The organism is Vibrio qingdaonensis (assembly GCF_026191675.1).
Classification (GTDB): Bacteria; Pseudomonadota; Gammaproteobacteria; order Enterobacterales; family Vibrionaceae; genus Vibrio; species Vibrio qingdaonensis.
On record NZ_JAKRRY010000021.1, the window covers coordinates 1 to 99275 of the forward strand.

At 44.5% G+C, this 99275-nt stretch carries 84 protein-coding genes, 7 tRNA genes, 1 other RNA gene and 3 pseudogenes; 36 read left to right on the top strand and 59 right to left on the bottom strand.

Annotated elements, in window-relative coordinates; translation table 11 throughout:
* The 6 genes and pseudogenes from MD535_RS15155 to MD535_RS15175 form a co-directional block, all read right to left on the bottom strand.
* Positions 1-313: hypothetical protein (locus tag MD535_RS15155; RefSeq protein ID WP_265675870.1), on the bottom strand; the 313-nt coding region annotated here is incomplete at its 3' end.
* A 33-nt stretch (positions 314-346) separates the two neighbouring features.
* A pseudogene (locus MD535_RS26425) lies at positions 347-415 on the bottom strand (IS6 family transposase); the annotation flags it as partial.
* 87 nt (positions 416-502) lie between these two features.
* A complete protein-coding gene (locus MD535_RS15160) occupies positions 503-3010 on the bottom strand; it encodes an Ig-like domain-containing protein (RefSeq protein ID WP_265675871.1) in 2508 nt (835 codons plus the stop codon).
* A gap of 17 nt (positions 3011-3027) precedes the next feature.
* Positions 3028-3999, bottom strand: coding sequence for an OmpA family protein (locus tag MD535_RS15165; RefSeq protein ID WP_265675872.1), 972 nt, complete (start codon positions 3997-3999; stop codon positions 3028-3030).
* 374 nt (positions 4000-4373) lie between these two features.
* Positions 4374-4724: a hypothetical protein gene (locus MD535_RS15170; RefSeq protein WP_265675873.1), complete on the bottom strand. Its 351-nt coding sequence runs from the start codon at positions 4722-4724 to the stop codon at positions 4374-4376.
* Positions 4725-4957: 233 nt separating this feature from the next.
* Positions 4958-5244 (bottom strand): annotated as a pseudogene (locus MD535_RS15175) (transposase); the annotation flags it as partial.
* A 73-nt stretch (positions 5245-5317) separates the two neighbouring features.
* Between MD535_RS15175 and MD535_RS15180 the strand changes: the two are divergent.
* A complete protein-coding gene (locus tag MD535_RS15180; protein ID WP_265675875.1) occupies positions 5318-5623 on the top strand; it encodes a GIY-YIG nuclease family protein in 306 nt (101 codons plus the stop codon).
* 270 nt (positions 5624-5893) lie between these two features.
* On the opposite strand, the gene MD535_RS15185 is transcribed toward MD535_RS15180, so the two are convergent.
* Positions 5894-6187, bottom strand: coding sequence for a hypothetical protein (locus tag MD535_RS15185; protein WP_265675876.1), 294 nt, complete (start codon positions 6185-6187; stop codon positions 5894-5896).
* Between the two features lie 928 nt (positions 6188-7115).
* Between MD535_RS15185 and MD535_RS26320 the strand changes: the two genes are divergently transcribed.
* Entirely contained in the window at positions 7116-7283 is a 168-nt protein-coding gene (locus tag MD535_RS26320; protein ID WP_390902944.1) for a hypothetical protein, read from the top strand.
* On the opposite strand, the pseudogene MD535_RS15190 reads toward MD535_RS26320, so the two are convergent.
* The 5 genes and pseudogenes from MD535_RS15190 to MD535_RS15210 all read right to left on the bottom strand — a co-directional run.
* Positions 7203-7868, bottom strand: a pseudogene (locus MD535_RS15190) (TniB family NTP-binding protein); the annotation flags it as partial. The gene MD535_RS26320 and the pseudogene MD535_RS15190 sit on opposite strands and share 81 nt — an antisense overlap.
* A 17-nt stretch (positions 7869-7885) precedes the next feature.
* Positions 7886-9763: a Mu transposase C-terminal domain-containing protein gene (locus tag MD535_RS15195; RefSeq protein ID WP_265675878.1), complete on the bottom strand. Its 1878-nt coding sequence runs from the start codon at positions 9761-9763 to the stop codon at positions 7886-7888.
* A gap of 2 nt (positions 9764-9765) precedes the next feature.
* Entirely contained in the window at positions 9766-10389 is a 624-nt protein-coding gene (locus tag MD535_RS15200) for a TnsA endonuclease N-terminal domain-containing protein (protein WP_265675879.1), read from the bottom strand.
* Between the two features lie 120 nt (positions 10390-10509).
* Positions 10510-10606: signal recognition particle sRNA small type (gene ffs, locus MD535_RS15205), an RNA gene on the bottom strand.
* A 187-nt stretch (positions 10607-10793) separates the two neighbouring features.
* Complete coding sequence (locus MD535_RS15210) at positions 10794-11534, bottom strand: VP0952 family biofilm-associated protein (protein WP_265675880.1); 741 nt, start codon at positions 11532-11534, stop codon at positions 10794-10796.
* Between the two features lie 51 nt (positions 11535-11585).
* Between MD535_RS15210 and MD535_RS15215 the strand changes: the two genes are divergently transcribed.
* Positions 11586-11888 (top strand): MGMT family protein, encoded by a 303-nt coding sequence (locus tag MD535_RS15215; protein ID WP_265675881.1) that lies wholly within the window; start codon positions 11586-11588, stop codon positions 11886-11888.
* Positions 11889-11985: 97 nt separating this feature from the next.
* Here the strand turns inward: MD535_RS15215 and MD535_RS15220 are convergent, their stop codons facing one another.
* Complete coding sequence (locus tag MD535_RS15220) at positions 11986-12429, bottom strand: YbaY family lipoprotein (protein WP_265675882.1); 444 nt, start codon at positions 12427-12429, stop codon at positions 11986-11988.
* Positions 12430-12651: 222 nt separating this feature from the next.
* Between MD535_RS15220 and tesB the strand changes: the two genes are divergently transcribed.
* Positions 12652-13512 (top strand): acyl-CoA thioesterase II, encoded by an 861-nt coding sequence (gene tesB, locus MD535_RS15225; protein ID WP_265675883.1) that lies wholly within the window; start codon positions 12652-12654, stop codon positions 13510-13512.
* A gap of 138 nt (positions 13513-13650) precedes the next feature.
* Here tesB and MD535_RS15230 read toward each other — a convergent pair whose 3' ends face one another.
* From MD535_RS15230 to MD535_RS15240, 3 genes are all read right to left on the bottom strand, one after another.
* Positions 13651-15090 (bottom strand): coniferyl aldehyde dehydrogenase, encoded by a 1440-nt coding sequence (locus tag MD535_RS15230; RefSeq protein WP_265675884.1) that lies wholly within the window; start codon positions 15088-15090, stop codon positions 13651-13653.
* Positions 15090-16283 carry an iron-containing alcohol dehydrogenase gene (locus MD535_RS15235; RefSeq protein WP_265675885.1) on the bottom strand — a complete coding sequence of 398 codons (1194 nt, stop codon included), beginning with the start codon at positions 16281-16283 and terminating at the stop codon, positions 15090-15092. The genes MD535_RS15230 and MD535_RS15235 overlap by 1 nt, the downstream gene beginning before the upstream one ends.
* Before the next feature lie 238 nt (positions 16284-16521).
* On the bottom strand, positions 16522-16983 hold the full coding sequence (locus tag MD535_RS15240) for an Lrp/AsnC family transcriptional regulator (RefSeq protein ID WP_265675886.1): 462 nt from the start codon (positions 16981-16983) through the stop codon (positions 16522-16524).
* 123 nt (positions 16984-17106) lie between these two features.
* Here MD535_RS15240 and MD535_RS15245 point away from each other — a divergent pair, with 123 nt between their 5' ends.
* Positions 17107-18183 (top strand): PLP-dependent cysteine synthase family protein, encoded by a 1077-nt coding sequence (locus MD535_RS15245; RefSeq protein ID WP_265675887.1) that lies wholly within the window; start codon positions 17107-17109, stop codon positions 18181-18183.
* A 128-nt stretch (positions 18184-18311) separates the two neighbouring features.
* Here MD535_RS15245 and MD535_RS15250 read toward each other — a convergent pair whose 3' ends face one another.
* The 4 genes from MD535_RS15250 to MD535_RS15265 form a co-directional block, all read right to left on the bottom strand.
* On the bottom strand, positions 18312-19406 hold the full coding sequence (locus MD535_RS15250) for a methyl-accepting chemotaxis protein (RefSeq protein ID WP_279348297.1): 1095 nt from the start codon (positions 19404-19406) through the stop codon (positions 18312-18314).
* Between the two features lie 265 nt (positions 19407-19671).
* Positions 19672-19986, bottom strand: coding sequence for a DUF1244 domain-containing protein (locus tag MD535_RS15255; protein WP_265675888.1), 315 nt, complete (start codon positions 19984-19986; stop codon positions 19672-19674).
* 121 nt (positions 19987-20107) lie between these two features.
* Positions 20108-23221 (bottom strand): vibriobactin export RND transporter permease subunit VexH, encoded by a 3114-nt coding sequence (gene vexH / locus MD535_RS15260; RefSeq protein ID WP_265675889.1) that lies wholly within the window; start codon positions 23219-23221, stop codon positions 20108-20110.
* The gene (locus tag MD535_RS15265) at positions 23221-24309 is read right to left on the bottom strand and encodes an efflux RND transporter periplasmic adaptor subunit (RefSeq protein ID WP_265675890.1); all 1089 of its coding nucleotides are present in this window, start codon (positions 24307-24309) and stop codon (positions 23221-23223) included. Before MD535_RS15265 ends, vexH begins: the two co-directional genes overlap by 1 nt.
* Before the next feature lie 397 nt (positions 24310-24706).
* On the opposite strand from MD535_RS15265, the gene MD535_RS15270 reads away from it, so the two are divergent.
* From MD535_RS15270 to MD535_RS15295, 6 genes are all read left to right on the top strand, one after another.
* A tRNA-Tyr gene (locus MD535_RS15270) sits at positions 24707-24791 on the top strand.
* Between the two features lie 94 nt (positions 24792-24885).
* A tRNA-Tyr gene (locus MD535_RS15275) sits at positions 24886-24970 on the top strand.
* 82 nt (positions 24971-25052) lie between these two features.
* Positions 25053-25137: transfer RNA gene (locus tag MD535_RS15280), tRNA-Tyr, on the top strand.
* 220 nt (positions 25138-25357) lie between these two features.
* Positions 25358-25900, top strand: coding sequence for an outer membrane beta-barrel protein (locus tag MD535_RS15285; protein WP_265675891.1), 543 nt, complete (start codon positions 25358-25360; stop codon positions 25898-25900).
* Between the two features lie 183 nt (positions 25901-26083).
* On the top strand, positions 26084-26494 hold the full coding sequence (locus MD535_RS15290) for a helix-turn-helix domain-containing protein (protein ID WP_265675892.1): 411 nt from the start codon (positions 26084-26086) through the stop codon (positions 26492-26494).
* A 165-nt stretch (positions 26495-26659) separates the two neighbouring features.
* Positions 26660-27316, top strand: a complete 657-nt coding sequence (locus MD535_RS15295; RefSeq protein ID WP_265675893.1) for an outer membrane beta-barrel protein — start codon at positions 26660-26662, stop codon at positions 27314-27316.
* A 174-nt stretch (positions 27317-27490) separates the two neighbouring features.
* On the opposite strand, the gene MD535_RS15300 is transcribed toward MD535_RS15295, so the two are convergent.
* The 3 genes from MD535_RS15300 to MD535_RS15310 all read right to left on the bottom strand — a co-directional run bounded on the left by MD535_RS15300 (position 27491) and on the right by MD535_RS15310 (position 30360).
* A complete protein-coding gene (locus MD535_RS15300; protein ID WP_265675894.1) occupies positions 27491-28009 on the bottom strand; it encodes a GNAT family N-acetyltransferase in 519 nt (172 codons plus the stop codon).
* A 50-nt stretch (positions 28010-28059) separates the two neighbouring features.
* Positions 28060-29244: a BamA/TamA family outer membrane protein gene (locus MD535_RS15305; protein ID WP_265675895.1), complete on the bottom strand. Its 1185-nt coding sequence runs from the start codon at positions 29242-29244 to the stop codon at positions 28060-28062.
* Between the two features lie 225 nt (positions 29245-29469).
* Positions 29470-30360 (bottom strand): Tim44 domain-containing protein, encoded by an 891-nt coding sequence (locus tag MD535_RS15310; protein WP_265675896.1) that lies wholly within the window; start codon positions 30358-30360, stop codon positions 29470-29472.
* 264 nt (positions 30361-30624) lie between these two features.
* Between MD535_RS15310 and MD535_RS15315 the strand changes: the two genes are divergently transcribed.
* From MD535_RS15315 to MD535_RS15325, 3 genes are all read left to right on the top strand, one after another.
* Complete coding sequence (locus MD535_RS15315) at positions 30625-31215, top strand: TetR/AcrR family transcriptional regulator (protein ID WP_265675897.1); 591 nt, start codon at positions 30625-30627, stop codon at positions 31213-31215.
* Positions 31216-31232: 17 nt separating this feature from the next.
* Positions 31233-33107, top strand: a complete 1875-nt coding sequence (locus MD535_RS15320; protein ID WP_265675898.1) for an MFS transporter — start codon at positions 31233-31235, stop codon at positions 33105-33107.
* A 121-nt stretch (positions 33108-33228) separates the two neighbouring features.
* Positions 33229-34161, top strand: a complete 933-nt coding sequence (locus tag MD535_RS15325) for a YeiH family protein (protein ID WP_390902942.1) — start codon at positions 33229-33231, stop codon at positions 34159-34161.
* On the opposite strand, the gene MD535_RS15330 is transcribed toward MD535_RS15325, so the two are convergent.
* The gene (locus MD535_RS15330; RefSeq protein WP_265675899.1) at positions 34162-34710 is read right to left on the bottom strand and encodes a hypothetical protein; all 549 of its coding nucleotides are present in this window, start codon (positions 34708-34710) and stop codon (positions 34162-34164) included.
* A gap of 151 nt (positions 34711-34861) precedes the next feature.
* The gene (locus MD535_RS15335; RefSeq protein ID WP_265675900.1) at positions 34862-35404 is read right to left on the bottom strand and encodes an outer membrane beta-barrel protein; all 543 of its coding nucleotides are present in this window, start codon (positions 35402-35404) and stop codon (positions 34862-34864) included.
* A 140-nt stretch (positions 35405-35544) separates the two neighbouring features.
* On the opposite strand from MD535_RS15335, the gene MD535_RS15340 reads away from it, so the two are divergent.
* A complete protein-coding gene (locus MD535_RS15340) occupies positions 35545-37227 on the top strand; it encodes an SgrR family transcriptional regulator (RefSeq protein WP_265675901.1) in 1683 nt (560 codons plus the stop codon).
* Between the two features lie 112 nt (positions 37228-37339).
* Here the strand turns inward: MD535_RS15340 and MD535_RS15345 are convergent, their stop codons facing one another.
* From MD535_RS15345 to MD535_RS15375, 7 genes are all read right to left on the bottom strand, one after another.
* Positions 37340-37522, bottom strand: coding sequence for a hypothetical protein (locus tag MD535_RS15345; protein WP_265675902.1), 183 nt, complete (start codon positions 37520-37522; stop codon positions 37340-37342).
* Positions 37523-37593: 71 nt separating this feature from the next.
* Positions 37594-39063, bottom strand: coding sequence for an o-succinylbenzoate--CoA ligase (menE, locus tag MD535_RS15350; protein WP_265675903.1), 1470 nt, complete (start codon positions 39061-39063; stop codon positions 37594-37596).
* 31 nt (positions 39064-39094) lie between these two features.
* Entirely contained in the window at positions 39095-40087 is a 993-nt protein-coding gene (menC, locus tag MD535_RS15355; RefSeq protein ID WP_265675904.1) for an o-succinylbenzoate synthase, read from the bottom strand.
* A gap of 109 nt (positions 40088-40196) precedes the next feature.
* Positions 40197-41063, bottom strand: coding sequence for a 1,4-dihydroxy-2-naphthoyl-CoA synthase (gene menB / locus MD535_RS15360; RefSeq protein WP_265675905.1), 867 nt, complete (start codon positions 41061-41063; stop codon positions 40197-40199).
* A 25-nt stretch (positions 41064-41088) separates the two neighbouring features.
* A complete protein-coding gene (gene menH / locus MD535_RS15365; RefSeq protein WP_265675906.1) occupies positions 41089-41943 on the bottom strand; it encodes a 2-succinyl-6-hydroxy-2,4-cyclohexadiene-1-carboxylate synthase in 855 nt (284 codons plus the stop codon).
* Entirely contained in the window at positions 41933-43663 is a 1731-nt protein-coding gene (menD, locus tag MD535_RS15370) for a 2-succinyl-5-enolpyruvyl-6-hydroxy-3-cyclohexene-1-carboxylic-acid synthase (RefSeq protein ID WP_265675907.1), read from the bottom strand. The genes menH and menD overlap by 11 nt, the downstream gene beginning before the upstream one ends.
* Complete coding sequence (locus MD535_RS15375) at positions 43660-44967, bottom strand: isochorismate synthase (protein ID WP_265675908.1); 1308 nt, start codon at positions 44965-44967, stop codon at positions 43660-43662. Before MD535_RS15375 ends, menD begins: the two co-directional genes overlap by 4 nt.
* A 232-nt stretch (positions 44968-45199) precedes the next feature.
* Between MD535_RS15375 and MD535_RS15380 the strand changes: the two genes are divergently transcribed.
* From MD535_RS15380 to MD535_RS15390, 3 genes are all read left to right on the top strand, one after another.
* Positions 45200-46414 (top strand): pyridoxal phosphate-dependent aminotransferase, encoded by a 1215-nt coding sequence (locus tag MD535_RS15380; RefSeq protein ID WP_265675909.1) that lies wholly within the window; start codon positions 45200-45202, stop codon positions 46412-46414.
* Between the two features lie 82 nt (positions 46415-46496).
* Complete coding sequence (gene yfbR / locus MD535_RS15385) at positions 46497-47096, top strand: 5'-deoxynucleotidase (RefSeq protein ID WP_265675910.1); 600 nt, start codon at positions 46497-46499, stop codon at positions 47094-47096.
* A 111-nt stretch (positions 47097-47207) separates the two neighbouring features.
* Positions 47208-48536 carry an anti-phage deoxyguanosine triphosphatase gene (locus MD535_RS15390; RefSeq protein WP_265675911.1) on the top strand — a complete coding sequence of 443 codons (1329 nt, stop codon included), beginning with the start codon at positions 47208-47210 and terminating at the stop codon, positions 48534-48536.
* Positions 48537-48562: 26 nt separating this feature from the next.
* Here the strand turns inward: MD535_RS15390 and MD535_RS15395 are convergent, their stop codons facing one another.
* A complete protein-coding gene (locus tag MD535_RS15395) occupies positions 48563-49165 on the bottom strand; it encodes a tRNA-uridine aminocarboxypropyltransferase (protein ID WP_265675949.1) in 603 nt (200 codons plus the stop codon).
* On the opposite strand from MD535_RS15395, the gene rrtA reads away from it, so the two are divergent.
* On the top strand, positions 49164-49721 hold the full coding sequence (gene rrtA / locus MD535_RS15400; RefSeq protein WP_265675912.1) for a rhombosortase: 558 nt from the start codon (positions 49164-49166) through the stop codon (positions 49719-49721). The genes MD535_RS15395 and rrtA overlap by 2 nt on opposite strands.
* On the opposite strand, the gene MD535_RS15405 is transcribed toward rrtA, so the two are convergent.
* From MD535_RS15405 to tig, 7 genes are all read right to left on the bottom strand, one after another.
* Positions 49713-50006 (bottom strand): ComEA family DNA-binding protein, encoded by a 294-nt coding sequence (locus MD535_RS15405; protein WP_265675913.1) that lies wholly within the window; start codon positions 50004-50006, stop codon positions 49713-49715. The genes rrtA and MD535_RS15405 overlap by 9 nt on opposite strands.
* A gap of 180 nt (positions 50007-50186) precedes the next feature.
* On the bottom strand, positions 50187-52046 hold the full coding sequence (ppiD, locus tag MD535_RS15410) for a peptidylprolyl isomerase (protein ID WP_265675914.1): 1860 nt from the start codon (positions 52044-52046) through the stop codon (positions 50187-50189).
* A gap of 184 nt (positions 52047-52230) precedes the next feature.
* Positions 52231-52503: an HU family DNA-binding protein gene (locus MD535_RS15415; RefSeq protein WP_102470995.1), complete on the bottom strand. Its 273-nt coding sequence runs from the start codon at positions 52501-52503 to the stop codon at positions 52231-52233.
* Between the two features lie 194 nt (positions 52504-52697).
* The gene (gene lon / locus MD535_RS15420) at positions 52698-55070 is read right to left on the bottom strand and encodes an endopeptidase La (RefSeq protein ID WP_265675915.1); all 2373 of its coding nucleotides are present in this window, start codon (positions 55068-55070) and stop codon (positions 52698-52700) included.
* A gap of 117 nt (positions 55071-55187) precedes the next feature.
* On the bottom strand, positions 55188-56468 hold the full coding sequence (gene clpX, locus MD535_RS15425; protein WP_265675916.1) for an ATP-dependent protease ATP-binding subunit ClpX: 1281 nt from the start codon (positions 56466-56468) through the stop codon (positions 55188-55190).
* A gap of 123 nt (positions 56469-56591) precedes the next feature.
* Positions 56592-57215, bottom strand: coding sequence for an ATP-dependent Clp endopeptidase proteolytic subunit ClpP (gene clpP / locus MD535_RS15430; RefSeq protein ID WP_250618449.1), 624 nt, complete (start codon positions 57213-57215; stop codon positions 56592-56594).
* 102 nt (positions 57216-57317) lie between these two features.
* Positions 57318-58622 carry a trigger factor gene (gene tig / locus MD535_RS15435; RefSeq protein WP_265675917.1) on the bottom strand — a complete coding sequence of 435 codons (1305 nt, stop codon included), beginning with the start codon at positions 58620-58622 and terminating at the stop codon, positions 57318-57320.
* 537 nt (positions 58623-59159) lie between these two features.
* On the opposite strand from tig, the gene MD535_RS15440 reads away from it, so the two are divergent.
* The 3 genes from MD535_RS15440 to MD535_RS15450 all read left to right on the top strand — a co-directional run bounded on the left by MD535_RS15440 (position 59160) and on the right by MD535_RS15450 (position 62622).
* A complete protein-coding gene (locus tag MD535_RS15440; RefSeq protein WP_265675918.1) occupies positions 59160-60953 on the top strand; it encodes a sensor histidine kinase in 1794 nt (597 codons plus the stop codon).
* A gap of 3 nt (positions 60954-60956) precedes the next feature.
* Positions 60957-62297, top strand: a complete 1341-nt coding sequence (locus MD535_RS15445; RefSeq protein WP_265675919.1) for a sigma-54-dependent transcriptional regulator — start codon at positions 60957-60959, stop codon at positions 62295-62297.
* Positions 62298-62439: 142 nt separating this feature from the next.
* Positions 62440-62622 (top strand): hypothetical protein, encoded by a 183-nt coding sequence (locus MD535_RS15450; protein ID WP_265675920.1) that lies wholly within the window; start codon positions 62440-62442, stop codon positions 62620-62622.
* Positions 62623-62745: 123 nt separating this feature from the next.
* Here the strand turns inward: MD535_RS15450 and MD535_RS15455 are convergent, their stop codons facing one another.
* The 10 genes from MD535_RS15455 to fdhF all read right to left on the bottom strand — a co-directional run bounded on the left by MD535_RS15455 (position 62746) and on the right by fdhF (position 78711).
* Positions 62746-64107 (bottom strand): TRAP transporter large permease, encoded by a 1362-nt coding sequence (locus MD535_RS15455; RefSeq protein ID WP_265675921.1) that lies wholly within the window; start codon positions 64105-64107, stop codon positions 62746-62748.
* A gap of 3 nt (positions 64108-64110) precedes the next feature.
* On the bottom strand, positions 64111-64818 hold the full coding sequence (locus MD535_RS15460; RefSeq protein ID WP_390902943.1) for a TRAP transporter small permease: 708 nt from the start codon (positions 64816-64818) through the stop codon (positions 64111-64113).
* Positions 64819-64887: 69 nt separating this feature from the next.
* Positions 64888-65886, bottom strand: coding sequence for a TRAP transporter substrate-binding protein (locus tag MD535_RS15465; protein WP_265675923.1), 999 nt, complete (start codon positions 65884-65886; stop codon positions 64888-64890).
* 238 nt (positions 65887-66124) lie between these two features.
* Positions 66125-66877 (bottom strand): class I SAM-dependent methyltransferase, encoded by a 753-nt coding sequence (locus MD535_RS15470; protein ID WP_265675924.1) that lies wholly within the window; start codon positions 66875-66877, stop codon positions 66125-66127.
* Positions 66874-68403: an AMP-binding protein gene (locus tag MD535_RS15475; RefSeq protein WP_265675925.1), complete on the bottom strand. Its 1530-nt coding sequence runs from the start codon at positions 68401-68403 to the stop codon at positions 66874-66876. Before MD535_RS15475 ends, MD535_RS15470 begins: the two co-directional genes overlap by 4 nt.
* 390 nt (positions 68404-68793) lie before the next feature.
* The gene (locus MD535_RS15480) at positions 68794-70050 is read right to left on the bottom strand and encodes an ABC transporter substrate-binding protein (RefSeq protein WP_265675926.1); all 1257 of its coding nucleotides are present in this window, start codon (positions 70048-70050) and stop codon (positions 68794-68796) included.
* Between the two features lie 156 nt (positions 70051-70206).
* The gene (locus MD535_RS15485) at positions 70207-71661 is read right to left on the bottom strand and encodes an ATP-binding protein (RefSeq protein WP_265675927.1); all 1455 of its coding nucleotides are present in this window, start codon (positions 71659-71661) and stop codon (positions 70207-70209) included.
* 94 nt (positions 71662-71755) lie between these two features.
* Positions 71756-72481: a response regulator gene (locus MD535_RS15490; protein WP_265675928.1), complete on the bottom strand. Its 726-nt coding sequence runs from the start codon at positions 72479-72481 to the stop codon at positions 71756-71758.
* 161 nt (positions 72482-72642) lie between these two features.
* Positions 72643-74100 carry a protein adenylyltransferase SelO gene (locus MD535_RS15495; RefSeq protein ID WP_265675929.1) on the bottom strand — a complete coding sequence of 486 codons (1458 nt, stop codon included), beginning with the start codon at positions 74098-74100 and terminating at the stop codon, positions 72643-72645.
* A gap of 495 nt (positions 74101-74595) precedes the next feature.
* On the bottom strand, positions 74596-78711 hold the full coding sequence (gene fdhF / locus MD535_RS15500; protein WP_265675930.1) for a formate dehydrogenase subunit alpha: 4116 nt from the start codon (positions 78709-78711) through the stop codon (positions 74596-74598).
* A 451-nt stretch (positions 78712-79162) separates the two neighbouring features.
* Here fdhF and MD535_RS15505 point away from each other — a divergent pair, with 451 nt between their 5' ends.
* Together MD535_RS15505 and MD535_RS15510 are read left to right on the top strand one after the other, a co-directional pair.
* Positions 79163-79567 (top strand): hypothetical protein, encoded by a 405-nt coding sequence (locus tag MD535_RS15505; protein ID WP_265675931.1) that lies wholly within the window; start codon positions 79163-79165, stop codon positions 79565-79567.
* 167 nt (positions 79568-79734) lie between these two features.
* Positions 79735-82044 carry an immune inhibitor A domain-containing protein gene (locus tag MD535_RS15510; RefSeq protein ID WP_265675932.1) on the top strand — a complete coding sequence of 770 codons (2310 nt, stop codon included), beginning with the start codon at positions 79735-79737 and terminating at the stop codon, positions 82042-82044.
* 210 nt (positions 82045-82254) lie between these two features.
* Here the strand turns inward: MD535_RS15510 and MD535_RS15515 are convergent.
* A tRNA-Pro gene (locus MD535_RS15515) sits at positions 82255-82331 on the bottom strand.
* Between the two features lie 254 nt (positions 82332-82585).
* Between MD535_RS15515 and MD535_RS15520 the strand changes: the two genes are divergently transcribed.
* The 3 genes from MD535_RS15520 (at position 82586) to rluF (ending at position 84664) form a co-directional block, all read left to right on the top strand.
* Complete coding sequence (locus tag MD535_RS15520; RefSeq protein WP_265675933.1) at positions 82586-82726, top strand: DUF3149 domain-containing protein; 141 nt, start codon at positions 82586-82588, stop codon at positions 82724-82726.
* Positions 82727-82925: 199 nt separating this feature from the next.
* Positions 82926-83510, top strand: coding sequence for a DNA endonuclease SmrA (gene smrA / locus MD535_RS15525; RefSeq protein WP_265675934.1), 585 nt, complete (start codon positions 82926-82928; stop codon positions 83508-83510).
* Positions 83511-83584: 74 nt separating this feature from the next.
* On the top strand, positions 83585-84664 hold the full coding sequence (rluF, locus tag MD535_RS15530; RefSeq protein WP_265675935.1) for a 23S rRNA pseudouridine(2604) synthase RluF: 1080 nt from the start codon (positions 83585-83587) through the stop codon (positions 84662-84664).
* Positions 84665-84745: 81 nt separating this feature from the next.
* On the opposite strand, the gene ybaK is transcribed toward rluF, so the two are convergent.
* Positions 84746-85222: a Cys-tRNA(Pro) deacylase gene (ybaK, locus tag MD535_RS15535; RefSeq protein ID WP_265675936.1), complete on the bottom strand. Its 477-nt coding sequence runs from the start codon at positions 85220-85222 to the stop codon at positions 84746-84748.
* A gap of 84 nt (positions 85223-85306) precedes the next feature.
* Positions 85307-86974, bottom strand: coding sequence for a bifunctional UDP-sugar hydrolase/5'-nucleotidase UshA (gene ushA, locus MD535_RS15540; protein WP_265675937.1), 1668 nt, complete (start codon positions 86972-86974; stop codon positions 85307-85309).
* A 490-nt stretch (positions 86975-87464) separates the two neighbouring features.
* Between ushA and MD535_RS15545 the strand changes: the two genes are divergently transcribed.
* The gene (locus MD535_RS15545; RefSeq protein WP_265675938.1) at positions 87465-88607 is read left to right on the top strand and encodes a GGDEF domain-containing protein; all 1143 of its coding nucleotides are present in this window, start codon (positions 87465-87467) and stop codon (positions 88605-88607) included.
* 104 nt (positions 88608-88711) lie between these two features.
* On the opposite strand, the gene kdsA is transcribed toward MD535_RS15545, so the two are convergent.
* The 6 genes from kdsA to hemA all read right to left on the bottom strand — a co-directional run bounded on the left by kdsA (position 88712) and on the right by hemA (position 94091).
* The gene (kdsA, locus tag MD535_RS15550; protein WP_265675939.1) at positions 88712-89563 is read right to left on the bottom strand and encodes a 3-deoxy-8-phosphooctulonate synthase; all 852 of its coding nucleotides are present in this window, start codon (positions 89561-89563) and stop codon (positions 88712-88714) included.
* A 16-nt stretch (positions 89564-89579) separates the two neighbouring features.
* Entirely contained in the window at positions 89580-90389 is an 810-nt protein-coding gene (locus MD535_RS15555; protein WP_265675941.1) for a SirB1 family protein, read from the bottom strand.
* Positions 90390-90392: 3 nt separating this feature from the next.
* A complete protein-coding gene (locus tag MD535_RS15560; RefSeq protein ID WP_265675942.1) occupies positions 90393-90776 on the bottom strand; it encodes a SirB2 family protein in 384 nt (127 codons plus the stop codon).
* 84 nt (positions 90777-90860) lie between these two features.
* Positions 90861-91706, bottom strand: coding sequence for a peptide chain release factor N(5)-glutamine methyltransferase (gene prmC / locus MD535_RS15565; protein WP_265675950.1), 846 nt, complete (start codon positions 91704-91706; stop codon positions 90861-90863).
* Positions 91707-91715: 9 nt separating this feature from the next.
* On the bottom strand, positions 91716-92804 hold the full coding sequence (prfA, locus tag MD535_RS15570) for a peptide chain release factor 1 (RefSeq protein ID WP_265675943.1): 1089 nt from the start codon (positions 92802-92804) through the stop codon (positions 91716-91718).
* A gap of 27 nt (positions 92805-92831) precedes the next feature.
* On the bottom strand, positions 92832-94091 hold the full coding sequence (hemA, locus tag MD535_RS15575) for a glutamyl-tRNA reductase (protein ID WP_265675944.1): 1260 nt from the start codon (positions 94089-94091) through the stop codon (positions 92832-92834).
* A gap of 173 nt (positions 94092-94264) precedes the next feature.
* Between hemA and lolB the strand changes: the two genes are divergently transcribed.
* From lolB to MD535_RS15615, 8 genes are all read left to right on the top strand, one after another.
* Complete coding sequence (lolB, locus tag MD535_RS15580) at positions 94265-94885, top strand: lipoprotein insertase outer membrane protein LolB (RefSeq protein ID WP_265675945.1); 621 nt, start codon at positions 94265-94267, stop codon at positions 94883-94885.
* 2 nt (positions 94886-94887) lie between these two features.
* Positions 94888-95772 carry a 4-(cytidine 5'-diphospho)-2-C-methyl-D-erythritol kinase gene (ispE, locus tag MD535_RS15585; protein ID WP_265675951.1) on the top strand — a complete coding sequence of 295 codons (885 nt, stop codon included), beginning with the start codon at positions 94888-94890 and terminating at the stop codon, positions 95770-95772.
* A gap of 27 nt (positions 95773-95799) precedes the next feature.
* Positions 95800-96750 (top strand): ribose-phosphate pyrophosphokinase, encoded by a 951-nt coding sequence (locus tag MD535_RS15590; RefSeq protein WP_102470828.1) that lies wholly within the window; start codon positions 95800-95802, stop codon positions 96748-96750.
* A 120-nt stretch (positions 96751-96870) separates the two neighbouring features.
* Entirely contained in the window at positions 96871-97461 is a 591-nt protein-coding gene (gene pth / locus MD535_RS15595) for an aminoacyl-tRNA hydrolase (RefSeq protein ID WP_102470827.1), read from the top strand.
* 10 nt (positions 97462-97471) lie between these two features.
* Complete coding sequence (gene ychF / locus MD535_RS15600; protein ID WP_265675946.1) at positions 97472-98563, top strand: redox-regulated ATPase YchF; 1092 nt, start codon at positions 97472-97474, stop codon at positions 98561-98563.
* 296 nt (positions 98564-98859) lie between these two features.
* Positions 98860-98936 (top strand) — tRNA-Met (locus MD535_RS15605).
* Positions 98937-98968: 32 nt separating this feature from the next.
* Positions 98969-99053: transfer RNA gene (locus MD535_RS15610), tRNA-Leu, on the top strand.
* Between the two features lie 62 nt (positions 99054-99115).
* A tRNA-Gln gene (locus tag MD535_RS15615) sits at positions 99116-99190 on the top strand.
* Positions 99191-99275 lie beyond the last annotated feature (85 nt).

A 99275-nucleotide genomic window follows, 5' to 3' on the forward strand; every position in this document is an offset into this window, starting at 1 on the left:
TCTGCTTAAAAACCGGAGTTCCGTAGTATATAGCGTCATCTACAACACCTCCGACTTTACCGGTAGGCCCTGTCATCATGCCAATAAAGTTACTCCAACTAGGGTCTAAGCCCCACGTTCCAATAGCCATAACCGTTCCTGAAACGGGATTTAAAGCACCAACACCGATAGCCATATTAGAGAGGACTCCAGCTCCGATTTTAGCGGTTTCCTCTGGGGTCGTTTCTAAGTAATCAGACATTTTTTCCCCAGCTTCTTCCGCAAGATAAGCATCGGGGGCATTTTTTTGAAAGGTTTCTAAGTGAACATGCATTCGTTGGCCTCGATATGTGACCCATCCCACCTCCTTATACACCAGATAATAGCGGATAGTTTCGAGGATAACTTCAAGAGGGAAATGGCAGCCTTTAAACACTAAGATTCAGAGTATTAAGTAAAGATTGAGTAAATCTTAACCTAGAGCTCCAAACTTTGCGACACTACCCAAAAGAGCCTAGATAATTCATTGAAGACTCTCACAGACAACTAAAGCACCTCTTTCTGTATAATTACTTTTGTTGACCAAATAACTAGACGTTGATAGGACCGCAATGGGTTCTCCGGTTTCAGCAGATAGACCAACCATTGAACTATAAGGAAGATACTTCATCTGAAAGTCGATCAAACTTTTGGATTTATAAGCATCTAATGTCCCTAGTTTCAATCCTTTCATTTCACAAAATTCCTGAGCTTCACTTGGTAAATAAAGTTTATGATCTTTCATGTACTCACCACTATCAGATTTATAGAGTTGGTTTTCAATAAACACTATTCGTTTTGTAGATTCTTCTTTCACACCCAGATGTGCTAAATTGATCGGAAAGTTGCCATATGTTTTGTCATCGTTGCCTGCTATAACTAGTAAAGAAAACTTAGACTCCATAGCATTAGATATATTTATATATAACCCAATAGGAGTTTCATCAGTATTTATATCATTAAATGGGCTTGTTTCTATTCGTATATCACCCTCAAGAATTGTTATCAGGTTGTTATCGTGTCTATTTTCTTTATCTATCTTAATTGACTTTAAAGAACCATCTTGGTAACGATAGCCTATATCTTTAATTATAGATTTGTTCATACCGATAAATAAGAAATTATTTATCACTTGACTTTTATAATTATTCTTATGATACCAATACATATTAATTTGAGTTGTGCCATTAGATAACACATTAACGTTATGCTTTGCTATTAAAGGTATTGCTGATGAATGTGGTTTATCAAAAAAGGAATAATTTCCATTCTGTATAATTTCTACAGATTTATCAGGCCATCCGTAAGTCATTCCACCGCTATGTAAAAAACCATGGTTGTGATGCTTTTCATGTAGGTAAACATTCGACGGTTTGATCCAACCAACTTGATAAAGCACATAGTCCACAACGCTTAACCAACCATTCCCAAGAGTTGCATTACCTACACTACTCCCTTTCCTATAACGTACTTCATAATTAGAACTCGGTTTATGATATAGTAGACTATATAACTTTTCCGTTACAGAGCTTGAATCATTATAATTACGAGATGTTATTGTTTTTGTTTTACCTTCAAAGTTGCAATGTTTATAACTATCAGTTTTAGTCGAGCTATTATTAGATTGTAATGCGGTTAAATAAGTTACGGCCTGCGATACATAATTAAAATAATTATTTATCGTTTTGTAACCTACAACTTCCTTAAAATAACTTTGTATTTGCTCTTCTGTCGCATCATAAGTACCAGAGTTGGAGTCATCTGAATTAAAAGATTTAATATCCACTCGAAAAAAAGGAGATTCCTCGTAAAATTCAGCAGAAATCACCTCTTTTAAATTAATTGGACTTATTAGGGTTACTTTCTCAAAAGGGTTAACTTCAGTCTCAATTTCATAGTAGTGGGAATCAATTTTCACCACTGGATGAAAAATGTGACGAGGTGTATTGTTCGTTAGAGCAAAGCTAGATTCACTTACAAAAGTAATTGTAATATGATCTAAATCAGTGCCTGCTTGAGCTTCGCGCGTTAAAAACTCAGTTTTAACGATCATTTCATTCGTAATCACCGTACTGGTCACTCCCACGTCCACGGTATTACTGGTTACGCCATCTTTAGTGGCGGTGACTGTAGTCACGCCCACTTTAACACCGTACAACAAGCCTGTAGAGGTTACTGTGGCAGTATCAGCATCGTCTGACGTCCACGTCACTGAGCTTGAAATGTCAGATGAAGTGTCGTCACTGTAGGTTGCTGTGGCTGTTAATTGTTCGGCTTGGCCTTTCGCGATATTAACTGGTGAAGGGGTCACTTGAATCGAAGTTATCACCGCAGACGTGACATTGACATCCACCGTGTTACTGGTCACGCCGTCTTTAGTGGCGGTGACTGTAGTCACGCCCACTTTAGCACCGTACAACAAGCCTGTAGAGGTTACTGTGGCAGTATCAGCATCGTCTGACGTCCACGTCACTGAGCTTGAAATGTCAGATGAAGTGTCGTCACTGTAGGTTGCTGTGGCTGTTAATTGCTCGGTTTGGCCTTTCGCTACACCAACTGGTGATGGCGTCACTTGAATCGAAGTTATCACCGCGGACGTGACATTGACATCCACCGTGTTACTGGTCACGCCGTCTTTAGTGGCGGTTACCGTGGTTGTGCCAGGCTCGTCACCAAATAAAACGCCTGGGTTGTTAAAATACCCAACTTCTTGGTCACTTGAATGCCAATCGGTTACACTTAAATCCGTTAAGGTGCGAAATGAACTGTCTGAGTAATATCCAATAGCCTCAAAAGATTGTTTATCGCCTGACGCAAGCGTCAGTTCGCTCACTCCTTGCGTTGTTATTGGTGAGGCGATGATATCAATACGCTCTAATTTTGCCGCTGGCTCTTTCGATTCAGAAAACGCGCCTTCTGAGTTGCAACCGGTTACTAGCATTAATAATGGTAAAACCAATATTGCAAACAAACCTTTAAAATTTTTACTCATAATAATACAATTTACTATTAAAGCTGAAAGCTGGGGATGGTCATTTCAACTCTGCGATTTTTAGCTCGACCGTTAGCAGTGTTGTTGTCAGCAATAGGCTGAGACTCGCCTTCTCCTTGCCATTCCAGTTGTGCCGGAGTAACGTCTAATTTGACGACGGCCTGAGCGCGACGCTCAAAGAGCTCTTGGTTATAGGATGCAGAGCCTGTCGAGTCAGTATACCCAACCACAACAGCTTGAGCTTGTGGGTAAGTGTTTAATACAGAAGCAATGTCAGTTAACTTCCCAATAAAATCATGGGGTTTGATAGAGTCAAAGCCAAACAATCCATCTGTAGCTTTTGTCGCAAAGGCTTGTATTTGATGGGGTATTTTTACAGTGACAACTTCTTTAACAGCTATCTCATCAACAATAGGAGTTGACGCTTTTTCTACTAACGCTGGTTGAGTTGCAGCGCCAAACGTATAAGTAAGAGCGACCAATAGTTCGTGGCTATCATATTTCCCTGAATTTGACTTACCAATCGTATCGACATATTGATAGCCAGTAGAAAGTCTAACATTTGGAGTAAAACGGTAATTAACTCCGACTTCAGCGAGAGGAGAGAAGCCAGTTGCCTCGCTCTTATCTGAAGAAAGTTGCGTTTTTTCCATATCCCAATAAGCAGCACCAAGTCGACTGTACAAACTTAGGTTATCTTGTAGATACCAATCGTAACGTAGAGCACTTTCAATCAACCTTACATTAACTGACGTGGCATCTGCTTTTAATTCATCATGATATTGATAACCTACATCCCAACTCCAAGATGGGGTAAATTGTAATCCACTGTATACACCAAAGATGGCGTTTTCTGGACTTGAGTGATTGTAATTATCGTCTAGAGCCTGCTGGTATCCTCCTTTCATTCCAAGAAAGAATTGAGGGGACTCTGTTGCGGCCAATACTGATGTGCTTAATGCACAGGTGAGTAAAATTATTTTTTTCATAAGGACAAGTATATTTGTTTTTTACGCTAGCTGATGTAGTCCTTTTTTTGCGGAGAGGTAGGGGTATTCCTGCATTGAATCGTCGATGTTGTCACCTTAACGGGTTCTGTCGCAAATTCTAATAAAGACAAGACAGAGCTATTTTTCAGGCGCAATTATCCTGCGAGCGTGTAAAAGTGCTCAAAAGCAGTGTTACCCTCAAGGTCAATTTGCCCTCGTTTAATCATCGTCCATACTTCTCTATGGCAGAGAGTGGCTGTCACTCCATCTACAGACTTCCAATCACCCATTGATGACTTTGTTCCACCTCATAATCTGGCGATTATGGATAGCTGGCTGCGCCGCACCTTAATCCTTATTTGCTATGCTCGTACTCAAAGAAATTGAAGAACTAAACAAGCAATAAACGCTGGGAGACCTGCTATGAAGAAAACCAAACCTGTTTGGTAGTTCATTCGATAGTGTTCGCGTTCGTCTTTTTCGAAATCATACCCTTCTACCATTTTGTAGACTTTATCTGTTCTAGGATCATCTAACCGAGTTGTTTTACCATGGATACCACCTTCCCACATTAGCTTCGCCAAAATCCATATGATGATGAAAACAAAGAAAAGAAAGTCGACCAACTGAGTAGTAGCAAAGAATGGAACCAACTGGGCTAGAGCTATAACAACAAGAGCCGCTGAGAGGTTAATTAGAACCACTTTTTTGAATAAATCGAGCAAAAGCAACTCCTAAAGCATAGCGCTTTCTATACGGCGACTGTACGTATTTTATGAGCAAATAATGCCTTCTTTCTTTTTAATCTTCAATGGTAAATCCATAAGATAGCAACTATCCAAACAGTTTAGATCGCCCTGTGACGTATAATTTGGACAACTGTTAGTTTCGGCGTTTTTCAAGCTAGTTGTCACTACTTGACTAATTATCAAGCAGCTTCTTTTTCCGGATTCAGGTGAACTTCTTCGGGGTACAACCCTTTTTCACGACAGTACTGGCCCAATTCGTTTTCAGTCATGGAAAACGTTTCCGCGACAATGGCTAACTTAGTTTGGGCAGACCAATGCTCTGAAGGGGTATGACTGTTTGGCACAACGGCTCCTGATTCTCGAAATTGTTTTCGCCAATAATACAGTGTCGCATCACTGATGCCTTCTTCTTTTGCTACTTCTGCCACAGAGCGAGAGTGCGGAGGTAATAACTTTTCAACACAGCTTCTTTTCTTTCTTGCGAGTAACGAGACATACTTCCTCTGTTACCGCCCCTTTGATTGGTTAATTTTTAATAATGACAACTCGCCTGACACAGGGGGAGCTTTATGTTTATTAGCAAATATCAGACATCAGAGGTAGTAATGAGAGATTTTCATCTTAGGTTTTTCGTAGATAGAAGATGGCCTGATGGCTTTGAGGAACAAGTATTTGATGATGACTTCGATCTATCTATAATTCCAGAGCACTCGGGTGCTTATGTACTTGGTACATCGGACGGAACTAAGCTTGTCTATCCGTGGGGAGCATCACCTGTATTTTATGTGGGTCAATCAAAAAATCTTCGTAAACGTATCAAAGATCATCTGACTTATACTCAGCAAGCAATGGAAGAGCATGATTCATATTGGTGACCAAGGTATCAATATGGCTTATCCATTGCTTGGTATTCAACTCGAGGTAAGCAAAATCCAAACAAGCTTGAAGCAGATCTGATTAATAATTTCTATGAAATGTATGGCTCTATCCCAGTAGCTAATGGTACGTGGCCAAGTGGATTAAGGCCAAAACACGGCAAGCGAGACGACTAAGCTTAACAAATAAGGATTAAGCGCTGCGTAGTTAACGTTAAATCCCAAGTATTGAACAAGTCCATTAATGTGGGCTCTATCACTACCAAGAGGTTAATTATAATCAACCTGAAAGTTGAGATTAAAACTATAGCTTCCACTGGGACTTGATTGAAGTGTTTGAAACTGAGCTCTTAATGGGAAATTAAAATTACTCTCTTTACCACTCTGTGGAAAGTCATACTTAGTATCAAAGAGTAACGCATTGGTGCTACCATTACGCAGACTCGAAATGGTCATCATTACGCTTGGTACTTCCGCGCCGTAGTGTTTCGCTGACATCTTGTTTGACTCTGTCGTCACGTTGCTTCCCCCTGCTTTAAACGTCCATGAAACATTACTTTGCATACTATTTTTACTATTGCAGTTTAAATTAACATTAAATTCACGACTAACATGATTACCAGGGCTGACATTAGCTAGTATTTGTGTTGGAGTATAATTTAGAGAGCATGTTGAATCAAAAACATCTACGCTTGTGCTAGGAGTAGGGTCGATATACACATAAGTCAATCTATCGGAATTTGTAAAAAGGCTACTTGCAATCGCGAATGGGAAGTTTGTGTTGAGTTTAAAAGAGTTTTGTGCGTTAGCTGTAACTTTGCCAACTTTTTTTACATTAAATAACTGCTTATTTATAGTGCCTGAATATATGTTTCCATTTCCACTTTCAACTTGGTGTATTAAGATAGCTGAATTCTGACCACCATAAGTCGTAACCTTTAATGGTGTTTCAAGTTCTATACCCGTGATATTTGAGTAAAACGCATTAGAACTACCTGATTTATATGATTGTTTTGTATTGCGGGCGTGAATGTGAATATCATATTCATGAGACTTGCACCTCCAACTAAAACTTACGTTTATACTTCCAATGTTCTCTCCGATGTGAATATCGCCAATGGGGATGCCTTTTCCTGTAAAGGTTGTTGTGTAATTACTAATCTCGCATTTAGCTTCGTCTAATGATGCAAAAGCATTTGTAGAAAGAAAGATAAAAAGAAAGATAAAAAGAAAGATAAAAACAACCCATTAACATGATAATTAATAGCACTACATTAGAATTCTCTACATTACCTTCTAATGGTAGAGAGGCCCGCCTTTACGCATATTATATCAGTTTTTCTTTCTCGATGCCTTATGGCTAGTGAAGGATTTTTCTTACTCGGGTGGTATCTTAGTTGTCTTTTTTTTGTAAGAAAGCGCTCCATTGCAAAATTGTTGGTTAACAGAGGAAGAAGCACTGCACAAAACCCCTGATAGCACACAACCACAATTGGGTTTGCCATACTTGCAACTACAAAGCCTTTCAAATAAAAACGTGCTGCGTATTTATTTGAAGCATGGTGATATCACCATGCAATCTAGCAAAGTGTTTCTTCTGTTTAGCATCAATACTGTATTGAGTGTTGGTATTTTTCGCGTCACTTTCAACCTGAAGTAATTTAAAATAATTGATTTCTCTGCGCCAACTCAATCGAGAGTTCCATTGCGGTTCCTTTGCGATAACATCTGCATAGGGCATTCCAACCAATACAAAGGATACACCGGCTTCCTCACTGATATATTTAAATGTATTCGCGATGGTTTGTCTTTCATCCGCAGTCGAAAACTCCACAAGCTCTTGAATTTCATTAACAATGATGAGCTCGACAGATTTACGTTTTAACTGCGTTACCACTCCTTCAGCAAGTGCAATTTCATTCCTCTTTCGTACTGAACGTCCTCCTGATTTTGAGTCCAGATCAACTAGAAATTGAGTCAGAGTATTTTGTTCATTTACTCGACTAGGAATTCGGGTACTTAGGACTGTTTGCTTGGACCAACTCGATCCTGTCTTAAAGCGTGAAAGGTAGTTATTGATCAAAGCGGTTTTTCCACTTCCAGACTCGCCGGTTAATAAGAATGACTCAGGCTCACCGCCTAGTGATTGATTAAAGCGAAGTTGGTCAAATATCGAAAATATCTCCGTAATTTCGGGATACTCAATAAAACAATTATCGTAGGCTTTCAATTGATCACACTGCATGGAAGTAAAGTTCACCATTAGTAACCCTCTATATCTTCAAGATCATCATCGTCCAATGAGAGTTGAGTACTAACAACGTTTAATGCTGAATTACTGCTTCCATTTTTTCTAACGATTGAGCCAGGTCCTTCGGTGCCAACATCTCTGTATTTTGCAATTTTCGAAGTGTTCCCTGTTTTAGGTTGGGTGAGCTTTTTGTTTTTAGAACTACGCATTCTCTCTGCTTCCCCTTCAATAAGAGCCTCCATATAGAGATAGGTATCTGCTAAAGACTCTTCATTGACGAGGCTACGGGTATTCAACCTTCGCACTCTTTGAATTCGCTCATGTTCGAACAAAGAAAGCCCATTGGTATAGCCGCTGTTATCAACCGCTGGGACTTTTATGTATTTCTTTTCTGATTCAAGAAAAACGTAGATAGCGCTTATGTCCGACGGATCGGTTTTTGTCCTGACGAAGAGTTTTCCTTGTGAATTGACCGAATTGTATTTTCGATACTCTATGAGCTCATCCGATTGGTAGCGTAAATTGTGCAACCTGATCCCAGCTATCCCTATCGTCCGGTGCCGTAGCAACCCCAACTCAATGCGTAACTCTGCGGCAGCTTGTCCTTGATAGAAGTTTGGAAGCCATTTCGATTCATGCCACTTATGATAAGGGACATTCCTTTCTCGACTATCTGAGTCCATGTGATAGCGGTCGATAACCCATTTATGTATTAACTCCATAAATACAGAAACTCTAACCGCAGACTCTTTTTTAGGATCGTAATCTTTAAGTTGGGTGGGGTTGGCGAATGTTTTTCCAGGCAGAGCGTTAACCAACCCCTTGTTTAGTTGGTCAAATAACTTTTCTATACCGGTCTTTCTCCACGGTTTTGCAGCTTGGCTATATTGAATGTCCGACACTAAAGGTCTCAAAGAGTCCTCTAGGCTATCACTCCAAAACTCGGCACCATTATCAACGACCAGATAGTCTATTTTTCCATGACATGGCCAATCATTCGTTATTGAAGGAAACTTATCTTTTATCCAGCTTTTATCTAGCAATGTACTCAACAACGCTTTTCTGACGGAATCAAAACTAGGCTCTCTAAAGTTAACGCTGAAGCCGACGATACATTTACTAAACCTGTCATAGAGCATGGTTAGATATGGGCGACCTAATGGAATATCTAACTCATCATCAATGAGAATGACTGGGACCGGAGTATGGTCAATTTCAACGTACTCCATCGGTTTCGTCGCTTCTATTTGCTGGCCTACAGAGCGGAACTCTCGATCTGCATGTCGCTTTCCATACCTTTCCACTGCAACATCATAGGGTGGTAAACTATTCACTCTGTCATAAAATGCTCTTTGGCTAATTCGCTTGATTTTGCCTTCGACAATTTCTTGATTGGCTTTAATTACTCGGCTTTTGTAATAGCGGTAAGTTTCCGCGACGCTTAGACGCTCTTTGGTCAGGTATTTCTTTTCAATCGCTTCATCAATGAGCGACTGTGAATCTGTATGAACGGTTCTATTGCCTTTTTGGGCGTGTTTAGGAATGAGCGAAAGAACAGATCTTCCTGACTCAAAATACATTTTTTTCCAGCCAGCAAGAACTCGCCAACTCGGTGGAGATAACCCTAGCTCTTGTTCAGCCTGATTTAAAATCGGTACAAGATTTTTTTCTGTCCAGCCACCTTTTAGACGTTTTTCAGTAAATTGAATGACTTTAAGACGTCGTAATGCTTCTTGTTGAGTTTTTACAGGATAGGTATCAATGGAAGGGAGATACGATTTATCTTCTTCAAATAAATCACTCGGTATTTGAGTTGCTAATTCCACTTCTTTGGCAGAAGCTTCCATTTCATCAATGAAACCAAAAACGTCATCAAAATCTGACGTCATACCTAACACCAAACGTAGCTATTCAAACCAAAATCAGAGCATCTAATATCAGTCTTAACTCTCCCTGACGATAGCCAACAGAGTGTTGATATCAGAGTTTCATGCTCAGATAGTCCTAAGTGGTCGGAGATTTCGCGTAATTGTACTTTCTGTCTACGTTGTATAAACCCGAGAACAGACTTTTGCGCTTTAGTGATGGTATGCAAACCAGAGTAACGATGGAGTAACTTTAAGTTACTGAATATGGGGTCAATCCGAATTTGTTTCTCTGTCACTAAAACAAGGCGTTTTCCTTGCTCTTCTAGTGCTACTCGTTGTTTTTCAGCAAATCGGAGTCTGAAGTCTGGTTTTAAAATCTGGCTTGAGTGCTTAATCTCGATAAGAGTAGATTGGTCATTATGATCATCGGCTAAAAAATCTGGCGTATAACGACACTTGCGACCATTAAAGTAGTAATGAAAACCGTGTGGTTGAGATATGTACCCTTTAACATCAGGGTTATATTCGAGATGGAAACAAAAATCGAACTCTAAAATAGAGAGGGTGCGAACGACAGCATCGTTTTTCAAGCTCATGAACTTGCAGATGTTGTGGACGTGAGAGGATTTTTTGGTTTGGTCGAACATAGTGCGCATCACTTTTGTTGTAAACCTACAACAAAAAATAGACTATGCTGACTTATAGTGCAAATTTGCTAACTTCTTTGCAATTTATGCTAAGTTAGTTTGCAAACATCAGATGGGTGGAAGCCCCAGCCACATCCCGGCACACAAGTCATCCGCTGCGGCTGCTTCCTTCCGGATCTGACCGAGTTCACGAACTATTGTTGCGGGAGGACCAGGGCCTCCATAGATTCTGTTGATTTTGCGCTAAGGCCAAATCGTGGAAAGGATTATCAGGTATAGGCGCATTGAATGCAATAGCTAAGCAGACTTTTTAGTGTAAGTTAGCGTTAAGTGACTAGAGATTAAACAAAAAGGCATTAAAGCGAACTTCAATGCCCATATGAAAGCCATTTTGCTAACAAAAATCAGTGTTCTTGGTTTTCACGGTCACTTCGCAAAATGTAGTCCGTCATCCATGCCGTCCCTAGTAGGCATATCCAAACAACAAAAACAGGCTTGGGTACGTCAACACCAGGGGCAATGACAAGCGCGGCAAAACCAACACTCGGCAGTGTCCAGCACAGCAGTTTATTCCAGCGGAAGGTTGGAAGCTTACCAAGACTCTCCATTGAGGCGAGCATACCGGTAAAACACAATGCGATGAGCGCAGCATGGGGTAGACCTGCGGCCCAAATTGGAATGATCAGCGCCAGTGACCACCAGCTGTGTTTATTACTGCCCTTCCAATGGCTCGCTGCATACCATGCCACAAATACCGCAAAGCCTTGAATCAACGTGACCATTGGGGTGCCCCCTAGCTTCCCAGACAACTGAGTCATCATAATTCCGACATTCAGTGTGATAACAATCAGGCCAACGAGGCAAACTATCCAAATGTTGCTGCGCCGAGAAGAGGCGACCATAAATACCGGAAGGAGAATCCAAACCGCAATGGACATGGCGATACTTTGCATTGGCAATGTTATTCCATACACCACCATTGCCGCGAGCAAAGCTAGACCAGCCACCCCTCCTTGTGGAAGCACCCATAATGCTGGAATCATCAGCGCTAAAACGGGAATATCACCTTCAGTAACGCTAATTGCTCTGGCGCAAACCATGGCAAGAATACTTGTGATTACGAACTGAAACACCGAAAATACCATTGCTCCTCCCTATACCGATCCATGGCACATTGAACTAGGACTACATTCAGTATGGAACAGTTTCGAACACAAATCTTTGCTGTAATTCACCAAATTCCGCATGGAACTGTGACAACGTACGGACAGATTGCAAAAATGGCTGGCTATCCTGGCTACGCTCGACATGTTGGCAAGGCACTGAGCGACTTACCAAAAGGCAGTACCCTTCCTTGGCATAGAGTGATCAATGGTAAAGGCGAAATTTCATTAACTGGCGAACGTTTCAGCGTCCAAAGAGCAAAACTATTGGAGGAAGGGGTTGTCTTCACAGCAAGCGGTAAAGTCAGCTTACGCACTTATGGCTGGCAGGTATAAATGAAGTATCGGGTTCGATGCGTCGCGGCTGAGCGAAACCATTATCGGACTAAACCGCTACCTGGCTAAGCGAATAACCAGATAGCGATAATTGGCTTTACTTCGCGTGTACGCCAATAAGAAGTAGATTCACTTCTTCTGTCTTATTTTGATCGGTAATCACTGGGTAGGACGTATCGCTGATAAAACGCAGTTTGCCGTCTACCTCAATACGCGCACTCACACTGTACGTGTGTCGGGCATCGATATCTGCGCTGTTGTAGCTCAGTTCAAAATCAAATGGGACTTGCGCGCCCTCTGTTTCAAACGTCTGCTCAGAAATCACCGTTGCTGGCGCATCGGCTAGTGAGACATCTTGCAGTTTCACTGTCACAACCGCGTTTGGTGGCAGTGCGATTCTCTCACGATACGCAATGCTGCCTTTCACTGATGTCATGCCACTCTCTACCGCTACTTTCGAGTCTGTCGCTGGTGCAGTTTGGCACCCAGCAAGTGTTAAGCCTAATACGACCGCCAATAAACCTGAAAATACCTTCTTCATAAAGCCTCTCTATTTAATATGTGCACTTATGCTCGTCAGTGCCAACCTGTATTACATTAAAGATATCAGAAATTTATCCATCCATTGTAGGAATAGCGCCAGAATGCATTATTCTCATACCATTCCTACATGACTTGTTACGTGATGAAGCTCACGAGCAACTTGACGAACAAACTGACAAAACCCACACTTGCAGTATTGAACTTGAGTATAAGTGAATTTATGAGTAAACCATTACGTGAATTGCTGGAATTGCTTCAACTAGAAAAGCTAGAAGAAGGATTGTTTCGTGGTCAAAGCCAACACTTGGGTTTACCGCAGGTGTATGGTGGTCAAGTCATCGGGCAAGCGCTGTCAGCCGCTCGATATACGGTATCAGATGATCGCACGGTACACTCGTTTCACAGCTATTTCCTCTACCCTGGAGATGCGGAAAAACCGATTATTTATGATGTAGAAAATCTGCGTGACGGTAAGAGCTTTAGTACAAGACGAGTAAAAGCCATCCAAAATGGACGACCGATTTTTTACCTCACAGCGAGCTACCATGGGCACGCGCCGGGGTTTGAACATCAAACCGAGATGCCTGTTGTTGATGGGCCTGAGAATTATGTTTCAGAGTCCGAACTGGCGGCGCGTATTGCGGACTTTTTGCCCCCTAAAATTCGAGAGGTGTTTTGCAGTGAAGAGGCCATTGAAGTACGCCCTGTCACTGTGATCAATCCGCTCAAACCGGAAAAAGCAGAACCTAAGCAGTATTTGTGGATTCGCGCGAATGGCGAGGTACCAGATAATGCACTCATCCATCAATACCTACTTGGTTACGCATCGGATTGGCGCTTCCTAACCACAGCGTTGCACCCACATGGTGTTTCTATTATGTCACCGAAATTTCAATTGGCGACGATTGATCACTCTATGTGGTTTCATCGTCCGGTTAAAATTGATGAATGGTTGCTTTATGCCATTGATAGCCCTAATGCGAGTAACTCGCGCGGCTTGGTTCGTGGTGAGATTTTCAATAGAAAAGGCGATCTCGTCGCCTCCACTATCCAAGAAGGCGTGATGCGATTTAGTGAATAATTTCGCTCTGTCACGATCTCAGTGCCACTAAAAACGCACAAAGCCAGCCGAAAACACGGCTGGCTTTTCTGTATTCACACGCTTTTTCCAGAATTAACACACTTTAGCTGCGCTCAATCAACCGCCAGGCCTAAAACGCTAGTCAGGGTATTTACCCCACTTCCTATTGATAAGAAAGTTAACCATTCGGCGAGCAAAGCCTGAGTATGGTGCAGTTAAAAATGCCGTCGCTGCCCACTTTCCTTGGGCCATCACTGGACGCATCTTAGATAAGCTATTAAACCCTTCTCGGCCGTGATAATGCCCCATACCACTAGGCCCCACGCCACCAAACGGTAAGTCGTGCTGGCCGACGTGCAGCATAACATCATTAATGGTGACACCTCCCGATAAGGTATTTTCTAACACTGTCTTTTGCAGCGTCTTGTCATCTGAAAAAATATACAGGGCTAAAGGCCTATCTCGCTGACTAATAAAGTGATAGACATCATCCAACGTTTTGTACGTTAAAATCGGCAAAATAGGCCCAAAGATTTCACGTGTCATTACGTTTTCATCTACCGCTGGCGTCACCACCAAATGAATAGGAAAGCGTCGACTTACGGCATCAGGTTCACTATCCGGGATAAGATTAATCACCTCACCACTACCCGCTTTTGCCAAGCTGAGTGTCTCACTTAAACGCTGAAACGACACATCATCAATTACGGCTGTATAGTCGGGGTGCTCAATCGTTTTGAAGCGCTTTTTCACGATAGACTTTGCTGACTTAATCACCGAATCAAGCTTATCTTCTGGTACAAAAAGATAGTCTGGCGCTACACATGTTTGCCCTGCGTTATACATTTTTCCGGTCAAAATACGCTTCATTGCTTTTTTAATATCGTAATCCGGCGCGATAATAGTGGGTGATTTCCCTCCTAACTCTAGCGTTACAGGCGTAAGGTTCTCTGCCGCTGCAGCCATCACTTTGCGACCTGTCGCCCCAGAGCCAGTAAAGATCAGGTGATCAAACGCCAGTTTAGAAAAAGCTTGGCCTGTCTCGCCCGTTTCGGCAATAAAACAAATTTCATCTTCCGTAAACGCCGTTGAAAACACTTCCGCTAAGACGCGACAAAGATGCTGAGAGTTTTCTGACATTTTTACCATTACGCGATTACCCGCGGCCAATGCAGCGGTCATTGGTCCTATCGCAAGAAACAACGGATAATTCCATGGCACAATAATACCAACCACACCGATAGGTTGCGGAATAACACTATTCTTGGCGGGTTGAAACCATATGGCGGTATGACGCGACTTGGGCTTCATCCACTTTTTAAGTTGTTTACGGGCATCCACAATGCCGTCAATCGAAGAGAAAAACTCCAGCAATGCCGTTTCCGTTGAAGAGCGATGGCCAAAATCCTTACGAATGGCCTCACACAACACCGCCTGGTTTTGACGAATAAGGCGCTCTACCTTGGACAAATTACTCAATCGCAATTCACGACTAAGAAAAGGCGACTCTGTAAACGCTCGTTTTTGCTGGTTAAAACACGCTTGCATTTCTAATTCACTAAGCTCGACTTGGCTCATTATTCGACTCCTAATTCGACCAGTTTTTCCAATAACTGCTGACACTCTAATCGTGACATCACCTCGGGAACCGGATACTCACCAAAGGCTTCTTTTATCGCTTGCTGCGCAATATGAGGAATGTCTTCTACTTGCAATTCTTTGACGACTTTCGGAATCGCAATACGCTCTAATAGCGCGTTAACCGCATCGGTAAACTGTGAGGATGCGCTCCCGTGTACACTGTCTTTATAGCCCAGCTCAACCGCTAGCTGTGTCAGTCGTGCGTTATCTCTTTGTTGGATCCCCTCTAGCACAAGGGGTAATACAATGGCATTCGCTCGGCCGTGAGGCACGTGATAAAACGCACCGAGTTGATGGGCAATGGCATGAACATAGCCGATATAAGTGCGCGTAAAGGCAAGCCCAGCTTCAAAACTTGCCAACGCCATTTGCTCTCTGGCATGGGTATTGTTGCCATCTTCGTACGCCGTTGGTAGCTCACTAAAAATTCGCTTAATTGCGCTCACCGACCATTGGCGAGTTTGTGTATTCGCGTACCCACTTAAATACGATTCAATGGCATGAGTTAAGGCATCTGCGCCCGTTTCAGCCGTTACCTGTGCAGGTAAACCTAACATCAACTCTGGGTCAAGAATCGCGACTTTGGGTACCAAGAACGGGTCGGTGATGGAGCGTTTTTTTCGGGCATCAACATCACTAACCACTGCGGCGACGGTACACTCAGAGCCAGTGCCTGCCGTAGTGGGTATCGCGATAATAGGCATAAGACGACGATGTACCTTAAGTAACCCCGGTAACTTCGCCACGTCTTTATTGGTTTTGACACTCGCCGCCATCGCTTTTGCGCAATCCATAGGCGAACCACCACCAAAGGCAATAACGCTATCGCTAGCATGGTTCTGGTAGTGTTCGACGCCTCGTCTCACCATTTCATAGTCGGGGTCTGGGGTAATGTCATCAAAAATTGAATAGCCAATATTCGCGTCATCTAGCGTCTGCAGTAGGCTATCGAGTAAACCCAATTTCATCAAAACATGATCCGTCACGATGCAAGGTTTACTCACGCCAAGTTGTTTGCATATTTTAGCAATATCATTCACTTTGCCACGCCCAGAAATGCACGTTGGCTGTGGAACAGGCACCATTTTAATAAACGGTTTCTTAACGGAAACCAGGCATTGGTGCAGCATATCGACGCTCCTTATAGACAAAATGATTGAGTAGACGAACTAAAGCAGTTCTGCGACATTATTCTGATAACAGCGCTCAGACAACCCAACTTTCACGATTAAGCTTCACCCGTTAAGTACTAACGACTCCGCTTTTAATGACATTCAGTTATAGAGTGATTGCTCCATATAAGCAAGATTGTCATCCAAGAGTTGAGAGTCGTATACCTGCGACATAATGCCAACTAAATCGTGCCCGCTAGCGAATGGGTAATGCCGTTGTGTATTTTAAAGGTTCCATCGCAAAGGTAGAGGTCACGTTCGATAACTCGTCGATACTATTTACCAATTTTTTATAAAACTCATCAAAACACTTCATGTCTTTTACCAGTACTTTCATCATATAGTCATACTCCCCCGCCATACGATAAAACTCCATCACTTCAGGAAATAACGATACGGTATCGACAAAAGCTTTGTACCACTCATGGGAGTGGTTCGTGGTCTTGATTTGCACAAAAGCGGTAAAGCACAACCCCAACGATTCAGGATTCAGTAACGCAACTCGCTTATTAATCACGCCCTGATCTTCAAGCTTTTTTAATCGCTTCCAACACGGCGTTGTGGTTAAGTTCACCGCTTCGGCGAGATCATGCAACGACAGCGTACTGTCTTGCTGCAATAAGCCCAGTAGTGTCTTATCTGTACTATCGATTTCCATAAAAACCCCAAAAGGAGAATAACTTTCTCTAAAAACCCATTTATACAGTAAATATAGCAAAGTTTTTCTCCCCGTATGTAGGTAAATTATCACCATAACGATAGCCAAGTAGGAAACCTAACTATGTGTACTGACCATCAATGGATAAACAACGCCATTCGTAAAATTGAAGCTGACTATCAACGCTCTGCCGATACTCACCTGATAAAGCTCGACCTTCCAAGCATTGATGGCATCGATCTCTATCTGAAAGATGAAAGTACGCATCCAACTGGCTCACTGAAGCACCGCTTAGCGCGATCGCTTTTCTTGTACGCGATTTGTAATGGTTGGATTGGCCCGGAAACCACCGTTATTGAATCTTCTTCAGGCAGCACCGCGGTGTCAGAAGCTTACTTTGCTAGACTTCTCGGCCTACCTTTCATTGCCGTTATGCCTAAAAGTACCGCGAGCAAAAAAATTGAACAAATTGAGTTCTATGGTGGCAAAGCGCACCTTGTCGATCGCTCTGACCAAATTTATGCAGAATCGCGTCGCCTTGCCGATGAGCTAAATGGTCATTATATGGATCAGTTTACGTATGCTGAACGCGCGACTGACTGGCGTGGTAATAACAACATTGCGAACTCAATCTTTAGTCAAATGGAACTTGAAGATCATCCGATTCCTACATGGGTCGTCATGAGCCCGGGTACTGGTGGCACATCGGCGACCATTGGTCGTTTTATTCGCTACCAAAAACACGATACTAAACTGTGTGTGGTTGACCCTGAAAACTCGGTATTTCACGACTACTACAAAACCGGCAATAAACACATCACTGGCGACTGTGGCAGCAAAATTGAAGGCATTGGGCGACCTCGCGTAGAGCCAAGTTTTATTCCTGGTGTGGTTGACGAAATGCGCACCATTCCCGACGCAGCAAGCATTGCAACGATTCATTGGCTTGAGAAAATCTTAGGAAGAAAAGTCGGCGCATCAACCGGCACTAATTTATACGGTGCCTTGCAGCTAGCCTGTGAAATGAAAAAACGTGGTGAAACAGGATCGATTGTGACCTTGTTATGCGACAGCGGCGAGCGCTACCTCGACACTTACTACAACCCTGAGTGGGTAAAAACCAATATTGGTGATCTACACCCTTACACAGAAAAACTTGAAATCTTTGAAGCAACAGGTGAATGCAGCGCAGATTGTTAAGCCCTGTCATTTAGCTTGAAGACGCAAGCCGTTAGCCTGACGGCGTGTATGAGATGAGAAAAAGGAGTGATGCTATCACTCCTTTTTACTTTATCTGCATAATTAATAACGTCATTTGACCTTACGTACTACTTTCGATCATAACTACGATTGACCTGCATTTGAGCGGCGGTGATGTACGACACTAAGTCCTGATACGCGCGATCTAACTCTTCAACCACCAGTACATCGGCGGTATCGTTAGCGATCAAGTGCAACCCATCATGAAAGGCCCTCGCTTTCGCGGAAAAGTATTCCAATGGTCCGCCAACACTGGCTAATTGTCGCGTCTCTTCGTGGTTTGCCACAACGGCGCCAAATGTCGTTTCAAGCTCACCGAGAAGCAGCAGTGCATGATCACAGTTAGCACCGATTAACTTCGAGTGCGCGGTCGTCCACATGTTGGTGTATTGAGCAATCCCGCTTGAAGCGTAAATATCCACGGTACTCTTGTAAATAACGTCAACCGTTGTCGACGACAAAGACAAGATAGATTGGGTATCTTTGACAATTTCTGCCGCGCCTTTCGACGCATCCGCGACCTGTACCGAGACTGTTTCGATATTCTCTCCGGCAAGGTTGGTGCTCGATTCAATTCTTTCCACTAAGCTAGAAATCTCACTGGCGGCCTCATTGGCACGTCCAGCAAGGGAGCGGACTTCATCCGCGACTACCGCAAACCCCCGACCATGCTCCCCCGCCCGAGCCGCTTCAATCGCAGCATTCAGCGCGAGCAAATTCGTTTGCTCAGAGATCTGATGGATAATACTGATAAACTGACTAATATCACCAGTTAATACCTGAAGAGCATTGACCGTGTCTTTACTTTCTGCCGACGATTGAGAGACTAAATCCAACGAACGATACATTTCTTCAAGCTGACGCTGCGTCGACTCAAATACTCCTAGCTTGCTTTGCAGCTGATCACTTTGGGCAATCAAATCATTATTCGCCACCTCGATACTATTCGCACAATCCACAAGATGAGGGACAACCATCCCTAAAAAGCGTCGTGAACGCGATTTTTGCTCGGCTAACACGTGTTCTATTGCCGATACTTCACTCTGCTTCGCCGCTAATTGCTGTTGCAACTCCGCAACCTGCTGCTGTAGAACCTCGTTAGCTGCCTTTTCAGTAAGTACCTGCTGCTGCGTTGTTTTTAATTGTTTTTTTGATACAAACATTGAGTCACTTCTTCTACCACTGCCTTTCCTATATTCACTACGCTAACACTCAGTAAGGAATTATAAATAGCGTGAAGAGTAAGTTGTGATAACTACCAATCACCATACCCCAATTAGGGTATAGGCAGAGCAATGTACTAACTCGCGATTAAAATCCGTTGTTCATTCAAACGTATCGCATAGCAAAAAAGCACTATATACCGAATGATACCGACATAAAAAAGCCCCTGACTAAGCAGAGGCATGATGAACGCGATGACGCGAACTATTTTTGCTTCGCTTCAAAGGCTGCCAGTTGCTCTGGCGTCGCTTTAGGTTGGTGGTTTTGCTTCCACTCATCATAGGTCATACCGTAAACACGCTCACGCGCATCATCGATGTCTAAGTCAAGTGACGCCTGTTCCGCTTCTGCTTTGTACCATTTACTAAAGCAATTACGGCAGAAACCCGCCTGAATCATTAGATCGATATTTTGCACATCCTTATTATTATCAAGGTGGGCAAGCAAGCGACGAAATACCGCTGCGTCTAATTTATCTTGCTGCTCTTGAGGGAGATCTTTATATTTAAATTCAGCCACTTTACTTTCCTTTGCTGTTATTTTTATGCTCCACAATCCTAACGAACAAACGAAAAAATGCCCAGCCGAAACTGAGCATTTTTCCAAGCGAACAGGAAAGGCGGCCTTCACTATCCGTTAATTAACCATGACTGGTTCGTGCTTTCACATCTTTTTCCAATGCTTTATTCAACTCAGCTTCAACGTGTCCCGGCGATTGTGTCTTCGCGGATATCAAGCGGTACATCGCTGGAATCACGAATAACGTCACTAAGGTGGCAAACGCCATCCCAAAGAAGATGACCGTACCTACCGCCACTCGGCTTTCATAACCCGCCCCAGTGGAAACAATCAGCGGGATCGCGCCAGCTAACGTAGTGAATGCCGTCATTAAGATTGGACGCAGTCGCCTTGCCGATGCATCAATGATGGCTTGCTCAAACGCGATACCTTTGTCTCTTAACTGATTGGTAAACTCTACAATAAGGATCCCGTTCTTGGTCACCATACCAATAAGCATGATCATACCAATCTGACTGTAGATGTTGAGCCCTTGCTGCATAATCAGTAAGCCTAGGAAACCGCCAAATACCCCCATCGGGACGGTAAACATCACCACAAGCGGGTTAATAAAGCTTTCAAATTGCGCAGCCAGTACCAAATAAGCCACTAATAACGCCAATGCAAACACCACGAAAATACTCGATTGATTTTCTTTGAAGTCTTTCGACTCTCCGGCGTAACTAATCGATATATCACCCGGTAGCATCTCTATGGCCTGTTGGTCCATAAAGTCCAACGCTTCACCTAATGTATACCCTTCTTTAAGGTTCGCTTTGATGGTGATAGATTTCTGCTTGTTGTAATGCGATAAACGAGTAGAGGATGCCACTTCCTCAATATCAGTCACGGCATCTAACGTCACCAACTCGCCGGACTGAGTGCGCATGTAAATTTGGCTCAAATCTGCGGCGTTATTGAAGTTATTTTCATCCCCTCGCAAGTAGACATCGTATTCTTCACCACGCTCGACATAGGTGGTCTCTGTTTTACCACCAAGCATAATTTCCAGCGTGTCGGAGATATCTTCAACACTGATCCCGAGCTCTGCTGCGCGCTCTCGGTCGATGGTCACCACCAGCTCTGGTGTTTTCTCAGAGTAGTCAGTACTCGCGCCTTCCATCATCGGTGAGGCGTCAGCGCGTTGCTCAAGTAAATCTGCCCATTTTTGCAATTCCGCATAATCTGAACCGCCAATGACAAATTGTACTGGCTCGCTCGACCCGCCTCTAAAGCCTGGCATAAACGGGAACACACGAACATCAGGGATCCCAGCGAGGGCTTTTCGAGCCTCTCCCAGCGCTTGCGTCGCAGTGACATCACGTTCGTTCCAATCTTCTAAGATCATGATAACGAAGCCCGTTTGGTCACCGGCATTGCCGCCAAACGCTGGTGATTGAATACTAAATGACTTTAAGAAACCTTGCCCTAATAACGGCATTAAGCGCTCTTCTACGATGTCCATATTCGCTGCCATTCGGTTGTAACTGGTGGCATCCGCACCACGAACAAAAGCGAAGATGACCCCACGATCCTCTTGCGGTGTTAACTGAGCAGGTACTTGCTGCATTAACTGATAACTGCCGCCAACGCAGGCTAAAATCACCACTGGCGCGAGCCAACGAAATCGTAAGGCTTGCCCAAGCGCTCGCTTATAACCACGCTCTAATTTTCTAAAGCCTGAATCTACCCATTGTGTGAAACGATTTGGTTTCACGTTCGCTTTTAGAATCGAACTTCCTAATACCGGCGTAAGAGTGAGAGCAATCAAAGATGAGAAGATCACCGACATGGCTAGCAGCACAGAGAACTCGGTAAACAGCAGCCCTATCATGCCGTCCATGAATGAAATCGGTAAAAACACCATCACCAGCACTAATGTGGTGGCGATAACGGCAAACCCCACTTCGCGCGTCCCTTTATAAGCAGCAAGTAGTGGCGGCTCGCCTTTCTCGATATGGTGGAAGATGTTTTCCACCACCACGATGGCATCATCCACCACTAAGCCAATAGAGAGAATCAACGCCATTAACGTGATCAAATTGATGGAAAAGCCAAAGAAATAGGCGGCAATAAACGACGCAATCAAAGATACGGGTACCGTCACGGCGGGTATCAGCGTGGCTCTGGCTTGACCAATAAAGATGTAGAGCACCAATATGACCAAACACCCGGTGATAAACAGCGTGCTGTACACCTCAGAAATGGAGCGATCGATAAAGACGGTTGAGTCATAGTCAATGGCTAAGCGAGTCCCTTCCGGCAGAAACTGCTGCATACGTTCCACTTCTTTATGCACCAAGTCAGCCATTTCCAGCGGGTTCGCATCCGACTGTGGCACGATGCCCATGCTGACGTTAACCACACCATCACTCTTAAAGGTGGAATTCTCATTCTCTGCGCCGATATACACATCGGCGACGTCTTTCAAGTAAATCGGTGTATTGTCACTGGCGCGTTTCACCACCAAATATTCAAAATCTACCGGGGAGTTGTATGACCGGGCAGTACGAACCGACATCACCGTCGCATCATTTCGCACTTCCCCACCGGGGCGTTCAATATTTTCAGATCGTAGCGAAGCGGTGATGTCAGAGGTGGTCACCCCTCGCCCAGCCATGTACGCAGGCTTGAGCTTAATGTACATCACTTGGTACAAGCCACCAGAGATGTCCACCGAGCTCACGCCGGAAATAAGACTAAACCGGTCCAGCAATACTCGGTTGGTGTAGTCCGTCAATTGGGTTCGATCCATCACCGACGAGCTAAGATTAATATAGACCGACGCTTCACCACTACCATTGTTTTTAAACACCAACGGATCATCAGCTTCATCGGGCAGGGAGCGCTGGGCTCGCGCCACTGCATCACGAATATCACTCACGCCGGTATTCAGGTCATAACCCAACTCAAATGTGACGGTAATTCGTGACATGCCATTTCGAGTCACCGACTCTATTTCATCAATACCACTAATACCAGAGAGTTGATCTTCAATAGAGGAGGTGATCTGGCTTTCAATGATGGTGGCTGACGCCCCTTCATAACGAGTGGAAATCGACACCACTGGGTTTTCGATGTCCGGCATTTCACGTACAGCAAGTTTATTAAATGACACAATGCCAAATACACATAACAACAAGCTCAGTACGATAGCGGCAACCGGACGCTTAACTGAAATATCAGATAAAAGCATTAGCTGACTTCCTTCTCACTAACGAGTTCGGTGCGCTTTTCAGTGCGCTGTGCTGTAGGCTCCGATTTCACTTCCTGAACGGCAGAACCATCACGCATGTTAACAATGCCCTGCACGACAATTCTCTGACCAATCTTTAGCCCTTTTTCGATCACCACTTGGTTACCTACACGAGCCCCCAAAATGACCTCAGTACGATGCGCCTTGCTATTTTCATCAATCACATAAACAAAGCGTTTGGTGCCTGAATACTCAAGAGCTTGAACAGGAATAATCGGTGCTTCAATAGGCGGGAAAGCCATGTTCGCCTGAGCGAGCATGCCGGGCTTTAATCGATTCTCTTGGTTTTCAAAATGGATACGCACGCGAAGGTTCAACGTTTCTTGGTTTACTCGCGTGTCCACTGCAACGACCGCACCTTCGAATAAGCGATTGCCCCACGCCGAGGTTTTCGCCGTGACTGGCATACCTTTTTCAAGCATTGACAGGTATCGTTCAGGGACTTGTAAATCAAGCTGCATAATAGATAAATCATCCAACGTGAGTAGCTCTGTCCCCACATTGACTAACTTGCCACGGCTAAAATCAATTAAGCCAACCGTACCTGAGAACGGGGCTTCAATATGCAGGTCATTGAGCTGTGCGTTCGCCGCATCTAGACGAGCGTTGGCAATGTCTACGTTGGTTTTTTGCGCATCAATTTCCGTTTTAGTAATGGCATTACTCGATGCAAGGCGTTCGAACTCAGCCAAAATACGTTTTTGGTCACGTAAATAGGCTTTTGCTTCTGCGACAGAAGCCACGGCTTTGTCGTCATTAAGCAAAATCAAGACCTGCCCTTTTGGCACCTTTTCATTCGCCGATACGCGAATTTGATCAACAATGCCGGACACTTCAGAAGCAATAATGACCGATTGATCCGCCTCCAACTTTCCGACCAAGGATAACGATTGAGACACTTGGTGAACGGCCACCGTCTCGGTCACGACAGAGATAGCTTGCGATCCTTGAGACCTTTTTGCGTAGCTTGCAGAAGAAGCACTAAGAATAGACAGTGCCAGCAAACCGATTATTGTTTTATTTTTCATCGTATTTGTCTTTTTATATAGAAACTAATTGATATTCTAGCGACTTATGAGCCACATAACGTCAAGAAGTGTAAATCCTAAATTGAGTTTTTGTTTACAAACATTGCGCCGTTACAAACAACGCAAGAAAATGAAACAAAATGACACGACTAAGGGGAGTAGTGAGTAAACCTAACCCATTCATTGTGCTCATTCGCAAGAAAAATCAGCGCGCCCTGTAGCGAAGTGGTTAATAAATAGAGCATAAACCTGCCTTTTTAGGCACCTCTGTCCAAAAAGACATCATTCAGTTCAAAATGCCAAGAAAAAACTTTACAGCTTTGCGGAGTTTGCTATGATTCGCTCCGAACTTGAGTTGCTGCTTTGGGAAAACAGCGAAACAAGTATAAAACACCCTGGAGGGGTTCCCGAGTGGCCAAAGGGATCAGACTGTAAATCTGACGGCTCTGCCTTCGATGGTTCGAATCCATCTCCCTCCACCATATTTAGTTTGCTTGTTACTAACTCTGTTATTAACGAATAAACACACTTGAGTGACTGCTTTGGGAAAACAGTGAAACAAGTATAAAACACCCTGGAGGGGTTCCCGAGTGGCCAAAGGGATCAGACTGTAAATCTGACGGCTCTGCCTTCGATGGTTCGAATCCATCTCCCTCCACCATATTAGTTTACTTGGTGATAACCAGATAAACGCACTTGAGTTGCTGCTTTGGGAAAACAGTGAAACAAGTATAAAACACCCTGGAGGGGTTCCCGAGTGGCCAAAGGGATCAGACTGTAAATCTGACGGCTCTGCCTTCGATGGTTCGAATCCATCTCCCTCCACCATACAGAAAAAACCGACTCTTAGAGTCGGTTTTTTTTCGTCTGAATATAATCAAATATTATCACTAATCTAGCACTCTGCACCAAACAAGATAGCGCGCCTTGTATTGTAAGAAATGTAAAATAATACAACAACTTAGCTTACTTTCGCTTACAGCAATTCTTGAATGTTCGATGATAAGATCTCTCATATCCTAATAACAACATCCAATGAGAAATCAGAATGAAAAAAACACTATTAGCACTTTCCTTGATCATAAGCTCTGTGTCTGCATCATCCATGGCGAGCGAAGGCTTTTATCTTGGCGCCGCTTACTCAAAGATGAATTATGACGCAGCGTTTGTGGCCAGCAATGAGGTCGAAAATGGCTACGCCGTGAATGGTGGATACGACTTCCCTATTGGCAGCTTTTTCGTGATTGGTACCGAAATTGAATACAAGAACTTAGGCTCGACAACAGAATCCATCGGCAGCGACTACTATAAACTGTCTATGACCTCTTATGGTGTTAACGTGCTGCCAAAGCTTTACATCGGTGATCACTTCTATGCGCTGGCTAAATTCGGTTTTCATAAAATCAATTCAGAAATAAGCACTAACGTTACCACTGATGATACCGCGGTATCTGATACCGCTTCGGTATATGGATTGGGCGCTGGATACGATATTTCCCCAAACTTTGCTATTCAAGCAAGCTACGAGATCCACAACATTGCTGTCTACAATACGTCTTCTGCCAACCTAGGGGCAAAGTTTAATTTTTAGCTAATAGCTATTAGCTAAGAGCGTTTAACTTTTAGTCGCTGACGACGAAAAAACACTCATCGCGGAGTCTGCTAATTATCGGAGTAGTCACCGTTATTTGGGATTTGGGACAAACTTATTGTTTGCAATATCCGTAATTCAGATAGTATTAGATGAGTGTTTGCAGAAATACGGACAATGGTCATGGCAGAGATTGAAACAGAAGGTTTTGAATTTTTTGGCTTAGAAGAAGCCATATTTCGAAAAATGGTGATAGAGAGAATTGAAGCGTTGATGGTGCAAGCCAAGCTCTCTAAAAACGCCCTAGCAAAAAAAACCGGAATTGGACGTTCGGGTCTATATGAAAAGATGGATCGTGATGCACAAAGCCATTTCACTATTCAAGATTTCTACCGAATTGCAAAGGCCTTAGACGTGAGCATACTTCAATTGTTTCCGATGACGAACCTGGAGCGACACCATGGTGGACAATTACCATTACCCGCCAGTACGCTAAAGTTCCTTGATGTGATGCTCTCCGCTCCACAAGAAGATATTGAATTCCTTTCCAAATTTTATACTTCATTGCAAAAGCGAGATCAAAACACACCCTAGCGACCAATCATGGTATGGCTAAATGAGGTGACACCAGCTTCACTCATCCAACTTAAGGATACTAGCTCGTACTACTTTCCAAATTACGGACATTCGCTCTGATAGGATCTTCATCCATAGCGCACACTCGGTGCCATTTATATGATGAAATATCGGAGCACATACATGAAATTAGCCGTCACCCTCCCCCCTCTGGTTCTAGCTTTAATGGCGAATAGCGCGTTAAGTTATGCAGACTCGTCACTAGCATCTAACAAAACGTTGGGGGTAGATCGAGACTATTCTGGTCATCGTATTGGTTTGGGAATAGACCAAGGAACAGAAATACAGAGTACGTTGCATTTTACTACTATTGATGACTGGCACACCCAGTACCCTCAAACGGTCGACCATAACGACCCTTTAAACGGATTCAAAATAGAATACGGCTATGACTTCAACCGAATTATCTCGTTAAACTTGGGATACAGTAAACTTAGCCACGACGTTAAAGGGACGCACACGATAGGGCTCGATCATGCTCGCTACTACCGAGAAGCAAAAGCTGACATAGACGTAGTCAATGTTGAGGCAGAATTAGGGTACGCTTTCATTGCAGGCAGCTATGATTTGAAACCCTACGTGGCACTGGGCGTTAAACATACAACTGGCTCATCTAGTGGGTATATAGACACGGGAATTAACCATGAACGGTATAACCATAAACTGGATGACACCGCCTCTTATATGGCACTAGGTGCACGCTTAAACACCCCTATTGGCCTCTATCTGGATACCCGACTAGGTACGTCTTGGACATTAACAATGGGGTATAAATTCTAACGCCACCATCATTCAACGACTATTCAATCGGCAGTATAACATTGGACAAATCAACATGAGTTTGTGTCACTAAACATTAAATAGATTAGATAGCATGGAACGCTATCAACGCCGTACACCATGCCAACTTGCACGACTGCATATTCTCACAATACAACATCGAACTTTATGCAATCAATTCAGCATTCTGTGATACTGAATCACATCGACATCAAGGTCATTGATTTTCGCGAAAGCTTTAATGTGCTTAACAGCCTTAAATTCATTCCCTTCTAAAACTTTCCTAGACCCCAAGTTGCTCGTCACAGCATGTGCACAAACTTCCGTTAATGCGCTAGAGTTGCGTAACTGCTGCAGCAATTGTTGAAGCGCCGATGAGGCAATGCCTTGCTTAAGATAACCATGTCCAATGCGATAACCAATCTCGGCCATTGTTGGTGTGCTTTCTTTGACGTTAACGTTAATACGACCGCAAATATCCCCGCTTGCCGTCTTAATTAGCATAGGAAGCATTAAACCAGCGCGATGATAAAGAAGGAACTCTTGCGTCTGAGCTCTTACGCCCTCTAAAGAATAAAAGCCATCCTCACGGGGTGGAACATGCTGTTCAAACCACGCTTGATTTTCTGTTTCAAATGCCAGCAGCGCCGCACAATCATCAAGATGAAGCAAGGTTACTTGTATGCCTTCCATCGCTTTTTCCTAGTAAATACGTACCCACATGAACGGGCTATCTAGTCCGTTTAGAACACCTCGTTGACATGGAAGTAAAACGTACCACCATGCTCACCATAACCAATATCAGCACGAACATTCACGGTATCTTTAATCTTCAATCGAAAGCCTGTCCCTGCGCTCGCGAGAGTATTGTCCCACAACCCTGACACATCATTGGAAACGGTACCTGCCGCCCCCCAGAATACGACTCCGACACGCCAATACACAGGTAATCGGTATTCAACTTGCCCCATCATCATTTGGTTGTCACGGTAGCGTCCAAGAATGTAACCACGCATCGCATCTGAACCGCCGAGATCCGGAAGATGATTCCATGGTACTTCACCCGACGTTAAATTGGCCTGAACTTGCCACGCAAGCAAACCTGGCATCGGAGCTAATGCTAAATACTGCGATGCCTTTATTGAATATTTGCCAAAGTTTTCTGAGTTGGTGGTGTCGTGATACAAGCCAATATCAGCTTGCAACAACGTGCCTCGAGAAGCATTGGTGACGTTATCGCGTGAGTCATACACATTCGATACAAACAGCCCATAACTGGTATTGTCGGTAAGCTCCGATGCCACCCCCTCTTGAGTAGGCGTGTCAGACTTTATTTCATGCGGCTTGACCGATTTGATGTTACCGCCAAAGCCAATAAAGTAATCACCGGAAACACGGTTAAGCCAAGTCGGCTTAATATCTATGACCTGTTCTTTAAAATTGACGAGATTACCGTCTTGCTGACCATTGTCATAGCCTTGACCGTAGTATGTGGCCGCATCATCGAAAATTTTAAGATCGGTATAAAGACGATTATCGCCGCCATTATAAAAATGCTTATTACTTAGTGTGATCCCCGCAGAGCCATTTGAGGAGGCATACGGATTCACAACCAAAGATGAAGGCTGCCCAGTACCATCCGTTTCGTCACCATATAACCCGACATACAGCAACCCTAGTCCTAATCCTTGTTCTGGTTTGTAAAACACCGCCGGAATATAGCTTGAATTTAAGCCTTTTGATGAATCGTATTCCGATTCAGCACCGAACACATCCAGCACTTTATCTAGCGCATCGGTGGTTGGGTTTGGCTTGGATTCAAAAAGGGGAACAACTTCTTTAGGCGCTGCGGCAACCTGAAAGCTGCCGATAAAACCAATACCGATAAAGGAGAAGCCAAAAAGAACAGTAGAAAATAGGTTGCGCATAGATTGAGTTCTTAAATTCATCACAGATTAGGACAAAACAATGGGCAGAATTATACGGGAAAAAGTTTCAAGGCGTGCAAATATCCAGTTAATTGCTGCAACGATAATAAAACGACAGATGTTAGGTAAAAAAAAACCGTGGCCTTTTGCCACGGTTTCATTGCTAGTCGTCGTAACTCAAACACTTAACTCTCGTAGAGAAAGTGGTCAATGACTGAAGTAATCTTAACCTTGAATACCGACGATCAACCATGGTGCATTCTGCGCCGTTAGGTCGCGCTCTAGGTGCCAGATATCTTCGATATCTTCCTCAATGCCTTCTGCCGCATCACGATAACGACCTGAGAACTGTAGGCTTAGCTGAGCTTTATTCGCATCATAATCGCCGCGTACAATTTCAACATCAACGTACATCACGTCAGTGTGTTGTTCGCCTTCAAGCTTAGCGCGCTCGGCCATTAAGTCTTGTAGCAAGCTTGGCGATACATACTCTTCAATAGTATGCAGCTCATTATGGTTCCACGCACCTTGCAGAATTCGATAGTGCTCACGAGCGCCATTTAAGAACGCTGCAGCATCAAATCCCGGTGGGTAATTGTGAGGAATATCGCTTTGACCCGCAGCGCCAAAACCACCACCTGTAGCCGCATTCTGAGGCTGCTCAAAACTTTGAAAGTTTTGTTGTGTTTGCTGCTTTTGCTCAAACGGGTTACGTGCGCCATTACCGCCAAATGCAGGCTGCTGACGCTGCTGGTTCATACTGCCCTGCTTCGCGCCAAGTAAATGCCTCATTAGTTTGAAGATAACGAAGGCGATCAGGCCCATAATCAAAATATCCATAAACTGGATACCTTCAAATGCGCCGCCAAAGAATGCCGCTAGCAAGCCACCAGCAAGAAGACCACCTAGCAGTCCACCCATCAGGCCTTTCTTACTACCCGCTTTATTTTGATCTTGTCTTACCGTGTTGGTATTTTGCTTTTGTTGTTTTGGCGCTGGCGCCGTTTTAAAGCTTTTCCCAAACGATTTACCGCCACCGAATTTCTTCGCTTCAGCAACAGGGTTCACCGTTACTGCAAGTACGAGTAACGCGATGAAAGAGAATAAACGTTTCATTCTGTACCTTTTTTTATTGTTACGTAATATCGTAAACTCTGCGGTAGGGAATACGATGGTTAACGAATCATATACTGAGCTTAGCACTAAAGGAAAGCATCATATGATCCGACTTGTTTCAGAATATTGCACGTTTGTTGCAAACAACGTGAGTTTCATCTATTGAATTCGCGTTTCTCTGTTCTCATACAAGGCTTCATCAGTTGACGCTGCTAGTACCTCACTCTAAAATAGTGAACTGTGTTCAATTCGATTATCACTATCATGGCCCGTAGAAACGATCATACAAGGGAAGAGCTTGTCCAGCTAACACTTAGCACGGTCAAAACCTACCTTAACGAAAACTCACATCACACGCTTAGCCTGCGAAAGATCGCTACGCTGATCGGTTATGTACCAAGCACTTTGGTTAATGTTTTTGGCAGTTATAACCTTCTACTGTTACGAGCCGTTGCCGAAACACTTGATGACTTATCAAGTGAAGCAAAAAGTGTGGTTGATCATGCTCAAAACCCAGAAGCAGCGCTTTATGCTTTAGCGGCTTGCTATCACGATTTTGCCCAGCAATCGCCTTACCGTTGGCAATTGATTTTTGAACATAATATGAATGGTGACCGCCTGCCTGAATGGCAAGCACAGCGTATCAATGGAATGACCGCAATGCTTGAAGGCTTACTCTCTGTTCATAGACCTGATAAATCACACTCCGAAATACTAAAAGCCAGTCGCGTGCTATGGGCAGGCGTACACGGTATTACGTTACTGAGTGTTGATGATAAATTTTTCTCTGCCGAACCTATCGACGGCAACGAGCTTATTCGAGACCTTATCTCGAAATACCTACAAAGCTGGTAACACCACAAGGAACGGCAATGCCACACTCGACATCAGGCTCTTTGCTCTCACAAAGGCGCTTTTTACCCTATTTCATTACTCAATTTTTTGGCGCTTTCAATGACAACATTTTTAAGAATGTATTGTTATTGTTCGTTGCGTTTGCCGGCCCCCAAGTACTACCGGTGTCGACTAACTTATTTATTAACCTCGCTGCGGGTCTGTTTATCCTGCCCTTTTTCCTATTTTCGGCCTCCGCGGGCGTGCTTGCAGACAAATACGAAAAATCATGGTTTATTCGTAAAGTAAAACTGATTGAAATCGCCATCATGTGCTTAGGGGCGATTGGTTTTATCACACAAAGCTATGGCATTTTGCTCTTTTTACTGTTTTTGATGGGCACCCAATCGGCCTTCTTTGGTCCCGTGAAATACGCGTTGTTACCTCAACAATTAAAGCCTAATGAACTCCTTTCCGGCAATGCTCTCGTTGAAACGGGAACGTTTATTGCCATTCTTGTAGGGACATTAGGTGCCGGGCTAATTGCGTCAGCTGAGCATGCCAACTACGTCGCTGCAGCGAGTGTCGTCATTTTTGCTATTGCGGGTTACCTATCCAGTCGCTACATTCCTGAAGCGGCCGCCAGTGCCCCTAATTTGAAGTTTCGTTGGCAGCCAATTAAACACACCAAAGAAACGCTGAAAATTGCTCATCAAGATCGTGTGGTGTTTCAATGCATCATGGCCATCAGTTGGTTCTGGTTTTTGGGCGCAACCTATCTAACTCAATTCCCAAACTTCACTAAAAACCATCTTATGGGCAACGAAGCGGCGGTTTCTTTTTTATTGGCGCTATTTTCTGTTGGCATCGCATTAGGGTCTATGCTGTGTGACAAGATGTCTAGAAACCGCATTGATATTGGTATCGTGCCAATTGGTAGCCTTGGTATCACCATTTTTGGGGCGCTCATGGCTTACGCTGTCCCGAGTGATTTACCGCTGTTTGATGGTTTTTCTGCATTTGTCGCACATTCAGCTTTATGGCCTGTTTTTGGCTTCTTGCTGCTGCTGGGCATTTCTGGTGGCCTCTTCATTGTGCCGCTTTACGCACTAATGCAACAACAAGCGAAAGAAACAGAGCGCGCTCGAGTGATTGCCGCACTTAATATCTACAACTCACTGTTTATGGTGGGCAGCGCAGTTTTGGGTATCGTCACCTTGTCGGTACTCGAATTAACGATCGTACAACTGTTTCTCGTTCTAGCATTATTGAATTTCGCGATGGCGGTTTACTTGTTTCGACAAGCGCCTGTATTTGTCGTTTGCTCGATCGTCCGCGGCCTAACGGCAATGCTTTACCGAGTCAATCTTAAGAACCTTCACCACATCCCAAAAGAAGGCGGCGCGTTGATTGTTTGCAACCACGTCAGCTATATGGATGCCGTTGTGGTAACGGCAGCCTGTCCACGCCCGATGCGCTTTGTTATGGAAGAAGATTACGCCAACTTTAAACCGGCACGTCGCTTCTTTAAAGGGTTAGGCGTCATCCCTATTTCTGCGACGAAACAAGGTTCAATTCGCCGAGCCTTTGGTGAAATTGAAGAGGCATTACGTCAAGGTGAAGTGGTGTGTATTTTCCCAGAAGGGCGTCTGACCCCTGATGGTGAGATGAACGAGTTTATGCGTGGTGTTAACTTGATTATGAAGCGCTCTCCCGCACCCGTCATCCCAATGGCACTCAAAGGGCTATGGGGCAGTTATTTCAGTCGTCACAAAGGTCGTGCTTGTAAAGGTCTACCCAATCGATTCCGAGCGAAACTGGAAGTTGAAACGGGTGAACCGGTAGAACCGAGAGAAGCAAGCAGCCAAGTGATGTTCGAGAAAGTCTCGACGCTGCGTGGTCAATATCGCTGATTAACACGCTACATGTTCAGTATTATTGAACGCTAGTTCATTAATATAAGATTTTTCTATCCAATAAATAAGGATAGGATGGCGATACTGATATTCGCCATCCTATTTTTTACGGTTACCTATGCTGACCTTGCTTCGATCGTCTCCGCTGTTTTTTCTAGCCTTAGTTGTTTGTCTCACCCCTTGGATATCATCGCCAATTGCGTTGATACTGGGTTTTCTGCTGACAACCTTCAGCTTAGTTCCACGCGGGTTGCCATTAGCGAAATTTACCAAAACGTTGCTTGCCTATTCTATTGTCGGACTGGGGTTTGGGATTCATCTCGATCAGGCCATTCAAGCCACCAGCCATGGTATCGGCATTATCGTTGCAACCATTTTTGGTACGCTGATCGTCGGTTGGTTTCTTGCCAAACGTATGGGCGTTGAAAAACAAACCGGATATTTAATTGCCTCCGGGACGGCGATATGTGGCGGAAGCGCCATCGCCGCTGTCGCGCCCGCGATTAATGCCGATGACGAAAAGATTGGCATTGCGCTCGCCACCGTATTTGTGCTTAATTCTGTGGCTCTGTTTGTATTTCCAGTCATTGGTCATGCGTTACAGCTTGATCAGCACACCTTTGGTACATGGGCGGCCATCGCCATCCACGATACCTCTTCTGTTGTAGGGGCAGCATCGGCGTATGGTGAAGAAGCCCTGACAACCGCAACCACGCTTAAATTAGCTCGCGCGCTATGGATTGTGCCTGTCGCTTTTATTAGCGCACTGATTTTTAGCAGTAAGCAAAAGAAAATCACCATCCCTTACTTCATTGTGTTTTATTGCGCCGCGATTTTAGTTAGTGACTACTTTCCACAATTTGACGTCGCCTACCAAAGCATCTTCGCACTTTCGAAACAGTTATTGGTGGTGTGCTTATTTTTGATTGGCTGCAGCATTTCTGTTGATAAACTCAAGCAAGCCGGAAGTAAACCCATGATCTTTGGTGTTACTCTGTGGCTATTGATTTCGACGATTTCGTTGGGTTGGCTGATGACCGGTTTTGCGTAGTTAATCAGAAGTTACACCGCAAAGATAACCCGCGTCTTTGTTAGCTATGTCGAAATCATCACACGATAGCCAAGGTATCGTGTGATCCAATTCTGAGTCTAAACGCTTAAAAAAGAACTCATATACTTTAGGGTTGGTTACCGGTTTACCCAATGCGATTGATTCTATCGAAACAAAATCCCCCTCCGATGTGATAGCGGGCATCGTTGCGCCTTCTTGACGTCCAATGCTCACTTTCACATCCACTCCCCCATTGGCTTCATACGCCTTTACTATCCAGTTATCCGCCCCGTTTTGCGTCGACAAAATAACATATCTCCACCACTCTCGGCTCGCAGACAATTGGTCATCAGGGTACGTAAATTCGAAATCATGATCAGATTTTTCTAAAACCGATCGGGCGGCATCAAGTGCTTGGTTTTTTGTCACTCCATCATAATGACGCGTCGTGACTTGGTGCCACTCCGAACGAGACAACTGGGGTGCGGTTGCACAACCTGTCATAATAATTGCGGTCACAGCCAAGATAAAAATGGTTCTAAAGTGCATTCTTGTTACCTATTGATTTATTGCGATTGTTTTCAATTGGTACCACTGAAGTCTGAACGACTCCCGATACTGGGAGTCTTCACTTTTTTGGGGTACCATCCATCTTTTTGCCACTATGCCGTCGGCTCTCTATCTCTCATTATCTAAATCTCTAAAATTGATAACCAACATCGACCAACCATTGACCAGACTTGAATCCGTTCGTTTCTTTTGAGTAACTAACACCAGTCATAATGTGCTCGTTGAATTCCCCTTTCACTCCGACTGAAGCAACAAAGCTATTATTAGTTTCGTTTTGTCCGCTTCCTTTTATCTTATCCCACGACCAACCAGCAGTAACATAAGGCTTAACCACGACAGAGTTTGAAACGTGATAGGGCATCCCATAACCGATAGCAGCTTGATATCGGTCTAAATCAACCGAGTGACCATACTTTTTCTCAGCATCGGAGTTAGAGCTCAAATTTCCTGATGTTGTTGTGACTCGAAAATCAGTAAATAGGCTCTCTTTTAGCGAGGGGACGAGATAGCCTTGAGAGAAAACCGAGTAGCCTTGTAACGTACTTCCATGGCTGTTGTCGGTTGCATACCCTGCGCCTACCGTGATGCCTGAAAAAAAATCTTTCATTGTGGCCGCTTGGCTAAGCGTTGATACAACAGAGAGTGATAAAAAAGCAACGGTTGCTTTGTTCATGTTACATACCTCATTTTATTGGCTTCCCCTAGTATTTCGCAGGGCGAACGATTAAAAGAGGACCATCTACTTTTTGACTATTCACCTTTTTTATTTTGATCTACACTTTTGCCTACATTCCGTATTATTCGAGGTATTTTGTGGACAAGTCTGGCAACGTCATTCAATTACAACGCCTTAAGCAATTGGAGCAACGGTTTCATCTCACCCGCGCCATTGTAGATAAAAATCAGCTATCAGACGTGTTCGTATGTTCAACGCGGAATGTCACTAAGATAATGAATAACCTAGCGTCTTTAGGTTGGGTAGAGTGGCACCCGGGGAAAGGTCGTGGCAATAAATCTACGCTGTTAATTCTGTGCTCGTTTCAGGACCTACTCACTGAGCAATTGAAAATAATGATACAAAATGGCGGGCTAAACGAAGCTTTTAAGTACGCGACTATTTTTCACTATCAACATATTTTCAAACAAAAACTGCCAGAATGGTTAAAAGTATATTCTGATGACCTTGAGCGCTCTGATGAACTCAATGGATTGGTGGGTTATTCATTACCTCCTTGCCACCCTATGACGATGACAGAACTTCAGTCTGGGATATACGTGAATGCGATGTTTGATACGTTAATCCGATTCAACTCTGTAAGCGATACCTTTATTCCTCACTTAGCACACCAGTTCTACCAATCGAATAACACTTACTTTTTTCGAATTCGTCCGGACGTCTATTTCCATAATGGCGAGTTACTGACACCAGAACATGTAAAGAGCCACATGATCAAACTCACCAAACATACACCGTTATTCACGAGTGTAAAATCGGTGTCAGTCAACAAACGTTGGCTTGAAGTCACTTTGCATCATGATGACCCGATATTTTTGCATGCGTTAGCTGACATTCATTGTAGTGTTTATTTGGATAATGAGCGTGACCCAGAGTTTCCATTTGGCACAGGATGCTATCGCTGGGAGACTCGCCTTCCTGAACACTGGTCGCTAATTAAGAACGAGCAATACTTTGGGGTACACGGGATACTAAAACGAGCGGATTTCTGGGTGGCGGATTCGAATATGACTGACCAGCTTGAACAAAATAATATCAGTGTTCAAACCGAGGTTGCAATGCACAGTGAAAAGGAACGACAAGCCCACTCAAAGCGTACCACCCATTACCGACTAAAAGGGTGCCAAGCGGTGTGTATTGCTCACCATGTTCCCGTTCATGTCCGAGAACAACTGGCATCAAGGTTAAAACGTACCTCACATCAGCACTTTTCTACCTCTCAATCAACCCAACTGTCGTGTCAGAATCTGTTTGGCGACGACTTTAATACATCAACATATTTGGCAACGAGTGATCTAGACTCAAATGAACACTCCGCATTAAGGGGGGAAACAATAACCTATTGGAATAATGAAAATAGTGCCTTAGCGGCAATGTTAGAGAGCCTATCAAGTACTGGTGCGACTCTAAAACCCACCAATGAATTAAGCGAAGCGGATGTCTGGCTAAACGACTATTTGTTTGGTCATGACATATTACTTGACCAGTTTTATTGGTTGCTTGCTAATAAAATGACTGAGCAGTTACTTCCTCCCGTTCTTCATAAGCAATGGAAAGATGCGATTGCACATTCCAGCCACTTATCTCAGCTATTTTTAGATATTGAAGAAGTATGTAAGCAGAAACACTTCATTGTTCCTCTGTGGGGGAAAACCGTTTCGTTCACCACCCATGAGTCACTTCGAGGAGAAAGTACGGATTCGCTCGGTCTGATGAATTTATCTGACCTATGGTTTGATAAGCGCGATCATCAGCGTTAAAAGTATGTCATTACAATGGATGAGCAACATGGCATGCATCGTACCGTTTAAATACCGAATTGATTGCGAATAACCGACTAACATACATGCGAAAAAAGTATCGTTTTTTTATTCATTTACTGCTGAGCATTGATTGAGGCGGTTTAGTCGACGATGTTGTACGGCGCTTTACACTAACGAACAACACAACGGTGAGAATGAATGCGGTGAGCTCCGCCATTGCCCGTGGCAGCCCTTCCGTGGAGAGTGCCAGTAAAATCTGCAGCACAATTGCTATTCCAAGAGTTATATTCATTCCATTTGCTCACGTCATTATCCTAGAGACATTATGGTGAGCAATGACCAAAGAGAAAATTCCGTTTTGGACTATGAAATAACCACATAGTCAGACTGCGCGCTTGATAGCCAGATTTTAACTTGTGCCCTTGATATTTTAATACCTGACGACGCCAATGATTCTGGTAGATGATAATACGCGACAGGATATTTAAACGCCTCTAAACCAGTGCCTTTAAGTCGTTGGTTCATTACTAACTTTTCATCTGAGCTCCATTCGCATGGACTCATTTCTGAGTCATCACTATTGATATTTGAGCTTTGTATTACGGCAACGGGACGCGCACCAAACTCATCGCAGCCAACAGGTACGATAATGGCCTGAATAATATTGGGAAGTCGATTTAATACCGCTTCTATCTCTTCACAGTGGATATTTTCCCCACCTGAGATAAACAAATTGTCTGCTCGTCCAGTCACAAGCAGCTCATGATTTTCACTCCAGCGCCCCAGATCCCCGGTATCAAACCACCCATCCGTTAATGCCAGCGCTCGAAGGTGTCCTTGATAGAAGTAGCCTTGAGACAATACTGCCCCTCTGACCTGTATGCGCTGATCTTGTAACTTAACTTGTCGATTGGGTAAGGCGGTACCAGAAGAATACTGTTGGTCAACGAGCTTGGCCGTGACGGTTGATGCGGTTTCTGTCATGCCGTACCCCATCCACATTTCAATGCCCAAAGCTTGAGCTTGTTGGATCAAATCTGCAGGGATATGACTGCCACCCAGTAACACGCGTTTAAGCTGATTGGGAATACGCTGATCGATAATTCGTTTCAGCTGCGTGACAACCAAAGACGCATGACTGACATCCACGATGTCTTGGCTAAATACACCACTGGCAAGTTTTAACTGTGCACCGACGGATAGCCAACGCCAGATAATCGCCAAACCGGAGACGTGAAACATAGGTAGGCTAAGCAGCCAGCTGTCGGTGTCACGATACGTAAACCGCTCTAACAATCCTCTTGCGGATGCTAGGTGCTGCTCAACCGTGTGAACGACCGCTTTAGGTTGACCGGTCGATCCTGAGGTAAAAATAATCGAGGCGCGTTGGTTTAGATCAGTATCGCTGAACACCTCAAGTGACGCCCTTTTCTCAAGGTGCGATTTATGCTCGAGTGAATGCAGACGTATTGAACGACAGTCTCTTGTCAGACTCTGCGCAGTAAAATCGATACCTGAATCGGAGCAATCCCATAGGTAGGCCTTCTCGTTCGCTTTGTATAGCGTCTCTAGCCGGTCATTTATATTTGCTGATGTCGAGACCATCGCCGGTATCGCACCATGAGCGACACACGCCAAATAAGCGAACACAAGGTCGATTTCGGCTCGCCCTACTAGGCACACCACGTCGTGAGTTTGTACGCCCTCGTTAATTAAGCACTGTTGATATTGCTGTACTGTTTTCTGGATCTGTTGCCAAGTGTAGGTGCGGTTTACCGTCACTACCGCAGTATCATTAGGCTTGTGCTGCGCCCACGCTGTCCATACGTTCACGCGCTCATGGTCTCCATAATTTGCCACTTCGCTACGACTGCCAGTACAACGTCTGTTCATCCAGTGTTGAGACAGGAAGTCGACATTTTGGCCACGTCACTTCAAGTTGGGCGGCAAACAACTGCATCGTATCAAGACCCGGCGTTTCATTTGGAAGTTGCCATTGAGAAAAACGAGCAAGGTGATTAAGACCGATACTGCTTTCTAAACTCGAGCTAATAACCACTTGGATACCGTGCTGATGCGCCGCTTCAATCAGCGACATACATTTCTCTAAACTACCGACCAATGTCGGTTTCATAATCAGCGTTTTTACTCCAGTTAACGAGCGGACCGAAAAATCCGATGCTCGCACCGCTTCTTGTAACGTTTCATCCCACGCTATCGCTATTCCCGTATCAATGGCAAAAGAGAGGCTATCACCCGGTGTTTTGCACGGCTCTTCAATAAAAGCGATACGCTGGCGCAGCGATGGCGAGATGTAAGAAGCAAATTTGTTGGCTTTTTCAAGGCTCCATGCTCGATTGGCGTCCAACCTCAACGTCAAATCAGGGATGGACTCCAAGAATAGACTGACGATCATGCCATCACGAATCGCTTCGTACATACCCACTTTAATCTTTGCGACTTTATGACCGGGCATCGTATTGAGGATAGGAAGAAGATCATCAGGATCACCCGAACATAACGGCGCCGCCTGATAATTGCCACTGATCGGTAAGCGATTAGCCAGATCCATTACCGCGCACGATAAGCCAAATGCCACTGAAGGGAAACACTCGTCAAGATCAGAGTCGAGATGGCCTTCTTTCACCCATAATTCAAGGTATTGCTGCGCTTGAATGCCAGCTTCTTGTAATGACTCTTGACTAAAACCCGGTAGCGGTGCGATCTCGCCCAACGCATGTTTGCCGTTTTCAATCAGTTCAACAACCCACCCTTCACGTGAGGTGAGTTTGGTATCTCGTAAGATCACGCCACTGTCCATCGGTAGCGTGTAGCGATAAAGCTTTGCTTGTCTCATGGTCGACATTCCGCGTTTAAGTGTTATTTTGAACAAGTTAGAAGCATTGAAGATAGGTGTTGTCGGCCGCTCTTTCAATCAAAAAGAGCGGCGTTATTACGGTTGTCGCTTAAGGGTTACGTGGGAATTTATGGAAATCAGGACGACGTTTCTCGTTAAACGCATTGCGCCCTTCTTGACCTTCTTCCGTCATGTAGAACATCATGGTGGCATTGCCCGCAAGCTCTTGCAGACCCGCCTGACCATCACAATCAGCATTGAGTGCCGCTTTGAGGCAGCGCAGCGCCATTGGGCTGTGTTGCAGCACTTCACGCGACCAACGAATCGATTCTTTTTCTAGATCAGCAACAGGAACCACGGTGTTAACCAGCCCCATGTCCACCGCTTCTTGAGCATCGTAAAAACGACACAAAAACCAGATTTCACGCGCTTTCTTTTGGCCAACGATACGCGCCATATAAGAAGCCCCCCAACCACCGTCAAACGAGCCGACTTTCGGGCCAGTTTGACCAAATTGGGCGTTGTCTGCGGCAATAGTCAAATCACACATCATGTGTAACACGTGACCACCACCTACCGCCCAACCTGCTACAGCAGCAATCACTGGCTTAGGACAGGTGCGGATCTGACGCTGAAAATCGAGAACATTTAAGTGGTGCGTCCCCGTATCATCTTGGTAACCACCGTAGTCACCACGAACGGACTGGTCCCCACCGGAACAAAATGCCTTTTCACCCAAGCCCGTTAAGATAATTACACCAACATTTTCATCATAGCGCGCATCGGCTAACGCACGGATCATTTCTTGAACGGTACGAGGCGTGAATGCATTGTGAACTTGTGGTCGTGCAATAGTAATTTTCGCAATACCATCTTCAGATTTGTGATATTGAATATCTTCAAAGTCACAAGTAACGTCAGCCCAATTTACGGGTGCATAAAGTTCTTCTTCGGTTAATCCAACTGTTTTTGCCATGGTATGTTCCAATGTTAGCCACCGTTTAGTTCGGTGTGTTTATATACTTGAGCAGAGCTGAGGTAAACGCCTTAGGGTGCTCTTTATGAACGTTATGTCCCGCATGCGGAACCACGTGATGATTTAGGCCGCTAAGCCTTGCCAGTGCAGTGAACTTAGTATCATTTGCACCACTGATGAATAACGGCGTATGACCGGAGTCAAAACTCAGTTGTTGCACTTTGTCTAGTAAGTACGGCTGCCGCCCTAATGAGGTGCTATCAAGCATCGCACTTAATTTGTTGCCTAGGTTAACACTTCGCTTCACGATCAAAAGTTGTCTTTGCTCATGATTTAATGAAGAAAACACCGGCTGTTGGTACCAGTCGGCTAAAACCTCTGCAATTTTTTCATTCTGAAAGCGTCTTGCCCAGACTTGATCCGCCATTAGGCGTTGCTGACGCTCATCATGGCTTTGCAGGCCAAAATTGCCGCCTTCAATGACCAGCCCTAAAATTGGGTTTGTACACCATGTCTCTGGATGGTCCATCGTTAAGCGATACATCAGCAATCGCGCCCCCAATGAATAGCCAATTAGACACACGGGGGTCACTGGGTCAATTTGGTATTCATCTAAAGCACGTTGAATTGCCATACCCAGTAACGAACTTGCCTCTTCAAACCCAGAGCATGTGACGTGGGCACTTAAGCCATGTCCTGGCAAGTCTAGGAGCAAACGTGGGTAATCCGTCAGCTCATCGGTGACGTTACACCAATCATCGGTCGAACCAAGAAAGCCATGCACAAAGACCAATATAGGTCGATGCGTGTGCGGTTGGCATCCCGGCAGGAACCGCGTGCTCAGTAAATGGGAGTTTAGTAAATGATCGTTATTCGGCATGATGCAAGTGCGGGAGTTTCAACGCTTTCACCTGCTGGGCAAGCGAACGAATGTGACCGCCGACTTCTTCGCTAGGCGTGTTCACTTCCACCAAGAGCGTCTTTGTACCGTTCGCTAAGTGATTAAGCAGCGTCGACTCAAGCTCATCACTTGATTGAGGCTGGCAATACTGCAACCCAAATTGCGCAGCCGCATGCTGGAACGTGAAACCATGAGGCATTTGATAGCAAGCGACTTTTTGTTCCACGGGAACCGGAAGTAAATCAAAAATCGCGCCACCATCATTGTTCGTGACCACTATGACGTTCGGCTTCGTTGAATGACTAAACAACGCTAACGAATTCAAATCATATAAGAGCGAGGTATCACCGAGATACATCACAATTGGCGACTCTTCGGCACGAGCAACACCACTCGCCGTCGCCACTAGCCCATCAATTCCTGACGCGCCGCGATTGCTATAAGTACGACGTCCATGAATCGAAGACACCATATCAACAAGCCGAACAATAAGACTATTACCCAAGAACAACGGTATCCCTTCGGGTAAACCCTGCGTACTTTTCGCGACATCCAATTCACTTATTGTTTCACTCGGAGCCGATAAATGTTGGGTCGCAGAGGCAAACCGAGTCAAATCATCTCCCCAGTGTGCATATTGAGGTGACGTTAACATCGCCAATGCATCCCCTAGCCACTGCTTTATATTCACCGACAAATGTGTCATCGGCAAATGGTCAGGGTTGATACGATCCCAATGCTCACTGAGCAAGACGCAGCGGGTGCCGCTGGTCACTTGTTCCTTTAACCATTGGTTAAGCCTTTTAGACACAAACCTGGCACCAACTTGCAAGACAAAATCGGCTTGTGAAAGATGCTGATGTGCTACTTGATTTTGCAACCAAAGATCATAATGTTGCCAATCGCCACCTTGACCCGATTGAGGGTCAAACAAAATCGGCCACCCCAACGATTGAGCCAACGCGGCCGCCTGATTGGCGATAGTCAAGCTCGTATTCCCAACAAGAATGACCCCTTTTTTCGCCTCTAGACCCAGCCTATTTACGCTCTCACTATAATCACCAACGACAGGTAATTCATATCGCACATAAACATCATCACTTGCCAGCCAGCTTTTGATTGAGCCTCGATACGCCTCAAACATCGATTGGTCTTCCCCGCCGTACAATGGCTCTGGGTAAGGACAGTTGATGTGAATGCTTCCACCATTTTGCTGTTGCGAGACAAACGCCGAATCAATGGTGGTTAGCAGCCAATTTAATGAAACAGCGGTATTAGGAGAAGGCAACCCGACATATTTGGTCACGTGATGAGAAAAAATATCCGTTTGCACTATGGCTTGGTTTGCGCCGCACTCCACCAGCTCGATCGGACGGTCAGACGTCAGCAATATCAGCGGTTCTTTGGTCAGCATAGACTCGGCAACAGCAGGCAGTAGATTAGCCACCGCAGTGCCTGACGTGACAATAACCGCGACCGCGTTATTGGTCGCTTTTGCTAGCCCCAGCGCGAGAAAACCCAACCCACGTTCATCAAAATGGGTATGCAAGGTAAAACCACCGTGTGCGACCGCTTCTAATGTTAACGGTGTGGAGCGAGAGCCGGGAGCAATGCAAAGGTGGCGTACCCCTTGTCGATACAGCGCCTCCAACATGACCTTTGTCCACACCCGATTTAATGCGGCTTGGTGTGCCATCATGATGCCACTCCAAGTAACGGATGCTCAGTAATCAGGCTAAGCAAGGTCGACATTTTTTTATCCAGCTCTTGCCATTCGTGCTCAGCAACAGAACCGGGAACAATGCCTGCGCCCGCAAACAGTTGCAATTGGTCTTCAACGATCAATGCACTACGAATCGCCACACAAAACTCGGCACCATCGTGACTAAGATACCCGACAGAGCCGGCATACCAGCCACGAGCAAAAGGTTCATTTTGCTCTATGTACTGCATCGCAGCCTGACGCGGTAAACCCGCCACCGCCGCCGTTGGTTGCAACGCTTGCAACAACTGCACGCCATTAATTCCGGCCTTAAGTTGGGCATGAATGTTACGTTTCAGATGCTGAACTTTTCGCAGACGAACCAAACGAAGCTCTTCTTCTATCGCAACCATGCGTGAATGCGGCGCCAAGCTTTGCTGAATATCATCCACGACATACTGATTTTCATTAATATTTTTAACGTCTTGGGTTAGCCAGTTAGATAATTGCATGTCATGAGAGGCATTCCCTCCTCGACCTATCGTTCCAGCTAATGCTTCCGTCTCCAGCTCTTGCCCACGGCGTCGATACAAACGTTCGGGTGTTGACCCAACAAAGCTATGCTTGGGAGACAGCGCCATTAAAAAGTGAAAGCTATGATGGTTGTTCAAATAACTGGCTTTTAGCAGTTGAGCGGGAGAAATTGGCGTTTGCAGATCAATTGACGTTTTGCGTGCCAGTACCACTTTTTTAAATTTATTGTGCTGAATTCCCTGCAACACATCATCAACTAACTGACCCCATTTTTCTTCTGTAGGGGTGTGCGTCATCGCTACTACCGAGGTAGAAATAGGAGGCAAGTCCTGATGAGAAACAATCAGCCGCTGGAGAGCTCGTATTGATATATCAACGTTTGTCCCGATATTGACTGCTAAACGCCAACCTTTATCAAAACGAATCAGTTCTATTTGCGGAAGAAAAAAGAAAGCAGGCATGCAACGGCGGTTCTTGGCCGTATGACCATCAAAAGAGCGTCCACCCCATACGCGTTGATTATGATCTAAGATCGCGTACGCAGGCGCGGGTTCAGAAAACGTATGTAACTGCCCCAAAGCCACGACTTCTTCACGAGTATCTCGCGACTGCCAGTAGAACTTAGGATAATGAGGTTGCACATCTAACCAGTCAATACTTGATGACTTGGGTTTACCATCCAATGGTTGTTCGAGACGCTTCGTACCCGGCGGTACACTCTTCAACTTATCAAGAAGCTGGATAATAGCTTGTTCTAAATGAGACAAATCAACCTCAAAACGATTTCTTTAATTTAATCAGTAATACAGAAGCTACTGTATTTATACCTACAGGATAGATCAAGCGCCATTACCCTAATTTGCTAGCCACGTGTTGTAGCACGTCACAACCAGATTCATATCAACACTTTATTTGTGAGTTTTCTTAGATTTTTATTCTATAAAAACGCAATCTGGTGTAATTTGGTAAAGAAATTATCGGATTTTTAGGAACATAACAATGAAAAATATCGAGATGTCGTCAAAACTCGATAATGTCTGCTACGACATTCGAGGACCAGTACTCAAACATGCTAAGCGCATGGAGGAAGAGGGGCATAAAATCCTGAAACTAAATATAGGAAACCCCGCCCCCTTTGGTTTTGACGCCCCCGATGAAATCTTAGTCGATGTGATAAGAAATTTACCAACATCGCAAGGTTATTGTGATTCCAAAGGTATTTACTCCGCTCGTAAAGCTGTGGTGCAACACTATCAAAAGAAAGGCATTCACAGTTTAGATGTTGAAGACGTCTATATCGGCAATGGCGTATCTGAGCTTATTGTAATGGCGATGCAAGCTCTGTTAAACAACGGAGATGAAATGTTAGTTCCCGCTCCTGACTACCCTTTATGGACAGCAGCGGTTTCTCTATCTGGCGGCACGCCCGTTCACTACCTCTGCGATGAGGAAGCGGATTGGTACCCAGACCTAGATGATATTAAGAAAAAGATTACACCGAAAACACGCGGCATCGTTCTCATTAACCCGAACAACCCAACCGGTGCTGTCTACAGTCGCGACTTTTTGCTTGAAGTGATCGAAATTGCTCGCCAGCATAAACTGATTATTTTTGCTGACGAGATTTATGACAAGGTGCTTTATGATGGCGCAACACATATTCCAGTGGCAACACTTGCTGAAGATGTACTGGTTTTAACCTTTAATGGTTTGTCTAAGTCGTACCGTGTTTGTGGCTTCCGTGGCGGTTGGATGTTTTTAACCGGGCCAAAAGAGCATGCGGTTGGCTACATTGCAGGTCTAGAAATGCTCGCCTCCATGCGACTTTGTGCCAACGTGCCTATGCAACATGCCATTCAAACCGCGCTTGGTGGATACCAAAGTATTAATGAGCTTATTCTGCCCGGTGGTCGATTGCTTGAGCAACGAGATCGCGCGTACGACCTCATCACACAGATCCCTGGTATTTCTTGTGTGAAGCCGAAAGGCGCCATGTACTTGTTCCCCAAAATTGACACTAAGATGTACAACATCAAAGATGATCAACGCATGGTACTCGACTTTCTCAAACAAGAAAAAGTACTGCTAGTACAAGGCACTGGCTTTAACTGGCCAAAACCCGATCACTTCCGCATTGTGACACTGCCGCATGTCGAAGATCTAGAATTAGCCATTGGGCGATTTGAAAAATTCCTAACAACATATAGCCAGTAACTCTTTCATATTGTTATTAATAAGCCTATTCTTATTGAATGCCGCACTGTGAGGTGCGGCATTTTTTTAGGGAGGTTGCCCAATGGAAAACAGTTGTCTCAAAGAAAGCCACTTTTTTGCCCACTTAGCACGGATGAAGCTCATACAACGCTGGCCTTTAATGCGTTCCGTATCCAACGAAAACATCTCCGAGCACAGCCTTCAAGTTGCGTTTGTCGCGCATGCACTCGCGATAATAAAAAACAAAAAGTTTGGTGGAAAAACCAACCCCGAACGCATTGCCATCTTAGCCATGTATCACGATACCAGTGAAGTGTTAACCGGCGACCTCCCCACCCCTGTAAAATACTACAACCCTGAAATCGCCAAAGAATATAAAAAAATTGAAGCCGCCGCCGAGTTAAAACTTCTGTCCATGTTGCCTGAAGAGTTTCAAGAAGATTTTAAGCCCTTTCTCGTTTCTACTAGCGCTTATGAAGAAGACACTAAAATCGTCAAACAAGCCGATTCTCTTTGTGCTTATCTCAAATGTCTTGAAGAACTCAGTGCGGGCAATCACGAATTTGCGTTAGCGAAAAAACGACTCGACCAAACACTTGAATCCATAGCAACTGAGGAAATGAATTATTTCCTGCATACCTTTGCCCCGAGCTTTGAACTATCGCTCGATGAGATCAGTTGACCCGCCTCTAATTAAGACGCGAAGCGGCAAGGCAGCGAATAGAAACCTAATATCTCCGTCGCCGTTCCCTGAAAAAGCGACACGATAGAGCGTAATGAGAGTGGTAACCCAATGCAGCTAGAACAACCGTTGATTTGGCAATCAAGACACAGTGATGAGCACAAACTACGCAGGAATGATCATAGGGACCCTTATCAAAGAGATAGAGCCCGAGTCCTGCATTCTGCCGCTTTTCGTCGCCTGCAAGCTAAAACACAGGTTCATGGCACCGGAGGCAATGACTTTCATCGAACTCGCCTTACACACTCACTTGAGGCGGCACAAATTGGCTCTGGTATTGTTTCTCAGTTGCGTCAAAAGCAGCCTGAGTACCTAGACATTTTACCTAGTGATGCTTTAATTGAAACGCTATGCCTTGCACATGATATAGGTCACCCCCCATACGGACATGGTGGTGAAGTCGCGTTAAACTATATGATGAGAGACTTTGGCGGCTTTGAAGGCAACGCCCAGACATTTCGGATCGTGTCACAGCTTGAGCCCTACACCGAACATAACGGGATGAACTTAACTCGCCGAACATTACTTGGCTTGCTCAAGTATCCTGCATACTTGAGCCAAACCTGCGCAAGAATTCAGCCAGAGCCTGTCGCACATCAACGTCAGTTAAAAGCCAAAGACTGGTCACCGGCTAAAGGCATTTATGACCAAGATAACGCGCAATTTGAATGGGTCACACAGCCACTCAGCCAAAGTGACCAATCGCAGTTACAACAAATGCGTACACCACTACCGAAATGTCACCAGCACCACAAAACCAAATTCAAATCTCTAGACTGCTCCATTATGGAGTTGGCGGATGATATTGCTTATGGGGTTCACGACCTCGAAGATGCCATTGTGCTTGAGTTAATCAATAAGGAGGTTTGGCGAGCCAGTATTGAAGGTCAACTGTCTTTACAAGCTAATTCATGGTTTACGCAGCATTTTGATGCCATTACTGAGTTGCTATTCTCTGGCAAACATTACCAAAGAAAAGACGCCATTGGGGGCATTGTAAACGCGTTACTCACGAGCATTTGTATCACACCGCATGCTGATATTGCCTTTGATTCGCCTTTGCTTCAGTTCAATGCCTTCTTAGAACCTGAAATGGCGCATGTACTCACCATCCTCAAACAATTTGTTAGTGAGCACGTTATACAAGTGCCACGGGTTCAGATTTTTGAGTATAAAGGTCAGCAGATTATTATGGATCTTTTTGAAGCGTTCAGTGCGGATCCAGCTCGCTTGTTACCCGAGTCCACAAAAGAGATTTGGTTGAATGCTCAAGCGCAAGAGGGGAACGGAATGCGAGTCATCGCCGATTATATTTCTGCGATGACTGACGGCTACGCACAAAAAATGCACCAACAATTATTTGCGGCGCATTCGCATTAATGACAGCCCTTATTCACATTGGTCGTCTATTCGTAATTTCGCTCGAAAACTCCTGGTGGCATCTGCGAGATATGAAACTCAATCATTTGGTTAAACGCAAAAAGTAGCGCGGAAAAATCTTGCTCAGGCTCGAGAATAGATAAAATATGGTAGCCCGCTTCCACTGTTGACAAAGCATTACTCGTTGGGGCTTTTCGAATACGATAATCGCCTTCAAGATCCGTTGGTAATTGCACCATTGGCAGCTTATGAAGGTTCGTTGATAACGTCCAAATCTTATAGGCCTTTTTCCATGTACCATCGAGTAAAATAATACGAAACGGACGTGTGTCATGGGTTTGATCGAGCTGCTCTAGTGGCTGAGATTGCTCACCAAGAAATAACACGCAAGTTCGAACACTGTCATCTGCCAATAATGCGTTAAGTGCAGTATCATCTGAAAAGTCTTCACCAATGAATACCTGTGTCGAAGGCAAGGACAGCTGCAGTATTTTAGCGGTTCCAAGTGGGCGTTTTTCCTCACTTGGATGCTGCAAGATAATCAATTCAGATCGGCTGTTAATTGATGTAATCCATTGACAGATACAGGCACGCTTTGCCTTAAAACATTGAGGACAATATCGCAACATGACCTTTTCTTTCGTCATAAGACTGGCTCTCATCTTACTACTTTGCATGGTGTTACAAATACCCGATCTCCAAAATTGGGCCGTGTGGCATCGTGAGGCTATTTATAACGGTGAATGGTGGCGGATAGTAACAGGAAATTTCTCTCACACCAACCTTGCTCATTTAGCGATGAATATGGCAGGACTTGTCGTGATTTGCTATTTATTTAAACCCACCACAAAAGCGCTGTATACCCTGCTCGCACTATTATCGCTCTCTGTGGGGGTTGGCTTGCTAGTCACGCCCCTTGATGCCTACTTGGGACTCTCTGGCGTCTTGCACGGCCTGTTTGCCTACTGGGCATTGACCGAGTGGCTATCCGGAAGAATGAGCAGTGTGTGGTTGGTGCTGGGCGTGAGCATAAAGGTGGGGTGGGAATCGGTATTTGGTGCGTCAGCCTCCACACAAGATTTGATTGCTGCCAATGTGGCAACCGAGGCCCACGCAATCGGCGTGGGCGCTGGATTTACGTTTGCGTTATTGTACTGGCTATATCAAAAACGTCATTTACAATAAGATTCTGGCACGGTTTTTTTCAACCGTAGCAGGCCCCACGCCTTTCACTTGCGTCAGGTCATCAATGGTTTTGAAGTCGCCGTGCGTATCGCGATACTCAACAATACTTTTTGCTTTTTCAATACCAATGCCGTTAAGTAACGCGGCAATTTCTTCTGGTGTTGCTTGATTCACATTAACGGTAATTTCGATGCCTTCTAGCTTATCGGCTTTGGCGGCGAAGCTCGTTGATAGTGGACTCAATGCACACAATACAATAAGCCAAACTGACAGCAATACTTTCATTTCTGATCCCTCTCTGATTAGTGATTCCTCAAAATACACTCAGCATCAAGAATGACCAGATGACAATACCTAAAATAAAACGGGCCGCTTTCGCGACCCGTTTTTATTCGACTATCAGTTGCATTGTTTTCGTGATCTCACGAGGGTTTCTCGTCAGCTCAGCGAGTTACTCAACAACATTTACTCAGAAACAATGAAGTACTCAATCTCTGTGTTTTTACGCAGAATCGTTAGCACTGATGCTAAGTCTTGTTGAGTTGCAGCACGCTCCATCTGAGCACTAATTTGCTCGTTATACATAGGATCAGCATTTGACGCCACTTTACTCAGCTCTACCACTACGACATTGCCGTCCGCGTCTTTCGCTTGAGCAAAGGTCAACGCGCCTTCTGCTGGTTTCGTCATTGCAAAGACGGTACCAGCCAGTGCTGAACTACGATCAATCGTTTCAAGCTCACCAAAGCTTAACTGGTTCTCCGTCAGAGCGTCAGTGTTGCCTTCTTTGAGTTCGTTAACGAGTTGAACGCCAAGCTCCATCGCCGCTTGCTCACCTTTCACGCTTGCTAGTTGTGAGATCACTTGCGCTTTTACTTCATCAAGAGGTAATACGGTTTCAGCACGAATGTCTTCGACACGAACAACTACAATATGTTCTGGCGCGACTTCCATTGCCTCAGAGTTCAAGCCGTCTTCCTTCACTTCAGGTGATTGAAGCGCTTGTACTACTGATTGGTTCTGTAGTACGTCTGGCAATTCTGATAGTGAGATAAAGTCTGTTGTTACTACATTTTGCTTAATTGCAGCGGCAGCATCATCAAGTGAATCAGGGTATTCAAAGGCGATTTTTTCCAACTCATTTTGTAAGTTATAAAAATCATCAACCGCAAGTTGATCAACCAGCTCTGCAGAAATTTCATCTTTGACTTCAGCTAAAGGCTTAGACTCTGAAGCTTTGATTTCATCAAGTTTAATGATGTGATAACCAAAGTCAGATTTCACTAGCGCTGTTACGTCACCGACATTTTTAAGCCCAAACGCGGCTTCTTCAAATGCAGGGTCCATAACGTCACGCTCGATCCAACCTAAAGAACCGCCTTCTTCAGCACTGCCGATGTCTTCAGATTTCTCTTGCGCCAATGTTGCAAAGTCAGCCCCTGCATTCAGTTCGTCTAAGATAGCTTGTGCTTTAGCTTCATCATCACCTTGAACCAAGATGTGACTGACTTTACGCTGCTCCGACGTAGAGTACTTATCTAAGTGCTCATCGTAGTACTGCTGAATTTGCTCGTCTGAAATTTCAACGTTGTCTTTTAGCGCTTGAGCAGATAATTCAACGTAAGATACTTTTAGCTGTTCAGGGCGAGTAAATTGCGCAGGGTTAGCATCGTAGTACTGCTGAATTTCTTCGTCAGTAATCTGCGCTTGCTGTGCAAACTCTGCAAGAGAGAGCGTCAACGTCTTAATGTCTCGGGTTTGAGTCAGTAGCTGGCTTTGCAACTCGATTTCGCTAGGAAGCGTAAATTCACTGCCTTGCAAAGCAGAAAGAAGTTGGTTGCGTACTAAATCTGTACGTAAGTATTCAGCAAAGCTATCGGCACTGAAACCTGCACGTCGTAGCGTTGCTTGATAAATATCTTGATCAAACTTTCCGTTACTTTGGAATTGAGGCATTTCTAAAATCATTTGACGAATCTGAGCGTCACCAATTCGAAGGCCTAAAGACTCTGCGTGTTGCTCAAGTAGCACATCGTTAATCATGCGATCAAGAACAGACTTGCGGAATGATTCCACATAATTTGGATCAGCCAAGAGCGTCGAGAAATAGTCGCCCATTTGAGATTGCATTCGATTACGCTCATTTTGGTAAGCCTGCTCGAATTCGCCACGACCGATCTCAACATTGCCAACTTTTGCTGCGGTGTTACCACTGCCACCCGCGATGTAGCTACCTACGCCTGCGAACACAAAAGACAGGATGATGAGTCCAAGGATAATCTTAACAGCGATACTGTTCACGCCTTCGCGCATTCGCTCCATCATAATTTTATTACTCTCCAGATAGGAAGGTTTATCTTCTACTGAATAGGATAATATCAGAAAAAGAAATGCGCATCAGTAAGATGCGCATATTTAACAAAGGTTGGCCTTTTTAGCCAATCAAACCCCAAAAAGGTTCGATTTTTGCTCAGTTGGTAATCAATTTACTTCCAACTGTAACAATTGATTAGTTACAAGCGTCTTTCAGCGCTTTACCAGCTTTAAACGCTGGTACTTTTGCTTCTGCGATTTGGATTTCATCACCCGTCTTAGGGTTACGGCCTGTACGTGCTGCACGAGTACGCACGCTGAAAGTACCAAAGCCAACTAGTGCAACCTGGTCGCCATCTTCTAGTGTTGTGCTTACTGCTTCGATGAATGCATCTAGCGCACGTCCAGCTGAAGCTTTAGATAGGTCTGCGTTCTCTGCGATTTTTTCTACTAATTGAGTTTTGTTCACTGTGTTTCCCCTTAGTGTTACCGAGTTATTATTTTGAAAAAGGTAACGTTAGTTCCGTTCTAGTAATAAAAGACCCTAAGCCTTGTCTATCAAGGGTTCAGAGTTACATAGCTAAAGTTAGTGCGACAAAAAAACGCTGACAAGCTTTTTTTACTTATCAGCGTATTTCTTTTACCTAAATTTGGAGCACATCACTATTTTACAGGCTCAAATGCGACGCCAAGTGGTGAACGCTCTAGCGCAACTTCCAGTACATCATCAATCCATTGCACCGGAATGACCTTTAAATCGGCAATAACGTTGTCAGGAATCTCTTCTAGATCACGTTCATTATCCTTAGGAATCAGCACGGTTTTAATACCGCCTCGATGCGCCGCAAGGAGTTTTTCTTTCAAGCCGCCAATCGGAAGTACTTCGCCACGAAGAGTAATTTCACCCGTCATTGCCACTTCAGCTTTTACCGGATTACCCGTTAAACTAGACACTAAAGCGGTACACATCGCGATACCCGCACTTGGTCCATCTTTAGGCGTTGCTCCTTCAGGAACGTGCACGTGGATATCACGTTTTTCATAAAAATCGGTATTAATACCCAATTTCTCTGCGCGAGCACGTACCACTGTCATTGCAGCCTGAATAGACTCTTGCATGACATCACCCAGCGAACCGGTTTGGGTCAACTTGCCTTTACCTACCATTGACTCGGTTTCAATCGTAAGTAGATCGCCACCAACCTCTGTCCAAGCAAGACCGGTTACCTGACCAATACGATTGCTGTCGTCAGCTTTACCAAAGTCGCAACGTTGTACACCAAGGAACTCTTTCAAGTTATCTTGATTAACGACCACTTTCTTCAGTTCAGTGTTGAGCAAAATGTTCTTCACCGCTTTACGACAGATCTTTGAAATCTCGCGCTCTAGGCTACGAACACCTGCTTCACGGGTATAATAACGAATAATGCCAATAATCGCTGAATCTTCAATCTCGATTTCGTGTGGCTTCAAGCCATTACGTTGCACCTGCTTATCCACCAAATGACGACGAGCAATATTGAGCTTTTCATCTTCGGTGTAGCCAGACAAACGAATCACTTCCATACGGTCAAGCAAAGGACCCGGAATATTCATTGAGTTAGACGTCGCTACAAACATCACATCAGACAGATCGTAGTCCACTTCTAGATAGTGATCGTTAAAGGCGTTGTTTTGTTCTGGGTCGAGGACTTCAAGCAAAGCTGATGAAGGGTCACCTCTCATGTCAGAGGCCATCTTGTCGATTTCATCTAACAGGAATAATGGGTTTTTCACGCCCACTTTTGACATTTTCTGAATCAACTTACCCGGCATTGAGCCAATATACGTTCGTCTGTGACCGCGTATCTCAGCTTCATCTCGAACCCCACCTAATGCCATACGTGTATACTTACGGCCTGTAGCTGACGCAATAGAGCGCCCTAGCGATGTTTTACCAACGCCTGGAGGACCAACAAGACAAAGGATTGGACCTTTAAGCTTGTTGATACGGTTTTGCACCGCAAGATACTCAAGAATGCGCTCTTTAACACGTTCTAAACCATAGTGGTCTTCGTTAAGCGTTTCCTCAGCTTTCGCCAAGTTCTTTTTCACTTTAGAGCGTTTCGCCCAAGGTACGCCGACCATCCAATCGATATAGCTGCGAACCACTGTCGCTTCAGCCGACATTGGTGACATCATTTTAAGCTTTTGCAGCTCTTGTTCTGTCTTTTCTTTCGCTTCCTGAGGCATTTTGGATTCTTCAATCTTTGCCTTCAGCGCTTCAAATTCATCCGGTGCATCGTCTAAATCACCAAGCTCTTTCTGAATCGCTTTCATTTGCTCATTCAGATAGTACTCACGTTGTGATTTTTCCATCTGCTTTTTAACTCGGCCGCGAATACGCTTCTCAACTTGCAGTAAGTCTATTTCAGACTCCATCTGCCCCATCAAGAACTCTAAACGCTCAGACACATCAAGTAACTCTAGTACTTGTTGCTTATCCACTAATTTCAGTGGCATATGCGCAGCAATCGTATCTGCGAGACGTGCAGCCTCATCAATACCACTCAGTGACGTGAGCACTTCTGGCGGGATCTTTTTGTTTAGCTTAATAAACCCTTCGAACTGATCAATAGCACTACGAACGATGACTTCTTCTTCGCGTTCTTCAAGCTCTGGGGTAATAAGAAATTCAGCGTCCGCCATGAAGAATTCTTCATCACGGTAATGATTGATTTTTGCTCTTTGCTGACCTTCCACTAGAACTTTTACTGTTCCGTCTGGAAGTTTTACTGTTCCGTCTGGAAGTTTTAATAATTGAAGAATCGTGGCAACGGTGCCTGTGGTGAAAAGATCTTCAATGGTAGGTTCTTCAGTATCTGCTTCTTTTTGAGCGACGAGTAGGACTTGTTTGTCATTATCCATTGCCGCTTCCAAGCAACTAATGGACTTTTCGCGGCCAACAAACAAAGGAATTACCATGTGTGGGTAGACCACAACGTCGCGCAGAGGCAATACCGGGATTTCGATACGCTCGGAACGTTCCAAGTTCATATTATTCTCTCTTCCGCTTAGTATTATTTTCTGTATATGGGGGCGTATTCGTTGGATTCAATAAAAGAATAAAAAAAAGGAGGTATCCAATACCTCCTTTTTTATCACTCTTGCAAATTAGTCTGCACTTGCGACCTGATTATCATTATTGCTGTAAATAAGCAGTGGTTCTGATTCACCGTTTATTACACTTTCATCAATAACAACTTTGCTCACACCTGTAGCAGATGGCAGCTCATACATCGTCTCTAAAAGGACACCTTCTAAGATTGAACGTAGACCACGAGCACCGGTTTTACGTTCCATTGCTTTTTTCGCAATTGCACGTAAAGCATCTTCACGGAATTCAAGCTCTGCACCTTCAAGGTCAAACAACGCACCGTACTGTTTCGTTAGGGCATTCTTTGGTTCATTCAATATTTGAATCAACGCTTCTTCATCAAGCTCCGTCAATGTCGTTGTAACGGGTAGACGACCAATAAATTCCGGAATAAGACCGTACTTCACCAAATCTTCAGGTTCTACCTGCTTGAACAACTCACCGGCTGTCTTAGTTTCATCTTTAGAGCGTACTTCAGCGCCAAAGCCAATACCTGCGCCTGTCGCAACACGCTGATCGATAACTTTATCAAGACCTGCAAACGCACCACCACAAATAAACAGAATCTTCGATGTGTCTACTTGTAGAAATTCTTGTTGAGGGTGCTTACGACCACCTTGTGGTGGAACGGAAGCGATCGTGCCTTCAACGAGTTTGAGTAGTGCTTGCTGAACACCCTCACCAGATACATCACGGGTGATCGATGGGTTTTCCGCTTTACGCGAGATTTTATCAATCTCATCGATATAAACGATGCCGCGCTCAGCTTTGGCTACGTCGTAGTCACACTTTTGAAGAAGTTTTTGAATAATATTCTCAACATCCTCACCCACATAACCCGCTTCGGTCAATGTGGTGGCATCAGCCATCGTAAATGGTACGTCTAGGAAACGAGCAAGCGTTTCAGCAAGTAGCGTTTTACCACTACCCGTTGGACCGATAAGTAGAATGTTACTCTTACCCAGTTCAACACCATCAGCTGTTGTATCACCATTGCGAAGACGCTTATAGTGATTGTATACCGCAACTGAAAGCACTTTTTTTGCGTAGTCTTGACCGATTACATAATCATCGAGGTGCGCGCGAATATCTTTTGGCGTTGGCAACGCTTCGGATTCTTTTTTCGGGAGCACATCTTTAATTTCTTCACGAATGATGTCGTTGCATAAATCAACGCATTCGTCGCAGACGTAAACAGAAGGGCCCGCAATTAGCTTGCGAACTTCGTGCTGACTTTTGCCACAGAAAGAGCAGTACAGCAGTTTACCACTACCACTCTCTTTGCTTTTATCTGTCATTCGCTAACCTCTTAGCCTGTACTTTCTATGATTTGAGTGTATATCAATTTAGACCAAAATGCGCCCGAGAATTAATCATTCTAGGCGAACAATTTGGTCTATTTACAATCAAACCGTTATGGATCAACCTCGTTGGGTCAATACCTCATCAATAATGCCGTATTCAGCCGCTTGTGCCGCTGACATGAAATTATCGCGATCCGTATCTTTTTCAATCACTTCTAGTGGCTGACCCGAGTGCTCAGCGAGTAACTTGTTCAGCTTCTCTTTAATTGTCAGGATTTCTTGTGCGTGGATCTGAATATCCGACGCTTGCCCTTGGAAACCACCAAGTGGCTGGTGAATCATGACGCGAGAATTTGGCAGAGCAAAACGCTTACCTGGTGCACCACCCGCCAATAGGAATGCCCCCATTGAACAAGCTTGACCAGTACATAACGTACTTACATTCGGTTTAATGAATTGCATCGTGTCGTAAATCGACATACCCGCGGTCACACTGCCACCTGGTGAATTGATGTATAGGAAGATGTCTTTGTCAGGATTTTCTGATTCTAAGAAAAGCAGTTGGGCAACCACAAGGTTTGCCATGTTGTCTTCCACTTGACCCGTCAAGAAAATGATTCGTTCTTTTAGTAATCGCGAGAAAATATCATAAGAGCGTTCACCACGGGAAGTTTGCTCAACAACCATAGGTACTAGCGCGTTCATAATTGGCGACATTGCATTTTTTTCTTGGTAGCTCATATTCTTATGTCCCTAAAATAAATGGCCCGGATGATAAACATCATACGGACCATTGTTAGCAGAGAAGTCGACTCTAAGTCAACCTTCTATACAAGATATTGCTTATTGAGCTGGTTGCTGATTCATTAGCTCGTTGAAGCTAACTTCTTTATCAGAAACTTGTGCTTTAGCAAGAATCGCATCAATCGCTTGCTCTTCTAGTGCAACGTTGCGCATGTTGTTCATCATTTGCTCGTTTTGCTCGTAGTAAGCGATAACTTCTGTTGGATCTTCGTATGCTGTTGCCATTTCAGCGATAAGTGCTTTCACTTTCTCGTCGCTTGCTTCTAGCTTCTCAGACTTGATTACTTCACCAAGAAGAAGACCAACCACTACGCGGCGCTTAGCTTGCTCTTCGAACAATTCACGTGGAAGTTGCTCAGCTGCTTCAGGGTTGCCACCGAAACGCTGTGCCGCTTGCTGACGTAGACCAACAATTTCTTGGTCGATAAGTGCAGAAGGAACGTCCATTTCGTTCTCTTTTACTAGACCATCAAGTGCTTGCTCTTTGATACGGTTTTTGATCGCTTGCTTAAGCTCACGTTCCATGTTTTTGCGAACTTCAGCTTTAAGTGCTTCAACACCACCTTCCGCTACACCGAACTTAGATACGAACTCGTCAGTTAGCTCAGGAAGCTCACGCGCTTCAACTTTGCTTACTTTAATTGCGAATTTCGCCGCTTTACCTTTTAGGTTTTCAGCGTGGTAATCTTCTGGGAAGTTTACGTCGATTTCAAATTCCATGCCGGCAGTCTTGCCTTTAACACCGTCTTCAAAACCAGGGATCATGCGACCAGCGCCCATCTCTAGTGGGAAGTTCTCAGCTTTACCGCCTTCGAATTCTTCGCCATCGATAGAACCAACGAAATCGATAGTTACGCGCTTACCGTCTTCTGCAGCTTCTTCAACTTCAGCCCACGTAGCTTGTTGCTTACGTAGCGTGTCGATCATTTCTTCAACGTCAGAGTCGTTAACTTCAGTTGCTGGCTTTTCAACAACGATGTTTTCTAGGCCCGCTAGTTCAACTTCTGGGTAAACTTCAAACGTTGCAGCAAAAACAAGGTCTTGACCCGCTTCGTTTGAAACAGGAGCGAACGTAGGTGCGCCTGCTGGGTTGATTTTTTCAGAAACGATTGCTTCGATAAAGTGGCGTTGCATTACTTCGCCCATTACGTCTTGACGTACTGCTTGACCGTACATTTGCGCAACCATTTTCATCGGCACTTTGCCTTTACGGAAGCCATCAAAACGACGGTTTTTCGCGATGTTGCGTAGTTCAGCTGTCACTGCATCTTCGATGTTTGCAGCAGGAACAGTAATGTTTAGACGGCGCTCTAGGCCCTCTAGAGTTTCAACAGTAACTTGCATTCTATAAACCTCAGTTTGGCTCAGCGTTAGCCGAGCATATGAGCATCCATATCAAGTAAACGATATGACTATCAACTTAAACGATACTTCAGCTTCATCCTTGTTAGTGCACTAATGCACCTTCTAAATGGGTATCGATAATCATCAAACATGTTTCATGACTACCGGACTAATAAGTGACGTCTTCTTTTATGAAGGGTTACTTCGAAGGCATCTCCAATTAGTCTCAGGACAAAATTTCAGACGCGACATTCTAGCGATCTCAATCTATGGTGTCGAGTCGAACTCCAATCAATCGGTGGTTTTGTCACTAATTACTCAACGAAACGAACAAACCAAAGAGTTTCCTCTCGGTTCCAACCAGAAATGGGGACAATATTGCCATTTTCAAGAAAATAAACGTTTTTTTTTGTTAAACCTTTAAAAACGCGAACTAAGTCCCCTTTCCTAGCTTGCCACCTCTCAGTTCATATAACTTTTTCGCCACATATTCATCAAATTCGTTAACCTATGCACAAGCGATATGACGGAGGTACTATGCGATTAAAACAGATATTATTCGGCCTAACCGTCCTGTTTATTGTCCTTTCTACCCTAGGAGGAAAATGGTACTGGCAACACAACTTTGCGTTACTTAAAGAGCAACATGAAAGTTGGCTCAACCGATTTGTTGAAAATATCGACAGCAAACTCGATAAATATCGTCATATCCCGCAACTGTTATCGCAAGACAAAGAGTTAGTCGATGCCCTACTCACCCCAAACAACAGTGCTCAGCTTGAAATCACTAACCGTTATTTATCGCAAGCCAATCATGTTGTCCAAGCATCTGACACCTATCTCATCGACAAGTTCGGTAATACCATTGCGTCGAGTAACTGGCGCCTCAAGCACTCTTTTATTGGTAAAAATTTCGCTTTCAGACCTTACTTTCAACAAGCTATAAGGGGTAAACAGAGCACTTACTTTGCCTTGGGCTCAACTTCTGGACAACGTGGTTACTATTATTCTTATCCCGTGACCTACGCCGCCGAACATATTGGCGTTGTGGTGGTTAAGATGGATCTCTCCACGATTGAGCGAAATTGGCAAAGTGATACCAGTATCTATGTCGCGACCGATAATAATCATGTGGTTTTCATGTCAAGCCAAACGGAATGGCTGTTCCACAGCTTAGCTCCGTTGTCTGCCGGTACGTTGAATAACATCAAACGCTCAAGACAGTATCTCTCTACGTCTATTCCCGATCTCGGTTTTAAGGGGTTGTTGACGGCAGACTCGAGCATTATTACCAAACCAAACAATACTCTGTTTACTCAGAGTTACTTAATGAGCCAACGAGATTCCGGCGTACCCAATCTCACCTTGAGGGTACTCACGCCACTTTCTACGCTTTACATCGATATATTCGCGTTTGTATTTATCCTGTTTCTGTTATTTATCACCGCTTATTTGATTATGGTAGTGATTGCTACACGCCAATCTAAACATCGACAAATCGCGCGCCTTCAAGCAGAAGCAAAGCAAAAGCTGGAATTTCTAGTGATGGAAAGAACCTCGGAATTACATGTCGAAATAGATGAACGAGTCAAAACTGAAAAAGCGCTCCGGAAAACACAAGACGAACTGATACAAGCTGCAAAGCTGGCGGTACTTGGACAAATGTCGGCGAGCATTAGTCATGAGTTGAATAACCCGCTCGCAGCCATTCGAAGCTTCGCTGAAAATGGTCAGCGGTTTATACAAAAACAAAAAATTGACCGCGCGGAAGATAACCTAGCCCGAATTGTTGCGTTAACGGAGCGTATGGCAAAGATAAGCCAACAACTTAAATCCTTTGCCAAGCGTAGTGACGCCGATGAACTGTGTGAAGTCAGCCTAACACCCATTATTTTTTCCACGCTTGAGCTAATTCAACCACAATTAAAAACGAGCCAAGTTGTCCTTAATTACACCGCCACAGAAGATGAAATTCTGGTGTGGGTCAATCCGATTCAAGTTGAGCAAGTGCTGATCAATTTAATTACCAATGCCATTCAAGCAATGGCATTGCATGAGGTAAAGCAGCTCGAAATTTCTATTCAAACACATACCCTGAGCGTCGATATCCATATCGATGATTCAGGACCCGGATTAGACGATCATGCCCTTAGTGAACTATTTGAGCCCTTCTATACAACGAAGGATAACGGACTAGGGCTGGGGCTTTCGATCTCCCAACAGATTATCCACAACCTCAATGGGAAAATATCCGTGACCCGCTCTCCTCTTGGTGGTGCGCGTTTTACCGTTTCCCTTCCCACCCGTCATGCCACGATAATTAAGGAATAATCTATGAGCCATGTGTTTTTTATCGACGATGAAACCGATATCCGCATCGCTTTGCAGCAAAGCTTTGAATTGGCTGATATCAATGCGCAGTGTTTTTCTTCAGTTGAAGATGCGCTGCTAGCACTTCAAGATCAGCCCCCTCCGCTGGCAATTATTTCCGATATTCGTCTGCCCGGCTTATCCGGCATGGATTTGCTCAGAACCATAACTCACCAACATCATGCTATTCCGGTTATTTTAATCACAGGCCACGGCGATATCTCCATGGCGGTGCAGGCAATCCAAGAGGGTGCCTATGACTTTATTGAAAAGCCATTCTCTGCCGATAGGCTTATTGAAACTACGTTGCGTGCCATTGAGAAACAGCAGTTGACTCTAGAAAATGAACGCTTAAAGCAGTCACTAAAAGTCAGTCAAACCCTAGGGCCAAGAATTATTGGTGACACGAATATTATTCAAGAATTAAGGCACACCATTACTGCCGTGGCCGACACCAGCGCAGACATTTTGTTGTTTGGCGAAACCGGAACGGGTAAAGAACTGGTCGCTCGCTCTTTACATGAACAAAGCGCACGACGCGATGCAAATTTTGTCGCCGTCAACTGTGGCGCGGTACCTGAAAACCTAATAGAAAGTGAACTATACGGCCATGAAAAAGGCGCATTCACAGGTGCTGATTCTGCACGCATTGGGAAGTTCGAACACGCTCAAGGAGGCACGCTGTTTCTTGATGAGATTGAGTCAATGCCAATACAAGCACAAATCCGTCTTCTCAGAGTATTACAGGAGAGAGTGATAGAACGTGTCGGCTCCAACAATTTAGTGCCGCTAGACATCCGAGTCATCGCCGCCACTAAGGTGGACCTCAAAAAAGCCGCTGCTCAAGGTACCTTTCGTGAAGACCTCTACTACCGGCTGAATGTCGTCACGCTACAACTCCCACCATTGAGGCAGCGTAAGGAAGACATACCTGCGCTATTTCATCACTTCTTGTTGGTTGCCGCCGCTCGCTATGGCAAAGCTTCCAACGCTCTGCCTGCCACCGATCTACAAGCATTGATGAGTCAAGACTGGCCAGGAAATGTGAGAGAACTGCGCAACTGTGCGGAACGGTTTGTACTGTTAGGAAAGTTAAGTAACTTGGCTGAGCCTAATCAAGAGCCTACCGATTCGCCACTCACCACCCAAGTCGCCGATTTTGAAAAAGCGCTGATTGAACAGGCGCTAGCAAGCTGTGATGGCAAAATAAACGACACCATGAACGTACTGCAGACCGCTCGAAAAACGCTTTACGACAAAATGCAAAAATATGGGCTAGATAAAAACGACTACAAAAATGAATAGGCGGACGTGCACATCAATAGCTACCTTTCTCTCCCTTTATTGCTAAGCAACATAATAGTGACGAAAATAAGCTCGAAATCTATTTATCGACTTCTATACTGAAAATAACAGCAACAATTTATTAACAAAAGAGAGGTCGCGCATGGGTGAAAAAACCACGGTTCCCGCCATTACCGAGACCATTGAAATTGATGGCGTCTATTATGTCGAGCAACGAGAATACACTGACCGACGAACTCAGCGTAACCAACGCGTATTTTATGAGCGTCGTTCGCAACCCGATCCACGCACCGCGCATATCAAACACATTGACGAGGAAGTGTAACCTTCCTCGCCATCTGTTATGTACAGCCAAGCACTGAACAGCGGTGTGTTGACCTATTTTACGCAGTCTAGTTGTACTGGTAGTCATCTTGTTTCTGCTTGAGTTCACGCTCAAGTGTGACGCCTATTTAGTAATAATTTCAGGGCCCATGAGTAACGTTGGTAACCACGTTGACACCCAAGGGACATACGTCACGATAATTAAGAATAAGAACATCACGCCAACCCAAGGCAACGCCGCTTTGACCACGCCCATCATCGACATCTTTGCCACACCAGCCGTGACAAATAGGTTTAATCCCACTGGCGGAGTAATCATGCCTATTTCCATATTCACCACCATCATGATCCCTAGGTGAATTGGGTCAATACCAAGCGCTATTGCAATTGGGAAAACCAATGGCGCGACAATAATCAGAAGCCCGGAAGGCTCCATGAACTGCCCACCAAGCAATAACAGAATGTTGACCACAATAAGGAAGGTAATCGGTCCCAGCCCTGCTGACAGCATCGATTCAGTGATCATCTGCGGGATGCGTTCTTCTGTTAACACATGCTTCAATATCAACGCATTGGCGATAATGAACAACAGCATGATTGTCAGCTTCCCTGCTTCATAAAGCGTGTGTTTGGTATCTTTATGTACAAAGGTCTGCACAATTTTCACGATAACTGGTTGGCGATTTTCTTTATCAGCAAACGGGCCCATATCTTTATAAATAAAGTTGGCAATCAGAAATGAATACACAGCGGCAACAGCAGCAGCTTCGGTTGGTGTGAAGATACCGCCATAAATACCACCTAAGATGATCACCACCAATAACAAGCCCCAGCTTGCATCTTTGGCAGCATCAAAGGCTTCTTTCCAGCCGACAAAAGGTTGCTTAGGTAATCCTTTTACTCTTGCAGCAATGTAAATGGCAATCATCAACATTAACCCTGCAAGCAGTCCCGGAATCACCCCACCCAAAAACATTCGTCCTACGGATACATCCGTCGCCGCAGCATAAACTACCATCACGATCGAAGGTGGAATCAGTATTCCTAGTGTCCCTGCATTACAAATAACGCCAGCAGCAAACTCTTTGGTGTAACCATTTTTAATCATCCCTGCAATAACGATACTACCAATAGCAACTACGGTAGCCGGGGACGACCCAGATAGCGCGGCAAACATCATGCACGCAACAACCGACGCCATGGCCAAACCACCACGAAATGACCCGACCATTGCAATAGCGAAACGAATAATACGCTTCGCCACGCCACCAGTAGACATAAAGCTGGATGCTAAGATAAAGAACGGGATCGCTAGCAGCGTATAGTGACCAGCAAAGGCATTAAATAACGTTTGAGCCACCGAGGCTAAAGACGCATCGGAATGCATTAACAAAAACAAAATGCTCGATAAGCCTAGTGAGATGGCAATTGGCACGCCCACCAGCATGAAAGCAATAACCATTAAAAATAGAAATAAAATCGCCATAGGTTACTGCCCCTTATCCTTGGTATTGCCTAACGTACTGTGCTTACTAGATTCACTGGCTGCTATATTTTCGAAGGCGTTATCTTCAGCCATCTCAGCCTTTAGCGCCTCTAAGTCTTCTTCGGCTTCGTGACCGGCAATCATGCGATCCATTTTTCCTGTCACCACCTGATAAGCAACATGCAAGAAACGATAAGTCAGCATTGCCATGCCAATTGGTAGCGCCATGTAAGGGATGAATCGAGGCAGTTTCTCGTAACGCTCGCCTTCATTGAGCCAATCCGCCAAAAATTGCAACATCTCAGGCATAGGGATATCGTCGGTTTCATACCACGCTCGCTCGGTGACAAATGGATACCAATAATTCCAAGAGCCGATTAGCAGCAGTATCGAAAACGTTAAGCAACTCAGTACCGCGATAATGGCGCACATTTTACGCCACTTGACGGATACCATATTGATGATGACATCCACGCCAATATGAAAATGTTTTTTAACACCATACGACGCGCCAACCAGTACCATCCACGCGAACATAAAGACGGTTAATTCAAGTGCCCAAAGAATATTGTCGTTAAACACATAACGAGAAATAACATTGGCGAAAGTCAGCAGCGTCATCGCACCAAGAAAAAAGGCGATCAACGCTTCTTCAAATGCATCGGTCACCTTACCGATTTTTGTCGTTATTGATTGTTCCATGTGAACCATCACTTTTTATAAATAGGGAGAAGAGAAGTTGGCCTTGCGTGAACAAGGCCAAACTTGGGTTTGATGGTATTACTGTTGGTTTGACGCCTGCGCAGCCTCTATCAGCTCCGAGCCGATATCTTTCTCAAACTTTGCCCACACAGGTTGTAGCGCTTCTACCCACAGCTGACGCTGTTCGGGCGTTAACGTTCGAACTTCCCCACCCGCTTCAATGATGTTGTTTTTGTTAGCTAAGTTGACCTGACTGGATTCCGCATTGCGCGTCTCTGTCACTTCTTTAATGATAGTGCCAAGCTGGTCGCGAACATCGTCGGGTAGCCCTTTCCAAAAATCATTCGACGTCACAACTAAATAGTCCAAAATACCGTGGTTAGTCTCAGTCACACCATCTTGAACTTCAAAAAACTTTTTGCCGTAAATGTTCGACCATGTGTTCTCTTGCCCATCGATAACCTTGGTCTGCAAGCCACCGTACACTTCTTTAAATGACATTTTTTGTGGGTTTGCACCAAGCTGTTCAAACTGCGCCACTAATACATCGGATGCCTGAACACGGAACTTTAGCCCTTTCGCATCTTCTGGCACCAATAGCGGTTTATTGGCTGACATTTGCTTCATACCGTTATGCCAAAACGCCAGACCTTGTAAGCCTCGGCGCTTCATGGCATTTTTTAGCTTGTCACCAGATTCTGAGTTCTGGAAGCGGTCTACGGCGTTCACGTCTTCAAATAGAAAGGGGAGATCAAAAATGCGGTATTTTTTCGTGAACTTTTCAAATTTTGATAGCGATGGTGCAGCGAGTTGTACATCACCATTTAGCATGGCTTCGAGCACTTTATTATCATCATAAAGTGTCGAGTTTGGAAAAACCTGCATACACGCCTTGCCGTTCATCTCGGTATTCACACGCTCTTCAAGTAACGATGCCGCGATGCCTTTTGGGTGTTTGTCGGTATTCGTTACATGACTAAACTTAATAACAATTTCACCCGGATCGCAATTGGCGGCCGCATTGAAACTCGCCACAGACAGGATGGAAACCGTAAGTAGGGATAGAGGCTTTAACATTCTTATTCTCCTTGGATTGAAGCAGTCCCTTCAATGGGTACTGATACTTCTATAGAGCAAGTTGAATGCCAACCATAAAATGTATTTATATTTCAGTAGTTTAAGTTTATATTTATATCTAAGATCCGAAATGGACTAAGAAAATGGGGGGAAAATGACCCATCAATTACGTTAGAAAGGGTAAACAATGACTCATTTCGTACTGTTACTATCTGTGCTTTTTTATTAGAACGGTAGATTACTTGTATGCAACTAATTCACAGTAGTGAGCCCGATATTGACAGCTTTCTACGCGCTCAACTCTTCTAAACCCTGCTTGTTGTAGCATAGATATAAATGTGTTTTCTTTTATTAAATGCGAATATTTAGTGAATTTATATACGTCTCCAGCGATTGAAATATCTACGTCCCACTTACGTTTCAACGACGCCTCATCGTGAGTTATCTTTTCTCTTACTCGTACTGGTAGGCAATTGACTGATTTCTCTTCGTGCTCAATCACCAATGGTGCATCGAAATTAAAGTGTTTCTCTGAAGGAATATCGATATATAAACACCCATCGTTTCTTATCGCTTTATAGATCCCATTAATCGCTTTTTTAACACCATTAAGATCTCCCAACATCTGATGTGACTCCCACATATCAGAATAAACGATTGAATTCCCTCGACATAAAACTAAATCGAAGGACTCTGGCAATTTATAGCCCAATTCATCCCACTGAATTTTTAGGGGACTCGTTTGCACATTATCTCTATGCGCGTTTTCACTAAACCGACGTAACATGTCACTACATGCATCCGAGCAGACAATATTATGACCCGTTCTAATTAAATCGATAACACCAAAACCAGTGCCTACCGAGCAATCTAAGACACGGCCAAAACGATAAGGTTTTATAATGGACTCTAACGATTCTACGAGGGTATCCCTGCAGGTCACTGCATCTAAATAATAATCAATTTGGGCTGGGAATGACAAAGGCTTCACAGGGCACCCTCTCGCTCTTCGTATTGGTACTCACTATCTACCCAAAATTTCAAGCGATCTCTATCTATTTTGCTGTTATGTCGCTTATCGGTCGGCAATAAAGAGGGATAAAGCATAATATTCGACGACGCATACCCTAAACCAATAAGCTTCTCTTTGATGACATCAATATTGACGAATCCTTGTTCGGACTTAGGTATGACTACCGTAACATGCTGATCATTATCACAAATAACAGCACTGGCACTAATTCCGGTATGTAAGTTTATAAACTGCTCTATCGCGTCAGGACAAAAATAATTATCGCCGTATGAAATAGCGTACTTTTTGCGAGTCATAAACCATACAACACCATAATCATCAACGTATCCAATATCCCCCATTTTATGCCAAGTAAGATCACTCTCAGGAATGCGTACCTTTGATCGTTTTGTCAAATCTGGTTTTCTAAAATATTTACTTGTTACCCGTTCACCAGCAACGATGATCTCACCGATTGTATTAGGTTTCAGAGGGAGCGATAGAGCTGAATTGCAGTCTACTGATATCACCTTCACTTGAATGCCATCACACGCGGTACCTAATGGGATTCCCATCCCCTGCGCAGTCTTGTCTAGTGATAATGTTTTAAAGTCTTCATAACGAATCATCGTAAGTGGAAGTAATGCCTCTGTACTTGCATAAGGAATATAAATATCGCCTTTATTTAGTAACGAATTCAACTTTCTCAACATATTTAAATTCAAAGATGCTCCCGCTGTCGATATTATTTTTATATAATCAAGGCTATGAGATTGGGTTTCTAGGCACTCAATCACTCGAACCCAAAACGCTGGCGATGCGAATATATATTGACATCCATAATACTCCATTTGATGCAAGATATTGCTAATAGGCATAAGGTTAGGTTGTAGAGAATTAGTCTCAGGAATAATAGCCTTTCTATTGTTATAGATACACGCCAGAGCTAGGTATGGAAACAATACAAATTCTTTATCAACCAATTTATGAATTTTATTTAACTCTTGCGCCTGTGACTTCAACTGTGCAATAGTCCATGGAACGCCTTTCGGTGTTCCCGTCGTTCCCGTGGTATACAGTAATAAACACTCAGTTGAATCAGAAACCATGACGTCAGGATAGTCCGATGGATCTATCGCCCATAATTCTATTGATGAACAAGTCGTGAACCCTTCGATTTTCTTATCACTAAGCCATAAAACTGGCTTTAGCTCGTCAATACATTCGACAAGTTGGCTCTTTTTCTGGCTAACATCTACCAAACTTGGAATGGCGCCAATCATAAAGCAACCATATAGAATTGAGTAATAATCAAGTGAGGCTGGCACAGACACGATTACATGGTCATTTTGACGTACACCAGACGCCCATAAACGACCCGCTACTTGTCTACTGCACGCCAATAACTCAGACGCTATATATTCCTTTCCTAACGCAGCATCAATAAGAACTGTATTATTATCCTCTGAGGAACTTTGAATAAGAGATTCAATAAACGTGTTCATATGTTACCTATATAGCGAAGTGAGCTATGGAGTTTATACTCCCTTAATATATAGGTCTTTTGTAATTATCATACCTTGTAGACATTTCAAATAACCAGGAAACCAACAACATTGTAAGTTACAAACAGCTCGTTAGCATAAAAATAGTACAGCCCAGAAAACGCCAATATTATTCCCCCTATTAACAAGCAATAACTAATACAAATCACCACCTACAGACCAAGATAATACCATTTATTATCGAAGGTAATTCCAGAGTTTTAGTGATTCACTTATCGTCAGAAGACTTAAGGGGTACTAATTCCGACTTCAGACCCAATTTCAGATAATAAGTGCGACTAAAAGAGGTATTAAGTGCTAAATAAAACACTCGAACACCCCGCTGCTTACCTAAATCGCCGCTTTTACTGCTTTGGCTAGCTTCTTCGCAGTCTTTTTAGCATCGGCATTTGGGTCATTAAAAAAGTCTGTTACGACATCGAAGATAGCACCTTGCACGTAACTCGTTGTCGCCATTCCTTGTGACACACTCGGCACCAGATCACCGCTCCTTTCTGCCATTTTAAAACTCGCCAATGAATCCAGTGAGCATTGGTCGAACTTAGACATGTCTAAATCCGTTCTGGCAGGTAGTGAGCCTTTTTTTAGATTAAAGGTTTCTTGAAAGTTTTTGTCTAAGATTGCGGCGGCAAGTGCTTTCTGGGCATCCACATCACCACTGTCTTTTAAATCAAAAAAGGCGAAACTATCAATGTTGTAAGTAAACTGCTCCGCCGTACCCGGTGCTGGCGCACAAATAAAGTCTTTACCAGGTACTTTACCTAAAGCAATAAACTCACCCTTTGCCCAGTCACCCATTATCTGCATTGCCGCTTCACCGTTGGCGACCATAGAAGTCGCTTTATACCATTGACGCTCTGGTGCGTCGCTGTCCATATAGTCGCGCAATTTCTTGAACTTGACGAGCGCTTCTACCATTTTATCGCTGGCCAACATTTCTAGGTCAAGCTCAACAAATGCCTTTGTATAACCTTCTGTTCCCAGAACACTTAAGGCGATCGTTTCAAACATGGTCGCATCTTGCCAAGAGCCGACGCCATTTGATAATGGTAAGTAACCGGCCGACTTAATCTTTTCAGCGACAACAAAAAACTCATCTAGAGTGGTAGGCACACTCACCCCGGCTTTTTTTAGTACCGCTGGGTTTGCCCACAACCAATTGACTCGGTGAATATTCACAGGAACAGCGACATATTCACCATTAAATTTCATTATATCGGTAACGATTTTCGGAACTATTGCATCCCAATCTCCCGCTGCCGCAACATCATCTAAATTGGTTAAAAAGCCAAGGCTTCCCCACTCTTGAATATCGTGGCCTTTTATTTGGGCTGCGGATGGCGGATTACCTGATACGGCGCGCGTTTTGAGTACCGTCATCGCCGTTTCACCGCCACCACCGGCGACAGCAAAATCCTTCCAGGTATGCCCCTGCTTTTCAAGACTGAATTTTAACGGCTGTACTGCTTTTGCTTCACCACCAGATGTCCACCAGTGAAGCACCTCCACCTCTCCTGCATAGGAAAGGTGGGGCAGCAATGCAGGTGTACTCAGCGCTAGCGTCAATAACAGTTTGTTTATTCTCATTGTCGTTCACATCGTCGTCGTACAACACTCGCAGTCCACGAGCTGTCTAGGGTGAAATAGATAGAAGTTAATCGGTTTTCACTAAGTTTCTAGTTTATGACTAAGCTTCTAGTTTTTACTAAGCTTCTAGTTTTTACTAAGCTTCTAAGTTTATTACTAAGCTTCTAAGTTTGGCGGGATGAAGACTTGTACCTCTAGGCCGCCAACATCTGCGTTTCGCATGATTAAGTCCCCGCCTAAGCCGTGGAGAATACTGCGGCATATCCCAAGTCCCAAGCCATGCCCATCTTTATCTGTTGCCAATCTCACATACGGCTCAAAAACCGCTTCAATTTTCTCTTTCGGGATACCCGGCCCTTTGTCTTGAATCGTCACGATTATCCAATTCGGTGTTTCTTCAACGTTAATGAACGCTCTATCCCCGTACTTAACCGCGTTATCCACTAAGTTGGTTAGCACTCGCTTAATCGCAAGTGGTTTGGCAATAAACGGTTCAATCGGCTCGGAAGTGACCGATACTAGCGTATGCACTTGGTTATGCATTTCAGACACACTACGGATAATCTCATTAAGGTCGATATAAGCGTTGTTTTCATGCAAATCCGTGTCACGAACGCACTGCAGCGCACCTTTTACCATCATTTCGAGTTCATCGAGATCAAGATTGAACTTGTCACGCTTAGCGTCATCATCAAGCAACTCGGCACGCAATCGCAATCGCGTAATGGGTGTTTTTAAATCATGAGAAATCGACGAAAACAGATGTTCACGATCGGCAATGTACTTACGAATACGCGTCTGCATGCGATTAAACGCCCGAGTTGCCGTCACAAGTTCTGTCGCGCCTTGTTCAATAAGTGGCGGCTGGTCAATATCCATGCTCATATCATTCGCCGCTTTTGCTAGACGCCTTAACGGTTTCACCTGCGCTCGAACCAGTAAAAAAGTCAGCAGCAATAGCAATGTGGTAGAGGTGATCAAAAACACCATTTGATCTTGGGTCAACATCGTATCATCGAGCTGGATATACGGAGACGGTAACAAGGCTGCGATATATAACCATTCGCCTTGGGCAATTTTTAACTGTACAACCAGCACTGGAGGATCAAGCGGTCCAAGCGTGAGTGTATGGTGCGCCCATGACTTGGGTAAGTCGTTGAGAAAAATATCGTTTTTTAATAATCTTAAATTTTCCGCTTTGGAGAACTCAACACTAACCGCTTGAATCGATGGTAGTTTTTCATTCAATACGTCGCTGACCGATGTCATCGAGGCCAGCTTTAACGGGGTATCTGGAATCGGGTCGACGATCAGCTCTTCTTTATTAAACGATACGAAGAAGCGTGTGCCACCCATATTACGGATTTGGTCTAGAACAATATGTCGGTATTTGATGGGCAACTTTTGAAAAAAGGTCACCGTCGATGCAAACATGTTGGCCATGCTGGCAGAGGTATCTCGGATGCCCGCCAGTTCATCTTGCTTGGTTTTTTGATACCAGATAGCGGTTAGAACGCCCTGTGAGCAGACTACTGCTAACAGGGTTAATAACAATGTGCGGGCAACTAAAGTATTGAGGTTAAAGCGTCTTAACCAGCGGGAACGAGACATCAGGGTTTCACCATTTTAACTTAGTGCTATTCTAGCTTAATGCAATCTTGGCTTACCGCCATTCATCATGAACAACGGTTACATTCACCAGCGACTAATACCCATACTCAACCGCAACGGAAAGAATATAACCATTACCACGCATCGTTTTAATGTAATGTGGGAACTCGGTACTTTTACCTAGCCTATTACGGATTCGGCTCAATTGAACATCAATCCCGCGTTCAAAAGGTAGCGCTTCTCTACCACGAGTCGCAAAAGAGATCGTGTCTCTATCTAGTACTTCATTAGGCTTCGACAAAAACAGCATCAATAGCGCAAAGTCACTACCAGATAAATCATGATGGCGATTGGTTACTCGATTCACCATACGTTGCGATAATGTATCAAGACGCCAGTCACCAAAATCAATCGTTCTTGGTGGCTGTTCATCACGATCTTCATGAATGTGAGCTCGTCTTAATAGTGCTTTAATACGCGCCATCAGTTGACGAGGGCTGAATGGCTTAGCAATGTAGTCATCTGCGCCAATCTCCAGACCAATGATCTGATCCGTTTCATCCGAGACGGCTGTTAGCATAATAATCGGCACTTGCGAGTCACGACGTACACGTTGACATAACGTAAAGCCATCATCACCAGGTAACATGACATCCAATAAAATTAAGTCTGGATAGCCTTTCGCTTTGATGAACAACTCCATTTCAACACCATCTTCTGCTGTGGTGACCTGAAAACCCGATTTACTCAAATACTCATCAAGTAATAAGCGGATCTCCTCATCGTCATCTACGACAAGAATGTGTGTCTTTGGTTGCATTTCCAATCCTTAATGATTACGTCACAGCCTATAGTGTAAGGCTTTGTGGTTTTATTTATCATCGCTTCATTAATAAAAGTAACACACGAATCTTGACTAAGATCACGAAAGTGATACTTAACAAGCCATGTAAAAACTGATAGCACAAAAAGTATTCAACTTTATGAAGAGCAACTGATCTCCATTTTTTTCCCCCAGCTTGGTGGGGGCGCAGCTAACGCTGCTGATTCAGGATGCTCATCGTAGGGCGTTGTTAATACCTTGAACAGTGTATTAACTAAGTGAAAGTTGCCCTGCTCCGCCTCTTCGATGGCTTGTTGAGCCAAATAATTACGCAGTATGTATTTGGGATTTACCGCGCGCATTCCATCACAACGTTCATCAACCGATAACGGCTCTAGCGTTGCCCGAGCCTGATAACGTTGCAACCATTTTTCAGCTTCTGCTTTATCACTGAACAAGTCCAGTACTGGTGTCTTTCCGCTGGTATCTAGGTTAGAAAGCGTTCTAAAAAACAGCGTAAAATCGACCTGATAACGCTCAATAAATTCAAATGCATCATTGAAGAACACACCGTCTTCGCTCTGTTTCGTCAATAAACCAAACTTGGCGCGCATCTTTTGGCTGTATTCGCTCTGTAAGGTAGCGGTGAACCCTTCAAGCGCGTTATCCAGCTCCGCTCGCTCGATAAATGGTGACAATGCATGTGCTAAAGCGGTTAAGTTCCACAACGCAATAGAAGGCTGATTGTCAAACGCATAGCGCCCCTGATAATCGGAGTGATTGCAAATATAGCCCGGCTCATAGTCATCGAGAAAAGCAAACGGTCCGTAGTCAAACGTTTGTCCTAGCACCGACATGTTATCGGTATTCATCACACCATGAGCAAAACCAACCGACTGCCACTGGGCGATCATCTGCGCAGTTTTTGTCACGACTTGATTGAAAAAATACGCATAAGGGTGAGCCTGATTCAGACTGTCTGGAAAATACCATTCAATCACCTTATCTAGCAGTAGTTTTAGTTCGCTATGTTGTCCGGTGTAAAAGAAATGTTCGAAATGACCGAAGCGAATATGCGTTTCCGCAACCCTCACTAGCATCGCTCCCTGCTCAACACGCTCTCGATAGACTGGAGTCTCGCTGACCATCATACCCAATGCTCGGGTTGTTGGGATACCTAGCCCATGCATGGCTTCACTGCATAAATACTCTCGAATCGTTGAACGAAGTACTGCCCGACCATCTCCCATCCGAGAATACGGTGTTTTCCCCGCCCCTTTAATATGAATGTCTTGATAAACACCATTTTTGTCTTCTATCTCACCAAGGAGTAATCCACGACCATCACCTAAATCGGGGTTATAGACCCCAAATTGATGTCCAGCGTATTTCATTGCTAGCGGCGATAGAGAATCAATGGACTCCGTTCCAGACAATACTGCTAATAGCTCTGGGTAATCATCAACGTGTCGCGGCAATCTTAACTGCGCGGCAAGATCACTATTCCAAGCCACCCATTGCGGCGCCAAAAGCGGCGTTGGATTCACGGCAGTATAAAAGCTCGCGGGAAATTCAGTAAAGCGCGTGGAGAGATGAATACTATCCCAAACCGACATAGGTAAACCCTTTTACAGCAAATATGGTGTAATTAGAGTATAGCGATAAGATTGTAATAAAAAAGCAACAAAAAGAAGGGTCTTTAGCCTAGAGGAGCACCCAGAAGCCAATGTTTAATTGGAATTTGAACTGTCCTCTAAGAAAGCAGGTAGGGTTAGATTAGCGCGAGAATGGCAACCACTGAACCGAGTGAAAATAAGCAAGTACGGCTAATAACGCCAAAATTTGAATGTTGGATCATTTCATGATGCATAGGCAATTTCTCCTTTTTATTACACTACAATTACAATTTAGTACGAAGTGGCCATTTTTTCAATATTATTGATGCAAATCTTTGAATTCGTACCAACAAAATAATACTAAACACGATCAGTACCCCGATAACCATACAGAAAAGCGAGAATTGGGTGTATTCCAATTCTCGCTTGAGCATTAAACAACCTCTATCTATTCAAAACCGATCATTAACCTTATTTCCGTGCCAACCACTCATTTTAGTGCGAAAACTCGGGCTGTTTTTCTAAACGCACCGCTGATACCTTAAATTCCGGGATTTTGGCATAAGGATCCGTTGCAGTATTGGTGAGTTTATTGGCCGCCGATTCTGCAAAATGAAACGGCACAAATACGACACCAGCTTGCATCCGCTTGGTGACAAATGCAGGCGCCGATATTTCCCCACGGCGAGATATCAACACGACAGGTTCACCATTAGCGATATCAAGACGCTCTGCATCTTCAACACTGATCATCACCCGTGGGCCCGCTAGATTATCTAACCCTTTCGTTTTTCTCGTCATGGTTCCGGTATGGAATTGCTCGAGCAGTCGCCCCGTTGTTAATGTCAGCGGAAACTCTTCGTCCGGCAGCTCTGCCGCATACTCAAACGCTATCGCCGCCATGGCGCCTTTACCACGAATAAATTGGTCTTTATGCATGATACGCGTACCAAATGGCTTCACATCATTACACGGCCATTGCAGACCATTCCCCCCTATCGACTCCCAACGAATCCCTTTGTATTGAGGCGTGACCTGCGAAATTTCTTCGGTAATATCTTGCACCGTTTGATAATTCCATTCACCACCCATCGCGTTAGCAATATTTTGGATAATTCGCCAATCTTCCATAGCATCACCCGGCGCTTTAACTGCCGGTACTAAACGCTGTACCCGTCTTTCGGTATTAGTAAAGTGCCCGGCTTTTTCTGCAAACGAGTATGATGGCAAGACGACATCCGCTAACGCCGCAGTTTCTGTTAAGAAAATGTCTTGAACCACTAGGAAATCTAAGGCTTTTAACCCCTTAAGTACATGAGCTTGATCAGGGTCGCTCAGCACAGGGTTTTCCCCCATAACGTACAAGGCTTTTATGTCACCGTCACAAGCGGCATCAATAATTTCCGTTAACGTCAAGCCTCGCTCGGTAGGCAATGTGTCGCTTTGCCACGCCTGAGCAAACTTTTCTTGAACATCAGGATGTGTCACCTTTTGATAGCCAGGATAATCTGTCGGCAATGCGCCCATATCACACGAGCCCTGCACATTAGATTGGCCACGAAGTGGATTAATACCGCCCCCTTCTACGCCAACATTTCCACATAACATTTGTAAGTTGGCGATCGAGCGAACGTTGTCGTGCCCTGTTGTATGCTGAGTGATGCCCATTGAATAGAATACTGAGCTCACGCTTGCGGTACCGATTATCTTGGCCATTTTTTCAATGTCTGCTTTTGGTACGCCAGTAATCAGCTCTGCATTGCTTGAAGAATAGGTTGGCTTACTGACCTCCGCGAGTAGCGCCTCATATCCTTCCGTTCGTTCGGCAATATACGCCTCGTCTTGCCAACCATTAAGTACGATTTGATGCATGATGGCATTGAGTAACATTACATCGGTACCCGGACGATGGCGCAGGTAAAGCTTCGCATGATCAGCCATATCAATACGTTTTGGATCCGCAACAACTAGCGTCGCGCCATTCGCGACCGCTTGTTTGATGTGGGACCCAATAATTGGGTGTGCCGCACTGGTATCTGAGCCAATAATAAAGATCACATCCGAGTGTTTGATGCTCGGAATATCATTGGTCATTGCCCCGCTACCAAACGCCGCCTCCAGCCCTGTCACGGTGGAAGAGTGACAAAGTCGCGCACAGTGGTCGATATTGTTGGTGCCAAACTCACGGCGTAGCAGCTTTTGAAAGGCATAGTTATCTTCATTCGTTGTTTTTGCCGATGAGAATCCGGCAAGGCTATCACTACCATGCATTGCTTTAATTTTGGCAAACTTACTGGCAACGTAATCAATGGTCTCCGGCCAAGATGCAGGCTGAAGCTGACCTGACTTACGGATCAGCGGCGTGGTTAATCGCTCATCGCTGCCAATGAAATCAAAGCCAAACCGCCCTTTTACGCACAACATGCCTTGGTTGACTGGCGAGGTTTTATCCCCTTTCACATAACGAATGGTATTACTTGCGGCATCCACATACAGCTCGACTCGGCAGCCAACGCCGCAATAAGTACAAATGGTTTTGACTGGCGTTAGCATCTCTATTCGGCTATGGGATTTATCACGCTTATCCACCAGCGCTCCAGTAGGACAAACTTGAACACAAGCGCCACATTGCACACAATTACTGTCACCCATTGACGCATTCTCAGGAAAACGTGGCCGATGTGACGACTCTGAGAAATTTAAAATACCGTGTACTGATTCCGTTTGGCAAGCATGTACACAAGAGCCGCAGCTGATACAACGGTTGGCATCAAATACAATGAATTCACTCGATTTGTCTACCGGAAACATCTTGCGTTCGTTGATATCAATCTCACGATAATCAACCTGATATTCTGTGGCGTAATCCCGAAGGTCGCACTGGGTATTAGCTTGGCAACCACACTCTAGACATCGCGCTGCTTCAGAAATGGCGCGTTCCGCGTCTATATCTAACTCCACTTCTTGATAGGTGGTTTGGCACGCTTCAACATCCAGCTGCTCGGCTTGCGCTCTCGGTCTCGCGTGCTCTTTCAAGTACTCAGTTTGTCGCACTAAGCTGATTCTTTCTGCTTTGTGGCTATTAAATGGCGTTTGCGTTGGCTTAAAGTGCCCTTGCAAAATAAACCGCTCAATCGCGTCGGCGGCTTTCTTACCATCAGCAATGGCTTCAATTGCCGTCGCAGGACCTCGCCTAAAATCACCAATACTATAGATATTGTAACCGTGATGCATAGAATCCGAATCTGAGGCTGCCGTCCCCCAATCGGTCAGTGGCAAAGCATATTTTCCTGTCTTTAAAAAATCAGTCTCAGGCTTTTGTGACAGAGCAGATATGACCGTATCGAAGGGCTCTACTATTGTTTTACCTGTGGATACTGGACGTCGGCGCCCTGAACTATCAGGCTCACCTAGCTCCATAATTTCTAGCTCAATATGGCTAACTCGCCCTTGAAAGTCCGCACTATTTTCTACTGGGTTGGTCAAAAATCGAAACTTAACCCCTTCCAATTCTGCCGCTTCAATTTCATGTAATTCTGCCGGCATTTCATTGCGAGTTCGTCGATAAATAATCGTCGTCTCCGCGCCCTCACGGATTGCGGTTCTCGCACAATCTATCGCCGTATTACCACCGCCAATAACGGCGACTTTATTACCAACCTTAAAGGCTTGATTCGTCATTATGTCTTTAAGAAAATCCACACCAAGTATGCAGCCTGACAAGTCCGAGCCGGGATAAGGCATGTTGACCGCCTTAGTTGCGCCAACAGCAAGGCAAACCGCTTCGTAATTTTCGGTTAACTCATCCAGCGTCATGTCACTGCCCAACTTCGTGTTGGTGTGGAGACGCATTCCTCCACGACACATAACTTCAATTTCTTTATCTAAAATATGTTTCGGTAATCGATATTCTGGGATGCCATAACGTAGCCAACCACCCGCCTCTGGCATCGACTCAAAGACATCAACCGCAAAGCCCTGATAACTCAGGTAGTAACCACACGCCAAACCACCCGGTCCCGCACCAACGATCGCCACTCGATGGCCGTTATACGGCAATTTTTCCGGTTCGAACTGTTCGCTAAGAGACAGGTCAATATCAGCCGCATGGCGCTTTAACTGTCGAATCGCCACAGGCTCGTCAACTAAACTTCGACGACACTCGTGCTCACAAAACGCCGGGCACACTCGGCCTATTGAAATAGGCATCGGTAGCGTGTCTTTTATCACTTCCACCGCTTTAATGTGATCATCTTGCGCAATATGATGAAGGTAGGTTTGGATATCAACATGCGCAGGGCACGCCACCTTACAAGGTGCCTCACAATCGGCATTATGATCGGCAAAGATACGATTAAGCGCTTGGCGACGAAGGGGATTAATTTGAGCGGATTGTGTAACAACGGTCATGCCATCTTCTATGTCCGTTTCGCAAGCTTTGACGATACCTTGCCCGACGATTTCAACCACACACAAATCGCACGACTGTTTATCGTTATGCTGACTAATAGAACAAAGGGATGGGACATCAACGTGAATATCTTTAGCGATATCTAAAATGCTTTTACGCTCACGCAGTAGGTACGGTTGACCATTGATTGTTACATTCATATAGAACTATCTCTTTTAAATCACTGAAACGCGTCCACTGAGGTCATGCATTCTGGCAAAACGGTGACTTTGCCAGGCTATTCAGTAACCACACTGGATTGATAATCGCGAGACAATTAATCATACCAGTGCATACAAGTCCACACTATGGGTAAGGACTTAAGAATTAAACGCATGACGAACCATCAGTAAGGCTCTGATTAATAAGCTTGTTGCACAGTGGTCGAACTAGTTTAAAAAAGAATTCTTGGCGCTCTCTGGGGGTCTCTCATTGAGAGAGATTTATAAATAGGAGCATACTCACTAAAGTATAACCCTACATTTAAAAAGGATAAATGATACGACCCTAAAAACGAGATCTTACGTGGCGCATAATGGTAAATACCCACTCTTTATCATTGCTATTCTCCTCCTCGTCAACAAAACAACTAAAAACATCACGAGGAATAAAATGAAAATGTTCAAAGAAATCGCATTAAGCACCGTTATCACGACCATCGTTATGCTGAGTCTAAACGCTTCTTGGGATTGGGTTTTCATTGCAAGTTTAGAGGTTGCTGTACTCGCATCTATCATTTTAGCTAGCATGCTAAAAGGCGCGATATCATTTGAAAAAGTGATGGCGTCTTACTTCTTAACCCATAAAACGCTCCCTAAACTAAAACGCGGCATTTCTTCTTACGTAATCCTTGTCGGCTCTAAGTTTGTCGCTATGGGTATCATTGCTAGCGTTTTCGGCCAGCACGTCGCCTTTACCGGCGCATTTGGTGGCGTTGTCGCTTTCTTTGCTATTATTTTTGCCGTGCTTGGTATCGAGTCATTACTTGCCCGCTTTCATTCACAAGCAAGCACGTAAGGGGGATGTCCCCCTGCAAATAATAACGGTTTGCACACAATCAAAATGTAAGTGATTTCTATCAATTACATATCTGTACATCGCAACTCGAAACACACGCACTTACGCAACCTTTCCTTAACCACTTACATTAGCATTGCTGCGACTATTATAACGAAGGAACAGTTATGAACCGCATCACGCTACTCGCAACTTGTATCGCTGGAGTCATTTCCCCAGCGTTACTCGTTGCCGCCCCAGTGGCACCAACACGATCTATAGATCTCAATACCATTAATCATGAGCATATATTAAACGCACTCAATGGCACGACAATACTTGCCGCAAGTGAAGAAGCAGACGCAGAGCAAGCACTGCATCACCATTTGAACCATCACCAACACCTTAATGATACCGGTGCTCTCGATGACTATGAACAGAGAAGAAATCAGCGTTTACGCCAAATGATGACTCGCTCACCACTCACAGTGACTGAAAGTACAGCGACAAATAATGAAACCGGCGTACACACCGTTCTCAAAGCAGGCGCATGGAACGGGCCCATAACAAAAGACAAAGTTCTCGCTCTACTGATAGAGTTCCCCGATTACCCCGTCAATACCGTCACCGCCGATGAAACATCCAACTACTACGATGATTACCCCGCGACGCACTACGCTGACATGTTATTTGGGCGGCAGGGGTACGTAGGCAGTAACGGAGAAACACTCCTATCAATGGTGCAATTTTATGAAGCTCAAAGTGGCGGCTCATATAGCCAATATGGCGAAGTGTCTGGTTGGTATACTGCACAATTCCCCGCCGCCTATTACGGGGCGCAAAACGGCTCAATTAATGATATTAATGCACGAGCACTCGTTAGAGAGGCATTGCTCGCTGCCGACAAAGACCCCAATATCAATTTAAGTGATTTTGATCTCGAAGATCGATACGACATCGATGGCGATGGAAACTTACGAGAACCAGACGGTCTCGTTGACCATGTGATGATTTTTCACTCTGCAGTTGGACAAGAGGCAGGAGGCGGCGCCCTCGGTTCAGATGCCATCTGGTCCCATAGATGGAACCTTGGAAGCTTACAACTTCTTCCGAACTCTCCCGCGACCGTACCAAACTGGAACGGGCTAATGGCGGCGTACGACTATACCATTCAACCGATTGACGCTGCTGCCGGCGTGGCTGCACATGAATATGGCCATGATCTCGGCTTGCCTGACGAATATGACACTGTGTATGGGCAAGACGAATATGGCACAACCCCGGGAGAGCCCGTTTCTTACTGGTCTATCATGTCATCGGGTTCATGGGCGGGTCTCATTCCAGGTAGTGAACCGACGGCGTTTAGTCCATGGGCTCGGGAGTTTCTTCAGCGTTCTCTAGGCGGAAATTGGTTCAACGTCAAAACGGTGTCCTCTGAGGCGCTTACCACACAACCTCAACGCTTTGAGCTTACTCACGCAGCAAACCGAAATGAAAAGCTCGATGCAATTAAAGTCGAGCTCCCTAATAAATCAGTAAAAGAAATTGATCCTATTGGTTCTCATGCTTATTTCTCAGGACGAGGAAATAACCTTAATACGCTAGCATCCTTTGAGGTTGATTTAACTCAAGCCAGCACGGCGACGCTCTCTTTCATGGTGCATTACAGCATCGAACAAGATTACGATTTTGGACGAGTTCTCGTCAATGGCGCACCGATTGCTGGAAGTATCACCACCGATAGTGATCCATTTCAAACCGGGCATGGCATTGGGTTTACCGGGCAATCTGATGGCTGGCAACCAGCAACGTTCGACTTGTCTGCGTACGCAGGCCAATCCGTTACCATTAGCTTTAACTACTTTACCGATCTGGGGTATATCGATGATGGATTCTGGTTTGATGATGTCAGCGTCACTAGTGAAAATGGCATCATTAAACAGTTTTCAGCAGAAAATGAAGAACCTGGCCTCACCTTGCTAGGTATGACACGAAACTCTGGTTCATTTGAGTATGAGCATTATTATTTAGTGGAATGGCGTCAACACCAAGGTGTGGATAAAGGCCTAGCGCATATCAACCGTAGTGGTAGTTTAATGAGCTTTGATCCCGGCATGGTCGTTTGGTATGTCGATACTTCCTTTACCGACAATGGTGTCACGAAACACCCAGGAGAAGGGTGGCTTGGTGTGGTAGACGCAGACCGAAATCCGCAAATTTGGAGTAATGGCACTCCTGCAACAACGCGATATCAAGTTCGAGATGCCGCCTTTAACATCCAAGCGGGTTCCATTATGAATTTACTCGATCGCATCGGCAATCAACTCCATGACCCGTACATCGTAGCAAACCCGATGTTTATTGATTGGGAGGATTATTCCAACCCAATTCGACCAGCCACAGGGAAACAATTGCCGCAATACGGCTTAATTTTTAATGTTGTTGCCCAGCACTCCAACGGTCGTGACGCCACACTGGAACTATCTAAAGTTTGGTAATACAAAACTAATCACAAACTTCAGACGTAAAAAAGCCTCGTCATAAATGACGAGGCTTTAGAATGAGGTCAATAAAGAAAGCTTCCTCACGACTGGGCTTCCATTCGACTGGGCTCTGACCACCAGATCACATGTGCACTTCTTTGACTCAAAGTTTTTGATATGTCAGAAAGCAAAAAACCTCGCTAAAAAGCGAGGTTTTTTTAAATATGGTCGGTGAAGAGGGATTCGAACCCCCGACCCTCTGGTCCCAAACCAGATGCGCTACCAAGCTGCGCTATTCACCGAGATGTTGCGTTAAGTCTTCCTAAGCAACGGATGGGTATATTACTGATTATTTTTTTTGACGCAAGTCATTTAGCACATCTTTTTTGTGCCAAGCGTTTGTTTGCTTAACTAACAACCAAAAATCGTAAAACTGTGACTAAGCACACACAGTTGGCTACAAATATTTAACGAGTTATTCCCATTTGATCCAGATCAGTGTCGTTATTTTAGCCAACCAGTAGCATCAAATTTGTCACGCAACTTTGGAGGAAACATGGAATTTTGGCTTGAACTCCTATTTGGTAATGCTGTAGGTCTATCATCAATGATTGTTATCTTTGGTGCTTTAGGGCTTATGTTGTTTTACGGTGGTTTCTTCATCTATAAAGTAATGCATGACGAATCTCCTCACTAGAATCGCTTAGCTCCTACTCTAAGAACAGAAACATCTAAGAATAGAAACCGCTATGCACCGGAGTGAATCGCTTGTTCACTCCGGACTTTTATTCACTGCACGTTATTCCATCACGAAGTACTTTTTCCCCACCTCTCGCTTGGTATATACTCTCTTTATCCTTTTTCCTCACGCGTCGTGACCTATCCGAGATACTGCTATGTCTCAAGATAATGACCTAGATCTATTCCAACAAATGATGGGTGATGTTAAGCCATTGCCAAACGATACTATCGAATTCAAGAAGCCTCCGCTGCAAGCCTCCGAAGCACAGTTAGCGAAACGAGAAGCTGCACTTTGGCTATCAGAGCAATGTCCAGATTACTTGTCCCTTGATTTTGCCCCGCCACTCAAGCCAGAAGATATTATCGAATTCAAACGCAATGGCGTACAAGAAGGTGTTTACCGTAAACTTCGTCTAGGCAAGTATCCATTACAAGCTAAACTCGATTTACATAGACGAACTCTGAGCCAAGCCAGAGATGAAGTCATTGGGTTTTTACAACAATGTATGCGTTTAGATATTCGTACCCTTCTTATCGTACATGGCAAGGGAGAGCGCTCTAATCCGCCAGCGTTGATAAAGAGCTACCTAGCCCATTGGCTTACTCAAATTAGAGATGTTCAGTGTGTGCATAGTGCTCAACAATTTCATGGTGGCAGTGGTGCGGTGTACGTTTTATTGCGAAAAAGCCAAGAAAAGAAGCTAGATAACCGAGAACGTCATCAAAAACGGACGAGTTAAGTGACTTGTCACTCACTTGAGTATAAAATACGCGACCTTATTTGTGTCTGACCAACCAAGAGTAATATAAACTCATGCCTAACTCTGCTGACGGTAAACGTCTTAATAAATACATCAGTGAAACTGGTTTTTGTTCTCGTCGTGAAGCCGACCGCCTGATTGAACAAAAACGCGTTACCATCAATGGCATCATTCCTGAAATGGGAACGAAAGTACTTGCTGGTGACAATGTCGAAATCGATGGTAAGCCAGTTAAAAGCAAAGAAAAGCCTGTTTATATTGCCCTTAATAAACCAACGGGTATCACTTGTACGACCGAACGTGATGTGCCGGGAAACATTGTTGATTTCATCGGACACAGCAAACGCATTTTCCCAATAGGTCGATTAGACAAACCATCGGATGGGCTGATTTTCTTGACGAACGATGGCGACATCGTCAACAAGATTTTGCGGGCTGGAAATAACCACGAAAAAGAGTACGTGGTACGTGTCGACAAACCCATTTCTAAAGAGTTTCTCAAAAACATGAGCTCTGGTGTCGCCATTCTAGATACCGTTACCCTACCTTGTAAGGTTGAGCAAGAAACGAAATTCTCATTTCGTATTACTCTAACTCAAGGTCTCAATCGCCAGATTCGTAGAATGTGTGAAGCATTAGGCTATGAAGTTCTAAAACTACGTCGTGTACGTATCATGAACATTAGCATCGATGGTATCCCTAATGGCAAATGGCGCTACCTAAGTGAAGCCGAAGTTCAGGAAATTCATGCTTTGTGTGAAGACTCTTCAAGCACAGAAGAAGCCTCTAGAAAAGATGGTTCAGGCCGCCGCATCAATAAAGCGACCGATGCTAAGCTTCACGATGCTCGTCTCGAAGCAAAACGCGAGAAGATGAAAACCTTTTCAGGTCATGGTGCTGATGAATTCAGACGTGGACCGAAGCATAGTGACCGAAATAACCAAGATGCTCGTGGTCACCAAAGTGGTCGCGGTAAGCAAGGCGAACATAATAAACAAGGTGATCGTAACAAATCGAACCACCGCAATAACTCGAATGTCACTCGTACACATACTGACAGCAAGCCACGCTCAAACGATACCTCTAGTAAGCCTAGAGCGCGAGTCAGCGGTACGCTATCCCTTAAGAAGTAGTCACTTAAGAAGTAGCCAATTTAACAGCCACTACTTGAGAAATAGGCCACTGGCAGAAATAGCCACTGGCGGCTTTAATGACTAGGCTTCACACAAATTAGCAAATTGACCACGAGTTAGTGCGGCCAAATCATGCGGCGCTAACTCAATTTCTAGCCCTCTTTTCCCCGCACTCACGCACATGGTTTCTCTTGCTTCGGCACTCACATGAATAAACGTCGGCAACGCTTTCTTTTGACCAAGTGGGCTAATTCCACCTAACACATACCCTGTCGTTTTCTGAGCGATCTCCTTGTCCGCCATTTCTGCTTTTTTACCGCCCGCCGCTTTAGCTGCTAACTTCAAATTCAATTTTTCTTCAACAGGAATAATTGCAACGGCAAGGTTTTTCGGTTCACCATTTAATGAAAAAAGCAGGGTTTTAAATACCGACTCAGGATCTTGCCCAAGCGCTTCAACCGCTTCTAATCCATAGCTTTCATGCCTTGGATCATGATGATATTGGTGCACGACATGGGTGATTTTTTTCTTTTTGGCAAGGTTAATAGCAGGTGTCATAACAGTATTCCCAGACATTAAAAAAGCGGTACCGACAGTACCGCTTATTTATAACTGACTCATTCAAAAAGAGTCAATGCGTGATTATTTAATTTTGTAAACAATCTCGCCATTTGGCTGATACTTATTGACGTCAATTGGACTGTTCGCCTCTAAGTAGTCTTTTAGCACTTCTGCATCAACAAAACCGGTGTCAACATAACCAGGGTGGTTGTTGAGTTTTGGATAACCGTCACCACCAGCCGCATTGAAGCTAGGTACGGTAAACCGATACGTCGCTTTTGGGTCTAACGCTTTACCGTTAATCACCACGTCCGATACCGACTCTTTGCCCACCGTCATTGAAATACCAGCAAACTGCGCATACGCACCAGAATCAACCGGTTTCAATGCGACTACATTTAAGTAATCTAACACTTCTGCACCTGACATATCGGTGTAAGTCACGATGTTACCAAATGGCTGAACCGTCAATACATCTTTATAAGTGACAGCACCTTCAGCAATAGAATCACGAACGCCGCCAGAGTTCATAACCGCAAAATCTGCTTTCGCACGTTCTTTATGAGCGGTACCGATTAAGCGACCAAGGTTTGTTTGACTGAAACGCACAACGTTACGGTCACCCTCTAACTTGCCGTTAGTCTCAGCGATTTCTGCGCTCAGTTGGCCTTGACCTTTTTCTTGGTAAGGCGTCAAAAATGCCAGTAGTTCTGCATCAGGCTGAATCTCTTCTTCGATCAATACACGCTGCTTCTTACCGTCAACTTTAATTTTTTTCTTCAAGTTCACAGGAATTAAATCATAGCTCACCATCTCTAGTTCACCATTCTTGAATTCATAGTCTGCACGACCCACGTACTTGCCCCACTCGTGTGCTTGAACAATCCACGTGCCATTTTGTGTATCGGGTTTACACTCGTCGGCAGGCTTAAAGTTTTTCTTCACCACATTTGGGCCTTCCATACAAACAGGCTCTTGTGAGTGACCACCGACAATCATATCCAAATCACCTGGCTCAAGGTAACGCGCCAGTGCCACATCACCCGGTGCATTCACACCGCGCTGACCATTTTCATAGTGACCCATGTGCGTCACAGCAAAGATAAGATCAGGTTTTTCTGTTTCTTTTAGCTCAGCAATGAGCTTTTTCGCTTCCACTTTAGGGTCACGGAACTCAATGCCACCGATATATTCAGGGTTACCAATTTTCGCGGTATCTTCTGTTGTTAAACCAATAACCGCGATTTTTATACCCTGCTTATCAAACATGTGGTAAGCGTCGAACATACGCTCACCGGTTTTTTTGTCATAAATATTGGCAGATAGCATTGGGAAGTTTGCCCACTCTTTCTGCTTAAAAAGCACTTCAAGTGGATTGTCAAATTCATGGTTACCGAGTGCCATCGCATCGTAACCAATTTTGCTCATGCCTTTAAAGTCAGGCTCAGCATCCTGCAAATCGGACTCTGGTACGCCGGTATTAATGTCGCCGCCAGAGAGTAGCAATAAGCTTCCCCCTTCTGCTTCTACCTGTGAACGAATATCATCGATCAACGTTTTACGCGCCGCCATGCCATATTCGCCATATTTGTTTTGCCAGAAACGACCGTGATGGTCATTGGTATGAAGTACAGTTAGCTTATACGTTTCATCTGCATTCCATTCGTGCTCTGGTTGAGTTGCGCATCCTGCAAGTGACGCGATGATTGCCGCACTAAGTACGGACTTAAACATAAGGCTCTTTTTCATTGTCATACCTTTGAACTTTGGAGAATTCCACTGCTTTAATTATTTTTGAGTGAGTCACTATCATTATTTGAGAGAGACTCACTATCTATGCTGAACAGTCAGTTTATGCTGAGAACGAATGAATAGACCGACCTTGAAACATCAGCAAAACTTGCGTTAGTTTAAATTAACCTATTAAACATAACATGTTGATTTCATTTTTATGATGCATAGGTCACAAGTTGCTGGGCAACTCTAGAAGTGGCTCGCATCATCACAATCAACATCGCTTATAACTTGGTTAATAACTAACGTTGATTGATTAAAAGATAAACCAACTCACCCCAAGAGTGTTAACCATTCCCAGCAAAGTTAAAGAGAACTAGCAGGAAACCGCTTTTACAACACAAAACGTGAACATTTATTACAAGGTGACCATTGTAGTTTTACCAAACGGTCTATAGCCTACTGGCTATACTCATTATAATAAGCGCCACCCTGAGGATATTTTTTGTTTTCTTTTTTGCACTTAACTAAAACACTTCCGTTTCAGGTGTTACGTTATCGCGTTTTTTTAGATACGCAAATCTACCAGCCCTACGCTCGATTTATGTATGGGGCCATTGCGACTTTTTTACTTTTTTCAATTTCTGACTTTCTGGTATTACAACAACATAGCCATATTATTGTCGCCGCTCGTTTCACACTGGCGATCATTGCTACCCTTTCCTTATATTTCGCATCCTTACATAGATGGCGAGGCTTGCCGCAACTGGAGGTCAGTTTATTCATCTGCGCCGGATTCATTGTCCATCACTCAGGAATCATTGCGTTAAGTATCGGTAACACTAACTACCAAAGTGGCGGCATTCTTTTAATGCTCTATATCGGCACGTTTTCTCGCCTCTCTTTTGGCTATTCGCTGATAGCAATCACTGGTATTTTGCTTCCCTACGTTTTGTATTTACACCCAGCGCTCGCGCTACTTAGTGAAGCACAAGAGTACAACCATTATATGATCGTCCTCAGTACGGCGATATTTTGTGTATTGGGTAGCTATCGTCGTGAGCTGGAAACCAAAACACGCTTCACTGAAAGCCAACAAATTCGCAGTCAGTCCATTCGTCTTTCAGCTTATTCGAAGCGTCTAAAAGATCTTAGCGAAACAGATGCCCTCACCCAAGTCCACAACCGACACTATTTAAACCTTTGGATCAGTCAAGAAGCTCAGTTACCGTCACCGTTCAATCTTGCGTTCGTGATGCTAGATATCGACCGCTTTAAGCAAATTAATGATAGCTACGGGCATGATGTGGGGGATTCAGTCATAAAACAGGTGGCATCAGTCCTGCTCGCGAATAAACCGCAAGAGAGCCAATTTATTCGTTATGGCGGTGAGGAATTTTTGCTCATTTTCCCAGCAACCGATGTCAACACACTGGCACATGACGTCGAGTCAATACGCAAGAAGTGTTCAACGGTAACGACCCTAGAAAGCGTTCATATCACTGTATCGGCAGGCGTTTATCTAGCAAACGGTCAAAACGATACTATTTTGGCGGCGATCAACTACGCCGATAAGGCGCTATACCAAGCGAAACAATCTGGAAGAAACAAAACTGTGATACCACAGTTACTAGATAAGCCTTTATGACCATCAGAATTGACAAGGAATGTCAGCATGACACGGAAGACCAAATACAAAAAAAGGGTAAGTCGCGACGCCACTTACCCTTGTCTCGTTAACTCTGAACGAGATTAACGAATATCAATATGTTCAAAGCCTTTAATGAGATCATCTAACGCTTTCATTTGAGCGAGGAATGGTTCTAGTTTATCCAGTGGTAATGCAGAAGGGCCATCACACTTTGCTGCATCCGGGTTTGGGTGCGCTTCAATAAATAGACCGGCAATTCCTGTCGCTAAACCGGCTTTCGCCAGTTCAACCGTTTGCTCACGACGACCACCAGAGGCAGCACCAGAAGGGTCTCTCATCTGTAGAGAATGCGTCACGTCAAAAATAATTGGGCTACCATTGGAGACTTTTTTCATCACGCCAAAGCCAAGCATATCAACCACAAGATTATCGTAACCATGGCATGCACCACGCTCACACAAGATGATTTTTTCATTGCCGCACTCAGCAAATTTATCCACGATGTTACCCACTTGACCAGGGCTCATAAATTGCGGCTTCTTCACGTTAATGACGGCATCGGTTTTCGCCATCGCTTCAACGAGATCGGTTTGACGAGCTAAAAAAGCAGGAAGCTGAATCACGTCAACCACATCCGCAACGGGCTGCGCTTGCGCTTCAGTATGAATATCGGTAATGATTTTTACGCCAAACGTGTCTTTCAGTTCTTGGAAGATTTTCAATCCTTCTTCCAAACCAGGGCCGCGATAAGAATGCACTGAACTGCGGTTTGCTTTATCAAATGACGCTTTAAACACGTATGGAATGCCTAACTTTTCAGTGACTTTTACATAGTGCTCGCAAATCTGCATAGCCATGTCACGAGATTCAAGCACATTCATGCCTGCAAACAATGTAAATGGCTTGTCATTCGCGACTGGAATATCGCCTACGTGAACGGTTTTAACTGTCATTGGATTATCTCTAATTTTAGTGAAGGATTACAGGTGAGCGACTGATCGCAGAGACCTGTGTTTTCAGTAATTCAATTGCAGGATCATCAGGGCATTGATCAATAAAAAATTGAAAATCACTCGCGGCGATTTGATGACAATCTAACTGCTGGTATATGTACCCTCTATCTCGGATTTCATAAGGGTCGTCAGGCACAAACGTAAGCGCCAAATCCGTGCAACGTAGCGCTAGCGTGTACTTTTCTTCGCGTAATAGGGCACTTTTGAGTAAAGCTAACCAACGACCAATCACCGTAGGGTTGTCAGAGCTCTCTAAATGCTTCGCTTCCAATTTCGCCAATGGCCCTTCGTTACCAATCAACCAAGCTCGTAGTGTCGACTTTGCCACATACTCACCATCATATGGGTTGATATAGCAAGGTGCTTCATTGGGCCATGTTACCTTTAATAAAAACTGAGTCGGAAATGTGACCGCCTCAACAGGGAAGCCTAGCTTGCTGGCGAGATAGATCAAGATCGCACCTAAACTTACCGGTACACCTTTTCGTCTTTCTAGCACTTTATCAATAAAAGCATTCTCAGAGGAAAAATAGGCGTCTTTGTCACCACTAAAATTCCACTCTCGATAGAACAATCTTAACAATGCATCAAAGCGCTGCTTTTCATCGGTTTCATGAACTAAGGTTTGCTCTGCTTCTTTTAGCAAGCGGGCTAGCTCTAGCTCAGCCCAATGATGCTGTGTTTCCGGGTCAACGGCTTTATTTAATATGAGTGCGCCTTCAACCAACGCGATCGCGTCAAAATCTTCATCAAACAGTTCGATCATCGTTTATCCCATCAAAAATGGCGTTTTGTGCATGGCGATTTTCGCAGCCATCATCAACCAACCTAACGCACCAAAAAAGGCACAAACTCTTAGTAAATTGTTCTTTGCAAGTTTTAGCGAGAAGAAAGCAAGCGCAAAGTATGCCAAGATACAAGTGACCTTCTCGGTCATCCACGGTGCTGCATCGGTAAATGGAATAAAGCCAGTTACCATAATTAAGCCGATACCAGATAACAACAGCAATGAGTCATTGATATGGGGAAAACGTTTTAGAAATGGATGATTTACCTTAGATGAGTTCATCATGATCAAACCAAATCGCACAGACAGTAGCGCCACACTCAGTGCAATTGTCATTAAGTGGAAATGTTTTAGTCCTTCATACATAGCAACTTTACTCTCTGTTTTATGGTTTTTATTGATTACTAGTTATTAACTACTGGTTATTAACGCTTGCTCGTCTGTTCGCGCTTACAACCACTGACCGAGCGTCACACGATCATTACCCGCATAGTCTTGCTCAGTCGTGACATTTGTAAATCCATTGCGTAGCAGTATGGTGCGAACCGCATCGCCTTGCTCAAAGCCGTGTTCAAACATCAACCAGCCATTGTTCATCAAATATTGAGGCGCATTTTCAGTTATGTACTCAATATCCGCGAGTCCATTATTCTCGGCGATTAAGGCCGTGGCAGGTTCAAACCTCACGTCACCTTCCGATAGATGAGGATCATTTTTATCGATATAAGGGGGGTTTGAAACGATCATAGCAAAGGTCTTATCCGTCGCAATAGGGGTAAACCAGCTGCCTTGATAAAATGACACATTGCTAAGGTTAAGTTTCATGGCATTGCCTGCTGCTAAATCAACCGCCTCTTGCTGATAATCAACCCCGACAAATTGGCGGCTCGGTAACTCAGACGCTAGGGCTAGAGCAATTGCGCCGGTACCGGTACCCAAATCCAGCACAGCCCCGTCTAGCAATTGTGCTTTATCTAGAGCCAACTCAACTAAGCGCTCGGTATCAGGGCGTGGAATTAAAGTACTAGAAGCCACGTTCAGTGGCAGTGACCAAAACTCGCGCTCACCAAGAATATAAGCCACTGGCTCACCTTGAATGCGACGTGCAAGTAGCGACTCAAACTGCGCAGATTCATCGTCGGTTAGCTGTTTTTCCGGCCACGTTAGCAAATAGCTTCTCGGCTTATCCAGCGCGTGACAAAGTAACACCGCCGCATCTAAAGAAGCGGATTCGCTACCCGACTCAGAAAGAACAAGCGATGCTCGTTTGAGCACCGCTTCGATAGAGTATTTCAAAGGCATAAATTAGTTATGCTCTGCTAGCGCCGCAAGTTGGTCTGCCTGGTGCTCGGTTAGCACTGGATCAACCAAAGACTGCAAGTCACCTTCCATAATTTCAGACAAGCGATAAAGCGTCAGCGTAATACGGTGATCCGACACTCGGCCTTGTGGGTAGTTGTAAGTACGAATACGGTCGCTACGATCACCTGAACCTAATAGGTTACGGCGAGTATCCGACACTTCGGCAGCACGCTTTGCTTCTTCAGCTTGCGTAATACGGGCTGCCAACACCGCCATCGCTTTGGCTTTGTTCTTATGTTGCGAACGCTCGTCCTGACATTCTACTACCGTACCCGTTGGCAAGTGAGTAATACGAATCGCAGAGTCGGTCGTGTTGACGTGCTGACCGCCCGCACCCGAAGCACGGAAAGTATCAATTTTCAAATCCGCCGCTTTAATCTCAGGGATTTCAGCTTCTGGCACTTCAGCCATGACCGCAACGGTACACGCAGAAGTGTGAACGCGACCTTGTGATTCTGTTGCCGGCACACGTTGAACACGGTGACCGCCCGATTCGAACTTAAGGACACCGTAAGCACCGTCGCCAGTCACTTTGGCAATCATTTCTTTAAAGCCACCTTGCTCAGAGATGTTTGAGCTCATGACTTCAATGCGCCACCCTTTCTTTTCAGCGTAACGGCTATACATACGGAATAAGTCACCGGCAAAGATACCCGCTTCATCACCACCGGCACCGGCACGAATTTCCAAGAAACAGTTACGATCATCGTTTGGATCTTTAGGAAGAAGCAATACTTGAAGCTCTTCGGTCAAACGTTCAATCGTTGCTTTAGACTCTGAGATTTCTTCTTGCGCCATTTCGCGCATCTCTTCATCGTCTTCTTTTGCCATCTCTTCCGCGGCAACAAGATCGTCTTGTGCTTGCTGGAAAGCTTGGAAACACTGGGTCACTTCTTCTAGCTGAGAATACTCTTTTGATAACGCTCGGAACTTATTCTGATCGCCAATCACGTCAGGGTCGCCAAGCAGGTGTTGAACTTCTTCGTAACGTTCAACCAGAGTTTCCAATTTCATTAGGATGGAGGCTTTCATAATTGCAGTCTTATCTCAGAATATGGCTTATTTAGTTTGGTCTAATCCCAAACTTTGTCTAATAACCGTCAGCTTAGCAGGATCACCCTGCTCTGCGGCATCTTGTAGCGCCTTAGTTGGCGCATGAATAAGCTTGTTGGTTAATTTATTACTGAGCTCTAGCAACACTTTCTCCGGATCGGTTCCTGTGGCTAGCGCTTGTAAACTTTTTGATAATAGATCTTGGCGAGTATCATTCGCTTGCTTGCGAAACTCTCGAATACTGTCAACCGCTTGCAAAGAACGCATCCAAGTCATAAACAAAGCACTTTCTTCGCTAACAATGGCTTCTGCTTGAATCGCCTCGACTTTACGCTGTTCTATATTACCGTCAACGATGGATTGTAAGTCATCAACGGTATAAAGGTAGGCATCATTAAGCTCACCCACTTGCGACTCTATGTCACGCGGAACGGCAATATCAATCAATAGCATTGGCTGGTAACGACGCTGCTTAATGGCGGTTTCTACCATCCCTTTACCGATAATGGGTAGAGGGCTCGCCGTCGAGCTAATCACGATGTCCGCTTTTGGTAGTACCTCTGGGATCTCATTAAGTGCGATGACTTGAGCACCAAACTGAGAAGCCAATACCTCGGCACGCTCCTTCGTCCGGTTTGCCACAATCATGTGCTGGCACCCGTGTCCCTGTAAATGCTTTGCCACAAGCTCAATGGTTTCACCCGCGCCGACTAACAGCACCACGGAGTCGGCAATTGTTTCAAATATTTGCCTTGCCAAAGTACAAGCAGCGTAAGCAACCGAGACAGCACTACTGCCTATTTCCGTTTCAGTACGAACGCGTTTTGCTACCGAGAACACTTTTTGAAACAGTCTCTCAACATTGCCATCAACCGCACTGTGTTTTCGAGCATCCGCATACGCTTGCTTCACTTGGCCAAGTATTTGCGGCTCACCTAAAACTAAAGAATCTAGCCCACACGAAACACGCATCAGGTGTCTAATGGCAGCTTGTTCTTCATGAACATAAAGCGAAGGTTTTAATTCTTCCGCCGCCACACCATGAAATTTAATCAGCCAATCAATGAGTTGCGTTTTGCCGAAACTGCCTGTATCGCAGTAAATTTCCGTACGATTACACGTAGATAAAATCACTGACCCATTAACCTTGGTATTTTCTTTTAGCTCTTTCAGCGCTCTATCGAGTTTTTCAGGTGGAAACGCCACCTTCTCTCTAAGATCTACTGACGCTGTATTATGGTTGATACCAATGGTAAGCAATGACATGTAACGCAAATTCTCTGATACGGATTTGACAAATAGGTGCGAATTTTACTTGATGGCAAGCGTTAATGAAAGGCTAACGCCAATTTGTTTTCCTGAGTTTGTGGGTTTGATGCTATAGTCTTTCAATATTGTATTGAATTTGCACAATAAACCATCAAGTTAAGACGTTTCCTATGCTCAAACTCTCTCGTCAGTTTTTTTATGCCTTTATTGCCCTTTATCTCATAGGGTGTAGTTCATTGCCGCCAGAACCCGAAAGTGTTGAATGGAAAGCGCATCAATCGCAGCTTGCCAACCTCACGCAGTATACCGCCATTGGTAAACTCGGCTATGTGTCTCCTGAGCAACGTCAAACACTCAACTTTCAGTGGACGCACTCACCTAACTTTACTCAAGTTAGGCTCACGACATTCTTAGGGCAAACCGTATTAAATTTGACCACTACGCCTAACGGCGCATTCATTGAAACGTATGATGGTCAGAAGCTAAGTGGTAAGGACGTCAACCAACTCATCTATCAACTTGTTGGTTTAGACATCCCCATTGAACAACTGCAAGATTGGCTCATTGGTCTGCCTTCCACAGCGGATAGCTACGAACTCAACCCATTCAACACCGTGGGGAGTTTGACTAAAAAGCTGCAAAACAAGCAATGGCGTTTAGATTATGAAGCCTATCAAAGCTATACGCTGTCGGACTCGACACAAACGCTTCCTATGCCAACTCGAATGCAACTTGAACAAGGCGATACCAAACTCAAACTTGTTGTTGCGAAATGGACCATCAAACAATGACCATGAACGCCCTACTTAATAATGCCGCCACCGTATGGCCAAGCCCTGCGAAACTGAACCTTTTTCTTTACATCACGGGTAGGCAAGCAAACGGATACCACGAACTGCAAACCCTATTCCAGTTCATCGACCTCTGTGATGAACTGGAAATCACCGTTAACGATTCTGGGCGCATAACGCTATTCCCCGATATTGAAGGGGTGAAAACGGAAGATAACCTCATATGGAAAGCCGCGAAATCTCTTCAAGATGTCACTCGTAGCCCATTAGGCGCGCATATTAAGATTAAGAAAATTTTACCTATGGGAGGCGGCATTGGCGGCGGCTCCTCAAATGCCGCAACAGCACTCGTCGCTCTCAATTTTTTATGGCAAACGCACTGCTCCATCGATGAGTTAGCACAATTAGGTCTAGCGTTAGGTGCCGATGTCCCCGTTTTTGTCCGCGGATTTTCCGCGTTTGCGGAAGGCGTTGGAGAAAAACTGTCGCCTGCTACCCCAAAAGAGCAGTGGTATTTAGTTGTTAAACCTGAAGTGAGTATCGCGACTGTCGATATTTTCACTCACCCCAAATTAACTCGAAACACGCCAAAACGAGACTTATCAACGCTTTTGGACTCGGTTTACGAAAACGATTGCGAAAAAATTGTGCGAATGCTGTACCCAGAGGTTGATAAGCAACTTTCTTGGCTGCTACAATACGCGCCGTCGAGATTGACGGGAACCGGATCATGCCTCTTTGCTGAATTTGACAGCGAAGAGAATGCAGAGAAAGTTTTTCACCACCTTCCTGACAATGTCTCCGCTTTTGTAGCGAAAGGGTGCAACCGCTCCCCTTTATTAGAGACCTTGGCTAAATACCAATTAGCCCAAACACAATCTGTTTAAACTGGACGCAACCCTGAGGTTTCCACCGTGCCTGATATGAAGCTATTTGCTGGTAACGCTACACCTGAACTAGCCCAACGTATTGCTGATCGTCTATACATCTCTCTTGGAGATGCTACTGTTGACCGTTTCTCTGACGGCGAAGTCGCTGTTCAAATCAATGAAAACGTTCGTGGTAGTGATGTATTCATCATTCAATCAACTTGTGCGCCAACTAACGACAACCTAATGGAGTTAGTGGTAATGATTGATGCAATGCGCCGCGCTTCAGCAGGCCGTATTACTGCTGTAATTCCTTACTTTGGTTACGCTCGTCAAGATCGTCGTGTACGCTCTGCTCGTGTGCCAATTACTGCAAAAGTTGTTGCTGATTTCCTTTCTAACGTCGGCGTTGACCGCGTTCTTACTATCGACCTACACGCAGAGCAAATTCAAGGCTTCTTCGATGTACCTGTAGATAACATCTTTGGTACACCAGTATTGCTTGAAGATATGGCGAACCGTGGTCTAGAAGATCCAGTGGTGGTTTCTCCTGATCTTGGCGGTGTTGTACGCGCTCGTGCTACAGCTAAAGCATTAGGTGACATCGACATTGCTATCGTAGACAAACGTCGTCCACGTGCGAACGTGTCGGAAGTCATGAACCTTATCGGTGATGTTGAAGGTCGTGACTGTGTTATCGTTGATGACATGATCGATACTGGTGGTACTTTATGTAAAGCCGCTGAAGCATTGAAAGAACGTGGTGCAAAACGCGTATTCGCTTACGCAACGCACGCCGTATTCTCTGGCAACGCAGCGAAAAACATTAAGAACTCAGTACTTGACCAAGTGATTGTCACGGACTCAATTACACTGACTAAAGAAATGGCGGCTACAGGCAAAGTTCACCAGTTGACATTGTCTTCAATGCTAGCTGAAGCAATTCGCCGTATTAGCAACGAAGAGTCTATCTCTGCGATGTTCAGCTCTAAGTAAGACCGTAACGTATTTTAAAAAACCACTTCCTAGGAAGTGGTTTTTTTGTATTCAAGTTTTGTGTCCCCCGTTAGTGTGCTATCATACCGCGCTTTTTGATATTCAAGAGAGATCGGTCCGTTGACTCAGCAGATAAAGTTACTTGTAGGCCTAGCCAACCCAGGTCCTGAATACGCGAGAACGCGTCACAATGCAGGAGCATGGGTGGTCGAAGAGCTTGCTCGTATCCATAACATCACATTAAAGAATGAACCAAAGTTCTTTGGCTTAACTGGCAGAATACAAGCTAACGGCAGTGATCTTAGGGTATTGGTTCCGACAACATTTATGAACTTATCAGGTAAAGCCATTGCGGCCTTAGCAAAGTTCTACCAAATTCAACCTGAAGAAATCATGGTCGCTCATGATGAGCTAGACTTACCTCCAGGTGTTGCCAAGTTCAAAAAGGGTGGTGGTCATGGCGGTCATAACGGCCTGAAAGACACCATTAGTAAATTGAGCAACAATAAAGATTTCTATCGTCTTAGGATTGGTATTGGCCATCCAGGACACAGAGACAAAGTCGCAGGCTATGTACTCGGTAAAGCGCCAGCAAAAGAGCAAGAATGCCTCGATGCGGTTGTCGACGAATCCGTACGCAGTCTCGATATCTTACTGAAAGATGGCCTGCCAAAAGCACAAAATCGCTTACACACGTTCAAAGCTGAATAAGGTTACAATCATGGGTTTTAAATGTGGCATCGTTGGATTGCCAAACGTTGGCAAATCAACTCTGTTCAACGCACTAACAAAAGCAGGAATTGAAGCAGCAAACTTCCCGTTCTGTACTATCGAACCAAATACTGGCATCGTTCCTGTTCCAGATTTGCGTCTAGACGCACTGGCTAAAATTGTTAATCCGCAAAAGATCTTGCCGACAACAATGGAATTCGTTGACATCGCTGGGCTTGTAGCTGGTGCTTCTAAAGGTGAAGGCCTAGGTAACAAATTCCTAGCTAACATCCGCGAAACTGACGCGATTGGTCACGTTGTTCGTTGTTTTGAAAACGACAACATTGTGCACGTTGCTGGCAAAGTATCGCCAATTGAAGATATTGAGGTGATCAACTTAGAATTGGCTCTTGCCGATTTAGACAGTTGTGAGCGTGCAATACAACGCAATGCTAAAAAAGCAAAAGGCGGCGATAAAGACGCTAAATTTGAAATCACAGTATTAGAAAAACTGCTACCTACTTTAACTGAAGGTGGCATGGCTCGTACGGTTGAATTAGCAAAAGAAGAACTCGCCGCGATTGGCTACTTGAACTTCCTTACGCTTAAACCAACGATGTACATCGCCAACGTTAACGAAGATGGTTTTGAAGATAATCCGTATCTTGATGCGGTTCGTGAATTCGCAGCCAATGAAAATAACGTTGTTGTTGCTGTTTGTGCCGCGATTGAATCGGAACTATCTGAACTTGATGACGAAGATCGTGAAGAGTTCCTAGCGGACATGGGAATCGAAGAGCCGGGCCTAAACCGCGTTATTCGTTCTGGTTATGATCTACTTGCTCTACAAACTTACTTCACCGCTGGTGTTAAAGAAGTACGAGCATGGACGATTCCAATTGGCGCGACGGCTCCACAGTCTGCGGGTAAAATCCACACCGACTTCGAGAAAGGCTTCATTCGAGCTGAAGTGGTTGGTTACAATGATTTTATCGAGTTTAGCGGTGAATCTGGTGCTAAAGACGCCGGTAAATGGCGTCTAGAAGGTAAAGATTACATCGTAAAAGATGGTGATGTGATTCACTTTAGATTCAACGTCTAACAAAGCAAGCTTTGTTTTGTATAAAAAGCCAGCACTCGCTGGCTTTTTTTGTTTTTACTCACACAAAGACACATTGTTTATTAGAGCGAAAGGCTAATGCTAGCATCGAATAGCTGGTATTTTATTATCAGTTTTTGATCACAAACAGCGCTATTTGTTTAAAAAAAACCCGAACGGCACTTTTTGGCTAATTTCTTCAAAAAAAAAGTTGACGCATTTGTCTCAACTACGCATAATGCGCCCCGTTCTCAGCGATAAGGCAACTTACCGGAGAGAGCGGCAATTTAGAAAAAAATGGCTACTTAGCTCAGTTGGTTAGAGCACATCACTCATAATGATGGGGTCGCAGGTTCAAATCCCGCAGTAGCCACCATTTCTAAATTCGCTTTTAAATAAGCACAAGATGCGGTCGTGGCGGAATTGGTAGACGCACCAGATTTAGGTTCTGGCGCCGAGAGGTGTGAGAGTTCAAGTCTCTCCGACCGCACCATTCTTTAGAAATAAAGAATCAAGTATGATGACTTTGAGTTTTAAGTACTCTAAACATCCTGTTGGGCTATCGCCAAGCGGTAAGGCACTGGCTTTTGATGCCAGCATTCCCTGGTTCGAATCCAGGTAGCCCAGCCAACATTTCGTTTTATTGGAAGACATTTTTGTCAAATTCAGTAGAACTAGAGATAAGTTTGTATTATATTGTCTCGCTCGCAAAACA

Excerpts from the sequence above, each read along its gene's own strand:
- MD535_RS15160 (WP_265675871.1), bottom strand. The coding sequence starts at position 3,010 with ATGAGTAAAAATTTTAAAGGTTTGTTTGCAATATTGGTTTTACCATTA.
- MD535_RS15165 (WP_265675872.1), bottom strand. The coding sequence starts at position 3,999 with ATGAAAAAAATAATTTTACTCACCTGTGCATTAAGCACATCAGTATTG.
- MD535_RS15180 (WP_265675875.1), top strand. The coding sequence starts at position 5,318 with ATGTTTATTAGCAAATATCAGACATCAGAGGTAGTAATGAGAGATTTT.
- MD535_RS15185 (WP_265675876.1), bottom strand. The coding sequence starts at position 6,187 with ATGCAAAGTAATGTTTCATGGACGTTTAAAGCAGGGGGAAGCAACGTG.
- MD535_RS15195 (WP_265675878.1), bottom strand. The coding sequence starts at position 9,763 with ATGACGTCAGATTTTGATGACGTTTTTGGTTTCATTGATGAAATGGAA.
- MD535_RS15200 (WP_265675879.1), bottom strand. The coding sequence starts at position 10,389 with ATGTTCGACCAAACCAAAAAATCCTCTCACGTCCACAACATCTGCAAG.
- MD535_RS15210 (WP_265675880.1), bottom strand. The coding sequence starts at position 11,534 with ATGGTATTTTCGGTGTTTCAGTTCGTAATCACAAGTATTCTTGCCATG.
- MD535_RS15215 (WP_265675881.1), top strand. The coding sequence starts at position 11,586 with ATGGAACAGTTTCGAACACAAATCTTTGCTGTAATTCACCAAATTCCG.
- MD535_RS15220 (WP_265675882.1), bottom strand. The coding sequence starts at position 12,429 with ATGAAGAAGGTATTTTCAGGTTTATTGGCGGTCGTATTAGGCTTAACA.
- tesB (WP_265675883.1), top strand. The coding sequence starts at position 12,652 with ATGAGTAAACCATTACGTGAATTGCTGGAATTGCTTCAACTAGAAAAG.
- MD535_RS15230 (WP_265675884.1), bottom strand. The coding sequence starts at position 15,090 with ATGAGCCAAGTCGAGCTTAGTGAATTAGAAATGCAAGCGTGTTTTAAC.
- MD535_RS15235 (WP_265675885.1), bottom strand. The coding sequence starts at position 16,283 with ATGCTGCACCAATGCCTGGTTTCCGTTAAGAAACCGTTTATTAAAATG.
- MD535_RS15240 (WP_265675886.1), bottom strand. The coding sequence starts at position 16,983 with ATGGAAATCGATAGTACAGATAAGACACTACTGGGCTTATTGCAGCAA.
- MD535_RS15245 (WP_265675887.1), top strand. The coding sequence starts at position 17,107 with ATGTGTACTGACCATCAATGGATAAACAACGCCATTCGTAAAATTGAA.
- MD535_RS15250 (WP_279348297.1), bottom strand. The coding sequence starts at position 19,406 with ATGTTTGTATCAAAAAAACAATTAAAAACAACGCAGCAGCAGGTACTT.
- vexH (WP_265675889.1), bottom strand. The coding sequence starts at position 23,221 with ATGCTTTTATCTGATATTTCAGTTAAGCGTCCGGTTGCCGCTATCGTA.
- MD535_RS15265 (WP_265675890.1), bottom strand. The coding sequence starts at position 24,309 with ATGAAAAATAAAACAATAATCGGTTTGCTGGCACTGTCTATTCTTAGT.
- MD535_RS15285 (WP_265675891.1), top strand. The coding sequence starts at position 25,358 with ATGAAAAAAACACTATTAGCACTTTCCTTGATCATAAGCTCTGTGTCT.
- MD535_RS15290 (WP_265675892.1), top strand. The coding sequence starts at position 26,084 with ATGGCAGAGATTGAAACAGAAGGTTTTGAATTTTTTGGCTTAGAAGAA.
- MD535_RS15295 (WP_265675893.1), top strand. The coding sequence starts at position 26,660 with ATGAAATTAGCCGTCACCCTCCCCCCTCTGGTTCTAGCTTTAATGGCG.
- MD535_RS15300 (WP_265675894.1), bottom strand. The coding sequence starts at position 28,009 with ATGGAAGGCATACAAGTAACCTTGCTTCATCTTGATGATTGTGCGGCG.
- MD535_RS15305 (WP_265675895.1), bottom strand. The coding sequence starts at position 29,244 with ATGCGCAACCTATTTTCTACTGTTCTTTTTGGCTTCTCCTTTATCGGT.
- MD535_RS15310 (WP_265675896.1), bottom strand. The coding sequence starts at position 30,360 with ATGAAACGTTTATTCTCTTTCATCGCGTTACTCGTACTTGCAGTAACG.
- MD535_RS15315 (WP_265675897.1), top strand. The coding sequence starts at position 30,625 with ATGGCCCGTAGAAACGATCATACAAGGGAAGAGCTTGTCCAGCTAACA.
- MD535_RS15320 (WP_265675898.1), top strand. The coding sequence starts at position 31,233 with ATGCCACACTCGACATCAGGCTCTTTGCTCTCACAAAGGCGCTTTTTA.
- MD535_RS15325 (WP_390902942.1), top strand. The coding sequence starts at position 33,229 with ATGCTGACCTTGCTTCGATCGTCTCCGCTGTTTTTTCTAGCCTTAGTT.
- MD535_RS15330 (WP_265675899.1), bottom strand. The coding sequence starts at position 34,710 with ATGCACTTTAGAACCATTTTTATCTTGGCTGTGACCGCAATTATTATG.
- MD535_RS15335 (WP_265675900.1), bottom strand. The coding sequence starts at position 35,404 with ATGAACAAAGCAACCGTTGCTTTTTTATCACTCTCTGTTGTATCAACG.
- MD535_RS15345 (WP_265675902.1), bottom strand. The coding sequence starts at position 37,522 with ATGAATATAACTCTTGGAATAGCAATTGTGCTGCAGATTTTACTGGCA.
- menC (WP_265675904.1), bottom strand. The coding sequence starts at position 40,087 with ATGAGACAAGCAAAGCTTTATCGCTACACGCTACCGATGGACAGTGGC.
- menB (WP_265675905.1), bottom strand. The coding sequence starts at position 41,063 with ATGGCAAAAACAGTTGGATTAACCGAAGAAGAACTTTATGCACCCGTA.
- menH (WP_265675906.1), bottom strand. The coding sequence starts at position 41,943 with ATGCCGAATAACGATCATTTACTAAACTCCCATTTACTGAGCACGCGG.
- menD (WP_265675907.1), bottom strand. The coding sequence starts at position 43,663 with ATGATGGCACACCAAGCCGCATTAAATCGGGTGTGGACAAAGGTCATG.
- MD535_RS15380 (WP_265675909.1), top strand. The coding sequence starts at position 45,200 with ATGAAAAATATCGAGATGTCGTCAAAACTCGATAATGTCTGCTACGAC.
- yfbR (WP_265675910.1), top strand. The coding sequence starts at position 46,497 with ATGGAAAACAGTTGTCTCAAAGAAAGCCACTTTTTTGCCCACTTAGCA.
- MD535_RS15390 (WP_265675911.1), top strand. The coding sequence starts at position 47,208 with ATGCAGCTAGAACAACCGTTGATTTGGCAATCAAGACACAGTGATGAG.
- rrtA (WP_265675912.1), top strand. The coding sequence starts at position 49,164 with ATGACCTTTTCTTTCGTCATAAGACTGGCTCTCATCTTACTACTTTGC.
- MD535_RS15395 (WP_265675949.1), bottom strand. The coding sequence starts at position 49,165 with ATGTTGCGATATTGTCCTCAATGTTTTAAGGCAAAGCGTGCCTGTATC.
- MD535_RS15405 (WP_265675913.1), bottom strand. The coding sequence starts at position 50,006 with ATGAAAGTATTGCTGTCAGTTTGGCTTATTGTATTGTGTGCATTGAGT.
- ppiD (WP_265675914.1), bottom strand. The coding sequence starts at position 52,046 with ATGATGGAGCGAATGCGCGAAGGCGTGAACAGTATCGCTGTTAAGATT.
- lon (WP_265675915.1), bottom strand. The coding sequence starts at position 55,070 with ATGAACTTGGAACGTTCCGAGCGTATCGAAATCCCGGTATTGCCTCTG.
- clpX (WP_265675916.1), bottom strand. The coding sequence starts at position 56,468 with ATGACAGATAAAAGCAAAGAGAGTGGTAGTGGTAAACTGCTGTACTGC.
- clpP (WP_250618449.1), bottom strand. The coding sequence starts at position 57,215 with ATGAGCTACCAAGAAAAAAATGCAATGTCGCCAATTATGAACGCGCTA.
- tig (WP_265675917.1), bottom strand. The coding sequence starts at position 58,622 with ATGCAAGTTACTGTTGAAACTCTAGAGGGCCTAGAGCGCCGTCTAAAC.
- MD535_RS15440 (WP_265675918.1), top strand. The coding sequence starts at position 59,160 with ATGCGATTAAAACAGATATTATTCGGCCTAACCGTCCTGTTTATTGTC.
- MD535_RS15445 (WP_265675919.1), top strand. The coding sequence starts at position 60,957 with ATGAGCCATGTGTTTTTTATCGACGATGAAACCGATATCCGCATCGCT.
- MD535_RS15450 (WP_265675920.1), top strand. The coding sequence starts at position 62,440 with ATGGGTGAAAAAACCACGGTTCCCGCCATTACCGAGACCATTGAAATT.
- MD535_RS15455 (WP_265675921.1), bottom strand. The coding sequence starts at position 64,107 with ATGGCGATTTTATTTCTATTTTTAATGGTTATTGCTTTCATGCTGGTG.
- MD535_RS15460 (WP_390902943.1), bottom strand. The coding sequence starts at position 64,818 with ATGGTTCACATGGAACAATCAATAACGACAAAAATCGGTAAGGTGACC.
- MD535_RS15465 (WP_265675923.1), bottom strand. The coding sequence starts at position 65,886 with ATGTTAAAGCCTCTATCCCTACTTACGGTTTCCATCCTGTCTGTGGCG.
- MD535_RS15475 (WP_265675925.1), bottom strand. The coding sequence starts at position 68,403 with ATGAACACGTTTATTGAATCTCTTATTCAAAGTTCCTCAGAGGATAAT.
- MD535_RS15480 (WP_265675926.1), bottom strand. The coding sequence starts at position 70,050 with ATGAGAATAAACAAACTGTTATTGACGCTAGCGCTGAGTACACCTGCA.
- MD535_RS15485 (WP_265675927.1), bottom strand. The coding sequence starts at position 71,661 with ATGTCTCGTTCCCGCTGGTTAAGACGCTTTAACCTCAATACTTTAGTT.
- MD535_RS15490 (WP_265675928.1), bottom strand. The coding sequence starts at position 72,481 with ATGCAACCAAAGACACACATTCTTGTCGTAGATGACGATGAGGAGATC.
- MD535_RS15495 (WP_265675929.1), bottom strand. The coding sequence starts at position 74,100 with ATGTCGGTTTGGGATAGTATTCATCTCTCCACGCGCTTTACTGAATTT.
- fdhF (WP_265675930.1), bottom strand. The coding sequence starts at position 78,711 with ATGAATGTAACAATCAATGGTCAACCGTACCTACTGCGTGAGCGTAAA.
- MD535_RS15505 (WP_265675931.1), top strand. The coding sequence starts at position 79,163 with ATGAAAATGTTCAAAGAAATCGCATTAAGCACCGTTATCACGACCATC.
- MD535_RS15510 (WP_265675932.1), top strand. The coding sequence starts at position 79,735 with ATGAACCGCATCACGCTACTCGCAACTTGTATCGCTGGAGTCATTTCC.
- MD535_RS15520 (WP_265675933.1), top strand. The coding sequence starts at position 82,586 with ATGGAATTTTGGCTTGAACTCCTATTTGGTAATGCTGTAGGTCTATCA.
- smrA (WP_265675934.1), top strand. The coding sequence starts at position 82,926 with ATGTCTCAAGATAATGACCTAGATCTATTCCAACAAATGATGGGTGAT.
- rluF (WP_265675935.1), top strand. The coding sequence starts at position 83,585 with ATGCCTAACTCTGCTGACGGTAAACGTCTTAATAAATACATCAGTGAA.
- ybaK (WP_265675936.1), bottom strand. The coding sequence starts at position 85,222 with ATGACACCTGCTATTAACCTTGCCAAAAAGAAAAAAATCACCCATGTC.
- ushA (WP_265675937.1), bottom strand. The coding sequence starts at position 86,974 with ATGAAAAAGAGCCTTATGTTTAAGTCCGTACTTAGTGCGGCAATCATC.
- kdsA (WP_265675939.1), bottom strand. The coding sequence starts at position 89,563 with ATGACAGTTAAAACCGTTCACGTAGGCGATATTCCAGTCGCGAATGAC.
- MD535_RS15555 (WP_265675941.1), bottom strand. The coding sequence starts at position 90,389 with ATGATCGAACTGTTTGATGAAGATTTTGACGCGATCGCGTTGGTTGAA.
- MD535_RS15560 (WP_265675942.1), bottom strand. The coding sequence starts at position 90,776 with ATGTATGAAGGACTAAAACATTTCCACTTAATGACAATTGCACTGAGT.
- prfA (WP_265675943.1), bottom strand. The coding sequence starts at position 92,804 with ATGAAAGCCTCCATCCTAATGAAATTGGAAACTCTGGTTGAACGTTAC.
- hemA (WP_265675944.1), bottom strand. The coding sequence starts at position 94,091 with ATGTCATTGCTTACCATTGGTATCAACCATAATACAGCGTCAGTAGAT.
- lolB (WP_265675945.1), top strand. The coding sequence starts at position 94,265 with ATGCTCAAACTCTCTCGTCAGTTTTTTTATGCCTTTATTGCCCTTTAT.
- ispE (WP_265675951.1), top strand. The coding sequence starts at position 94,888 with ATGAACGCCCTACTTAATAATGCCGCCACCGTATGGCCAAGCCCTGCG.
- ychF (WP_265675946.1), top strand. The coding sequence starts at position 97,472 with ATGGGTTTTAAATGTGGCATCGTTGGATTGCCAAACGTTGGCAAATCA.